General features: G+C 57.7%; 119 protein-coding genes, 5 tRNA genes and 1 pseudogene (2 of these 125 running past the window's edge). 52 read left to right on the top strand and 73 right to left on the bottom strand.

The window, feature by feature from the left end; all coding sequences use genetic code 11:
* Window positions 1-624, top strand: the 3' portion of a protein-coding gene (locus A4E33_RS05920; RefSeq protein WP_292346768.1) for an ABC transporter ATP-binding protein. It extends 63 nt beyond the left edge of the window; only the last 624 of its 687 coding nucleotides appear in the window; its start codon lies off the left edge, out of view; its stop codon occupies window positions 622-624.
* A gap of 21 nt (window positions 625-645) precedes the next feature.
* Window positions 646-1,350, top strand: coding sequence for an HAD family hydrolase (locus A4E33_RS05925; RefSeq protein ID WP_292346769.1), 705 nt, complete (start codon window positions 646-648; stop codon window positions 1,348-1,350).
* 19 nt (window positions 1,351-1,369) lie between these two features.
* Here the strand turns inward: A4E33_RS05925 and A4E33_RS05930 are convergent.
* Window positions 1,370-1,442: transfer RNA gene (locus A4E33_RS05930), tRNA-His, on the bottom strand.
* 333 nt (window positions 1,443-1,775) lie between these two features.
* Between A4E33_RS05930 and infB the strand changes: the two genes are divergently transcribed.
* Window positions 1,776-3,554 carry a translation initiation factor IF-2 gene (infB, locus tag A4E33_RS05935; protein ID WP_292346770.1) on the top strand — a complete coding sequence of 593 codons (1,779 nt, stop codon included), beginning with the start codon at window positions 1,776-1,778 and terminating at the stop codon, window positions 3,552-3,554.
* Window positions 3,555-3,731: 177 nt separating this feature from the next.
* On the top strand, window positions 3,732-4,157 hold the full coding sequence (locus A4E33_RS05940; RefSeq protein WP_292346771.1) for a 30S ribosomal protein S6e: 426 nt from the start codon (window positions 3,732-3,734) through the stop codon (window positions 4,155-4,157).
* A 230-nt stretch (window positions 4,158-4,387) separates the two neighbouring features.
* Here the strand turns inward: A4E33_RS05940 and A4E33_RS05945 are convergent, their stop codons facing one another.
* From A4E33_RS05945 to hypB, 5 genes are all read right to left on the bottom strand, one after another.
* On the bottom strand, window positions 4,388-4,876 hold the full coding sequence (locus A4E33_RS05945; RefSeq protein ID WP_292346772.1) for a hypothetical protein: 489 nt from the start codon (window positions 4,874-4,876) through the stop codon (window positions 4,388-4,390).
* A gap of 122 nt (window positions 4,877-4,998) precedes the next feature.
* The gene (locus A4E33_RS05950; RefSeq protein WP_292346773.1) at window positions 4,999-5,457 is read right to left on the bottom strand and encodes a DUF2240 family protein; all 459 of its coding nucleotides are present in this window, start codon (window positions 5,455-5,457) and stop codon (window positions 4,999-5,001) included.
* Window positions 5,454-5,876: a hypothetical protein gene (locus tag A4E33_RS05955; RefSeq protein ID WP_292346774.1), complete on the bottom strand. Its 423-nt coding sequence runs from the start codon at window positions 5,874-5,876 to the stop codon at window positions 5,454-5,456. Before A4E33_RS05955 ends, A4E33_RS05950 begins: the two co-directional genes overlap by 4 nt.
* Before the next feature lie 108 nt (window positions 5,877-5,984).
* On the bottom strand, window positions 5,985-6,362 hold the full coding sequence (locus A4E33_RS05960; protein WP_292346775.1) for a 30S ribosomal protein S8e: 378 nt from the start codon (window positions 6,360-6,362) through the stop codon (window positions 5,985-5,987).
* A gap of 110 nt (window positions 6,363-6,472) precedes the next feature.
* Window positions 6,473-7,120, bottom strand: coding sequence for a hydrogenase nickel incorporation protein HypB (gene hypB / locus A4E33_RS05965; protein ID WP_292346776.1), 648 nt, complete (start codon window positions 7,118-7,120; stop codon window positions 6,473-6,475).
* Window positions 7,121-7,175: 55 nt separating this feature from the next.
* Here hypB and A4E33_RS05970 point away from each other — a divergent pair, with 55 nt between their 5' ends.
* The 6 genes from A4E33_RS05970 (at window position 7,176) to A4E33_RS05995 (ending at window position 11,119) form a co-directional block, all read left to right on the top strand.
* Window positions 7,176-7,457, top strand: coding sequence for a signal recognition particle subunit SRP19/SEC65 family protein (locus A4E33_RS05970; RefSeq protein ID WP_292346777.1), 282 nt, complete (start codon window positions 7,176-7,178; stop codon window positions 7,455-7,457).
* Window positions 7,454-8,107, top strand: coding sequence for a histidinol phosphate phosphatase domain-containing protein (locus A4E33_RS05975; RefSeq protein ID WP_292346778.1), 654 nt, complete (start codon window positions 7,454-7,456; stop codon window positions 8,105-8,107). Before A4E33_RS05970 ends, A4E33_RS05975 begins: the two co-directional genes overlap by 4 nt.
* Window positions 8,108-8,209: 102 nt before the next feature.
* Window positions 8,210-8,434, top strand: coding sequence for an H/ACA ribonucleoprotein complex subunit GAR1 (locus tag A4E33_RS05980; RefSeq protein ID WP_292346779.1), 225 nt, complete (start codon window positions 8,210-8,212; stop codon window positions 8,432-8,434).
* Window positions 8,435-8,496: 62 nt separating this feature from the next.
* Window positions 8,497-9,501, top strand: a complete 1,005-nt coding sequence (locus A4E33_RS05985) for a transcription initiation factor IIB (RefSeq protein ID WP_292346780.1) — start codon at window positions 8,497-8,499, stop codon at window positions 9,499-9,501.
* Window positions 9,502-9,569: 68 nt separating this feature from the next.
* Window positions 9,570-9,641: transfer RNA gene (locus tag A4E33_RS05990), tRNA-Ala, on the top strand.
* 266 nt (window positions 9,642-9,907) lie between these two features.
* Window positions 9,908-11,119, top strand: coding sequence for a PEGA domain-containing protein (locus A4E33_RS05995; protein WP_292346781.1), 1,212 nt, complete (start codon window positions 9,908-9,910; stop codon window positions 11,117-11,119).
* Window positions 11,120-11,227: 108 nt separating this feature from the next.
* On the opposite strand, the gene A4E33_RS06000 is transcribed toward A4E33_RS05995, so the two are convergent.
* Window positions 11,228-11,413, bottom strand: coding sequence for a hypothetical protein (locus A4E33_RS06000; protein ID WP_292346782.1), 186 nt, complete (start codon window positions 11,411-11,413; stop codon window positions 11,228-11,230).
* Window positions 11,414-11,524: 111 nt separating this feature from the next.
* Here A4E33_RS06000 and A4E33_RS06005 point away from each other — a divergent pair.
* Window positions 11,525-11,596 (top strand) — tRNA-Ala (locus tag A4E33_RS06005).
* 172 nt (window positions 11,597-11,768) lie between these two features.
* Here the strand turns inward: A4E33_RS06005 and A4E33_RS06010 are convergent.
* The 4 genes from A4E33_RS06010 to A4E33_RS06025 form a co-directional block, all read right to left on the bottom strand.
* Window positions 11,769-12,221: a hypothetical protein gene (locus A4E33_RS06010; protein WP_292346783.1), complete on the bottom strand. Its 453-nt coding sequence runs from the start codon at window positions 12,219-12,221 to the stop codon at window positions 11,769-11,771.
* A gap of 67 nt (window positions 12,222-12,288) precedes the next feature.
* On the bottom strand, window positions 12,289-13,152 hold the full coding sequence (gene thiL / locus A4E33_RS06015) for a thiamine-phosphate kinase (protein ID WP_292346784.1): 864 nt from the start codon (window positions 13,150-13,152) through the stop codon (window positions 12,289-12,291).
* Window positions 13,145-15,124 (bottom strand): DUF460 domain-containing protein, encoded by a 1,980-nt coding sequence (locus A4E33_RS06020; RefSeq protein WP_292346785.1) that lies wholly within the window; start codon window positions 15,122-15,124, stop codon window positions 13,145-13,147. Before A4E33_RS06020 ends, thiL begins: the two co-directional genes overlap by 8 nt.
* The gene (locus tag A4E33_RS06025) at window positions 15,109-15,966 is read right to left on the bottom strand and encodes an RIO1 family regulatory kinase/ATPase (protein WP_292346786.1); all 858 of its coding nucleotides are present in this window, start codon (window positions 15,964-15,966) and stop codon (window positions 15,109-15,111) included. The genes A4E33_RS06020 and A4E33_RS06025 overlap by 16 nt, the downstream gene beginning before the upstream one ends.
* Window positions 15,967-16,079: 113 nt before the next feature.
* Here A4E33_RS06025 and A4E33_RS06030 point away from each other — a divergent pair, with 113 nt between their 5' ends.
* The gene (locus tag A4E33_RS06030) at window positions 16,080-16,829 is read left to right on the top strand and encodes a hypothetical protein (RefSeq protein WP_292346787.1); all 750 of its coding nucleotides are present in this window, start codon (window positions 16,080-16,082) and stop codon (window positions 16,827-16,829) included.
* 69 nt (window positions 16,830-16,898) lie between these two features.
* The gene (locus A4E33_RS06035) at window positions 16,899-17,684 is read left to right on the top strand and encodes an NAD+ synthase (protein WP_292346788.1); all 786 of its coding nucleotides are present in this window, start codon (window positions 16,899-16,901) and stop codon (window positions 17,682-17,684) included.
* On the opposite strand, the gene A4E33_RS06040 is transcribed toward A4E33_RS06035, so the two are convergent.
* Together A4E33_RS06040 and A4E33_RS06045 are read right to left on the bottom strand one after the other, a co-directional pair.
* Window positions 17,632-18,339 carry a glucose-6-phosphate isomerase family protein gene (locus A4E33_RS06040; protein ID WP_292346961.1) on the bottom strand — a complete coding sequence of 236 codons (708 nt, stop codon included), beginning with the start codon at window positions 18,337-18,339 and terminating at the stop codon, window positions 17,632-17,634. The two genes, A4E33_RS06035 and A4E33_RS06040, sit on opposite strands and share 53 nt — an antisense overlap.
* 155 nt (window positions 18,340-18,494) lie before the next feature.
* The gene (locus A4E33_RS06045; protein WP_292346789.1) at window positions 18,495-19,241 is read right to left on the bottom strand and encodes a DUF128 domain-containing protein; all 747 of its coding nucleotides are present in this window, start codon (window positions 19,239-19,241) and stop codon (window positions 18,495-18,497) included.
* Between the two features lie 61 nt (window positions 19,242-19,302).
* Between A4E33_RS06045 and A4E33_RS06050 the strand changes: the two genes are divergently transcribed.
* The 6 genes and pseudogenes from A4E33_RS06050 to A4E33_RS06075 all read left to right on the top strand — a co-directional run bounded on the left by A4E33_RS06050 (window position 19,303) and on the right by A4E33_RS06075 (window position 25,228).
* Window positions 19,303-20,265: a hypothetical protein gene (locus A4E33_RS06050; protein ID WP_292346790.1), complete on the top strand. Its 963-nt coding sequence runs from the start codon at window positions 19,303-19,305 to the stop codon at window positions 20,263-20,265.
* A gap of 126 nt (window positions 20,266-20,391) precedes the next feature.
* Window positions 20,392-21,714, top strand: coding sequence for an NAD(P)/FAD-dependent oxidoreductase (locus A4E33_RS06055; RefSeq protein ID WP_292346791.1), 1,323 nt, complete (start codon window positions 20,392-20,394; stop codon window positions 21,712-21,714).
* 108 nt (window positions 21,715-21,822) lie between these two features.
* Window positions 21,823-23,340: a lysine--tRNA ligase gene (gene lysS / locus A4E33_RS06060; RefSeq protein WP_292346792.1), complete on the top strand. Its 1,518-nt coding sequence runs from the start codon at window positions 21,823-21,825 to the stop codon at window positions 23,338-23,340.
* Window positions 23,341-23,375: 35 nt separating this feature from the next.
* Window positions 23,376-24,218, top strand: a complete 843-nt coding sequence (locus A4E33_RS06065) for a methyltransferase domain-containing protein (RefSeq protein WP_292346793.1) — start codon at window positions 23,376-23,378, stop codon at window positions 24,216-24,218.
* Window positions 24,218-24,514, top strand: a pseudogene (locus tag A4E33_RS06070) (DUF1330 domain-containing protein). Before A4E33_RS06065 ends, A4E33_RS06070 begins: the two are co-directional and overlap by 1 nt.
* A gap of 123 nt (window positions 24,515-24,637) precedes the next feature.
* A complete protein-coding gene (locus A4E33_RS06075; RefSeq protein ID WP_292346794.1) occupies window positions 24,638-25,228 on the top strand; it encodes a class I SAM-dependent methyltransferase in 591 nt (196 codons plus the stop codon).
* Window positions 25,229-25,769: 541 nt separating this feature from the next.
* Here the strand turns inward: A4E33_RS06075 and A4E33_RS06080 are convergent.
* The 6 genes from A4E33_RS06080 to A4E33_RS06105 form a co-directional block, all read right to left on the bottom strand.
* A complete protein-coding gene (locus A4E33_RS06080; protein ID WP_292346795.1) occupies window positions 25,770-27,107 on the bottom strand; it encodes an RNase J family beta-CASP ribonuclease in 1,338 nt (445 codons plus the stop codon).
* 611 nt (window positions 27,108-27,718) lie between these two features.
* The gene (locus A4E33_RS06085) at window positions 27,719-28,303 is read right to left on the bottom strand and encodes a hypothetical protein (RefSeq protein ID WP_292346796.1); all 585 of its coding nucleotides are present in this window, start codon (window positions 28,301-28,303) and stop codon (window positions 27,719-27,721) included.
* 87 nt (window positions 28,304-28,390) lie between these two features.
* The gene (locus A4E33_RS06090) at window positions 28,391-28,747 is read right to left on the bottom strand and encodes a YkgJ family cysteine cluster protein (RefSeq protein ID WP_292346797.1); all 357 of its coding nucleotides are present in this window, start codon (window positions 28,745-28,747) and stop codon (window positions 28,391-28,393) included.
* A 123-nt stretch (window positions 28,748-28,870) separates the two neighbouring features.
* A complete protein-coding gene (locus A4E33_RS06095) occupies window positions 28,871-29,329 on the bottom strand; it encodes a HEAT repeat domain-containing protein (protein ID WP_292346798.1) in 459 nt (152 codons plus the stop codon).
* Window positions 29,330-29,565: 236 nt separating this feature from the next.
* Window positions 29,566-30,045 (bottom strand): 23S rRNA (pseudouridine(1915)-N(3))-methyltransferase RlmH, encoded by a 480-nt coding sequence (gene rlmH / locus A4E33_RS06100; protein ID WP_292346799.1) that lies wholly within the window; start codon window positions 30,043-30,045, stop codon window positions 29,566-29,568.
* Window positions 30,046-30,119: 74 nt separating this feature from the next.
* Window positions 30,120-30,434 carry a hypothetical protein gene (locus A4E33_RS06105; protein ID WP_292346800.1) on the bottom strand — a complete coding sequence of 105 codons (315 nt, stop codon included), beginning with the start codon at window positions 30,432-30,434 and terminating at the stop codon, window positions 30,120-30,122.
* Between the two features lie 155 nt (window positions 30,435-30,589).
* On the opposite strand from A4E33_RS06105, the gene A4E33_RS06110 reads away from it, so the two are divergent.
* A complete protein-coding gene (locus tag A4E33_RS06110; protein WP_292346801.1) occupies window positions 30,590-31,087 on the top strand; it encodes a hypothetical protein in 498 nt (165 codons plus the stop codon).
* 1,061 nt (window positions 31,088-32,148) lie between these two features.
* Here A4E33_RS06110 and A4E33_RS06115 read toward each other — a convergent pair.
* From A4E33_RS06115 to A4E33_RS06180, 14 genes are all read right to left on the bottom strand, one after another.
* Entirely contained in the window at window positions 32,149-33,363 is a 1,215-nt protein-coding gene (locus A4E33_RS06115; protein WP_292346802.1) for a phosphoglycerate kinase, read from the bottom strand.
* Between the two features lie 19 nt (window positions 33,364-33,382).
* Complete coding sequence (locus tag A4E33_RS06120) at window positions 33,383-34,012, bottom strand: V-type ATP synthase subunit D (RefSeq protein WP_292346803.1); 630 nt, start codon at window positions 34,010-34,012, stop codon at window positions 33,383-33,385.
* A gap of 6 nt (window positions 34,013-34,018) precedes the next feature.
* Window positions 34,019-35,407 carry an ATP synthase subunit B gene (locus A4E33_RS06125; RefSeq protein WP_292346804.1) on the bottom strand — a complete coding sequence of 463 codons (1,389 nt, stop codon included), beginning with the start codon at window positions 35,405-35,407 and terminating at the stop codon, window positions 34,019-34,021.
* The gene (locus A4E33_RS06130; RefSeq protein ID WP_292346805.1) at window positions 35,404-37,170 is read right to left on the bottom strand and encodes a V-type ATP synthase subunit A; all 1,767 of its coding nucleotides are present in this window, start codon (window positions 37,168-37,170) and stop codon (window positions 35,404-35,406) included. Before A4E33_RS06130 ends, A4E33_RS06125 begins: the two co-directional genes overlap by 4 nt.
* Entirely contained in the window at window positions 37,161-37,466 is a 306-nt protein-coding gene (locus A4E33_RS06135) for a V-type ATP synthase subunit F (protein ID WP_292346806.1), read from the bottom strand. The genes A4E33_RS06130 and A4E33_RS06135 overlap by 10 nt, the downstream gene beginning before the upstream one ends.
* 1 nt (window position 37,467) lies before the next feature.
* Complete coding sequence (locus tag A4E33_RS06140) at window positions 37,468-38,523, bottom strand: V-type ATP synthase subunit C (protein WP_292346807.1); 1,056 nt, start codon at window positions 38,521-38,523, stop codon at window positions 37,468-37,470.
* A 12-nt stretch (window positions 38,524-38,535) separates the two neighbouring features.
* Complete coding sequence (locus A4E33_RS06145; protein WP_292346808.1) at window positions 38,536-39,174, bottom strand: V-type ATP synthase subunit E family protein; 639 nt, start codon at window positions 39,172-39,174, stop codon at window positions 38,536-38,538.
* 25 nt (window positions 39,175-39,199) lie between these two features.
* Entirely contained in the window at window positions 39,200-39,469 is a 270-nt protein-coding gene (locus tag A4E33_RS06150) for an ATPase (protein ID WP_292346809.1), read from the bottom strand.
* A gap of 4 nt (window positions 39,470-39,473) precedes the next feature.
* Window positions 39,474-41,459: a V-type ATP synthase subunit I gene (locus A4E33_RS06155; RefSeq protein WP_292346810.1), complete on the bottom strand. Its 1,986-nt coding sequence runs from the start codon at window positions 41,457-41,459 to the stop codon at window positions 39,474-39,476.
* On the bottom strand, window positions 41,446-41,775 hold the full coding sequence (locus A4E33_RS06160; RefSeq protein ID WP_292346811.1) for an ATPase: 330 nt from the start codon (window positions 41,773-41,775) through the stop codon (window positions 41,446-41,448). The genes A4E33_RS06155 and A4E33_RS06160 overlap by 14 nt, the downstream gene beginning before the upstream one ends.
* A 125-nt stretch (window positions 41,776-41,900) precedes the next feature.
* Complete coding sequence (locus A4E33_RS06165) at window positions 41,901-42,374, bottom strand: alpha/beta hydrolase (protein WP_292346812.1); 474 nt, start codon at window positions 42,372-42,374, stop codon at window positions 41,901-41,903.
* On the bottom strand, window positions 42,371-42,526 hold the full coding sequence (locus A4E33_RS06170; protein WP_292346813.1) for a hypothetical protein: 156 nt from the start codon (window positions 42,524-42,526) through the stop codon (window positions 42,371-42,373). The genes A4E33_RS06165 and A4E33_RS06170 overlap by 4 nt, the downstream gene beginning before the upstream one ends.
* Window positions 42,527-42,589: 63 nt before the next feature.
* A complete protein-coding gene (locus tag A4E33_RS06175; protein ID WP_292346814.1) occupies window positions 42,590-44,524 on the bottom strand; it encodes a type II secretion system F family protein in 1,935 nt (644 codons plus the stop codon).
* Complete coding sequence (locus tag A4E33_RS06180; protein ID WP_292346815.1) at window positions 44,521-46,245, bottom strand: type II/IV secretion system ATPase subunit; 1,725 nt, start codon at window positions 46,243-46,245, stop codon at window positions 44,521-44,523. The genes A4E33_RS06175 and A4E33_RS06180 overlap by 4 nt, the downstream gene beginning before the upstream one ends.
* Window positions 46,246-46,488: 243 nt before the next feature.
* On the opposite strand from A4E33_RS06180, the gene A4E33_RS06185 reads away from it, so the two are divergent.
* The 3 genes from A4E33_RS06185 (at window position 46,489) to A4E33_RS06195 (ending at window position 48,567) form a co-directional block, all read left to right on the top strand.
* A complete protein-coding gene (locus A4E33_RS06185) occupies window positions 46,489-47,292 on the top strand; it encodes an ATPase domain-containing protein (RefSeq protein ID WP_292346816.1) in 804 nt (267 codons plus the stop codon).
* On the top strand, window positions 47,289-47,990 hold the full coding sequence (locus tag A4E33_RS06190; protein ID WP_292346817.1) for a KaiC domain-containing protein: 702 nt from the start codon (window positions 47,289-47,291) through the stop codon (window positions 47,988-47,990). The genes A4E33_RS06185 and A4E33_RS06190 overlap by 4 nt, the downstream gene beginning before the upstream one ends.
* 145 nt (window positions 47,991-48,135) lie before the next feature.
* Window positions 48,136-48,567, top strand: coding sequence for a hypothetical protein (locus A4E33_RS06195; protein ID WP_292346818.1), 432 nt, complete (start codon window positions 48,136-48,138; stop codon window positions 48,565-48,567).
* A gap of 497 nt (window positions 48,568-49,064) precedes the next feature.
* On the opposite strand, the gene A4E33_RS06200 is transcribed toward A4E33_RS06195, so the two are convergent.
* The 4 genes from A4E33_RS06200 to lonB are packed head-to-tail and all read right to left on the bottom strand — an operon-like array spanning window position 49,065 to window position 53,920.
* Window positions 49,065-49,328: a pro-sigmaK processing inhibitor BofA family protein gene (locus A4E33_RS06200; RefSeq protein ID WP_292346819.1), complete on the bottom strand. Its 264-nt coding sequence runs from the start codon at window positions 49,326-49,328 to the stop codon at window positions 49,065-49,067.
* A gap of 11 nt (window positions 49,329-49,339) precedes the next feature.
* A complete protein-coding gene (locus A4E33_RS06205) occupies window positions 49,340-50,626 on the bottom strand; it encodes a TldD/PmbA family protein (protein WP_292346820.1) in 1,287 nt (428 codons plus the stop codon).
* Window positions 50,613-51,944: a TldD/PmbA family protein gene (locus A4E33_RS06210; RefSeq protein ID WP_292346821.1), complete on the bottom strand. Its 1,332-nt coding sequence runs from the start codon at window positions 51,942-51,944 to the stop codon at window positions 50,613-50,615. Before A4E33_RS06210 ends, A4E33_RS06205 begins: the two co-directional genes overlap by 14 nt.
* A gap of 5 nt (window positions 51,945-51,949) precedes the next feature.
* Window positions 51,950-53,920 carry an ATP-dependent protease LonB gene (lonB, locus tag A4E33_RS06215; protein WP_292346822.1) on the bottom strand — a complete coding sequence of 657 codons (1,971 nt, stop codon included), beginning with the start codon at window positions 53,918-53,920 and terminating at the stop codon, window positions 51,950-51,952.
* A gap of 237 nt (window positions 53,921-54,157) precedes the next feature.
* Here lonB and A4E33_RS06220 point away from each other — a divergent pair, with 237 nt between their 5' ends.
* The 6 genes from A4E33_RS06220 (at window position 54,158) to A4E33_RS06245 (ending at window position 58,539) form a co-directional block, all read left to right on the top strand.
* Window positions 54,158-55,006 (top strand): ribose-phosphate diphosphokinase, encoded by an 849-nt coding sequence (locus A4E33_RS06220; protein ID WP_292346823.1) that lies wholly within the window; start codon window positions 54,158-54,160, stop codon window positions 55,004-55,006.
* Between the two features lie 50 nt (window positions 55,007-55,056).
* Entirely contained in the window at window positions 55,057-55,512 is a 456-nt protein-coding gene (locus A4E33_RS06225) for an NOB1 family endonuclease (protein WP_292346824.1), read from the top strand.
* A gap of 21 nt (window positions 55,513-55,533) precedes the next feature.
* Complete coding sequence (locus tag A4E33_RS06230; protein WP_292346825.1) at window positions 55,534-56,136, top strand: orotate phosphoribosyltransferase-like protein; 603 nt, start codon at window positions 55,534-55,536, stop codon at window positions 56,134-56,136.
* A gap of 81 nt (window positions 56,137-56,217) precedes the next feature.
* Entirely contained in the window at window positions 56,218-57,816 is a 1,599-nt protein-coding gene (gene thsA / locus A4E33_RS06235; protein ID WP_292346826.1) for a thermosome subunit alpha, read from the top strand.
* A gap of 161 nt (window positions 57,817-57,977) precedes the next feature.
* Window positions 57,978-58,062: transfer RNA gene (locus tag A4E33_RS06240), tRNA-Ser, on the top strand.
* 270 nt (window positions 58,063-58,332) lie between these two features.
* Window positions 58,333-58,539 (top strand): hypothetical protein, encoded by a 207-nt coding sequence (locus A4E33_RS06245; RefSeq protein ID WP_292346827.1) that lies wholly within the window; start codon window positions 58,333-58,335, stop codon window positions 58,537-58,539.
* A 61-nt stretch (window positions 58,540-58,600) separates the two neighbouring features.
* Here A4E33_RS06245 and A4E33_RS06250 read toward each other — a convergent pair whose 3' ends face one another.
* The 3 genes from A4E33_RS06250 to A4E33_RS06260 all read right to left on the bottom strand — a co-directional run bounded on the left by A4E33_RS06250 (window position 58,601) and on the right by A4E33_RS06260 (window position 61,482).
* A complete protein-coding gene (locus A4E33_RS06250; protein WP_292346828.1) occupies window positions 58,601-58,819 on the bottom strand; it encodes a hypothetical protein in 219 nt (72 codons plus the stop codon).
* Between the two features lie 3 nt (window positions 58,820-58,822).
* Window positions 58,823-59,263, bottom strand: a complete 441-nt coding sequence (locus A4E33_RS06255) for a cupredoxin domain-containing protein (RefSeq protein WP_292346829.1) — start codon at window positions 59,261-59,263, stop codon at window positions 58,823-58,825.
* Window positions 59,264-59,334: 71 nt separating this feature from the next.
* Window positions 59,335-61,482, bottom strand: coding sequence for a DEAD/DEAH box helicase (locus A4E33_RS06260; protein WP_292346830.1), 2,148 nt, complete (start codon window positions 61,480-61,482; stop codon window positions 59,335-59,337).
* 291 nt (window positions 61,483-61,773) lie between these two features.
* On the opposite strand from A4E33_RS06260, the gene A4E33_RS14730 reads away from it, so the two are divergent.
* From A4E33_RS14730 to A4E33_RS06270, 3 genes are all read left to right on the top strand, one after another.
* On the top strand, window positions 61,774-61,899 hold the full coding sequence (locus tag A4E33_RS14730) for a symporter small accessory protein (RefSeq protein ID WP_363053967.1): 126 nt from the start codon (window positions 61,774-61,776) through the stop codon (window positions 61,897-61,899).
* A complete protein-coding gene (locus tag A4E33_RS06265; RefSeq protein WP_292346831.1) occupies window positions 61,889-63,457 on the top strand; it encodes a sodium:solute symporter in 1,569 nt (522 codons plus the stop codon). Before A4E33_RS14730 ends, A4E33_RS06265 begins: the two co-directional genes overlap by 11 nt.
* Window positions 63,458-63,644: 187 nt before the next feature.
* Entirely contained in the window at window positions 63,645-65,459 is a 1,815-nt protein-coding gene (locus tag A4E33_RS06270; RefSeq protein WP_292346832.1) for a KUP/HAK/KT family potassium transporter, read from the top strand.
* Between the two features lie 80 nt (window positions 65,460-65,539).
* Here the strand turns inward: A4E33_RS06270 and A4E33_RS06275 are convergent, their stop codons facing one another.
* Window positions 65,540-66,175, bottom strand: a complete 636-nt coding sequence (locus A4E33_RS06275; protein ID WP_292346833.1) for a small multi-drug export protein — start codon at window positions 66,173-66,175, stop codon at window positions 65,540-65,542.
* A gap of 92 nt (window positions 66,176-66,267) precedes the next feature.
* Window positions 66,268-66,672, bottom strand: a complete 405-nt coding sequence (trxA, locus tag A4E33_RS06280; RefSeq protein WP_292346834.1) for a thioredoxin — start codon at window positions 66,670-66,672, stop codon at window positions 66,268-66,270.
* 117 nt (window positions 66,673-66,789) lie between these two features.
* On the opposite strand from trxA, the gene A4E33_RS06285 reads away from it, so the two are divergent.
* Window positions 66,790-66,864: transfer RNA gene (locus A4E33_RS06285), tRNA-Met, on the top strand.
* 122 nt (window positions 66,865-66,986) lie between these two features.
* On the opposite strand, the gene A4E33_RS06290 is transcribed toward A4E33_RS06285, so the two are convergent.
* The 7 genes from A4E33_RS06290 to A4E33_RS06320 form a co-directional block, all read right to left on the bottom strand.
* On the bottom strand, window positions 66,987-68,696 hold the full coding sequence (locus A4E33_RS06290; RefSeq protein ID WP_292346835.1) for a histidine kinase N-terminal 7TM domain-containing protein: 1,710 nt from the start codon (window positions 68,694-68,696) through the stop codon (window positions 66,987-66,989).
* Between the two features lie 197 nt (window positions 68,697-68,893).
* The gene (locus A4E33_RS06295; RefSeq protein WP_292346836.1) at window positions 68,894-69,691 is read right to left on the bottom strand and encodes a tetratricopeptide repeat protein; all 798 of its coding nucleotides are present in this window, start codon (window positions 69,689-69,691) and stop codon (window positions 68,894-68,896) included.
* 111 nt (window positions 69,692-69,802) lie between these two features.
* Window positions 69,803-70,480: a trans-aconitate 2-methyltransferase gene (locus tag A4E33_RS06300; protein WP_292346837.1), complete on the bottom strand. Its 678-nt coding sequence runs from the start codon at window positions 70,478-70,480 to the stop codon at window positions 69,803-69,805.
* A gap of 31 nt (window positions 70,481-70,511) precedes the next feature.
* On the bottom strand, window positions 70,512-71,291 hold the full coding sequence (locus tag A4E33_RS06305) for a response regulator (RefSeq protein ID WP_292346838.1): 780 nt from the start codon (window positions 71,289-71,291) through the stop codon (window positions 70,512-70,514).
* Window positions 71,292-71,381: 90 nt separating this feature from the next.
* Window positions 71,382-72,803, bottom strand: a complete 1,422-nt coding sequence (gene purF / locus A4E33_RS06310; RefSeq protein WP_292346839.1) for an amidophosphoribosyltransferase — start codon at window positions 72,801-72,803, stop codon at window positions 71,382-71,384.
* A 9-nt stretch (window positions 72,804-72,812) separates the two neighbouring features.
* The gene (locus tag A4E33_RS06315) at window positions 72,813-72,995 is read right to left on the bottom strand and encodes a 50S ribosomal protein L37e (RefSeq protein ID WP_292346840.1); all 183 of its coding nucleotides are present in this window, start codon (window positions 72,993-72,995) and stop codon (window positions 72,813-72,815) included.
* A gap of 11 nt (window positions 72,996-73,006) precedes the next feature.
* Window positions 73,007-73,237, bottom strand: a complete 231-nt coding sequence (locus A4E33_RS06320) for an LSM domain-containing protein (RefSeq protein ID WP_292346841.1) — start codon at window positions 73,235-73,237, stop codon at window positions 73,007-73,009.
* 207 nt (window positions 73,238-73,444) lie between these two features.
* Between A4E33_RS06320 and A4E33_RS06325 the strand changes: the two genes are divergently transcribed.
* The 3 genes from A4E33_RS06325 to A4E33_RS06335 all read left to right on the top strand — a co-directional run bounded on the left by A4E33_RS06325 (window position 73,445) and on the right by A4E33_RS06335 (window position 74,959).
* Window positions 73,445-73,942 (top strand): RNA-binding protein, encoded by a 498-nt coding sequence (locus A4E33_RS06325; RefSeq protein ID WP_292346962.1) that lies wholly within the window; start codon window positions 73,445-73,447, stop codon window positions 73,940-73,942.
* Between the two features lie 122 nt (window positions 73,943-74,064).
* Window positions 74,065-74,430: a cell division protein SepF gene (gene sepF / locus A4E33_RS06330; protein ID WP_292346842.1), complete on the top strand. Its 366-nt coding sequence runs from the start codon at window positions 74,065-74,067 to the stop codon at window positions 74,428-74,430.
* A 4-nt stretch (window positions 74,431-74,434) separates the two neighbouring features.
* Window positions 74,435-74,959, top strand: a complete 525-nt coding sequence (locus A4E33_RS06335; RefSeq protein WP_292346843.1) for a ZPR1 zinc finger domain-containing protein — start codon at window positions 74,435-74,437, stop codon at window positions 74,957-74,959.
* 170 nt (window positions 74,960-75,129) lie between these two features.
* Here A4E33_RS06335 and A4E33_RS06340 read toward each other — a convergent pair whose 3' ends face one another.
* Window positions 75,130-76,680: an AAA family ATPase gene (locus A4E33_RS06340; RefSeq protein ID WP_292346844.1), complete on the bottom strand. Its 1,551-nt coding sequence runs from the start codon at window positions 76,678-76,680 to the stop codon at window positions 75,130-75,132.
* A 684-nt stretch (window positions 76,681-77,364) separates the two neighbouring features.
* On the opposite strand from A4E33_RS06340, the gene A4E33_RS06345 reads away from it, so the two are divergent.
* The 4 genes from A4E33_RS06345 (at window position 77,365) to A4E33_RS06360 (ending at window position 80,333) form a co-directional block, all read left to right on the top strand.
* Window positions 77,365-77,529: a hypothetical protein gene (locus A4E33_RS06345; RefSeq protein ID WP_292346845.1), complete on the top strand. Its 165-nt coding sequence runs from the start codon at window positions 77,365-77,367 to the stop codon at window positions 77,527-77,529.
* Between the two features lie 333 nt (window positions 77,530-77,862).
* Complete coding sequence (locus tag A4E33_RS06350) at window positions 77,863-78,711, top strand: protein kinase (RefSeq protein ID WP_292346846.1); 849 nt, start codon at window positions 77,863-77,865, stop codon at window positions 78,709-78,711.
* Window positions 78,708-79,898: a hypothetical protein gene (locus A4E33_RS06355; protein ID WP_292346847.1), complete on the top strand. Its 1,191-nt coding sequence runs from the start codon at window positions 78,708-78,710 to the stop codon at window positions 79,896-79,898. Before A4E33_RS06350 ends, A4E33_RS06355 begins: the two co-directional genes overlap by 4 nt.
* 3 nt (window positions 79,899-79,901) lie before the next feature.
* Window positions 79,902-80,333 (top strand): hypothetical protein, encoded by a 432-nt coding sequence (locus tag A4E33_RS06360; RefSeq protein WP_292346848.1) that lies wholly within the window; start codon window positions 79,902-79,904, stop codon window positions 80,331-80,333.
* A gap of 52 nt (window positions 80,334-80,385) precedes the next feature.
* Here A4E33_RS06360 and purM read toward each other — a convergent pair whose 3' ends face one another.
* Entirely contained in the window at window positions 80,386-81,402 is a 1,017-nt protein-coding gene (purM, locus tag A4E33_RS06365) for a phosphoribosylformylglycinamidine cyclo-ligase (protein WP_292346849.1), read from the bottom strand.
* Complete coding sequence (locus tag A4E33_RS06370; protein WP_292346850.1) at window positions 81,395-82,783, bottom strand: aspartate kinase; 1,389 nt, start codon at window positions 82,781-82,783, stop codon at window positions 81,395-81,397. The genes purM and A4E33_RS06370 overlap by 8 nt, the downstream gene beginning before the upstream one ends.
* A 71-nt stretch (window positions 82,784-82,854) precedes the next feature.
* Between A4E33_RS06370 and tfrA the strand changes: the two genes are divergently transcribed.
* From tfrA to A4E33_RS06390, 4 genes are all read left to right on the top strand, one after another.
* The gene (tfrA, locus tag A4E33_RS06375) at window positions 82,855-84,483 is read left to right on the top strand and encodes a fumarate reductase (CoM/CoB) subunit TfrA (protein ID WP_292346851.1); all 1,629 of its coding nucleotides are present in this window, start codon (window positions 82,855-82,857) and stop codon (window positions 84,481-84,483) included.
* Complete coding sequence (tfrB, locus tag A4E33_RS06380; RefSeq protein WP_292346852.1) at window positions 84,480-86,069, top strand: fumarate reductase (CoM/CoB) subunit TfrB; 1,590 nt, start codon at window positions 84,480-84,482, stop codon at window positions 86,067-86,069. Before tfrA ends, tfrB begins: the two co-directional genes overlap by 4 nt.
* 63 nt (window positions 86,070-86,132) lie before the next feature.
* A complete protein-coding gene (locus tag A4E33_RS06385; protein WP_292346853.1) occupies window positions 86,133-87,110 on the top strand; it encodes a hypothetical protein in 978 nt (325 codons plus the stop codon).
* 105 nt (window positions 87,111-87,215) lie between these two features.
* Entirely contained in the window at window positions 87,216-87,599 is a 384-nt protein-coding gene (locus tag A4E33_RS06390; RefSeq protein WP_292346854.1) for a hypothetical protein, read from the top strand.
* Between the two features lie 711 nt (window positions 87,600-88,310).
* On the opposite strand, the gene A4E33_RS06395 is transcribed toward A4E33_RS06390, so the two are convergent.
* The gene (locus A4E33_RS06395; protein ID WP_292346963.1) at window positions 88,311-89,471 is read right to left on the bottom strand and encodes a Uxx-star family glutaredoxin-like (seleno)protein; all 1,161 of its coding nucleotides are present in this window, start codon (window positions 89,469-89,471) and stop codon (window positions 88,311-88,313) included.
* 113 nt (window positions 89,472-89,584) lie between these two features.
* Between A4E33_RS06395 and A4E33_RS06400 the strand changes: the two genes are divergently transcribed.
* Window positions 89,585-90,919, top strand: a complete 1,335-nt coding sequence (locus A4E33_RS06400) for a LamG domain-containing protein (RefSeq protein WP_292346855.1) — start codon at window positions 89,585-89,587, stop codon at window positions 90,917-90,919.
* On the opposite strand, the gene A4E33_RS06405 is transcribed toward A4E33_RS06400, so the two are convergent.
* Window positions 90,914-91,417: a rubrerythrin family protein gene (locus A4E33_RS06405; RefSeq protein WP_292346856.1), complete on the bottom strand. Its 504-nt coding sequence runs from the start codon at window positions 91,415-91,417 to the stop codon at window positions 90,914-90,916. The genes A4E33_RS06400 and A4E33_RS06405 overlap by 6 nt on opposite strands.
* 196 nt (window positions 91,418-91,613) lie before the next feature.
* Here A4E33_RS06405 and radC point away from each other — a divergent pair, with 196 nt between their 5' ends.
* Window positions 91,614-92,279, top strand: a complete 666-nt coding sequence (radC, locus tag A4E33_RS06410; RefSeq protein ID WP_292346857.1) for a DNA repair protein RadC — start codon at window positions 91,614-91,616, stop codon at window positions 92,277-92,279.
* 319 nt (window positions 92,280-92,598) lie between these two features.
* Here radC and A4E33_RS06415 read toward each other — a convergent pair whose 3' ends face one another.
* Complete coding sequence (locus A4E33_RS06415) at window positions 92,599-93,192, bottom strand: flavodoxin family protein (RefSeq protein WP_292346858.1); 594 nt, start codon at window positions 93,190-93,192, stop codon at window positions 92,599-92,601.
* Window positions 93,193-93,318: 126 nt separating this feature from the next.
* Here A4E33_RS06415 and A4E33_RS06420 point away from each other — a divergent pair, with 126 nt between their 5' ends.
* The 5 genes from A4E33_RS06420 to A4E33_RS06440 all read left to right on the top strand — a co-directional run bounded on the left by A4E33_RS06420 (window position 93,319) and on the right by A4E33_RS06440 (window position 95,502).
* The gene (locus A4E33_RS06420) at window positions 93,319-93,549 is read left to right on the top strand and encodes a hypothetical protein (RefSeq protein ID WP_292346859.1); all 231 of its coding nucleotides are present in this window, start codon (window positions 93,319-93,321) and stop codon (window positions 93,547-93,549) included.
* 110 nt (window positions 93,550-93,659) lie between these two features.
* Window positions 93,660-93,785: a desulfoferrodoxin FeS4 iron-binding domain-containing protein gene (locus A4E33_RS06425; RefSeq protein ID WP_292346860.1), complete on the top strand. Its 126-nt coding sequence runs from the start codon at window positions 93,660-93,662 to the stop codon at window positions 93,783-93,785.
* Between the two features lie 4 nt (window positions 93,786-93,789).
* A complete protein-coding gene (locus tag A4E33_RS06430) occupies window positions 93,790-94,182 on the top strand; it encodes a carboxymuconolactone decarboxylase family protein (RefSeq protein ID WP_292346861.1) in 393 nt (130 codons plus the stop codon).
* An 84-nt stretch (window positions 94,183-94,266) separates the two neighbouring features.
* Window positions 94,267-94,881: a flavodoxin family protein gene (locus A4E33_RS06435; RefSeq protein WP_292346862.1), complete on the top strand. Its 615-nt coding sequence runs from the start codon at window positions 94,267-94,269 to the stop codon at window positions 94,879-94,881.
* A 12-nt stretch (window positions 94,882-94,893) separates the two neighbouring features.
* On the top strand, window positions 94,894-95,502 hold the full coding sequence (locus tag A4E33_RS06440; RefSeq protein ID WP_292346863.1) for a flavodoxin family protein: 609 nt from the start codon (window positions 94,894-94,896) through the stop codon (window positions 95,500-95,502).
* A 25-nt stretch (window positions 95,503-95,527) separates the two neighbouring features.
* Here the strand turns inward: A4E33_RS06440 and A4E33_RS06445 are convergent, their stop codons facing one another.
* Window positions 95,528-96,181: a peptidase M50 gene (locus A4E33_RS06445; protein ID WP_292346864.1), complete on the bottom strand. Its 654-nt coding sequence runs from the start codon at window positions 96,179-96,181 to the stop codon at window positions 95,528-95,530.
* A gap of 95 nt (window positions 96,182-96,276) precedes the next feature.
* Here A4E33_RS06445 and A4E33_RS06450 point away from each other — a divergent pair, with 95 nt between their 5' ends.
* Complete coding sequence (locus A4E33_RS06450; protein WP_292346865.1) at window positions 96,277-96,561, top strand: chorismate mutase; 285 nt, start codon at window positions 96,277-96,279, stop codon at window positions 96,559-96,561.
* Between the two features lie 564 nt (window positions 96,562-97,125).
* Here A4E33_RS06450 and A4E33_RS06455 read toward each other — a convergent pair.
* The 17 genes from A4E33_RS06455 to A4E33_RS06535 all read right to left on the bottom strand — a co-directional run.
* Entirely contained in the window at window positions 97,126-97,620 is a 495-nt protein-coding gene (locus A4E33_RS06455; RefSeq protein WP_292346866.1) for a hydrogenase maturation protease, read from the bottom strand.
* Entirely contained in the window at window positions 97,620-97,979 is a 360-nt protein-coding gene (locus A4E33_RS06460; RefSeq protein ID WP_292346867.1) for a 4Fe-4S binding protein, read from the bottom strand. Before A4E33_RS06460 ends, A4E33_RS06455 begins: the two co-directional genes overlap by 1 nt.
* Complete coding sequence (locus A4E33_RS06465; RefSeq protein WP_292346868.1) at window positions 97,976-98,950, bottom strand: complex I subunit 1 family protein; 975 nt, start codon at window positions 98,948-98,950, stop codon at window positions 97,976-97,978. The genes A4E33_RS06460 and A4E33_RS06465 overlap by 4 nt, the downstream gene beginning before the upstream one ends.
* Entirely contained in the window at window positions 98,947-100,128 is a 1,182-nt protein-coding gene (locus tag A4E33_RS06470) for a nickel-dependent hydrogenase large subunit (protein ID WP_292346869.1), read from the bottom strand. The genes A4E33_RS06465 and A4E33_RS06470 overlap by 4 nt, the downstream gene beginning before the upstream one ends.
* A complete protein-coding gene (locus tag A4E33_RS06475) occupies window positions 100,116-100,610 on the bottom strand; it encodes an NADH-quinone oxidoreductase subunit C (RefSeq protein ID WP_292346870.1) in 495 nt (164 codons plus the stop codon). Before A4E33_RS06475 ends, A4E33_RS06470 begins: the two co-directional genes overlap by 13 nt.
* Window positions 100,607-101,140, bottom strand: coding sequence for an NADH-quinone oxidoreductase subunit B family protein (locus A4E33_RS06480; RefSeq protein ID WP_292346871.1), 534 nt, complete (start codon window positions 101,138-101,140; stop codon window positions 100,607-100,609). Before A4E33_RS06480 ends, A4E33_RS06475 begins: the two co-directional genes overlap by 4 nt.
* A 79-nt stretch (window positions 101,141-101,219) precedes the next feature.
* Window positions 101,220-101,549 carry a hypothetical protein gene (locus tag A4E33_RS06485; protein ID WP_292346872.1) on the bottom strand — a complete coding sequence of 110 codons (330 nt, stop codon included), beginning with the start codon at window positions 101,547-101,549 and terminating at the stop codon, window positions 101,220-101,222.
* On the bottom strand, window positions 101,550-103,013 hold the full coding sequence (locus tag A4E33_RS06490; protein ID WP_292346873.1) for an NADH-quinone oxidoreductase subunit N: 1,464 nt from the start codon (window positions 103,011-103,013) through the stop codon (window positions 101,550-101,552).
* Window positions 103,010-106,294 (bottom strand): Na(+)/H(+) antiporter subunit D, encoded by a 3,285-nt coding sequence (locus A4E33_RS06495; RefSeq protein ID WP_292346874.1) that lies wholly within the window; start codon window positions 106,292-106,294, stop codon window positions 103,010-103,012. The genes A4E33_RS06490 and A4E33_RS06495 overlap by 4 nt, the downstream gene beginning before the upstream one ends.
* Entirely contained in the window at window positions 106,294-106,617 is a 324-nt protein-coding gene (locus A4E33_RS06500) for an NADH-quinone oxidoreductase subunit K (RefSeq protein ID WP_292346875.1), read from the bottom strand. Before A4E33_RS06500 ends, A4E33_RS06495 begins: the two co-directional genes overlap by 1 nt.
* The gene (locus tag A4E33_RS06505; RefSeq protein WP_292346876.1) at window positions 106,614-106,856 is read right to left on the bottom strand and encodes a hypothetical protein; all 243 of its coding nucleotides are present in this window, start codon (window positions 106,854-106,856) and stop codon (window positions 106,614-106,616) included. Before A4E33_RS06505 ends, A4E33_RS06500 begins: the two co-directional genes overlap by 4 nt.
* Window positions 106,853-107,116 carry a hydrogenase subunit MbhD domain-containing protein gene (locus A4E33_RS06510; RefSeq protein ID WP_292346877.1) on the bottom strand — a complete coding sequence of 88 codons (264 nt, stop codon included), beginning with the start codon at window positions 107,114-107,116 and terminating at the stop codon, window positions 106,853-106,855. Before A4E33_RS06510 ends, A4E33_RS06505 begins: the two co-directional genes overlap by 4 nt.
* A gap of 1,033 nt (window positions 107,117-108,149) precedes the next feature.
* Window positions 108,150-108,533 (bottom strand): 4Fe-4S dicluster domain-containing protein, encoded by a 384-nt coding sequence (locus A4E33_RS06515; RefSeq protein ID WP_292346878.1) that lies wholly within the window; start codon window positions 108,531-108,533, stop codon window positions 108,150-108,152.
* A gap of 5 nt (window positions 108,534-108,538) precedes the next feature.
* Window positions 108,539-109,618: a nickel-dependent hydrogenase large subunit gene (locus A4E33_RS06520; protein ID WP_292346879.1), complete on the bottom strand. Its 1,080-nt coding sequence runs from the start codon at window positions 109,616-109,618 to the stop codon at window positions 108,539-108,541.
* The gene (locus tag A4E33_RS06525; protein WP_292346880.1) at window positions 109,615-109,992 is read right to left on the bottom strand and encodes an NADH-quinone oxidoreductase subunit C; all 378 of its coding nucleotides are present in this window, start codon (window positions 109,990-109,992) and stop codon (window positions 109,615-109,617) included. Before A4E33_RS06525 ends, A4E33_RS06520 begins: the two co-directional genes overlap by 4 nt.
* A complete protein-coding gene (locus A4E33_RS06530) occupies window positions 109,989-110,456 on the bottom strand; it encodes an NADH-quinone oxidoreductase subunit B family protein (protein ID WP_292346881.1) in 468 nt (155 codons plus the stop codon). The genes A4E33_RS06525 and A4E33_RS06530 overlap by 4 nt, the downstream gene beginning before the upstream one ends.
* Window positions 110,453-110,819 carry the end of a respiratory chain complex I subunit 1 family protein gene (locus A4E33_RS06535; protein ID WP_292346882.1) on the bottom strand. 515 nt of this gene lie beyond the right edge of the window, so only the last 367 of its 882 coding nucleotides appear in the window; its start codon lies beyond the right edge, outside the window; it ends in the stop codon at window positions 110,453-110,455. The genes A4E33_RS06530 and A4E33_RS06535 overlap by 4 nt, the downstream gene beginning before the upstream one ends.

A 110,819-nucleotide genomic window follows, 5' to 3' on the forward strand; every position in this document is an offset into this window, starting at 1 on the left:
AGGGGCATCAGCTTTGAGGTTCGCCGCGGCGATTTCCTCGGGCTGATGGGCCCGAGCGGCAGCGGGAAATCGACCCTGCTCCACCTGCTCGGCCTTCTCGATTTCCCGACATCGGGCACGATCGAGATCAATAGTCACGACGTGGCAGATATGGACGACGACGAGCGGACCGATTACCGGCTCCGGAAGATGGGATATATCTTCCAGGATTATGCTCTCGTGGCGGAACTGACCGTGCTCGAGAACGTGATGCTCACGGTGATGGCGCAGGGAAAGACCGAGGACGAGTGCCGGGAGGCCAGCAGGGAAGTGCTCTCGACCGTCGGCCTCTCCCACCGGCTCGGCCACCTGCCAAGGGAGCTGTCGGGAGGCGAGCAGCAGCGGGTGGCAATCGCCCGCAGCATGGTCAACCGCCCCATCATCCTCTTCGCCGACGAGCCCTGCGCCAACCTCGATACGGTGAACTCGAAGGCGGTCCTCGACCAGTTCCATACCCTGAACGAGGAGTTCGGCCAGACCATCGTCATGGTTTCGCACGAGGAGTGGCACAAGGACTATTTCCACCGGATCGTGTACCTTAAGGACGGTCAGATCGACCGCGACGAGGACCGCCGCGGGCACTAGCCGGGATCCTGTGAAACCGTAATGATAACGACCGTCTTCTTCGATCTCGATGATACGCTGTTCGACCACCAGTACAGCCGCAGGTGCGGTTTTTCTGTCCTCAAAGAGATGCTCCCTGCGCTGTCATCGGCAGATATCCACGAGATGGAATTGTTCCACGAGCAGCTCATATGGGCGAACTTCGAGAAGGTTCTCACTGGGGAATTACCCCTTGCCGATGCCATAACCGAAAGGATATGCAGGGTCTGTGCCCGGTTCGGTCAATCCCTTGCACCGGAAGATATCCCGGAGACCGTGCGGCGTTACGATGCCGGGTACCAGAAGAACCGGAGAATCATACCGGGGGGAAGGGAACTGCTGGAGAGGTTACACGATGAAGTGCAGGTCGGGATTATCACGAATGGTTTTGGCAGTATCCAGAGAGAGAAGATCACGTGCCTGGAAATTTCCACGCTCATCGATATTGTCGTAATCTCCGAAGAGACGGGTTACCGGAAGCCGGACAAACGCATTTTTAAAAAGGCGCTTGCACTGGCCGGCTCCGGAGCAGCCGAGACGATATACGTCGGGGATTCCTGGAATATCGATATCGTTCCCGCTTCCGTATACGGCATGAACGCCGTCTGGCTGAACCGGTATGCTCTGCCATGCCCCGATCCTTCAGTTGCTCGGGAGATCACGTCGTACGAGGGGCTTGACGTACGGGAACTGCTGGATGACTACTGACAAATGCAATGGAAGAAAAGGCCAGGGCCGAGACTCGAACCCGGGTCGGGGGATCCACAGTCCCCTAGGATGACCAACTACCCCACCCTGGCAGGTTTTTGGTTTTCCATCGCCAGACTGCTGGCAGATGTCCCTTTTACATTGGAAGTGGTCGCACTTTAAAGTATCCGTTTCAGTAATCAGGAGGGATGAGAAAAAAAACACCGCCTGCCGGTCTTCTGGTCCTGATACGTCTGCGATCCCTTTTGCTCTCCGGCCTTCGCAGGATGCGAGAGTGAGAATTAATAGGGTCAGACATCCATTACATATCAGGTGGCTCTGAACATTATTCCCCGATGATAAGGCGCGGCAGGGCATTCGCCGCTGCACCGGGATCCGGGAGTATCCGGTATTGTAGTTCAGAGCAGGGATACAGGGGGCAACATATGGCGGATAACCCGAAGATCAGGACGCCGATCGTCTGCGTCATGGGGCACGTGGACCACGGGAAGACCTCCCTGCTGGACCGCATCCGCGGCTCTTCGGTTGTCAGTTCGGAGGTCGGGGCGATCACCCAGCATATCGGCGCGACCATCGTCCCCATCGATGCCATCCGGAGCATGAGCGGCACGATGGGAAAGGCCCCCATCAACATCCCCGGCCTCCTGTTTATCGATACCCCCGGTCACCATGCGTTCACGACCCTTCGGGCGAGGGGGGGGGCGCTTGCCGACATGGCCATCCTTGTCGTCGATATCAGCCAGGGATTCCAGCCCCAGACTATCGAGGCCCTCCAGATCCTGCGGAACTGCAAGACACCGTTTGTCATTGCTGCCACCAAGATCGACCGGATCCACGGCTGGCGGGTCAACGAGAACGAGACGTTCGTCTCTTCGTTTACAAAGCAGAACGAGCGGGTGAAAGGCGATGTCGAGAACAAGACCTACGAGATTGTCGGCAAACTCGCCGAGCTCGGATTCTCGGCGGACCGTTTCGACCGCGTCGCGGACTTCCAGCGGAACCTCGCCATCGTGCCGGTCAGCGCCCATACCGGCGAGGGGATAGCCGACCTGCTGCTTGTTATGATCGGGCTCGCCCAGCGGTATATGAGCGATGAGCTGAAACTTTCAGTCGAAGGCCCGGGTGCCGGGACCGTGCTCGAGGTCAAGGAGGAGCGCGGACTCGGTACAACCCTTGACGTGATCCTGTACGATGGCACCCTTGCCGTCGGCGACGAGATTGCCGTCGCCACGCAGAAAGATGTCCTTGTCACAAAGGTGAGGTCGCTGTTAAAGCCCCGGCCGATGAAGGAGATTTTAGTCGAAGACCGGTTCGAGCGGGTGAAATCGGTGGCTGCTGCTGCAGGAATCAAGGTCACCGCCCCTGACCTCGAAGGGGTCATAGCAGGTTCTCCGTTCTTCGTCATCCGGAACAACCGGGAGGAAGTAGAAGCCCGGATCAAAAAAGAGATGACCGAGATCCACGTCAACCTCTCCGAGGAGGGGATCTCCATCAAGGCCGATACCATCGGGGCCCTCGAAGCACTCTGCAAGGAGCTCGAGGGCAAGGAGATCGGTGTCATGCGGGCTGAGGTCGGGCCGGTCAGCCGGCTCAACCTGATCGAGACCGAGACGGTCAAGAACCCGATGTTCCGGGTCCTGCTGTCGTTCAACACCCCCATCCTTCCCGATGCCGCCGAGATGCTGAAAAATCCGCTGTATACCCAGGTGAAGGTATTCGAGGGACGTGTCATCTACCAGCTGATCGACCAGTACGTGGAGTGGCGCGACGAACAGAAACGCCTGCAGGAGAAACAGCGGTTCGAGCATGTCGTGATGCCGGCAAAGATACGGCTCCTGCCGGACTGCGTCTTCCGGCAGAGCAATCCGGCGGTTGTCGGCGTGCGGGTCCTGGGGGGAAAACTCAGGAGCGACGTGGACCTGATCAAGCCTGACGGGAAGAAAGTCGGGCACCTCAAGACCATGCAGCTCCGGCAGGAATCGATCCGGGAGGCCGATGCCGGTCTCGAGGTGGCAATTTCCATTGAAGGGGCAACCGTGGGGCGGCAGGTGAGCGTGGGAGACGATCTGCTTGTCGATGTTCCCGAACGTCATATCAAGGTGCTCGAGAAAGAGATGATCAAGACCCTCAATACCAGCACGCAGGAGATCCTTTCCGAGTTCACCACCATGAAACGGAAAGCCGATCCCTTCTGGGGAAGGTAAGCATTTTCTCGTTTCCTTTTTCTTCCGGATGATGTTTTGGGGACGCGAGGGTTTAATAGCGTACTGGTATAATTAAATGGGTACTTCTCATGTGCAGGCGGCTGTGCCCGCCATCCGGAGACGTGAAAACCCGGGTTTCAGGGTTCATAAGAGATTTCCTGTAAGGAGCAGAGACGAATGGTCGAGTTCAAAGTCGTTGTATCAGACCCGAAGAATGGTCGCGCGTATAATGTGGACGCCAGTGGCGGCGCAGCAGGCGCTATCGTCGGGAAGCGTATCGGAGACGAGATCGATGCCGGGGCCCTCGGGCTTGCAGGATATAAACTCCGGATTACCGGTGCATCCGACCGGACCGGGATTGCCGCAAAGAAAGGCATCCCCGGTGCGGGCCGCAGGAACCTCCTGCTTGCCGGCGGTATCGGTTTTCACCCGGTGATGGACGGGGAGCGGCGGAGAAAGACCATCCGCTCAAGCGAGATCACCCAGGACTTCGTCCAGATCAATGCCCTCGTGACCGCATACGGGGAGAAGAAGCTCGATGAGCTCTTCCCCAAGGTCGAGGGAGAGAAGAAGGAAGAGAAGAAGAAAAAGGTCCGGAAATAACATACTTTTTTTACGTTCCCCCCTGCTTTCGCAGCCGGAGGGATATCCTGCCGTTGTGCAGGGAAGATCTAAACGTACCGGTTCCCTGACGGCGCTGGCATTCCGCGGGATGCTGAAAACACCCGTAAAGAAGGTCAGGGCGGGCATCTTCAGCCGTCAGGAATTTCAGGATTCCCGGGATTGATTATCATCCGGTGCAGGACGGTACCCGAATGAGCGGGGAAAAAAGATTACACGGCAGCGGTAACGCTCGCTTCACCGTACGATGAGGTGTTGCCCGCTGACTGAAGGGACTGGCCGTTCCTGTAAATCTCGACGGTAATTTCATGCCGTGATGAATCTTCCTTGTGGAACGTTGCGCTTACTGTCCCGGTTGCATTCTCGACTTCGAAGAACCGGTCACCGGAGTTCCGGGTGGCCGTCATATTTCCTTCCATGCCGTACTCACCGGCAAAGCCGCCGATATAATTTACCCTCACGAAGACGCCCTGGGTCGGGACGGTGACCGGCACCTGGGTCCTGATCACGGACGGGGCAACACCAACCACGGCGCTCTGCCCGGACGATCCCGGGGTTGCAGATTGCTGGCCGGGAGAAGCCTGTCCCGGGTTGCTGTCGCCCATAAAAAAGATCAGAGCGACAACAATGACTGCAATGACACCAACAACCGCTGCAATAATAACCCATGGCTTTTCAAACGGATCCTTTCGTCTTCTCATAATGCTCCCAGATTCTGATGTCTGAAGAAATGTAAAAAAAGAATCAGCAAAAAACTTTCTTATTTGGAATAGGGCAAATTCCCGGAATACACTGTTCGTTCAGGTGTAAGCACGCGGGAACTCTACTTCTTTGCCGTACCCTTGAGCGCATCCAGGAGATCTTCACATGGTATCCCGTAACTCTTTGCCAGCACGACCAGTGCAGCAGGGGGGAGGAGATGTGCGTCAAATTTTTCACGGATAATCCGGTTCATCTCAGCGACAACTTCCGTCTCGTCAAGGGATCGCGCCCGGGCAATCCGCCCGATCAGGTCCTGGACAGGATCATGACGTTCGAAAATGCCGGAGGTGGGCCTGAACCCGACCGGTATTGTCAGCCCGGAGATATCGAACCGCGGCGTATAGAGACCGTCCTCAAGACCGAGAAGCCCCTCCTCCTCCGCACGTCTGAGCAGGAGGTTGGCCTGTTCGGTACTCATCCACTTCCTGTCGAGCGCATAATAATAGACGAGCTCGTTTTTTCGCATCCCGGCCTTCCGCGTATGCCGGAACGGGGCGGCAATAGTCAGCCGGAGGGTCACTTCCTGGCACCCAGGAGGATATTTTTCATATCAAGGGCATCGAGTCCTTCCCCGTGACCTTCCTTAGCGATATCGATGTCCGTCCGCGACACCTGGTCCGTGAGGCGGAGATAGAAGACATCGTTTGCTATAGGCACTCTGCTGCCCCCGCGCAGGGCGAGAGCCAGTACGGATGCCTGGAAATCTGCAGCTTCGGTTATGGCTCCCAGCCGGAGTACATCGGGCGTGATATCCCCGAACGTTGCCCGGTCTACGGCAATCCGGATTTTCAGCCTGACTTTTACGAGTTCCTTTCCGGTGGTCTTGGTCGATTCCTCGCCATCCAGGCCGGCGATATAGTTCAGGGTCTCGTTGAAGGGCATCCCCATGGCAAACGAGAGATCCACCCGCTGGGGGAAACGATAATAGATCCTCCGCATAGCTAGACAGTTTGCGGGGCCGAAAGAAAAAAGATTGCTGGTACGGTTCCACTGTCGGTTCTAAAACCGGTAAAAGCCCGAACCGGGAAAAAGGGATGATATGGATGTTTATTCGAGTAACAGTGCGTTGATGACGCCGTTCTGGCCGGGGCGGCTGGTGATGCGGGCGCTGCCAAGCTCGGTCTTGATGACTGCACCCTTGGTGAGCAGGTTCCGGCGGACGTAGTTGGGGTTTGCCGTGTTCTGTTCCACGGTCTCGATCTTTACCTTCTTCGTCACGCCATCCTTGGGATTGGTCACGTTGGCGTAGCCGGCACGGAGGGCGATGACGAGGTTGTTGCCGCCAAAGGTCCGGATGATTCTCCTCCGGTCCTCGCCGATGTGGGTGTCTGCCGGTGCACGACCGATCTCTGCTCTGCGTTTCTTCTGTGCCGGGCGGCGCCTGCCCCCGGTTACCTTCCGTACGGATTCTCCCTGCCACTGCATGATGTTACTCCTGTTGTGTCTTCTGCGGAATCCCGTTCCACAGGTGGTGCTCTATATATTGACCGCTGGTTTATTTATAGTACTACTTCGTCCTCCGCACCACGCCGGGGTTACTTCAGGATCTCATCGAGGAGTTCCTGTACCCCGTCGCCCGTCTTCAGGTTCGTCCGGAATACCGGCATCTTCGGGTTGTACCGGGCAATGTCTTTCTGCATCCGGTCGAGGTTGGCCCCTACGAGCGGCGCGAGATCGACCTTGTTGATGACGCCGATCGTGCAGTCCCGGAACATCATCGGGTGCTTATTCACGACATCGTCCCCTTCCGTGGAGCTCACAACAACGATCCTCTTCTCGGCGCCGAGACGGAAATCGGTGGGGCAGACCATGTTGCCGACATTCTCGATAAAGAGGATGTCGATGGTATCGAGCGGGAGGTGGTCGATTGCATGCTCCACAAGGTGGGCATCGAGATGGCATTCCTTGCCGGTATTGGCATTATACGCGGGAATCCCCAGCGCAACGATTCGTCTGAAGTCGTCATCCCCGTACACGTCACCTGCGATCGCCCCTGCACGGAGCCCTTTCTTCTCGAGGTGCGGGACGAGACGTTCGATCAGGGCGGTCTTGCCGGATCCGATAGCTCCCAGGAGGTCGAACGCCCTGACATTATGGGATTTCAGGTGCCGGGCATTCCTGTCTGCAAGCGCGTTGTTGGTCTCGTAGACATCCTTCTCGAGCCGGACGTCGATATGGTGCATGTCCTAAGATTTCGAGCGTACACTGTTTATACCTTGACCCACAAACTCTCCTGCAATGGCAAAGGTCCAGGGCGAGTGCATCCTCTATCCCTGCTATTTCAATGCAGGATATACGCGCATGGAAGGGCGGCGCGTTGTAAAAAAACAGGGCGTCAAGGCCCCGGTGATCACCGATCTTGAGCGCGCACTGAAACGTGCCGGGATAAAATACCGGGTGGAAGACCGCCACCACCCCGCACACTGGTCCCGGAAGGAGGGGAGGATCGTGGCTGAGTGGACAAAGGGAAAGGAGGCGCTGATAAAGAAGGTTGCAGAGAAGCTCGAGGTGCGCAAATGACCGGCATGTATGACCTGCATACCCATTCGATCCTTTCTGACGGTGAGATGCTGCCCATCGAACTGATCCGCAGGATGTCGGTCCTCGGGTATTCTACCGTTGCAATCACCGACCATGTCGATACCTCAAACGCCGTACCGGTAGTTGAAACGCTTGAACAGGTCCGCACCTCAGCCCGGCTCTTTGGCGTCAGGCTTCTCTGCGGCGTGGAGATAACCCACGTACCCCCGGCCCAGATCGCCGGCCTTGCCCGGAAGGCAAAAAAGGCCGGGGCGGATATCGTTGTGGTCCACGGGGAAACTCCCGTAGAGCCGGTCGCCCCCGGAACAAACCGTGCAGCCTGCAGCTGCAGGGACGTGGATGTCCTTGCCCACCCGGGGCTTATCACCATCGATGATGCGCGGCTTGCAGCGAAAAACGGCATCGCTCTCGAGCTCACGTCAAGGGGCGGCCACAACCGGACAAACGGCCATGTAGCCCGGATCGCAGGCGGAGCAGGATGCCAGCTGGTCATCGACTCGGATGCTCATGCACCGGGCGATCTTCTGGACAGGCGCGCGAAAATTATCGTTGCCAGAGGGGCCGGACTGACCGAAAAGGAATGCAGGAAGGTTATATCTTTAAATATCGACCAATTTCTCATTTCCTGAATTTTCTATATATACTTTCACGCAAGTTTTAAATACTGTTGTGTCTCACATATATAGATTACTAAATTAATTCAGCATTGATCGTAGTTCCGAGGTTGTTGCGTGAAGGTTGTTGGCCGGGCGATGAGCATCATTGGTGACCGGATGCTCATCATCCAGTGTGATGCCGCCCAGCTCCCGCCGTTATACAGCGAAGTGACCGATCGGAGGATGAAACCTGTCGGGAAGATTCTTGATCTTTTCGGCAACGTGAAAGCACCCTATGCGGCAGTCCTCTGCCGCGAAAAATGCTCCATCCGGCCCGATGAGAAACTCTTCGCACGATAAGCGCCAATACCGGAGTGCACCGTCCCAAAGAACACAGTACCCTTCAAGTCTGGTGAATGTGGATGCAGGAAGTAGAAAAATTAAAAGTCCTCCAGTCCGAGCGCGAGGCGCTCAAGACCCGAATCAAACAGAAAGAGCAGGAGAAAAAAGCCGAGAACCACACCGAAACTGTCTGCCCGGAATGCGGCAGCAGGCAGCTCGTGCACGACTACGAGCGTGCGGAACTGGTGTGCCAGAGCTGCGGGCTTGTCATCGATGACGATTTCATTGATCGCGGCCCCGAATGGCGTGCCTTCGACCATGACCAGCGGATGAAGCGGTCACGCGTCGGGGCACCGATGACCTTTACCATCCACGACAAGGGCCTTTCGACCATGATCGACTGGCGGAACCGGGATTCGTACGGCAGGGCGATATCGTCAAAGAACCGCGCCCAGCTCTACCGTCTCCGCAAGTGGCAGCGCCGTATCCGCGTCAGCAACGCAACCGAGCGGAACCTTGCCTTCGCACTCTCGGAACTCGACCGTATGGCCTCGGCACTCGGCCTCCCGCGGAACGTGCGGGAAACCGCTGCGGTCGTGTACCGTGACGCTGTCGACAAGAACCTCATCCGCGGCCGGAGCATCGAGGGCGTTGCCGCAGCAGCGCTCTATGCAGCCTGCCGGCAGTGCAGCGTCCCGCGTACGCTTGACGAGATTGCAGAAGTGTCCCGTGTTTCAAGGAAGGAGATCGGCAGGACCTACCGGTTCATCTCCCGCGAACTGGGTCTCAAGCTCCTCCCGACCTCGCCGATTGATTACGTGCCCAGGTTCTGCTCGGGGCTCACCCTCAAGGGAGAGGTCCAGAGCCGTGCCGTGGAGATCCTCCGGCAGGCCGGCGAACGCGAGCTGACGAGCGGCAGGGGCCCGACCGGTGTTGCCGCTGCAGCCATCTACATCTCCTCCATCCTCGGGGGCGAGCGCCGGACCCAGCGCGAGGTTGCAGAAGTGGCTGGCGTCACCGAAGTAACCATCCGGAACCGGTACAAGGAACTTGCAGAGAAACTCGATATCGAGATCATCCTCTGATCTTTTTTCCGGTGCCTGACACCAACAACTATATTCCACCGGCACAGAATCTATTAACCACATCACGCGGGCTCGTAGATCAGGGGTAGATCGTTACGTTCGCAACGTAAAGGCCGCGGGTTCAAATCCCGCCGGGTCCATGTTCCTTTTCTGAACCATCCGTCCAGGACAGAAATCGTGCCATGTTCGAAAGGTTCATCGGAGTCCCCGTCAGGAAATCTCGCAATGTGACCGGCCGGAATGCCGGGAACCGAACAGAAGATGCGTGTATGCAGCGATACAGTAATTATCCAACTCATATACGGAACCGGATTATCCATCGGGCCAAAACGGATTTATCCCATATCACAACAATGTAAATATTTACAAGATACCAGCTGGGTTCCCAGCTGCCGGGGAGTAATTCATGTCACGAGGACGGGGATCATCTGTCATACCAGTTGCACTAGTGTTTGCATTATTCATCATCGCACTACCGGTCAGTGGCTATAACGTCGCGATATACGGTGCAAATTCCGGTTTTGATCCTGCGCTTCATACGGATTCCGTCAACGTTGTCCGCTCCATACCGGGAGGAACCGGGGCCGACCTTGACAGCAACATCGATCTTTTCACCAGGCCTGACGTCGATGTGATTATCCTCGGGGGGGAAGCGACATTTTCCCCCGCCACTGCTGCCAAGATAGAAGCTGCCGTTGCCGGGGGGAAGATCCTGCTCGTGACGTACCCAAGCAACCGCATGTTCAGTTCAAGTCTCCCCGCGTCGAATGGCGGAACCACAGCCGGCGGGCAGTATCTTGAAGTATCGGACCCGGACTCGGTTGTCACCAGGGCGGTTTTCAGCCAGCTGCCCATCAGATTCGACCTGATGGGCACACCCCCCGAGAAGGAACAGGCCATTGCCAATGCCGGCACTATCACAGTCCTGAACTATGATACCGGGATGCCCGCACTGCTCTACGGGAAATACGGCAAGGGATACGTGATCGAGTGGACAACCGTTCCTTCCCCGTCTTACATGACCCAGGCAGAAGCTGACACCATCAACCACCGCATGATCATGGGACTGCTTCCGGAACCGGCTGCCACAAAGTCAACCCCCACACCGAAAAAGACAATCGTTACGCCAAGAATAACAACACCCGTTGCCACCCAGCCGGTCATCACCGGGACAGGGACTTCCACGGCCACGGGAACAACGGGGGAGGTCATGGTTTATTCATCCCCGACCGGTGCGAGTATCCTGATTGACGGGGTCTACTGCGGGACAACACCCGGTAAGGTTGCAGACATCCCGGCAGGGAACCACATCCTCCGCCTTACCATGAGCGGGTACCATGACTACGAGGGTTCGATCTATGTCGTAGCCGGACAGACCACCCAGGGCTATGGTACGCTCCAGCCCATAGGACAGATCACGGCTGCACCGACTGCGGTACCAACAGCCATTATCACGATACTGGTCCCGGTGACGGTCACCCCGGCCGCTACACCGGAAAAGAAGGAGGATATCCTGCAGAATTCCAGTGTAATCGTGGCCCTCATCGGGGTAGTCACCGCGCTGATAGCCGCCGGTGCCTCGATCTTTACCCATGTCAAACCGCCAAAGAAAGAGTGAGGGGTCGTTTTCCCCTGGTTCTTTTTTCATCCGGACAGAGTGTGTAAAACCCGTCCTGCTCGACAGGATTCTGTCGCGTGGCCGTGGAAAATCCGGATTGGGAAAAAATTACTTCTTCTGCTGCATCAGCTCGACTTCACTTAAAAGGGTGGACTTCAGTTTATCCATGGCTTCGTCGATATTGTTTGTGGTTGTTATCATGAACGAGTTGTCGCTCCTGGGATCGTGGTAGTTCACAATAAATTCGATCTGCCCGTCCCTGGTCTTTTTGGGTTCGATGATCAGTTTCGGCATGATGGTTCAGGGAATATTTCCGTTTCAATCCACATCTGCTTTACGGCGACCCGATCAGTAACAACTATATGGAATCCGCAGAAAAACAGTATACCGCAAACGGTATCGCGGGGGCTCGTAGATCAGGGGTAGATCGTCACGTTTGCAACGTGAAGGCCACGGGTTCAAATCCCGTCGAGTCCATATCTTTTCTCACGACCCATTCCGCAACCAATGGTGTTCCCTGAGCGCCGCCGGGCCCCTGCGGTTTGACTGCCCGGATAACCGCAGGCGATGGAGGACGACCGGGTCTTTCCTGGTTCCACGTTTTTCATGATCGCAGGTTATCCGGGCCTGAACCACTGCTACGGTCTGTTCAGTCAACCCAGTCGAGGAGATGGCGGGGCTTGTCCTGCCCTTCCCGCGCGATAATCTTCCGCTTGATCTTTTTTACCGCTTCATCTGCCGGTGATGGCTGGCGTTCGAACTGGCCGTAATCCATATAGTCGCTGGTCATATGGTCATGGGAACCTCCCCCGATCTCATGGAACGATGCAGGTGCGGGTTCATCAGAAAAGACCGGAGCAGCAGTATTATCAGCAGGCATCGGATCCTGATGCCCTGCGGGGTGCGCCGGGATTCCGTGGACAGCAGGGTCTGAAAGGGAGAGGGGCGGCGGGGCAGCGCTCACGGGCGGGGGCGGGCTGCCGGATAGCCCGGGTAATGCGGGCACCTGCCCTGAACGCGAAAGCAGGAAATCTACGAAATCCTCAGCTTCCCTGCGCTGCTCCGGAGATAACCGGTCCAGCTTGCTCTCGAGCGATTCCATACGATTACCGTTTTTACCTGTATAAAAATATCCCTTTTTTGCTATAACAGGCTTCAGGTGGAGCCGGTTACTCCCACCGGTGCTGATATCCCCGCCGTTCCAGCGGGACTCCGTCAAGAGTAACTCGCTTCTCCGGGATAACCGTTCCGATGACGGTTGCCGATACACCCGGTACCGGGAACCTGTCGGGTGCAACCGTAAAGATCAGCTCGTAGTCCCCGCCCCCGTACAGTGCCAGCTCGCGTGCCTGTTGTTCCGGGATCCCGGCCGGCAAGGGCAGCTTTGCCGCTTCAAGGGAGAAGCCAAGCTCGTTCACGCTCATCAGGTCGTAGAGCGAGAGCGCGATCCCGTCGCTGTCATCCATCATCGCACTCACCCCGGCCTTCCCGAGAAGCTGCCCCTCCTGAACCCGGGGCTGGGGTTCGAAGAGCTTTTTCTCAAACTGGTGATACCCTTCGAGCCATGCCTGCGCCTGCCCTGGCGTCCCGGTGATGCAGACCAGATCTCCCGGCCAGGCACCGGTCCTCCTGATAATATCCCTCCTGCTCACGAGACCAAGACCGGTAGTGACGACCGTGAGCTCGGTATGCCGGTCGATATCCCCGCCGATAATCTCCGCCCCGAATTTCGTGCAGCAGTCCTTTGCACCCTTCATCACTCCCTCAAGGCACTTCCAGTCATCCAGCCCGACCGCGATGAGCAGGTATTTGGGTGCTGCTCCCATGCTCGCGATGTCCGAGAGCGTGACCGCTGCGCTCATCCAGCCGGCCTGCCAGTCGGTCATCCCGGGAACGAAATCGGTTGTGCGGTGCAGCATATCGGTCGTTGCCACCATCACAAGCTCCCCGAACGGGATCTCGGCGCAGTCGTCAAGGCACCGGTCTTTTCCCACAATCCCCATTACAACCTTCAGAAGCTCCCGGTCATCCACTTTTGCGCACCTCCTTACCCCGTTCGCTCTTGTACTCCTTGAAGATGTTCTCGATCATCTCGGTCTTCTTCTCCCGCTCGTGTTTCTCCTGCTCGCCTTTCCATGCCATAAGGGCGGCATCGAGGGTTTCCTTTGCGGCAAGCCCCTGCTTTCCACGGACCTGGACACCGGCCTGTTTGTCGGAGAGGAGGGCAACACCCGCCTCCCGGAACAGCCGCATCATCTGGGGATCTCCGGAAGCGAGCGCGTCTGATGAGGCAACCACTGCCCTTACCCGCATATCCGCAAGATCCCTGACAATGTTGCGTCCCCAGCCGTCAGTACGGCTGACGAAGACGATATCGCCCTCCTCGATACCGCTGTCCTCTACAAGCCTCCTGAGACCATCGCGGGTCAGGGCTTCCATTACTTTGACCGGGACGACTTCCCCCTCCATGGACAGTTCGGCAAACTTCTTGATCCGGGTCAGGCGCTTCGAGAGGTTCCGGTTATGCCGCTCTTCCTTGTGCAGCTGCTTTTTCAGGCTCTGGATGACGGCATCCCGTTTCACAATCTCCGCGTTCTTCGCAAGCTCGGCGTCCCGGCTCGTATGGATATTGCGGATTCTTGCCTGCAGGCGGCGGATCTCGTAATCCTTTGCCTTGATCTCCTCCTGCAGCTCGGCGACAAACGTCCGGAGGCGTTTGACCATCCCGTCCAGCACCCGTACCCGTTCGTCATGTTTTCCGCTGTCAGCGGGTACCGTGACGGCTTCAGCCGGTTCCGCGACTTCCGTCTCCCGTACCGGGACTTTCATCTCGCCGAGCACGGAGTCCAGTGACTGTCCCCGTATAACCCGCGCCCGCACCTCGTCAAGATCGTGCCCCGGGGGGATCCGTTTCAGGAGGTTCTGGAACTTGTGCCGGTACTGGCGGTATGCGTCCAGTGCCGCCGAGAGCGCGTCCCGCTCGTGGTCGTTGGCATACGGGAAGGGAGCCGTCAGCTCCATCTTGGTATCCACGCTCACGTCCTGTTTTGGCACGAACGCGATGGCGGAGAATGCACGGCGGATCTTCTCGACCGAATAGGGCATCTCCTGCACATCGGTTGCGATGATGAGGGGTTTCCCCACTTTATAGAGGGCCTCCACAATATTGGCCATGTTCATCTGCCGGGAGCTCTCGAGGTGGAGCAGGTTGCCGTCAAGGTCGAGCGCGGCAAACGCTGTTGTCGTCCCGGGATCGATCCCGACGATGAGGTACCGGGGCCTGACCGAGAGTGGCCGGAAGCGGATACGATCGAGCCTTTTACCCTGGATACGCACCTGCACGTCGGCACCACGGTAGGTTGAGACCGGAACCTGATCGCGGGTTGCAAAGACCCGGAATGCCACCCTGCTGCACCCGCCGAATGCCTTCGTCTCCTTCTTCTCGTACCGGAGGCCGGCTGCAACGAGTGCCATCTCGATCTCGCGGCCTTTCAGCTGTACGGCGCCGTGCATCTTCCGCACGTACCGGTTCTGGCTCCACCCGCCCTTGCCGGGAGAGCGGTGACGGCTCACCACGATCTCGCTCTCGTTCTCGAATGCGATGACCTCGGCGCCGGCACCGAACGATGCAACCTGTGCCGTGGTGCGGGCCTCAGCAAACGGGTCGAAGCGGTTGAAACTGATATTGTACCGGGCTGCGACCTTGCCGAGGGTCTCCTTGCGTTCACCCCCGGTCACCTGCACGAGCCGGGTCCGGGGGGGCAGGCCCTGGAGGAAAAAGAAGAGCTCGTGCTGGTCGGTCGCAATCTCCTGGAGGCTGTCGACTGCAAGGATATCCGGCTGCTCGTCTGAAAGCATCCGGAAGAGGCGGAACATCGATACCTCGGTCTCGCTTTCGATGATCCCGCCGTCCATCCGCACAAGGGCGTACATCGGCCGGCGGGAGCGCGACCGCACTGAGCCCCTGATGATATCGATGCCGAAGACCTTCAGCCGGTCACGCATCGGATCGCATCCTCCCGGTTACGAACAAGCCGGTATTTTCTCTCGAAATAGGCAAGGATGTTGTCGATGTCCCGTTCAAGGATAGCCCGGGCATTCCGGTGGCTGGTCTCTATCCACTGCGGCCAGTCGATGATGACGCACCGCGTGTCTTCCATGAGGATATTGTATTCAGAGAGGTCGGCGTGTATGATACCTGCCCGGTATGCCTTCCGGATATTGTCCAGGATCTCGTCAAGCACCTCCTCCGGAGCAGCGAGCCGGCACCGGTTCAGGTTCTGGCCGCTGACAAGCGACATGACGACGGTATGCCGGTTCTGGGCGATCGGCAGCGGCACGCTGACTGCGGGGTGCAGGGTCACCAGGGCAAGGTATTCCCGCTCCGCGGACTTCTTCGACGCAATCAGCCACGGGCAGTGCCCTTCCTCGGGCATGTACTCGCGGTTGAGCCGCGCGGAGGAGAACGAGCGCTGGCCCACGCGGTGGAACTTGATAGCGACGGGCCCAAGCCCGAGCGCATCGTACACCACCGACTCCTTTCCCTCGCCAATCAGGGTCCCAAGCGCCGAGATGGTGCCCTTGCGGGTCAGGGTAGAGAGAGCAAGGGTATCGTACCCGCCGAAGACCAGCGCGTAGCCGTCATAGGGAACGGGATTGAACCGGACCATCCCCCATTCAATGAGGCGGGAGAGCCGGTACCTGATCTCGGATTCGGAGAGTTTTGTCGCTGCCTTCAGGTGCTCCAGCGGCACCCAAGAGTACCGTTTCATCCCGCGCTCGAGCGCAAGCAGGATGGTTTTCTCGTACTTGTTCAGCGACCGGATCCGGTCAGCAGCGACGACCATGCTCACCAGAGTGGTTATGTGGCAGACTATAAAATCACATCTTTGGATACAGCGACGGGAATCCGGCACAAGATTGAACATCTCCGTTCCGCTACTGTACCTGAGGAAAATCCATGCAGTGCGGCAGGTGCGGGAGCGGGGCTGTGTTTTTCCAGGCAAGTTCAGGCAGGTATCTGTGCAGCCGGCACCTGGTCATGGATGTCGAGGCCCGGGCAAAACGAGCCATCCGGTCCCGCCGCTGGATGCACCCCGGTGACCATATCGCCGTTCTCCTGGCAGGAGACCGGCAAAGCGCTGCACTTCTCAATTTTCTCCATAAACTGACCGTGGATCGCAGGGATATCCGGCTGAGCGCGGTCGTTTTTGAACACGCCCGCGGGGGAGAGGACCGATTTCAGGATGACCGGCGTGTGGCAGAATCACTCGGTATTCCGTGTGTTGAGATCCCCTCTCCCGGCAGGACAGCGTCCGCTTCAGGCGAAACGGTCACGAAGGTGGCGATCGCCATTTCCCTTGACGACGTCGCACAAACCATGACAGGCCGGTTCCTTCTCGGTGATGCGGACCAGCTTCTGGATCCCCCTCCTGAACAATGGTTTGGGATTCCGGTGATCTGCCCGTTCATCACCATCCCGTCGGAGGAACTTGGCCTGTACGGGGAGATCGAAGGCCAGAAAGCCGGGATCCCGGGCCTTCTGCCGGCCCGCGATACCCTTCCGCAGGATATTGCAGACCTTCTCAGGGAATACTACTGCAATCATCCCGGGACACAGTACGCTCTCCTGCACCTTGCGGAACAGCTCAGTGGCGGGAGGGTTGCTGGAACCGTCATCCCTAGATTCACGGGAAAGGTGAAGCAGTGAAATGACGGTCGTTCTGGCAATAGTGAAAGACCGAACAGTTGAAAAACCCAGTTTGTCCATTATAACGGGATGAAGTGCTCGACCGGGGATCTCGGGTGCAGGATGGGGCAGGTGGAGCAGATGATCCGCTACACCTGCTGGAACAGCGGCTGCGGGCAGATCGTCATCGGGGTAAGCGGGGGGGTGGACTCGGCGGTGGCTGCTGCCTTCTGCTGCCGCGCTGTCGGGCCGGGCAATGTGCTTGGCCTTTCCCTGCCTTCCGCCATCAGCAATAAACAGGACTGCGAGGATGCAGTGACACTCTGCTCCATGCTCGGAATGGAACACCGGATCATCAGCATCGAACCGGTTCTTGCCGGGTTCCGGCAGCTCCCGGGATTCACTGCAACCCCGTACGAGATGGGTAACCTGATGGCCCGCGTGAGGATGGCTGTCCTGTACTACCATGCAAACCGGGACCACCGGCTTGTCTGCGGGACCTCGAACCGGAGCGAGTATATGCTGGGCTACTGCACGAAGTTCGGTGATAATGCTGCCGACATCCAGCCCATTCTCCATCTCTACAAGTCGGATGTCTATGTCATGGCAAAGGAACTCGGGATTCCGGACGCGATCATAAAGAAGGTTCCATCTGCCGGGTTATGGGAAGGCCAGAGCGACGAGAAGGAGATAGGGCTCACCTATGACCAGATCGACGCGTCTCTCCGGGCACTCGAGGAAAATACCTGGAAGCCGCAGAACCCTGTCGAGGAGACGGTGCTCACCCTGGTGAAGAAGAGCGGGCACAAGCGGATGGCAGCGCCTAACCTTTTAGGATCGCCTCAAAGACCGGCAGATATTTCTCCGGGAAATTGAGGAACGCAAGGGCATCCCCGTTCCCGACAAGGTCGTACAGCGGCCCCCTGCAGATCCGCTGGGTTCCCCGCCGGCAGCTGGGTCCCCTCCTGAAGACAGGCGGAACTTTTTCATATGCCGGGTTCTTCCGGAGAGATCCATCCGATAATTCGTAATAGGCGGCACCGTGCCGGGCCTCGTACTCCCCGTACTCGCTCTCGAACGCCGTAGAGACGATATTTGCCATGGACAGGGTCTCGTCAGGAGACGGGTTGATCGTGACATGCCCGTATTCCGGGGGGATAATCACCAGATCGCCGGCATCGGCCGTGATTAAGACAACATTGTCAAGGGAGCGGGACTGGAGGAGGTAATGCGCCGACCCCTCCAGGACCTCGTAGATCTCCGGGAAACCCACCCCGGCACCATTCTTCGGGTGGTAATGCCCCTTGGTCTTGACACGTTCGCCACACAGATCACGGGGAGGGATAACCGTGAGGTCGTACCGGAGATTATGGTCATGAAGCCACTGCCAGTCGCTCTCAGACCTTGACAGGTCGCGGTACATAAAATAGAGGGGCTCCCTGCACTGGCACCGGGGATCGAGAAGGACCGCACGCATATCGTCAGCGGTCCGCCCTGAAGGCTCCGGAAGTTCCCCTTCCCACCCGAACATCACTTCATGGTTTCCCCTGCAAGTAAATAATACCCGGCGCTGGGGGTGAGTGGGCCAGAGAGGCCGTCACTCCGGCTTTCGGAAACAATCCGCGCCGGCGCGCGAAAACCATCCTCATGCTTGCCGTTCCAACCGCTGTGGGAGGTGTCGCGGGATCAGAACGAGCGGATCTCTTCCATCTCCCTGAGGTCCATAAGGCCTTTCATGGCCTGGATCTGCACCCACCGGCCGCTCTCGCGGATTGCGGCCATCGGGTTGGTGCCGCCAACCGCCGCGATTGCTACATACTGCGGGCTGACCGGGACCCCGAGAAGGGGGAGATTCGGCATCCCGACTTCGAGGATTCCGGTATAATGGCTGTCGGCAAGTTCGTCGAGCACGATGCCGACCAGCGGTTCTGCTTCCATGTGGAACTCGCGGATGTTGGCAAGCATGTTCCCGCTCCCCTTCCGCATCACGTCAGTTACGGAGGTGGTCTTCTGGGAGATGAGCACCTGCAGCGGGTCGATGGTCGTGTGTTCATACAGGATGATATGGGTAAACCGGAGGGGAGCCCGGTTCTCGACCTGGACAACCCCGCCACCGATAGGGTTGATCGGTATCCCCCGCCGGATAAGGAGGCCGTCGAAGGTGATACTGCACATCGTGCAGACACCCGTGCATCCCTTCGGTATCTGGAAATCCGCAACGGTTTCAAGCGACGGGTAAAATTTCACGAGCCCGCTGACGGAAAGGCCGGTCTTGCTGGCATCCTTGAGAATGCCGATGGCAAATTCGAGGTCCTCGTTTTTGATCAGGGACATGTTATAGACGACATTGCCTTCGCCCGCTACCGGATCAAAAGTAACCTGAAGGGCATAATCCTCGATTTTATTGTTGACAAACCTGAGCGGGACGGTCATGTTACTAATCTTCTGACAGGACAACAGAAAAATTGTTCTATAAGCGTAGGGAAATTTATGTATGATGGAACCTGAAATGCGGGAAAAGGCCAAGAATGCGATGCGTCTCATTCTGGAAGCGGCACGGTTCGAGGTGGAGGAGGTCGATGATCCTCTCGATCTTTCGGCAGTGCGGGAGGGTGTCTGTCTCCTGGTGCTTTGCTCCAATGACAAGGCATTGATCAGCCAGTTCGACAAGACGAACTACAGCCTGATGATCGACGACCACGAGATGAGCTGCAAGAAACTCCTTTTCTCGATTGATAAGGATGTCGCGACGGAGAACTGCATCCAGTGGGGTGTTGATGAGTTCGTCCGGTATACCGGTGAGGCGGTCCTTGCCGATATCCTCAACCGCGAGCTCGCGCTCGATCTCACGCCGACAAAAGGAAGGAAGCCTCCGGCCCCGGCCGCTGCCGCCCCGGCCGCCGCCGTGCAGGAGCCCTCCGGTATCTCCATTCCCCATTTCCCCGTGAAACTGACCGAACAGGCTGCAATCCGGGCTGCCGGGATCCAGGGGACCGCAAAGCTCAGGTTCATGCCCTATTACCTGTTCCACTATACAAGCACGGGGGAGCAGGTATACAAGGACCGGCGGATCCCGTTCGATGCCGACGGCTGGAGCGCTCTGAACGCCATCAACGGGATTAAGATCGATCTCGACAGCAAACAGATCGAGGACTCGGACATCCCGGGGGGAGCGGAAGTATGCAACCCGCACATCAAGAAAGACGAAGCCTCCGAGCGGATGGTCAGCGAGCTGATCGACCGGCTGACCCAGAAGGTCCGCATCAAGCAGGAGAAGGGCGATGCAATCTTCTACGAGGAGAAGATCCTCAAGCCGGACCGGAAGAATATCACCGTTGATACCCGGCAGGTGTACATTCCCGTCTGGCAGATCCGCGGCAAGAAGATCGTTGAAGTGAATGCCTTCACGGGCGAGCTGCTCTCGGAGCCGATGGATGAGGGCGTCGAGGTCTTCTGAACCTCTGCGCCTCCCGTTTTTTTCAACCGGCACCGGATGGTGTCATTTCCCTGTCGTTCACGGGTTCTGTAATCCCGTATCCTTGAATTTCGCAGCGCAATCGTTTCGGTATCCGGGTGTCCGTCCATGATTGTCGTCCTGGGAGGGGGCCCGGCAGGACGCCTTGCAGCCATTCGCCTCGCATCATCAGGGAAGCAGGTCACCCTTGTCGAGCACGGGGGGATCGGAGGGCAGTGCCTTCATTCGGGCTGCATGCCGGTCTGTGCCATGAACGACGTTGCCCGGCTCATCCATTCAGCCCGGGAACTGAAGGATCTTGGCGTGATCGGCACTGTACCGGGGGTGGACTTTCAGGTCCTCCTGCGGGAGATGGGGAAGATCCAGCAGAAGATCGCCTCCATCCTCGATACGGAAACACGGGAGGCCGGCGTTGAGATTCTCTACGGCAAAAGCGGGCGGCTTTCCGGGAGGAGGGCGTATGCTGGTGATGAGGACCTGGAGGCTGAAGCCGTCATCGCGGCAACCGGATCCCGCCCGTTCGTCCCTGACATACCGGGGGTCGATCTTCCGGGCGTTCTTACGTCCCGGACACTGCCGGGCATGAAAACACTCCCGAAAAAGATTGCAATCATCGGAGGAAGCGTTGTCGCGGCAGAGTTCGCTTATATCTTTTCCACATTCGGGTCCGAGGTAACCATCCTCTCCCGCAGCACATTCCTGAAGGATGCGGACAAACACATCAGGGCTCTCGCGATAAAGGAACTGGAGGGCGTGACGATCCGGGAGAATGCACCGGTCTCATCGATCAACGGCAGGAGCCGGGTCGCATCAGTCACCTGCAAAAATGAAGAAATTGAAGCCGATGCTGTCTTCCTCGCTGCCGGCCTCGTGCCGAACTCAGAATCCCTGGAAGGGGTGAAGAAGGGTGCGCTCGGCGAGGTCGTTGTCGACAACCGCATGCGGACGAGCGTTCCGGATGTGTACGCGTGCGGCGATGTCGTCGGCCCGCCATACCTCACGCCGGTTGCCCGGCACCAGGGGATCGTGGCTGCCGACAACATCCTCGGGATACCCCGCACCATGGATTACCAGAACATCCCGCGGTCCATCAGCCTCACCCACGAGCTCGCATACTGCATCAACGAGACCGAAGGCATGGGATCGATGGTTTTCCCGGGCCCGGCCGGCCCCGGATCCTTCTGGTCAGTCCCCACAGGCCAGACCGGCCTTTCGAAGGTGATCTTCGACCCGGAGACCGGCGATATCGGGGGGATCTGCGCAGCAGGGCCGGGCGGGGGGCTCATCGCCGGTTACATGGCATTCCTCATGAAGAAGCACTTCACCGTCCATGATTTCGAGGAGTTCATCGAGGTCCATCCCTCGACGGACGGGGTGTATGGGCTTGCCAAATACGCATCCTCGGTCGTGAAGAAGCGCAACAATCCCTGACAGTGGACGTTTTCCTGCCTTCTTTTCCGGCGTTGTTGCTGAAGGTATTATTACATCCGGAATCGCATTATTACGATACATACCATCCCACCCCCGGGTGTTTGTACGATGAGCGATCCCACCGAGAACACATCATTCGACCAGACACGGCTCGACAAGGTCCGTGCACTCCAGGAAAAAGGCCACGTCATCTTCCCTGCGTCGTTCGACCGGCAGCACACGATTGCAGATATCAAGATGAAATACGCGGAGATCGGCCACGACAAAAGTCCGGAATCAGTGACAACCGCCGGCAGGGTCTACATTGTCCGCAACCACGGCAAGACACTGTTCGCAGACCTTGGGGACGAGACCGGAAAAATCCAGCTCTATGTCCGGAAGAACGATCTCGGGGAGGAGCAGTTCAGCCTCTTCAACCAGTTCATCGAACGGGGGGACATCATCGGGGTAACCGGGCACGTGTTCCGGACAAAACTCGGGGAGATCACTATCTGGGTGGATTCATTCACCCTCCTGTGCAAGGCCGTATGCTCGCTGCCGGAGAAGTTCCACGGGTTGACTGACGTCGAGAAACGGTACCGGCAGCGGTACGTGGACCTGATCGTAAACGAGGAGAGCCGGCAGACCTTCCGGAACCGGAGCCGGATCGTCTCCCTGATCCGCAGGTACCTCGACGACCACGGGTTCCTCGAGTTCGAGACCCCCATCCTGCAGCCAATCTACGGCGGCGCCAATGCCCGTCCGTTTACCTCGTACCATCACTACCTGGACCAGAACCTCTTCCTCAGGATAGCACCCGAACTCTACCTGAAGCGTCTCATCGTCGGGGGATTCGAGCGCGTCTTCGAGATCGCCCGCAACTTCCGGAACGAGGCTGTGGACGCCGACCATAACCCGGAGTTCTCGATGGTCGAGATTTACTGGGCGTACCGCGACTTCACGCACATGATGGAGCTGACCGAGGATATCATCTCCTCCATCGTCTTCACCGTCCACGGGATGTTCGAGATCCCATACGGCGACACGAAACTCGATTTCAAGCCCCCGTGGAAGAAGCTCTCGATGGCAGATGCCGTCAGGGAGTATGCCGGGATCGACGTCTTCGCTCACAGTGTGCCCGAGCTCCGCGACCTGGCACGGCAACACCAGCTCGAGGAGCCGGAGAAGCCGCAGAGCCAGCGGGAGTTTCTCATCGCCTTCTTCGAGGGCCTCGTAGAGGAGAAGCTGATCCAGCCGACCTTTATCCACGACTACCCGGTCGAGAACTCGCCGCTCGCAAAACGCCACCGCACCAAGGAGGGCTTCACCGAGCGGTTCGAGCTCTTCATCGCCGGGATGGAAGTGGGCAACGGCTTCTCGGAACTGAATGACCCGGTGGACCAGAAGGAACGGTTCGAGGCGCAGGACGAGAAGCGCCGGCTCGGCGATGTCGAGGCCCAGATGATCGACTACGACTTCATCAATGCCATCGGGTACGGCATGCCCCCGACCGGCGGTGTCGGCATCGGGATAGACCGCCTCGTCATGCTGCTCACCAACAACGATTCCATCAAGGAAGTCATCCTCTTCCCCTCGATGAAGAAACTCAAAGAGGGCGAATCCGAAGAGGAGAGAAAAACCCAATAAACCTTTCTTCTGGTATTTCGCATTCCACGAAGCATATGAGTTCCCGCAGCCAACAGGATGCCATGGCAGCACGGACCATCTCAAACGAGTTCCGGAACGTTGACAACGCGGAGACGGCCGACCGCCTCGTTCAATACCTTGAGTACGTGGATTCGCAGCCGCAGACCCGTCAGACTAAGGCGGACAGTTACGGGTATCTTGGCCTGAAAGAAGGGGACTGCGTTCTCGATGCCGGGTGCGGGCCGGGATACGATGCGCTCCGGATGGCGGCGATGGTTGGCAAGAGGGGGAAGGTCACGGGCATCGACCTCAGCGAGCGCATGATCGCGATCGCTGAGGCAAAGGCAAAGGGCACCAGCCTGCCGGTCTCGTTCCGGACCGGCGATGTGCGGAAGCTCCCGTTCCCGGATGCCAGCTTCGACAAGGTCAGGATCGAGCGCACACTCCAGATCCTCGGGAACCCGGGGCAGGTCCTTGACGAGATGATCCGGGTGCTCCGGCCGGGAGGCCGGCTCCTGTCTGTCGAACCTGACTGGGAGACAATGGTGTGCGACCCTGGCAGCAGGGACACTGCACGGGTGTTCTTCCGCTTCTGCGCCGACCAGTTCCCCGACGGTTCCACCGGCCGCAAGCTGTACCGTTACTTCCGGGAGCGGGGGCTCTCCGATGTCACCGTTCATCCTGCGCCGCTGGTCCTCCATGACTTCTCCCTTACGGCAAAGATGATGAACATGGAGCAGTTCCTTGCAGCCGCTCAGGAGAAGGGTGTGCTGGGGAAGGACGATGTTGCCTCATGGCTTGCCGATCTGAAGGCTGCGGATGCAAAGGGTCACTTCACGTTTGCCGGCCTGATGTTTGCTGTAGTCGGGAGGAAATGATGCCGGCCTATGTCATCGCACGGGTGGATATCACCGACCGGGAGCAGTACCGGAAATATACTGCCATTGCCCCGGAGGCAATTATCCGGTATGGCGGCAGGATCATTGCCCGGTCGGTGGACCCGGTCACGCGGGAATGACCGGAGGAGAAACGGAGGATCGTCATCATCGAATTCCCCTCTCTTGAGAGGGTAAAGGAGTGGTACGATTCCCCGGAGTACCGTCATGCCCAAAAACTCCGGAAGGATGCCGCATCCGGTGAACTGATCGCGGTTGAGGGATTCATGCCGGGATAAGATGCGCTGAAAGCCGGCCTTTCCCGGTGAGAACAGCAGGGAAAGGCGCTTGACGGGCAGAGAACGAACCAGCGGGCGCAGTAAAAACAGAATCGTTATCCGCTTCCGCACCCACCCTTGAGTATGACACCCGGCGATTCTGTTCAACCGCATCACCAGCACGCACTTTTCTCGGCAGAGAAAGCCTCCCGTCTCGACACCCCCCTGCGCCGTTTTCTCTACCGTCCCGACAGGCTCGCGGAGCAGTACGTGAAGCCGGGCGACCGGGTGCTCGACTTCGGCTGCGGTCCCGGGTTCTTCACCCGGGCCTTCGTAAAAAGGGTCGGGGACAACGGGCGGGTGTTCTCCGTCGACCTCCAGAAAGAGATGCTTGAGATTCTGGCAGGTAAACTAAAGCCCGAGGGGCTGATGTCCCGTATCACCACGCACCAGTGCAGGCCGGATACCATCGGCCTGCCTGCCGAACTGAACGGCACAATCGATATCGCTTTTACCATATTTGTCGTCCATGAAGTCCCCGATCCGGCGAAACTTTTCCGGGAGATCGCCCTGCTTCTGAAACCGGGCGGAACGCTCTTTTTTTCCGAACCGCCCCTCGAGGTCCCGGGACGGGAGTTCCGTGAAAAGGTCGCGCTCGCTGAGGAGGCCGGGTTCCTGCAGATCGAGAGGCGGTTCTTCTTTGTGAACCGGGCAGTAGTGCTGAGGAAGGCGTAAGTGCCTGCCTTTTTACCTGGCTGAATCCCACGTGAAGGGAATGATCCCCCACCCTCCTTGCGCCAACCCTGACGCGGTCGGGAGTATATACTCCCGTTCATGCATGGTCATCCGGAACAGCTGTTTCAAATCAGGGTCTGGTTGATCCGGATCGATTTTTCAATCGCCATCATGATCGCGATGGATTTTTTTGAATCAAAGTCTGCCTGAAATTTTTCAATCAGGGTTTGATGAAAAATTTTTCATCAGGGTCTGATGATCAAAAGTTAAACACATGTGCACGAGTGCACAGGATTCAGCCACGACGGGAGATCGCGCGAGTGTACCATTTTTCGATTAAAGTATGCTGAAAAAATTTCATTCAGGGTTTGATTGAAAATGAAAAATCAATGTCTGATTGAAAATGAAAAATCAGGGTTTGATCGATCTGTGAACGATTCTCAATCAGGATCATGATCGCGGTTGGAAAAAACAGGAATGCTGGATGATAAACCGACACTCAAATTCTGCCGGAAAATGAATTGAGGAGGTATCCCCTGCTTCAGTTGATCCGGAGCCGTTCCCCGTTCCGCATGGGGTGGACATCCTTGTTCGCGGTATACCCGAGGTCACCGGCAAACTCGGCATAGCCTGCGGTCATCGTCAGGTCAGCGTGCGCCGGGATGATGTGGCGGGGCTGCAGCATCTCGAGGAACTCGTAGTGATCCTCCCGGTAGGCATGGCCGCTGACATGCAGGTCCTCGAATGTTCTCGCGCCGAGCCTCTTCAGGTGACGGGATACCACGTACCGCTGCCCGACGTTCATCGGGTTCGGGATCACGTTCGCCGAGAAGAGGACCTTGTCACCCTTTCCCAGCTGGTAGGGTGTGTCGCCGAGGGCCATCCGCGTCAGGATCGACCCGGGCTCCCCCTGGTGGCCGGTCACGATGGGGACGAACTTGTCCTTGCCCTCCTTCATCATCCGCCGCATGACCCGGTCGACGGTCCTCCGATCCCCGAAGACGCTTGCGGTTTCCGGGAACGAGACGAACTTCATCTGTTCCGCGGTGACCGCGTACTTCTGCATCGACCTGCCGAGGAAGACCGGTTTCCTGCCAATCTCGTGGGCGCATTCCGCGATGGTCTTCACCCGGGCGATATGGGAGGAGAACGTCGAGACAACGATGGCGTTCTTGTCGTCCTCGTAACTGGTAATGACGTCCCGGACAAGGTCGCGGGCAACCCGCTCGCTCGGGCACCGGCCCGATCGGTGGATGTAGGTGCTTTCCACAATCAGGGCAAGAACCCCTTCCTTTCCCAGCTGCCGGAAGCGGGCAAAGTCAGGCGGCTTTCCGATGACCGGTGTCCGGTCGAACTTGAAGTCGCAGGCGTACACGATCGCACCGTGGGGCGTATGGAGAACCGGCGTCACGGTATCGATGATCGAGTGCTGCGTGTGCACGAACTCGAGGACAAGGTTCGGCGAGAGCGTGTACCGCTGGCCGGCGCCGAGAGCAAAGAGACGGTTGTTCACCCCGAATTTTTTCTCCCCGGATATCTGCTGCCGGATCAGTTCGGTGGCATAGGGTGTGGCGATGATAGGTGCCTTGTACCGGTGTGCGAGCTTGGGGATGGCCCCGATGTGGTCGAGATGCCCGTGGGAGCAGACGATTGCTTTTACCGTGCCTTCGACCTTCTGAAGCACCGTGTCGTCCGGGATTGCCCTGATCTTGATAAGATCGAGAGAGTGCATCTCATCCACCTCGGCATCCTCGTGGATCATCAGCTGGTCGAGGCGGAGGCCCATATCGAAGATGACGATCTCCTTTCCGCAGCGGACGGCAGTCATGTTCCGCCCGACTTCATCATATCCGCCTACGGCGATTATTTCTATTTCCATGTGTTGTGAATCTCCTGATTATCGGTATTGCATACTCTTTGTTTTCCCGGTTCTGCGGGAACCGGTATACCGGGTCATCCCCCGGTTTGACCGACGGGAAACCCGGAATTATCCGGAATCATTCGGGCCGGCCAGCAGCTGAATTCAGCCGGTCCTTATTCGTCAGGGGATCTCCGGGAATGGAGATCCCTTCGGATATTCCGGCCCTCCTTCTCATCATGCCGGACATACAGGGAGGAAATTGTCTCTCCCCCTGCTTATGCGAGCCATTCTCTGACCTGTCGGAGAATTTCCCTTGGAGGCCCGTGCAGGCCCTTAACCCAAACGGGAAAAGGACCCGGTAAAGGCCGTCACCACGACACCGTGGATCATCCCAACCCTGTCCCGGGACCGTTCATTCTCCAGATGCCTTCCTGTATTCAGGCACCTTCCGCATAATTCCTGCACATTGCTTCCCGCGCAGGTTCCGGATCCAACTGGTTCCGGAAAATGTCTATTGTAAATCGCTCGGCAGATACTTCAACCTTTGTCTTCAGTACGCCACCGGAAGGAGATACCTGTGAGGAAGCGAATCTCTGCTGATGCTCCATAGCCCGTCAGCCTGGCCCGTTTCAGTTGATAGTCTCAGGATCGGCCGGAATACCTGCAGAAACGGTCCGGGTGAACTCCCGCACCATCTCCCGGTCACCTGCCCGGTACAGGACAGTTACACCGACCACGTGTCTGCCTTTCGGGGCCGGACCGTGGGCGATCCAGATACTCTTCGTCTCGTCCGGCTCGAGGCGGGTGAGCACGATATGTTCCTCCTTCAGCACGAGACCCTGCGGAGGAGAGAGGATAACTGTGACCTGCCCGAAGGGAACCGAAGTGAATCCGCGAATCCGCATCTCGAGACGACCGTCAACCCCTGCCGGTATTTCGCCTGAGAGGGTCACAACCGGCATCGGCGTCAGGGCCCGCAAGGTATCGATAAGCGAGGAGGAACTGTCATGGAACCCTTTGACGAGCCGGAGGGAGGCATACAGGATCGCTGCCATCACGATGATCGCAACCGAACCGATTCCAGGGATAATCAGCCATGCACAGGTATCAGATGTCGTCATCCGGCTGTCCGCAGCGCCTGCAGCCAGGATCAGGAGAAGGGCGATGATCACGGTGAGCCCGGCAAGGAGAGCAGTGCGGAGGGCAGGTTGCATGCGGTTTTCTCCGGAGTATCATTCCGTTGTCGCCAGCCGGGGATAAGGGTATGGGAATCGTGAATCGATCAAAAGGTCCGGATTGTTTCACCGTTCATCATGAGGAGCAGATCCTTTCCCGGCCATCGTGCACCCTTCCGGCACATAGTACCGTTTCCCGCCGCTCAGGGTCCTTCCGCAGAAATCCCGGCAGGTCAGCGGCCGTTTGTCATAGATGGCACAGCCCCACGTCTTTACGCCACTGCCATCGGGCTCTTCCTCACGCAGGTGCCGGCAGGGTGCATTGGCAAGGAAATACCCGCCTGATTCCTTCAGGCCACGCTCCCGGAAGTAATGGAGCTGGTGGGGTTTACACTGCCGGACAAGGGCGATGGGAAGCCACCGGCAGCACTCGCCGCAGCGGCTGCAGGGGCCGCTCTCTGGTTGCTGATCTCCGGATTTCATCAGGAATCCATTTGGATGGCTCCATGGGTAAGGATTACGGATTATTCGCCCGGGGTAAGCCACAGATGATGGCTATAAATAAAGGAGAGGTGGGGGAATGTGCAGGATGCCCGGCGATCCTGGTCAGAGCGAGCCGACGTCCTTCAGCAGGCTTTCGGTAAATTCACGGAGCACGGGATCCTCGCTGTCGTCGGCCACGAACTCCCGCAGTCCGCGGAGGGCACCGGTACTCCGGATGGCGGTGAGGGCTGCTGCTGCCTGCTTCCGGATCCCCACCTGCTCGTTCCTGTCCCGGAGCCTTCCTGTCAGCTCATCCACCCCGCGCCCGCTCTTCAGGCTGCCAAGGGCTGTTGTTGCAGCCAGCCGTATCTCCCTGTCCGGTTCCCCGAGCAGGTCCACCAGGGGCCTGACCGCACGCGGATCGCCGCTCTTCCCGAGTGCAACCACTGCCCGTAACCGGTCTTCGGTGCAGTTGCCGGACACTGCCGTATATATCAGGTCGTAGATCCCTCCGTGATGAGGAAGGGAATTATACCATTCGCCGTCATCCTGTTCAAGACTTATTCCCATGATCTTCACCATTCAGGAAAATTCATTCAACGATACCGGTTCTCCCTTCAGCATCCGTTTACACGGGGCTTAGAGAATACAGAAGAGCGTCCGCTTACCACGAGTGGCCCGTACCCGGGTCATGCTCCCACCCATGCGATTCGCAGACGAAGACATTGCAGTAGTATGATGCAATCCGATTATAAATAATTATGCGATAATTCCGGTTTTGTCATCCGGCAGGTATGAAAGGGCGGATCCCGGATCCGTTATTTATGGTAGGGTTCCCCCCGGAGGATCCGGAACGCCCGGTATACCTGCTCCAGCAGAATGAGCCGGGCCATCGGGTGCGTGAACGTCATCTTCGAGAGCGAAAGCCGAAGGTCGCTGCGGTCAATGACCATGGGAGAAAGGCCGAGATCCCCGCCAATAACAAATGCAACAGGACTCCTTCCCGCAAGCTGCCAGACGCGGAAGCCATTTGCCAGATCCTCGCTTGTCCAGTTCTGCCCCTTTATATCAAGAGCGATAACCAGCGATCCTTCAGGAATCTCTGCAAGGATCCGCTGCCCTTCCCTGTCAAGAGCTGCCGATTCGGTTGCGGGTGAAGCTGCCGGCGATCGTTTCTCCTCGGAAAGTTCCGTGATCTGCAGCTTGGCGTAAGGGCGGAGACGTTTTTCATACTCAGCGATACCCTCCTGCAGGAACCGCTCCTTGATCCTTCCGACAGCAATAATGCGGATATGCATAGTGCACAGCACTGAAAATTTTTCAATACCACAAGTTACAGGGAACCGGGAAAGAAGAGGTGGAAGTATGTTACCTATGAATTACCCTTAGCATCTTTGGCATCGATCTTCTGGTGCGATAACACATCCAGCAGGACTTCCTTCATCATGTTCTTCATGAGTTCCCGTCCTTCATCCGATGACATGTAGTCCTTGAACAGTTCCCTGAACTGTCCCATATCGTGGTGATTATCGACGAAGGCTAATAAAGCTTGTGTAATGCAGTCGGAGACCGTGGAGAACTTCTTTTCCTCGTACACCAGTTTATTGACCTTATCATAAATGTTGGGGGGCATTTTGTACGAGATCGCAACACGTTCCCCTCGGGTTGCCGGAGCCTTCTCTGCCATTCCCTACAAAATTCGCCGGAATACTATAAATAGGCTGTTAAATCCCCGGAGTAATGCTTATGTATTCCCAAATTTTCAATAGTATTCCTTAAACAATACTTATGGAATACTTTTTATAGCGCGGCGCAAAACAGGAGATCATCGAGAGGTGAACCATGAACGAAATCATCCTGTTACTCCTTGGATTCCTGGGGGTGTTTGCCGCCGGGTGCAGCATAGCCCTCCTTGCACTTGGAAAACTGATCGACCAGTTCCCCTCGGGTGATGAGTCAAAGCGCACCCGGAGCATTACAAGCCCTGTTGAAACGACGAAGATCTCGATCGCCCTGTTCTGGGGCCTCTTTATTATCGGCGGGTGGGCGGTGATGCAGGAAAGCCGCCTCGTCATGATCGCGGGGATCACAACGCTCTTTGCCATCAGCCTGTTCATGATCACTGCCCTGATATTCTCCTTTGCCGTTCTCAATGCCCTGAGGGCGAGAAAGAGCGGTGCGAAGGCACCGGTCGGAATACCGGTGATCCAGATCTCCCCGGCTGCCCCTGTTCCGGTTTCAGCTGAGGCCGAACCAATCCAGCCGGCGCCGGTCCTCAGGAAACGTTACAACAACCCTCTCACCGACTTCATGCTCAATGCGCTGCTGAAAAAGGAGTGAATTTTTCTTTTTTTCAAGGGGCAGAGAGGGTTTTTTTTCCGAATCAGTTTTCCTGCTGTATTGTTACGGGTCCCCTGCCTCTGGGTCACTCATGAGGAAATTTGAACGATCAGCGCGGGGAAATGCCGGGTAAAAAGTATTCATCGGGAAAAAGTGTTGTAAAGTACTCTCTTGATTGCCGGGTAAGTACTTGACTCACTAAGGGCGTACTTTACTACTTTTTTTTATTCTCCGTCGTGAACTCTCTGGCCGATCAATCGGATCGCGATTAAAAAATTACGGGCGGGGGGTGAGGGGGCGATTGAAAATTTTTTCCGGAATCACCACTCCAGCTTCGTAGTTGCACATGGACTGCATCCCTCTTAAAACTCAGCAGGACACTTCAATCGAGATGCCCGGCCAAGTCTTGAAAAACAGTTGCCCCATGATGATATCTATTTCAACAATAACCGGGTTCAGATTGGATTTGACGCTCTTGGGGGCTCCGCTGATGCTCCGCCCCCGCCGCGTGGGCATCCCCCACATTGCGATGACGTCGTATTACCGGTAAACCAAACTCCTCCCTATCACCCTGATCGGCTTCCTATTGTGAGACTAATGGTGATAGAGAAAGATGATTAAAACACTGAAAACGAATATAGCGGCATATAACAATATATAATTACTATAAAACATAGTAGATAAATTTATTTGTCACAACATCCAGATAGTATTGAAGGAGTTATTCCAATGAATGATCCAACTGCTGAATCAATACAATATGCATTATGCGTAATTGCCTTGATTGCAGTTCTTGTATGGTGGGGACTATATTCCTCCGGAATCTCTTGAACCACATATCGAACTCCCCTTTTTTCTCCTCGAACTCGGTTTATAAACGATAACCCTCACAGGGTTGCACCCACTGCAAGAGTGCCAAGTTGAACCGCACCGATGTGAGTGTTCTCTGTACAGGTAATGCAGAGGTATCGCAATGCGCCCACGCCCCCACCGGGGGCGGGTTGGCGCAAGGGGGGCGATCGTATCTGCTGATCGAAATTTTAAAAAAAGAAAAAGGAAATTTACCCGAATATCTTCTTCGACTGCTCAAGGGCATCGACGGCGGGGAGCACCTTGCCGGTCAGGAACTCGATGCAGGCCCCGCCGCCGGTGGAAATGTGGGTGAAGTCCTTGTCAAGGCCCATCTTCTCGATGACCACCGCGGTATGGCCGCCGCCGACAACCGAGAACTCGACCTTCGAGGCTGCTTTGAGCATCTCGTAGGTTCCGGTGGCGAAGTCCGCTTCCTCGAAGAGCCCGGCCGGGCCGTTGAAGACCACGGTGCCGGATTTCTTCAGGACACCGACCATGTCATGGATCGATTCAATGCCGATGTCGAGGACCGGGCAGTCCTCGGGGATCTTTGTTATCGGGTACTCTTTCCGGTGGTTGTTCTCGCGGACAGCAACGGTCTGCGGCATGACAACACGGTCTTTGTATTTCGCAAGGATCTCCTTTGCCTTCTCGATCTCGGGCTGGTACTTGAGCTGGGCAATCAGCTGGGTGGAGGGTTTGCCGATATCGTACCCTGCCGCGATCAGAAAGACATTGGCAACAACGCCGATGACGATGACCTTGTCGGCGATACCCTTGTCAAGGACGTTTTTGGCGACATCGATGGAATCGTCCACCTTGGTGCCGCCGAGCACCATGCAGACGGGCCGGGGGGCGCCCGAAAAGACTTTGGAGAGCGTGAAGACCTCCTTCTCCATCAGGAGTCCCCCGGCTGAACGCATGGCCATCGGCAGTCCGACCACCGTAGGCTGAGAACGGTGGGCGGTGCCGAAGGCGTCGTTGACGAACACGTCTGCCATCGACGAGAGTTTCTTCACAAGGTGGGTCTTTTTGGCCTCTTCCGGTTTCAGGGTCAGGTTCTCCTCGGCATTGAAACGGACGTTCTCGAGCATGACCACGTCACCGATCTTCATGGCGTGGACCGCATCCCGGGCATGCTTCCCGAAGATGCTGTCCACGTACGTGACCGGTTTGCCGAGCAGCTGCTCGAGCTTCTCGGCATGGGCCTCGAGAGTGGTGAAGTCCTTCTTCCCGGGCCGGCTCTGGTGGGTGACGATCACGACCCGGCTCCCTTCGAGGGCTTTGATGGTCGGGATATGCTCCCGGAACCGCTTGTCGTCAAGGATAAGGTTCGAGGCCGGGTCGATCGGCGAGTTCAGGTCGAGCCGGAGCAGCACGGTCTTTTTCTCAGCACCCAGTTCCCTGATCGTCCCGATGGTCATCCGGCCTCACCGTACCTTCCTATGCATTGCTCCTTGCTTTAATCCTCTTCATCCGGAAGAGTTCTTCCCGCTCCATCTCGTCAAGGCGCATCTTGATGAAGTCCCGGGCTGCCGTCAGCTCCGGGATGACCTTGAACTCGAGCGCGTTGACACGGCGCTTGGTCTTCTCGATCTCGTCGAGGAGACGCTTCATGGTGGTCTCGATCTCGGCGCTCTCGATGATCGCTTCAACCAGTTCTTCGAAAGCCGACGCGGTCTCATCGATGACGGTTGAGGTGCCGAGCACACCATACCCGCGGTCAATGACGCTCTTTTTCACCTTGGAGGAGTCGATCTCGGGGACAACGACCCCCATGATGTTCTTGCTCTTTAAGGTGATCTGCGGCACTTCCCTGACGGAAAATGCCGCGGACTTTACGCCGATCGCTCCCTCGACGGTGTTGGCCAGAGCCATCATCTCGGCGGCACGCTCGTACTTTTTGAGGAGTTCGCCCCTGCTGTCCTTGGCGGTTGCCAGGATCTTGAAGAATTCCAGGATCAGTCCATCGCGCTTCATCTTGAGGATCTTGTAACCGCGCTCGGAGAGCTGGATCTTCCGCTTGAGGTTGATCAGTTCCGAGCGGGTTGGCTTGACATCGCGCAGCGCCATGGACGGTTACACCTTCTTTGCACCGGCTTTGAACTTCGGGTGGTACTTGTTGATCAGGTCGCGGTCGATACGGGTGAGCTGCTCAACCGGCAGTGTGGAGAGGAGGTCCCAGCCGAGGTTCAGCGTGTCCTCGATCGAGCGGTCCTCGTCATAGCCCTGCCGGACAAAGCGGTTCTCGAAGAGATCCGCGAACTCGAGGAGCAGGCGGTCACGCTCGGAGAGTGCATCCTTGCCAACGATAGCCACCAGGCCGCGGAGATCGTTGCCTTCCGCGTATCCCGCGTACATCTGGTCGGAGACCTTCTTGTGGTCCTCGCGGGTGTGCCCCTTGCCGATACCGAGGTTCATGAGTCGTGACAGTGAGGGCAGCACGTTGATGGGCGGGTAGATGCCCTTGCGGTGCAGCTCACGGTTGACCACGATCTGGCCTTCGGTAATGTACCCGGTCAGGTCGGGGATCGGGTGGGTGATATCGTCGCCGGGCATGGTCAGGATCGGGATCTGGGTAACGGAACCCTTCTGGCCCTTGATCATACCGGCACGCTCGTAGATGCAGGCAAGGTCCGTGTACATGTACCCGGGGTAACCGCGCCGGCCCGGAACTTCTTCACGGGCTGCACCGATCTGGCGGAGCGCTTCGCAGTAGTTGGTCATATCGGTCAGGATGACCAGCACGTGCATACCGAGCTCGAAGGCAAGGTACTCAGCGGTGGTCAGGGCGAGACGCGGGGTGATGATACGCTCGACGGCCGGGTCGTCCGCAAGGTTGAGGAAGACCACGGCACGCTCGAGTGCGCCCGTGCGCTCAAAGTCCTGCATGAAATAGTTCGCTTCTTCCTTGGTGATACCCATGGCAGCGAAGACTACGGCGAAACTCTCGGTCGAACCGGGCACTTTTGCCTGCCGGGCGATCTGCAGCGCAACATTGTTGTGCGGCAGACCTGCACCCGAGAAGATCGGGAGCTTCTGACCGCGAACAAGGGTGTTCGTGCCGTCGATCGTGGAGATACCGGTCTGGATGAAATCCGCCGGCATGCCGCGGGCGTACGGGTTGATGGCTGCACCGGTGATGTCGAGACGCTTCTCCGGGACGATCTCCGGACCGCCGTCGATGGGCTTTCCGCCACCGGACAGGATACGGCCGAGCATCTCGCGCCCGACGGGCATCTTGATAGTCTCACCGGTGAAACGGACGCCGCTGTCTTTCCCGATACCGGTCGTGGTCTCGAAGATCTGGACGACTACGAGCTCGTCGCTCGTGTCCAGCACCTGGCCGCGCTTGATGGTCCCGTCGAAGAGGACGATGTTCACGAGTTCGCCGTAGGCGACAGGCTCGGTCTTCTCGACAAAGACGAGGGGACCGGCAATCTTGTTGATAGTCCTGTATTCCTTCATGCTGCCGACCTCAGTGCGCTGAACTCGGTGTCCATCTGCTTCTCGATCTTCGCCAGTTCGGGCTTGTAGTCCTTGATGAACTTGATCTGCGGCAGTTCGCCCTTGCTCTTGACAGCGTTGATCTGCGCCGGGCTGACGCCGGCCAGCTGGGCTGCGTAGGCAAGGTCTGCGAAGAGCTTGATCGCCTTCATCATGTCATACTGCTTGGTCATGTCACAGAACGTGTCGACCGAATCGTACGCGTTCTGCTGGAGGAAGATCTCGCGGATCATGCGGGCCACCTCGATGGTGACCTGCTCGGCCTCGGGCAGGGCGTCGGAACCGACGAGCTGCACGATCTCCTGCAGTTCGGCTTCCTTCTGGAGAACCTCCATGGCCCACGACCGGATCTTGTTCCACTCGGGGGAGACCTCCTTGTCGTAGTAGCCCTGGAGCGCTTCGAGATAGAGCGAGTAGGAGTTGAGCCAGTTGATGGCCGGGAAGTGCCTGCGCTGGGAGAGCTTGGCGTCGAGCGCCCAGAATACCTTCACGATACGCAGGGTGTTCTGGGTGACCGGCTCCGAGAAGTCTCCGCCCGGCGGGGACACTGCCCCGATGACCGAGACGGACCCGGGATCGCCGTTGAGGCTGGTGACCAGACCGGCCCGCTCGTAGAACTCCGAGAGGCGGGCGGCAAGGTATGCCGGGTACCCTTCCTCACCGGGCATCTCTTCGAGACGGCTGGAGATCTCACGCATGGCTTCTGCCCAGCGGGAGGTCGAGTCCGCCATCAGCGAGACGTCGTAGCCCATGTCACGGAAGTACTCCGCGATGGTGATACCGGTATACACGGATGCCTCACGGGCAGCCACCGGCATGTTGGAGGTGTTTGCAATCAGCACCGTCCGCTCCATGAGGGGCTTTCCGGACTTCGGGTCCTCGAGGTGCGGGAATTCCGTCAGAACTTCCGTCATCTCGTTGCCGCGTTCGCCACAGCCGATATAGACCACGATCTCGGCATCCGACCACTTGGCCAGCTGCTGCTGGGTGACCGTCTTGCCGCTCCCGAACGGGCCGGGAATAGCGGCGGTACCGCCCTTCGCAATCGGGAAGAGGCCGTCGAGAATACGCTGACCGGTGATCAGCGGGATCGTCGGGTTCTTCTTCTCCTTCACGGGGCGCGGAACACGGACCGGCCAGCGCTGGATCATGGGGAACTCCCTTCCATCCTCGAGTACGCAGACGGTTTCATCAACGGTGAAGTCCCCGCTCCTGATGACTTTGACCTTCCCCGCCTTCGCGTTCGGGGGGATCATGATCTTATGGACGATGTTGGTCTCCTGCACCTCACCGATGATGGTGCCCGGTTCGACCGTCTGGCCGACCTTGGCGATCGGCTTGAACGTCCACTTCTTCTCGTGGGAGAGCCCCGGGGCCGAGACGCCGCGTTCGATGAAGTTGCCCATTTTGTCGACGAGCACCGCGAGCGGGCGCTGGATCCCGTCATAGATACTGGTCAGGAGGCCCGGACCGAGTTCCGCGGCAAGCGACAGCCCGGTGTTGGACACCGGCTCGCCCGGGCGGATACCCGAGGTATCCTCGTACACCTGGATGATGACGTTCTCGCCCTGGATCTTGATGACTTCTCCCATCAGCTCTTCTTTGCCGACCTTCACCACATCGTACATGTGGGCGTCAAGGTTGACTGCCGTAACGACAGGGCCGGCGATTCTTTTGAGAACCCCTTGTTTTGCTTCTTTGGTCTTTTTCTCTTTTACTTCCACAGATCAACACCCACCGATCTCTTGATTTTCTCCCTCATGGAGAGCCCGCCTTCTTCGCCGCCGCCGATGGTGATGACGGTCGGTTTGACGGAATTATCCAGCGTTGCGCGGAGCTTCCGCGGGACTTTTTCCATATCTCCCGAGTTCATGACCAGGATACCGACATCGGGATCCCGCAGCACGCCATTGATATGCTCAACGAGTTTCTCGTCGTTCTCCGCTGCATAGGTCTTCTGGATCCCTGCAAGCCGGAAGCCGAGGATGAACTCGCTGTTTCCGATAACTGCGATCTCCATGTTACATCACCAGGTAGTCCACGATCTTCTCCGACGGGAGTTTCGACTCCTTGCCCCGTGCCAGCGCACGCAGGTTGAAGACCTCGTACTTCTTCTTCTCGAGGTAGACGAGGATGGGGTGGATGGAGATGGGGTGGCGTTTTGACATCTTCTCCATCTGCTCCAGCTGAACCCGTGTCAGTCGGGTTTCCACGTCACGGATGGTCTTCTCCTCCCGGATCTCATCCAGGAGGGCCAGCAGGGCTTTCTGACGGTACAATCCCTTCAGCATATCGATAAACTCGCCCTGGTTTTTGATGGTGTTCAGGTTCGCAAAGTCGGTTGCCGAGAGTGCCCCGCCAGGGATATGCATCTCGCGGATATCCGCGTCGAGAGCATCGGCACGCAGCCGGAACAGGGTCTTCAGATTCTTGATATCGATGTCAAGCCTGATGAAATCAAGGAACAGGTTTCCTCCCTTGATCCCGCTCTCGGCTCCGGCGATAATCTCGGCATAGAACTGCTTGAACAGCTCATTCTCCATCCGGGAGAAGGATCCGCTCTCCTTTGCATAGGGATATTCCCGCGCCAGGACCGGGTACATATGATGGCCTTTCAAAGCCTCGATGACCCGTTCCGGGTTCTCCTCTCCAAGGAGGCGATCGAGGGCCTGCGTATCAAGACTCCCGGCGGGAACAAGGATCTCCTTGATCTTGCCGGTCTTCGCACCCTGCATCCTGCCCCTGAGGATGGTTAAGACATTCTGGATATCCCAGCGCCGGAGGTATGCCTGCGTGAACGTTTTTAATGTCCCCGGCGTAATCTCCTGGATCTTCTGGTATTCCTTTGCAAGGTTCCAGCTCAGGGCTACCTCAATCAGGTCGATTCCCTTAAAGGTCGTGCCGAGCTCGTCAATCTCCTGTTTGTATTCGGTTTCACCGATGATACGGGTAATTTCGGGAAGGCCCATGTTGAGCATCCGCTGGTATTCCTCCCGCGGAATCAGCTTGGCTTTCCGTACCCGCATCCTGGTGCACACGTAGATGTACGGTGCTGAGATACCTCTCATCCCAACCATACGTGTACCTCCTTATCCAAACAGGATATCGGATGCATCTTTCAACCCGGATTCCCAGACTTTCGCAAGGATTGTGCGATAACTGAGGTCTATCTGCAATGCTGCCCCTTCTCCTTCAACGACGATACCGCCGTCAATATCGACCGGTGTCCCGATCCGGAACTTCGCGAACTCGGCATTGTCGGCGATGACGGCTTTAAGGGCAGCGACATCGCGGGCATTGCAGGATACGGTTCCGGCCGGGATCTCCTTTTTGGCATCGTTCAGGAGTTTTCTGATTGCTTCCCGGTGGAAGCTCTCGGGGAGGGCGACAATCTCCTTTCTCGTGGCCTCGTAGACCTGGTCAAGGAGTGCCTTCTGGGTGTTCAGGAGCTCACGCTTGACCAGCAGGTTTGCAGCCGAGACTTCCTGGCTGAGGATGTGGGAGGTCTGTTTCTGAACCTCATCATCTGCGCTCAGCTTGATCGCCTCAGCCCGCTTCCCGGCCTGCATGAGGATCTGGTCAGAATCGGCTTTGGCCTCGGCTTTGAGCTTTTCTGCTTCTTCCTTTGCCTTCTCACGGATATCCTTCACGAGCTTCTCAAGGCCGATGTTCGCATCCCCGGGGGTATGGACATGGCCGCAATTGGGGCACACTTCCTGTTCTTTCACAACGGATCCCATTGTCTGCCTCGTGTTATACGAACAGGAGCAGGAGGGCGACGACCAGACCGAAGATGACGATGGTTTCCGGAATGACGGTGAAGAGCAGGGCGAGACCGAACATGTCCTTGTTCTCGGCAACGGCCCCGACGGCGGCTGAACCGATACCCATCTCGGCGACACCGGATCCGATACCGGTCAGGCCGACGGCGATACCCGCGCCCAGCGCTTTCATTCCCATCTGCGATGCTGCAATCTGTTCGACGGTCATTACATCAACTGCTGCTACAACTTCTGCTGCCATTTTCTTATTCCTCCGTAAATCTGCGTTTTATCCCAAAGGGATTGTACCTGATGCCTCCACCCTTGTAGAACTTGGTGAAGAATTCGACATAATGCAAACGAATCGAGTGGAGCCCACCACCCAGGATACTCAGTGCGATGTTCAGGAGATGCCCGAACACGAAAACCACGATACCGGCAAGGATTCCGATTATGCTCAGGATCGTGAAATTCGCAAGCGCCGGGTTGATGAACATATCAAAGGTCATGTAGTTTACAACCATTGCGATTGCAACACCCGAGAGGCCGACCGCGACCAGACGGGCATACGAGAGCACGTGGGAAACGATCGTGGGCAACTCGATCACTTCCAGGAAGTTCTCCCGTGCGATACAGATGATCCCGACCAGAAGAAGCACGATACCAACGACGTGGCCGATGGTAACGCCGAATCCGAGACCCGGTACAGTCCACAGCACCGGAAGTCCCCTGAGGTCGGGCATAAGCGGGATCGCGGCGCTCGACCAGATGGCAAGGATGATACCCCACATCACGGCAAGCCAGCCGAAGTTCGCCATAACGGCAAGCGTGCGGTGGTGGCCGTGGTCCTGCGTAGCATGATTGTACATGCCGAGGATCCTGCCAAGTGTGAGGTGTACGATACCGATCCAGATGGAAAGGACCATCAGTTCCGGAATATTCGGCCCGTGACCCCCCTCCTCTGCCATCAGGTGGCGGGAGTAGAGCAGGGGTTTCCAGCCGGGAATCGCGAATCCCAGAAACTCGCTGTAAATAAAACCAAAGATAATTGTAGAGATGCTGGCATTCCGGAGAACCGCGAGCATCTGCCCGCCGGCCTCTCCTTTCAAAAATTTCCTCAGCCCGAATGCCATGGCAAGGAATATCAGACCGTATCCGACATCTCCCACGATCAATCCGAAGAAGATCGGAAACACGATTGAAACCATCAGGGTAGGGTCCACTTCCGTGTACCTGGGCCGGGAGTAGACGTCCATGAGTACCTGTGTCGGCCGGGCAAAGTCCGGGTTATCATACTCAACCGGAACCGAATCCTGTTCGGGATCGATCGGGACGACTGTGATGAAGATCTTCCCTTCCGTCACATGGGTGAGGGAATTCGTCACATCCCTGACCTTGTCTGCAGGTACCCAGCCTTCCGCAACAAAGGTCTGTTTTGTTGTCGCGAAACGGAGGGGTGCCTCCGACTGGTCGACTTCAGCTTTTAAGAGTTCTTCGCAGGCAACGAGGAACCCTGCGTGTTTCTTTTTCACATCCTCAAGCTGCGTGCTGATCTCCAAGATCTCTTTCCTTGTGGCGGTAATCTCGCCCTGATAAAACTCGATCCGCCCCCTGGCAGAGCCCGATTCATTGGGAACAGGCACCGACTGGAACCCGGCCTCCTGCAGGGTCTTTTCCACCTCGCTCTTCCGGTCGGACGGATAGACCATGACAAGGAACCTCTTCTCCTTCCCCTGCGAGAGATACTTCTCGTGGGGGACGGAGAGCACAAAATCGCGGGATACATAACCGGCAATGGTGGTGAATCTCTTGTAACCGTGATACAGATTCAGGTCAACCGGTATGTCTGAAAACGGGGTGAGCTCGTGGATCTTCTGTTCGAGTTCCTTCTCCCGTGCATCGAGTTTTGAGCGCCTGACCGTCAGCTCCTCGACTTCCCGCTCCAGGAGCGGGAGTTCCCGTTCGATCCTTGCCTGCAGCTCGTCCATGGAACAGGACGGACCTTTCTCAACGTCATCTGCACTGAGCGAGATGGCATTGGTAATCGCACGGATCTTGATGAGATCCGCGGACTTTTCGCTTGCACCGGAAAGAGGCGTACCTATCTTAAAGCCCTCGTAGCCTTCCGCCCCGACATCGACATACTCCTCGATGTGGAACAGGTTATGGCGGTACAGTTCCGCAATAACCGGGGCCATCTGGTCCCGCGAGGCTGCGATGAGAAGCCGGCTCATCTGCTTAGGCTTTAACATGCAGCTGCTCCTTAAACCGCAAAACCAGCAGCTGCACTGCCTTTGGAAGGTTCTGTTCGCCCTTCACTCTCAGTGTCGCTGCGCGCTGATTGCCGCTTTTAATGATTTCAGCGTGCTTAAGTGCTGCCTGGTGCCGTGCTTCTTCCAGTTTCAGCTTTTTGTACTGTTCTGCATTGCTCTGCGCCTTGGATACCAGGTTATCAGCCTCGAGCTCGGCCTGAGAATGCCGTTGCTTCTTCTCTTCCTGAGCCCTGCTGATGGTGGACTGGTACTCTTCTTCAGCCTTTTTTATGTTTTTTAAGACCTCAGTCTTCATCCAACCCTCCTCTCACGGCAAGTACAATACTTGGGAAAAATGGGATATATGCGTTGTTATTTCGCGCCGACGTCGGTATGCACCGGGAACATAATACGATGTTCCGGGTATCGTGTTGCGGATTTTTATGAAAAACGGGTATGTATGCTCATCTGTATCCGGCGTACGGCTGCCTTCTGAGGGAGGTGCAGGATTTCCACATCGTGCCCATCCCCGTTCAGCACCATTCCGGCCAGCTCATCGCTCGAGCAGATCAGATGCTGCTCGGGATGGGTGCCCCTGCGGATAGAGCAGCTGGTATGGATCTCCGGGGCAACCGATACGACGCGGGACATCCTGCGCGAACCCGGGTGATCCTTTGGCAGCACGAGAAGCGGCACATGGTATTTTCTGACGAGCTCCATCAGCATCAGCGCCGGCTCAACCGGCCCCCCTTCGGGTGCGGAGACCGCGATGATATCGCCGGGCATCACGCCCTGGCAGATTTCATCCTGAGATGTCTCTATGCACAGGGAGAATTTTTCAGTGGCCGTCCCGATAAGGAGGAACGAATGGTCTCCCTGAATCAGCAGGAAGTCGTCCTGGAGGGAATACTTCATGCTGCCGAAACGTCTTCAGACTGGCAGCTGGGACAGACGGGCTTCCTGCCTACGCCCTTGAACTTCTCGCCGCATTCATTGCACCGGTAGTCCTTCCCCTTCACCCGGTCCGGGGGAAGGTCGATATCAACCGGCCCGCCAACTGTGCACATGTATTGTGTACCTCATAACGACATCCTCGCTTTATTGATTTAACACTATCTCAGCGGGACGTTTCACACGACGAGGACGAAGTTGAATGCTATCAGCGCGATGATCAGCAGGATGCAGGAATGCTTGACGCCCGCTGCAAGCGATGACTCCCCCATCTGTCCGGCAATGAGCCCGGAAAAGATGGCCTGGACAAGGCAGGCATGGTACAGGAGCCTGCTGAAGGTCATGATGGGGATCGATCCGATGCCGGAGAGTGCGCCCGTGGCCGGGAGCCCCTGGGTGGAAATATTCGCAAGGACCGGCAGGAACTGCGTGGTCAGTACGCCCACAACGAACAGGAAGACGAAGAACGAGAGGTACACGATCGCCGTGTAAATGAACATCTCGGAGAGGCGCTCCTTTTTGAGGATCTCGGTCATCTTGGCATCGCTCGATGCGATGGAGAGGACCTCGCCGATCTGCCCGCTCATCTCGCTTGCCTTGGTGATCAGGGTAACTGTTCGTGCAATGGAGGGGGTGCTGACCCGCTCCTCGAAACGCATCAGCGCCTCGGTGAAGTTGGCGCCCCATTCCATGTCCCGCTTGATCCGCCGGATCTCGTAGCTGAGCAGCCCGAGATTGGTATTCACCATGATGGCGATGGCCTGTGCTATGGTGAGGCCTACCTGGTTGATACCCGCCATCCGCTCGAGGAAATCCGGGATGAGCGCCTGGATGCCAAGAACCTTGCGGGACCAGATCTCGTAGAAGACGGCGTACGGGATGAGGATCATGAGGAGCGCGATAACGATGTGATCGTCGACGACCGTTATGTACGTCTCGATATCTGCGTAATGCGGGGCTCTCAGGAACACGATGATGATGTAGATCAGCGCAACCGGGACGGTGACGTAAAGGGTATGGTTGGCGTTCGAGATGAAGCTCTCCAGCGGGTGCTTCAGGTGGTATACAAGGTTCCGGAGCTGGTCGTACTTCTTCAGCTGCTCAAAAAGGGTATCCTCGCCCGTCTTTTTGACAATGGTGACATCGGAGAATGTGTGGAGCCACTTGGTCCTGACATACCGTTCGGTCTTCTCGGTCTTGATGGAGATGAGATCGATTAAGAGGATGAAGACGAGCGAACCGATAGGCAGCACGAGGTAGGTGACCAGCGCCAGCTGTATCACGGCAGAACCGCCCATCATCCCCATGACCACCATGATGATGATCAGGAAAAGGGGGCCCGCGACAAACAGGGTCACATAGGATTCGGCAACAATGGAGAGCACATTCAGGAACTGCCGCTGCTCGAACCGGGCTTCCTCCTGGTACAGGCGCACCCGCATCGAGAGGAACTCGGCCATGTCCCCGCCGCTCTCAATCACGGAGAGGAGGTCTTCGAGGAAATCCTTGAGCTTTTCCGAGGGGGTGGTCTCAGAGAGGTGACGGATTGCCGAGACCACGTCATACCCGAAGAACTCCGCGTCCCGTACGATCTGCCTGAACTCAAGGGCAACCTCGCCATAGACATTCGCCCGGTCGGAGAGCGAGACGAAGATCGTCATCAGCTGGGCGCCGCCCCGGCGCATCGCGTACATGTAGGCAACAGCATTGTGCAGTGTCAGGTTGATCTTGATCTTCCGGTTGTTCTTCTCGAGAGCTGGCAGCCGCAGGAGAACGGCATACCCGATGAACGTACCGGCAATGAAAGATGCAAGAACGACGATGACCTGCATGTACTGCGATGGATACACGGTCTGGAAAAAGACCGGCATCTGGATATCAAACACGTTGTAGATGCCCGCCCGGGTTGTCAGTGCCTGGACGCTGAGATAGGCACTTGCAACAAAACCAAGAACGGCAAAGACGATCCCGGTAAGGACGGCGATCTTTGCCGAGCGCCAGAGGTACTGGTCAAGGGTCATCCCGCTCCTTGCAGATACCATGTCCGCATGGAGGCTGTGGTAACGGAGCGGATCGCGTTTTACCCATTTCAGGAAATGATCCCGTATTTTCATTGGATTACCCTGCGCAGGTCGGCGATGTGGGCAAGCACATTGGCGGGATCGATGTTATATGCGTGAAAAACCGTTGCTACCGAGATGTAGTCCCGGATCCCCTGTTTCTTCATCTCCTCCAGAAGGTTCTTGCGGACCTGGATCTCGGAATCCAGTTTTTCCCGTGTCCAGCCCCGCCGTTCGGCAATGTCCGAGTAGACCTGGGACCTGCCGGTGTACGTAAACCGGTCCCTGACCGGATCGTAGACGAACACGTTGTTGACACGGAGGTTGCCGGTTGCAGGATCGATGCCTGCAATCTCGACGATCTCCTGCACCCTGCGGAACCGTTCGGTCCCGTGATACACGAGCGCCTGAACACTGATGATGTTGAGCGCCTGGACCATGTTCCGCGGAACGTTCAGGGGTTCGCTCTCGAGACGGTGGATGGCCGCATCGACACTCCCGGCGTGCATGGTGGAGAAAGTGGTATGCCCGGTATTCATTGCCTGGAAGAGTGTCTGGGCTTCAACGCCACGGACTTCGCCCACGAGGATGAACTCGGGCCGCTGACGCATCGCGGCACGCAGGAGATCGAACATGCTGATGGCGTTGCCACCCTCCGAGAGTGCCTCGCGGGTGACGCTCGCAATCCAGTTATCGTGATACAGGGTAATCTCCCGCGTATCCTCGATGCTGACGACCTTGGCGACCGGCGGGATGAAGAGGGAGACCGCGTTCAGCGAGGTGGTTTTTCCCGATGCCGTCCCGCCGATGAAAAGAAGGCTCTTGTTGTTCTCGATGGCGAGCCAGAAATAGACGAGGGCGTCGGCGCTGAAGGTGCCGATCTCCATGAGCTCGACAGGAGAGAACGGCTCCTCACGGAACTTCCGGATGGTAAACGAGGTTCCCCGTGTCGTTACCTCCGTTCCCAGCGTCAGCTGGAGCCGCGAGCCTTCGGGAAGGGTTGCATCGACCATGGGCGAACCGGTCGATATGTGCTTCCCCGACCGCTGGGCAAGGGTGATGGCAAGCGAGTTCAGGACATCGGATTCGAAGGTGATGTTGGTTTTGATGTTCCGGTATTTCCGGTGGTAGAGGAACAGCGGGATCTTGTTGCCGTCGCAGGAAATATCCTCCAGGTTGGGGTCCTTCATCAGCGGATCGATCCGTGACCAGCCGATGAAATTCCGGATAAGGAAGTACTGGAGCTTATACAGGGTACTGTTTTCAAGAGAGATACCATAATCGTCGATGAGGGCATGCATCTTTTCGAGGAGGATCCGCTTGCGGTCCACCTTGATCTCGTCGGACGAGAGGATCAGGACATCCCTAAGATCTTCGTACAGCCGCTCGAGGAGTTCATATTCAAAATCCGACAGGGTCGGCTCGAACAGGAGATACTCCCGCTGGTTCGTGCGCCGGTTGAGGGCGATGATCACGAGCGATCGGCCTTTCTCGATCCAGTACTGGTCGACCAGCTCGTAATTGTCAGCAAGCCGGGGTGTGACAAGGGTCCCGTCCCGCTCAAAATCGTATTCAATGACCGCGGATCGCCGGGATCCCTGGAGGAGACGGAAATAATGGCGGTATGTTGCATCCGGTTTCTCCCTGGCTCCCGCTGCAGGGATACCTGCCAGAACAGTACCCGGCCCGGAACCTGCCTCTTCTGCAGCCTGGTGCAGGACAGGCCCTCCGGTCTCCCGGGTTCCTTCGGATCCGGTGGCTTCAGAATTCTCCATACGTGTGCTCCCTGCCTCTCCTCATGAGAGGATGCTCCCGGATTATAATTCGGGAGATGCTTCTATATAACTATGCCCCGCTCCGGCAGTCCTGCTGCCCTCGGCAGGAACGTCTGATTCCTTTGTTTGATTCCTTTATCTGGGGGGAAGATCAGATAGATATATCTGAATGACCATGAGAGTTTCTCATACGGGTATTCTATCGTACGGGGGATCCGGATGCCAGCCGCGGTAAAACAGCGTATGCCTACAGGGATATCATCGCTCGATCCGATTCTCGACGGGGGTGTGCCGCCGGGATCCGTGATTCTTCTCCTCGGGGACCTGGGAGCGGGAAATGCCGAGTTCGTCTTTAGTTCCATGGTGAACAGCCTTGACGCGTCCGCGGCCGGGGAGCAGAAGGGAAACCGGGGCCCGAAAGAGATCTGGTATGTCACGATTACCCGGGTGAAGGAGGATATCAGGAACGAGATATTACAATCGTTCCATCTCGATAACATCGAGCGGCTGGTCGATACCATCCGCTTTGAGGATCTCTCCGAGCAGTATTTCGATCACAGCGTTGTCCCGGACGAGTGGTACAGCCACAGCGATGTCTTCACCCGTCTGCAGAAGCGGACGGGCCAGGAGAGCATGGTCACCAGGCTCTCGAAGGTCATCGACTCGGTGCAGCCCGGCAGCCTCATCGTCATCGATTCGGTGACGGACCTTGCAACGCAGTTGTCTCAGCAGGATGCATGGAGCAACCTCTCCGGCTTTTTACGGGGTCTCCAGCGCGTATCGAAAACGCGGGGTATCACCAGCTACCTGCTTCTCTCGAGCGGCATCCTCGATTCCTCCCGTGAACGGGAACTTGCCGACATCGCGGATGCCGTTCTCCTCTTCCGGTGGGAGGAGACGCAGGGCGCCCGGCGGCAGCGGGTGATGTACTTCGAGAAGTTTCGGGGCGTGATGCCCCATCTCGAGGAACGCGACCTGGTGAAATTCGCTGTCAGGATCTCCGAGACCAGCGGTTTCGAAGTGAGCAACATCAGGGTGATTATATGAGTAAGGAGCGGGTCAAGGTCGGTATACCAGGCCTCGATGATATGCTCGGGGGCGGGCTTATCCCCGGGAGCATCACCTGTATCATCGGAACGTTCGGTACGGGAAAGACGACGTTCTCCCTTGAATTCGTCTGGGAAGGGCTCAAGAAGAACGAGCGGATCATCTACATCAGTCTCGAGGAACGGGAGGAGCGGATCATCTCGTACATGAAGCTGAAGGGGTGGGACGTGACACCGTTCATCAACAAGTCCCTGTTCATCATCAAGCTCGATCCCACCGATTTCAACATCGCCAACAACCGGATCAAAAACGAGCTTCCAAGACTCATTGAAGAGAAGCAGGCCAATCGTGTCGTGATTGACCCGATCTCACTCTTTGAGGACCTGTTCTCTACCGACGCGGAACGCCGGCGGGAGATGTACCGGTTCATCGAGGGGCTCCGCGACAGGAACTGCACGATCATGCTCACTTCGGAGACAGACCGCAACAATCCGTTCTCCAGCCGCCACGGTCTCATCGAGTACCTCTCGGATACCGTCATCCTCCTCCGGTATGTCCGGCCTACGGAGATCTCCGTCGATGTCCACCTTGCGCTGGAGGTCGTGAAGATGCGGATGTCCGCCCATTCCCGCGAGATCAAGCCGTACGACCTGAAGCAGGACCAGGTCGAGGTGTACTCAGAAGCGAACGTGTTTTAAAACCGATCCCTGCCTTTTTTTGTTCTGGTGTTTCGGTACCCGTATACGGGAGCGGCCATGCTGTTCCTGCATTTCAAATCGATCAGCGATTTTTGTATAAACACCGCTCCCTGATTATTTCGGCACTCTGTAGAAATCCTGTCCTTTGGAAGTGAAGCCCCCCTTTTGCGCCACCAGTCCCCGTTCGATGACGGGGCGCATTGCGATAGCGGATAATCATCTGTTCGTATGCGTTCACAAAAACCTTCTGAGTGAATATCGCAAAGCGGGGGCTGCCACAGCGGCGGGGGCAGAGCATCAGCGGAGCCCCCGAGAGCGTCTCTTTTTTATCAATGATTTCTCAAGAGCATTTTTTAGATATAGATACCCGGTTTTTATTTTCAAATCGGATCCCGGTTTTTTCATTCCAATCTCGATCACGATCGCAATCAAAAAACGTTCCGGAAAAATCGATCTGCGATTTTCAGATCAAAATCGATCAGCGATTTCCGGATCAAAAACGGATCCCGATCTGCAGGAAAAAATCGATCCGCGATTGAAAACCCGGCCCGGACATCTTTCCACAGACGGGGCTTAAAATCGCGATCCGATTTTTGTACGAAAATCGGATCCCGATTTGCAGGAAAAAATCGATCCCTGGTTTTTATTTTGAAATCGGATCCCGATTTTTCAATATCAATCGCGATTACGATCGCGATCAAAAACCGTTCCGGAAAAATCGATCCGCGATTTTCAGACCAGAATCGGATCCCGGATTTTCTGCTCTTGAGAAATCATTCTCATGTTGTGAGATCGCCCCCCTTGCGCCAGCCCTGCCCCCGTTGGGGGCGGGTGTGCTTAGGATTCCGCAGCATTACCTGCAATCATCATCTCTCATTTTTATGGTACGGTGATTCGGCGCTATCTTAACGCGGATGCCGCAGCGGCGGGGACGGAGCCACCTGGCGACGCCCCCAAGAGCGTCAGAATTGGAGGTTTTCTATCGTGCAGAATTTTCAAAACGATCCGCGCTTCAGATCAGAACAGGATCATGATAGGTGATGCAAACCGTATTTCATAACCCGGCCATCCGGCTCAGATCGTCACGCCGAGGATATTCAGGAGCACCACGATACAAACGCCGGGGACTCCCCCGATGGCGCAGATGAGGACCGTTGGCAGGTCATAACCGAGGTCCGGCCTTCCCATCCACTGCATGATGTGGAAGAAATTGATGACGATGAGGAGGATCAGGCCGACGATGGCGTTCTCCACGACCACCGAGAGTTCTTTGACAAGATACCAGACAACGGCGACAATGGCGATGACGAGCAGGATTGCGACAAGGACCGAACTCATCTTCTCTCCTTTTATTTACCAATGATATGCTGCTTATTTAATTTTACCGACGGCAGGATGAGGGATCCGACGGCCCGGGACTCCCTGCTCAGGCCGGCGATCTCCTTGTGCATATCGAAGACATTGCCGGACATCATGGCACTCCGTATGGGCTCTTCAAATTTTCCATCTTCCATCCAGAAGGCATTCGACAGTTCAACGGAGAAGTCGCCGCTCATCGGGTTGGCTGTATGGGCACCGACAACATTATGGACATACACGATCCGTTCATCGAGGATGTCATCGCGCTCCCCGTCGACAATGAAATTGTGGTGGCCGATGGCCGGCAGCCCGCCGAAACCGCCCCGGACAGCAGACCCGGTGCTCTCCTTCCCGTAGCGGTATGCTGTCTTGAGATCGTACGCAAAGCCGAGAAGGACGCCGTCGCGGATAAAATCCGTCCGCCTTGTCGGCGTTCCCTCGGCATCCCACCATGTGCTGCCGGCCGCCCGGGGGCGCAGGGGATCGTCATACATGCAGATACGGGGATCGGCAATTGTCTGGCCGACCAGGGGTGCGAGCCGCGACCGGCCCGAGTGCACGCTGCGTCCGTTCAGGGCCGGGACAAGGACATTTCCCAGCAGTTCTGCGTATGCAATCGGGGAGAGCACAACGGGATAATCGCCGGTCGGGATATCCTTCCCGTCTGCGGACCTGCTGGCAAAGAATGCTGCCTGCTCCCCGACACGGTGCGGGTTCAGGTCCTCCATGAAACAAACGTGGTCGAACTCGTAGCCGGTTGACTGCCGTTCGATCGCCTCGAGGGAGAGCGATGCCCCGGAATACTGCCCTCCGTACCGGATCCCGTGGCTGTTTGCCAGCGTTGCGGTCGAGACCGAGAGTGCGGCAGAACCCGCTGTCACCTCAGCGGTGTGCCCGGACGCCCCTTCGAGCATCTGTGCAAGGAGGTCGCGGCAGATCGCCGGATCGCATACGAGCGAGGGATCGAACGAGAGCGGTGATGCAGGAAGCGGGGCCGGTTCCGGCAGGCCGTTCCATGCCTGCGGCGTAGCGAGGTGCCCGCTTGCAACGGCAGCTGCAAGGCAATCCCTCCAGCGGGCCGGGTCGTTCGTGCTCGACGACCCGATCCTCCCTTTGTGGATCGTGCGGATGCCGAGGCCGCAGTCGCGGGAGGTTGTGGCAAGGTTCACTTTTTTCTGTTTGAGGTCGGCGGAGACGGAAGTACCTTCAACGTAAAAGACCTCGACTTCGTCGACCGATTTTTCCCCTTCCCGGATCAGGTCGTCAATCCACGCCATGGCCACCCACCACCGCATCGAGAAGAAGGACATGCGGTGCACCGTCGCTGACCGGCACGCTCTGGCCTCCTTTTCCGCAATATCCCGGGCTCATCTTCCGGTCGTTGCCGCACAGGGTTATCGAGTGGAGTGTCGACAGGATTTCCCCGGAGAGCGAGACGTCACGAATCATCTTCGTGCATTCTCCGTTCTCCACCAGATATCCGTACTCCGCGTTGAACTGGAATATCCCCCGTCCCGGGTCGACCTGACCTCCGCGGGATCCTGCAAGGAAGATCCCGTTCCTGCACTCTGAAAAGATCTCTTCCCTCGTGGCATCCCCGTTCTCGATGAACGTGTTGCTCATCCGCACCAGCGGGGGTTCCCCTGGCATGGCACGGGCATGGCCGGCAATACCGTTGCCGACTGCTGCCAGCGACTCGCGGCAGTGGAGGAACGCGCTGATAACGCCCCGGCTGATGATCTCGGTCCGTACAACAGCAGTCCCTTCCGCATCCACCGGACAAAACCCGAACTCGTGGAGGGAGGGGTCATCGACGATGGTCAGGATCTCCCCGCCTATCTTTTCCCCGGTCCTTCCTTTCAGGACGGAGTTGCCCTCCTGGATGAGGTCTCCTTCGCTGGCATGACCGACCGCTTCGTGGGCAAAAACGCCCGCAAGCTCGGGATCGAGGACTGCACGCATCTTTCCGCCCTTCACGGCACCTGCATCGAGCAGGGCAACCGCGGTATCGGCTGCCTTTTTCCCGGACTCCTGCCGGTGACGGAGATCGAAGCCATGGATGGTGTGCTCCCGTTCGTATCCCATCTGGACATTCCCGTTCCGGGAAGCAACGGCAAGCACGTTGAAACCGGACCGGCAGATCTCATACCGGTATTCGCTGCCGGAGCTGTCCTCAAACCGGACCTGTTCTATCCGTTCAATATAATTCGCCCGGCGGTTCGTAACCAGCGGGTGCCGGGCTGCGTCTTCGATACCGGCAAGCAGCGATGACTTTTCCTCGATACTAACAGTACGGGGATCTTCCTTCATGGGAGGAACGGGCAGGATTCCATGGGGCACCTCGCCCAGCTCTACGGGCTGTTCGGTGATACGCGCCAGTTTCTGTGCAGACACGATCAGTTCATCGAACTTCCTGCCGGTACAGGGTGTGTAGTTATCGATCTGGAGGATCCCCCAGCCGGTCCTGTCAAGGACCCGGAGCACTGCCTTGTTGAAAAACGAAGTTCCGGCCGATTCGACAACGCCGTTATCGATATCGATGTGGGTCACCTGGCCGGTGACGTGCCGCAGGTCGTAATAGTTCACGCCAGCCATTTCGTTCAGGCCATCGGCCGGCTCGATGCCGTGACGTCGGGGATGATCGCCGTTGATCGCATTGCCATCTTCTTGAGCTTGGAAAGGAAACTCTCCGAGTTCTCCGGGACGAGGGCATACTTGAGGACATCATCGATCGTGTCCACGGGAACGATGCTCACGAGGGGCTTGTACCGCTCCTCAATCAGGACATCGCCGACATTCATCCGGGGGATGAGGACCGTCTTGATCCCCGCCTTCGCGGCTGCCTCGATCTTGTAGGTAACCCCCCCGATCGGGAGGACATCTCCCCGGACGGAGAGGGAGCCGGTCATCGCGATGTCCTGCCGGACCGGGATGCTCTCGATGGCGCTGATGACCGCGGTGGCGATGGTGATCGATGCCGAGTCCCCTTCTGCACCATAGGTGCCGATGAACTGGATGTGCACATCCATGTTCTTGATGTCCTTGCCGGTGAACTTCTTGATGAGCGCGGATACGTTCTTGATGGACTGCTGGGCGATCGATTCCTCGTCTTTCAGCCACGGCTCCTGCCGCCGCCCGGAGATGCCGGTGGCAATGATCTGGCCGCTCTCCCCCTGGGCCGGGGTGACCTCAGCCATGATCGGCAGGACTGAACCGGCATCGTTGCCCGTCACGGCAAGGCCGTTCACCCGGCCGAGGCGGGTCCCGTCGACAACGGTCATTTCGTACTCCCGGAGGTGCTGGGTCATCTCAGCGGAGACCTGGTCTTCGATGGACCGGGCAGTCTTCTTTGCAGCGATGACGTGGGCGGCCGTGGTGATCGGCGCTTTTTCTTCCCGTGCGATATCCCCGGCAACGCGGATGAGGCCGCCCATGTCGCGCAGCTTGAGGGTCAGGTGCCCCTTGCGGTTCGAGCGCCGGCGGGCCTCGCGGAGGATCTCGTCGATGGCCGTCTGGTCGAAGTGCGGAATCTTCCCGTCGTTCTTGACCTCCTGGGCGATGAAGCGGATGTACTTCTGCCGGTTCTCGTCCGTGTCCTCCATGCTCTCGGACATGTACACCTCGTACCCGTACCCGCGGATACGCGACCGGAGGGCGGGATGCATGCCCTGGATGGCATCGAGGTTGCCGGCAGCGATCATCACGAATTTACAGGGGACCGGTTCCGTCCTGACCATTGCACCGCTCGACCGCTCGCTCTGGCCGGTGATGGGGAACTCTCCCTCCTGCAGTGCGGTGAGGAGGTTCTGCTGGGAGTGCGGGTCGAGGGTGTTGATCTCGTCGATGAAGAGAACCCCGCCATTCGCCCGGTGGATCGCCCCGGCTTCGACGCGGTCGTGCGAGGGGGTTTCGAGGCCCCCGCTCTGGAACGGGTCGTGCCGGACATCGCCCAGGAGGGCCCCGGCATGGGATCCGGTCCCGTCGATGAATGGCGCGATGCTCTTGGTATCGTTGGAGACCAGCAGCTTGGGGACCATTGCTTCCTCACGGGGCGTGCTGTACCGCAGGGCCATGAACACGAACGCACCCGCGATAAGCCCCATCAGGAGCTGCATCGTGATGATCGAGTATCCCGCGATGCCCAGCAAAAGGAGCATAAGGAGGGTGTTCCGGAACTGGATCTTCTTCTTTGCCTCGACCTTGTGGGCGCTTACGATCTGCTTGCCCCTGCCGGCTGCCACGGTCCGGATCACCGGGTTGTTGTTGTCATCCGAGTTCGGGTACACGAGGATGTCCTGCAGCTCCTCCTTGGGGAGAAGCTCGGCCATGGCCTTTGCGAGCATGGACTTGCCAGTACCGGGGCTGCCGATCATCATGACGTGCCGGCGCTGGATTGCTGCCTTCCTGATGACCTCGACCGCATGCTCCTGGCCGATGACCTGGTCGATGAGTTTTGGCGGTACCTCTATCTGTGATGACGACGCGATCACAGCCGGATCTGCCTGGACGGGGACTGCCCCCTCCGTGCTCGTCTCCTCCGTCTGCGGCAATACCTGTTCTGCTCTTTCCATTCCCGGAGTAACCTCTCTTGAACCTGAAGGTTGTGATAGTAAATGTATCATGCTGGTTTAAGTACTTTCAGCTGATCCCCATTGACGGCAGGAAATCATGATCCCTCGTGGATTTTCCGTGGTTTTTCCGATCGGAGAGCATCCGTGGGTAAAACGGAAAAACTACAATACCCTGCGCTGCATAATGATCCACTGCTAAACAATCCCCGGTCTTCCGGGCCTCTCAGGAATGATATCATGAAAGTCATCTGCACGGAGAAATCCCAGGTCCTTGCCACGCACATTGCCCGGGCGCTGAAGACCACGGTTGTCAGTGTCGGATATTCCCGGTTCCCTGACGGAGAACATTACCTCGTGACCGGCGAGACCGACGACGAGATGGTGATTGTCGGGAGCGTTGTCGACAACGATTCGCTCGTCCAGCTGATGCTCCTGGCCGATGCATGCGACCGCTCGACAAACCACCTTGTCCTGCCCTATATGGCATATGCCCGCCAGGACAAGCGCTTCAGGCCGGGCGAACCGATCAGTTCGCGGGTGGTTGCAAAGGCTCTCAGCACGGGTGTTTCCGATGTCACAACCGTCAATATCCACGAGAAGGAGGTCCTGAAGTCGTTTACCGTGCCGGCGCAGAACCTCTCCCTCGCTGCCGGTATCGGTTCCTATATCAAAACCCTCGGCCTTAAAAAACCACTCATTCTCGCACCGGACGAGGGGGCAATGCATTTTGCAGAGAACGTGGCATCCACCGGGGGGTGGGAGTGCGACCACCTGGAAAAGACACGCCTGAGCGGGGTTGAGGTGAAGATGGCACCAAGGCAGCTGTCCGCAAAATCCCGATCCGTTGTGATCGTCGACGATATCATCTCCACCGGGGGAACGATAGCAACCGCTGCCGGCATGCTCTACCAGCAGGGCGCAAAAGATGTTTATGCTGCCTGTGTCCATGGCGTCTTCACCGGTGGCGCGTACGCCCGCCTTATGGCAACCGGGATCCGGGATGTTGTCTGCAGCGATACCATAGAGCGGAGCTGCAGCAGGATCTCTGCGGCTGAGGAAATCGCCCGTGCTGTCAGGCAGCGCTGACAGAGGGTATGCATGTCCGCCTATTCCCGATCCGGGCCCGGGTCGACCCTATGAACGCCGTACTTGACACCGGTTTCTTTTTCGGTGATTTTCCCGCCGAGGGGGCCCTGTTCACCGTCCCGTCCGTTGTTGAAGAGCTGAAGGATATCCGGGCAAAAGGGAATTTTGAGAAATGGCTGGCAAGGGGCCTGAAGGTGCAACCCCCCGCGGATGAGAGTATCGGTCGTGTGACTGCTGCTGCAGAAAAGACGAGGGATCTCCCGGTGATCTCCGGCACGGACCGGGATCTGCTCGCCCTGGCGCTCGATCTCGGCGCCGAACTGCACACGGACGATTTCGCGATCCAGAACATTGCCCATGTTCTCGGGGTGAAAACGGTCCCGATCCTCCAGCGCAAAGCCCGCAGGGTTCACTGGAAGTACCGGTGCAGTGGCTGCGGAAGGTATGCGGACCATGACGGGGAGTGCCCGGTCTGCGGTGCCGCCATCAAAAGAAAACTTAAATAGCGGGCGGCGAACCTTTTCTGCATGTCTTCCCTTGACGATCTGATCGGCCGGGCAAAACTCCTGCTTGCCGATGGGCACAGCCCGGGTCAGATTGCAGATGAACTGTCCCTGTCCATGGAAACCGTTACCTGGCTCCTCACCCAGGCCAAGGGCTCTGCAGCGCCAAAAGATGTCCACATCGACTGGACCGCGGTCTCGAGCCAGGGGCCTCTCCTCGAGGAGACCGCCCAGATGCTGCTCTCGCGGTACTACCTCTCCCGCGGGGATGCCGAATCCCCGTCAGCGGATGTCATTGTCGGTATCGCCCTCTCGGGGATACCACTTGCTACCATCATCGCCGTCCAGGAGGCTGCCCAGCTGGCGATCTACCACCCGGCAAAGCAGAACCCGAGCGAGAAGCCGACCGGATCGGTCAGTGGCAACTTCGCGGCGGTCGGTGGCCAGCGGTGCATCATTGTCGATGACACCATCACCTCCGGCAACACCATGCGTGAAGTGGTCAAGTATCTCAAGAAGCACAATGCAGTCCCGGTTGCGATCTGGGTCATCTTCGACAAGCGCGGCATCAGGGACGTGGACGGCGTCCCGGTCTTCTCCCTCTTTAAAATATCCCGGATTGACTGATCTCCCTTTTTTTCCGGCACAAGACCCGCATCTTTTATATAGAAGTTCAATTCCACCTTTTACAACATCGGAGGATCAAGTATGCAGTCCCAACAGCCGATTATCATTTTAAAAGAAAATGTGGAGCGTAATTACGGGCGGGAAGCCCAGCGCTCGAATATTATGGCAGCAAAAGCGATTGCAGGTGCTGTCCGCTCAACGCTCGGCCCCCGGGGTATGGACAAGATGCTCGTGGGTTCGACCGGGGATATTGTCATCACCAACGACGGCGCGACAATTTTGAGCGAGATCGGCGTCCAGCACCCGGGCGCGAAGATGGTCGTCGAGGTCGCCCGGACCCAGGACGATGAGGTCGGCGACGGGACCACCACCGCAGTCGTCCTTGTCGGCGCACTGATGGAGCAGGCGGAACAGATGCTCGAGCAGGGCATCCACCCGACCGTCATTGCCCAGGGATACCTGATGGGCATGGACAAGGCACTGGAGATCGTGGACAGCCTCTCCCTTAAAGTCGACCCGTCCGACCGCAAGACTCTCATGAAGATCGCCGACACGGCCATCACCGGCAAGTCGATCGAGCAGGTCAAGGACAAGCTCGACGGCATTATCGTCGACGCCGTTATGATTGTTGCCGAGAAGGCTAACGGGAAGCTGACCGTTGATGAAGACGACGTCATGATCAAGAAGCAGAAGGGCGAATCCATCGACGATGCCGAGCTGATCCGTGGCGTTGTTATCGACAAGGTCAAGGTCAGCGAGCAGATGCCCAAGAAGGTGCAGAAGGCAAAAGTCGCCCTCATCTCCATGCCTCTCGAGATCACCAAGACGCAGGTGAAGGCAAAGATCAAGATCACCACTGCCGAGCAGGTCAATGCCTTTGGCGACCAGGAGCGCGAGACCTTAAGGAAACTTGCCGACGCAATCGTTGCCAGCGGCGCAAACGTCCTCCTCTGCCAGAAGGGCATCTCGGACATCGCCCAGTTCTACCTTGCCAAGGCCGGTGTCCTTGCTATCGAAGACGTCCCGGAGAAGGACATGAAGTATGCAGCCCGGGCCCTGAATGCAAACATCATCACCAAGCCGGAGTCACTGACTGCAAAAGACCTCGGCACGGCCGATCTCGTCGAAGAAGACACCGAGGGCAACGTGACCCGGATCTCCGGGTGTAAGAACCCCAAGACTACCACCATCCTCCTCCGCGGTACCAGCGACTTCCTGCTCGAGGAGCTCGAGCGGGCCGTTGTCGACGGGACCCGCGTGGTCATGGATGCCATGGAAGACGGCACGTACGTTGTCGGCGGCGGTGCTGTGGAGACCGAACTCCTCATGAAGATCCGGGACTATGCCCAGACCGTCGGAGGACGCGTCCAGATTGCGCTCGAGGGATACGCAGCGGCATTCGAGTCCATTCCGCTGGCCCTTGCCGAGAACTCCGGGTTCAACCCGATCGACAAGATCGTCGAGCTCAAGAACGCCCATGCAAAGGGCAAGAAGAATGCCGGGCTGAACGTGTACGAGGGCAAGGTCACTGATATGCTTGCCGAGGGCGTCATCGAGCCGCTCCGGTCCAAGCGCCAGTCCATCCAGAGCGCATCCGAGACCTCGGTCATGCTCATCCGCGTCGATGACATGATGATTACCCAGCAGGCCAAGAAAGGCAGCGCCGCTCCCGGGATGTAAATCCCCGGATACTTTTTTCCCTTCCCCGTTCCGGATTCTTCAGAGTCCCCGCACCGATGTATACCCGTCCGGCTGCACCAGGGGTTCCTCCGGCCGTGCGACAGCAGGGGCAGGTCAGATAACTATTAGAGCAAGCGATGAAAAATACAAAAAGGCATAGTGCCGAGGTAGTCTAGTCCGGAAAGGCGGCAGCCTCGAAAGCTGCTGGCGCCCAGCGCCTCGGGAGTTCAAATCTCCTCCTCGGCGTTTTTATTCTTATCGTTGCAGGATACTCCGGGAACCGGGACGGGGATCCCGGAAATCCGTATCTGCCGGTGTACTTCCAGCGCATGGTGCGGGGATTGCGGGAAAATATCAGTATTATAGCCGAATTTTGTGGAAATAATCACAAAAGAGAGGATTATCAACCGGTTTAAAACTCATAAAAAATAAATAGTGCATGTTCTTAGTATATGGTTGCACAACAGAATTACCGGACGAAGTGACACTAATATATTGGCAGAGGAATAACCGGATATGATGGCAAGGATAAAACAGAACAAACCGGCAATATCGGGCGAGGCCAGATCATTCCGTGCAGTACGGAGGTCCAACCTCAACCGGACCGACATGCCGCTCAAGATCGGTGCAATCGCCGGGTACATCCTCCTTGCAATGCTCTCCGCCTCAACGTCCATGTTCGGCATCCTTGTCGGGGCAATGCTGCGCATGATGGGTTTATGAGCCCTGCTGTTCTCGTGTCGAACACTCCCGTTTCCGTAATGCCTTCCGCAGCTTATCCGGATCAGAGATAGGCAAGGATCCCGAGGATCCCGTGGATGAGTGCGAGCAGGATGGTTATTCCTGCACAGACCGGGTGCCACCGGAACGGGACGATCCGGATCCCCTTCTTATTCATGAGAGGGATCGAGGCTGTCACAAGAAGCGACAGGAGGGTAAGGACCCCGAGGTACAGGATCAGGGGTTTTCCGAAGATAAGATAGTACGTGACATCCTGGAGCATGGCTCATCCCTCCACCGTGATGATTCCCCGCATCTCCGGGTGGATCATGCAGGAATAATTGAACGATCCGGCACGGTCGAACCGCTGGCTCGCCGACTGGCTGGAACCGAGAAGGAACGTGGAGGTCGTGAACGACTTGTCCTCGAATTCGATCCGGTGCGGGCGGTCATCGGCATTCACCCATCGTACGGTCGAATGGACAGGAACCGTCATATTGGCGGGCCTGAAGGTGTTCTTTGCAATCGTAATGGTGTTATCCGAAACGGAAGTCGTGCGGGTCGGGGTCGCGAGGGACAGCGGCAGCGTCGGGAGTATCTCCTGCGTGGGAGTTATGATTGTTGGCGTTGTCGGGGGGGGCGTGGTTTGTGCCGGGGGCGAATCCAGGCACCCGCAGGCAAAAACGCCAAGGAATACAACGATGATGAAAACCGGGGCAGTTCTCATACATGCCGGTCAGAGTTGTCCGTATAAGAAGATGGTGGTGATACCCGCGATGCTGACGTTCCTGTCCCTTCTCACGGGGCCTGCCTGTCCTGCTCCGGCTGGTGCAGGAAGGAGACTGTCAGCGACCTGAGCGTCCCGAGGAAATCCTCTCCATGGTAATGGTCGGAGATCACCATCTTCCGGAACAGCGGTTCCGGAAGAGCCGATGCAAACTTCCACCCATCTGCAGGCAGAAGAGGCAGTACCGGTTCGAGATCCTTATTACCAAGTGTCTGGAGATCCCGGATCGTCCCGATAACACGTTCGCCGGACCCGTCTTTCCCCGCCCGGGTTACGATAAGGCGGAGATCATCGAACCGGACCTGCACTTTTTTTCCCAGATGGTGACGGAGGAGGATTGCAAGGACCCGGTTGAATCCGCACCCGTTCATTGAAAATACCATGACAGTCCCTGGTTTGGAACCTTTGGGTTCGGTAACAAACAGGCCCTCCGGCCCGATGCCCTCCGGGAACTGCGCTAGTGCCTGCGTGAGCAGTTCCTGTTCGTGCCGGCCAATCGGGAGCGTGGTGGTTTTCCGTGCCGCCAGTTCCTGGAGCCCATGGCACACCAGCGGGGAGAAGCCCTCTTCGCTCCCGCCGGTCCAGAAGACCCGTGACGATCCCGTGCCGCCGGGAACCACAACAACGATATTATACCCCTCGTCGCTTTTGACCAGAGTCCAGCTGCGTCCCCCGAGCGAGACCTCCCCCCCGTCCTTGCTGTTGATGAACTGCGCATCGAGCATCCCCACGACCTCCCCGTCGGGTGTGACCGCCCGGTACTCGCCCCCGCCGCTGATCACCGAGTACAGGTCCTTCCAGTTCGAGCGGCCGAACTGCCGCTCGGCCCCGGGCCCCGTCATGATCATCCCGCCGTCAGTTGCCAGGTAATCACTGGTAATGAGATGGTCCAGGATCCGGTCTATGTCCCGGGGATCGATCTCCCGGAAGACCGGCACGGCACGGGCGAACGATACCAGCTCCCGCCGGGTCGTCCGCGGGTGGTTGAGGAGGAAGAGGAAGAGCTGCTGCAGGAGGACATTCAGGGGCATCTTCAGGGGCCGGAGGTTCTCGACGCGCTTCTGCATGGCGCATTCGATGATCGCAATGCTCCAGAGCAGTTCGTTGTTGTCCTTCAGAATCCAGGCAACGAACGCTGCCTTCCCCCGCCGCCCGCTCCGGCCCATGCGCTGGAGGAACGAGGAGACGGTGTCCGGCGGCCCGGCCTGCACAACCACGTCGAGGTCGCCGATATCGATGCCCAGTTCCAGCGTGCTGGTACAGATGATGCAGGCTCCTTCCGGCGAACCGAATGCCTCCTCAGCCCGTTTTCGGGCCGCGGGAGAGACTGACGAGTGATGGATGTGGAGGTTCCGGATCCTCCCGGTGCACGCGTTCACCAGCTGCTCGGCCCGGCTCCGGCTCCCGGTAAAGACAAGCGCTTTTTTGCCGCTCACGATCCGGACAAGCGCATCGATCCTGCGGGACTCCTCCGGCTCGACAATGAACAGGAACTGCTTCTCCTGCGGCGGTGAGGGGACACTGACCAGTTCCGCGTCGTGCCTCCCGTCCGAGAGCCACTGCAGGATCTCGCGGGGATTGCCGGCGGTTGCAGAGAGGCCGATCCGCTGGATCTTCCTTCCTGCCACCTGGTCCATGCGATGGAGCAGAACCCTGAGGTGCACGCCCCGTTCGGACTCCACGAACGCGTGGAGTTCATCGATGATGATGAACCGCACCTGCCGGAGGTCGGGTGCGGGCGTCCTCTCCTGCAGGAGGACCTCGAGCGATTCCGGGGTGATCATCAGGAAATGGGGCGGTTCCCCGTCCTCCCACGTGCGTTCACTCCTCGCAACGTCGCCGTGCCACTTCGCCACGGTGAGGGCGACTGGAGTGCAGAAGGCCCGGAACCGCTCCTCCTGGTCGTTGATGAGAGCCTTTAACGGCGAAATATAGAGGCACGCAATTCCCGGCCTGCCATGCCGCAGTACGTCATCCATCACCGGGATGAGTGCGGCCTCGGACTTCCCCCCGGCCGTGGGGGCGAGGATAAGGGCATCGCCTCCTTTGCTGACCGCACGGTATGCCTCTTCCTGAACCTGCCGGAGTTCCTTCCAGTCAAGCCGATGGGCAAGGATCTGCTGGAGGGATTCGTGCAGGGTGGGAAAAACGGACGACACGGGTAATCCGGAAAGAGGATTGTGCCTGAAGCGATAAGGTCTTTTTCCGGCTTTTTTGTGGCTGACGGCCATGCGACATGTTAGCAAAGTACAGGTGTAAAAACCGGAAAAATTCACAACCGTTAAATACCGCGGACGGAATAGAATGATCCGGTAAACAATGAGGTCGCACCGGGTCTTCACGTCCGTTTCTTCACAGAGCCCGTGCTTCGCATTCTTCTTTAGATAGGGGACCTTCTCTCACTGGTCCCCCTGTACTGTCGCATGGAAGAGTTTACCAGAGGTCTTCATATGATCCTTGGAATCCCTGATCCGCAGATAGTGATCGGCTATGGGCTGGCCATCGGCTTAGCCCTTGCGTGTATCGTATACGGCTGGCTGCACTGGAACGAGGAGGACGACAGCAATGGCAGTTGATACCCTGACCATGACCGTTCTCGTCCTCATCTACCTGGCGGCAACCCTTGCCATCGGGTACATCGGCTACCGGCAGACAAAGAGCAGCGAGGACTATCTTGTTGCAGGACGCTGCAGCCACCCGGTCATCATCGCCCTCTCGTACGGCGCCACATTCATCTCCACCTCCGCCATCATCGGCTTTGGCGGGCAGGCGGCCAACCTCGGCATGGGGCTCATCTGGCTCACGGTGCTGAACATCGGCGCCGGCATCCTCCTCGCGTTCATCGTCTTCGGGAAGAAAACACGGGAGATCGGGCACCGCCTCTCGGCAGTCACGTTCCCGGACCTCATGTGCAAGCTCTACAAATCCCCCCTCCTCCAGTACATCGCAGGGTTCATCATTGTCATCTCCATGCCGCTCTACACGGCAGCGATCCTGATCGGAGGGGCGCGGTTCATCGAACCCACACTCGGGATCGATTATACGACCTCCCTCCTTGTCTTTGCCGTCATTACGGCTGTGTACGTGGTCTTCGGCGGGCTTATCGCGGTCATGTACACCGATGCGTTCCAGGGAACGATCATGCTGATCGGGATGACCGTGCTGCTCGCGTTCACGCTGGTCGCGGTCGGGGGCTTCTCCGCGGGCTCCGCCACGCTCACCATCATGGCAGGCCTTGTCCCGAAAACCCTTGCCGCGCAGGGAATGTCCGGCTGGACCGTGATGCCCGAGCTGGGATCCCCCATCTGGTTCACGGTCGTCACGACCCTCGTCCTCGGTGTCGGCATCGGTGTCCTTGCCCAGCCGCAGCTCGTGGTGCGGTTCATGACGGCTAAAGACAACAAGTCGCTGAACCGTGCGGTGCTCGTGGGCGGGCCGTTCATCCTGATGATGACCGGCGTTGCCTTCACGGTCGGCGCACTCTCCAATGTCTGGTTCTACCAGACCTCCGGGAAGATCGCCATCGATGCCGCGGGAGGGAACGTCGACGCTATCATGCCGCTCTTCATCAACCAGGCAATGCCGGACATCTTCGTGGTCATCTTCATGCTGACGCTCCTCTCGGCAGCAATGTCAACGCTCTCTGCCCTCTACCATGCCATGGGAACAGCGCTCGTCTGCGACATCTGGGGGAGGGGGAGGGAGTGTGCGCTCTCCCTGCGGGCGCACCAGGCCGGTATCGTGGTGATGATGGTTGTGTCGACCATCCTCGCTTTCCTCCTGCCGGTAAGTATCATCGCCCGGGCAACCGCGATGTTCATGGGCCTGTGCGCCTGCGCATTCCTTCCCGCCTTTGCGATCGGGATCTATGCGAAGGTACCTTCGACGCGGGCTGCGCTTTCGAGCATGGTTTCTGGCGCCGTTGTCTGGTTTGCCTGGACCGCGTTTGTTCATGCTGCGGAGGCAAAACCGCTCGGGCTCTGCCAGGCCATCTTCGGCACACCCACACTGCTCGGCTCGCCGTGGACCGCGATCGACCCGATCGTCATCGCCCTCCCGGTCTCGTTTGTCGTCATGGGCTTCCTCCAGCTGCAGTGCAGTGCGGACCAGCCGGTGGCGGAGGCCACGGCCTGAACTCTTTTTTTATCGATCCCTCATTCAGATTTCGGAATATCCCGCACGTTGAAGAACCCTTCGGATTCTTCAGAGACCTGAAGGTCTTCTCATCTCACAAGTCTGATGGCTTGTTCGATTCTGTCCCGGGTCTCCGACCCTCGACAAATCAAAACCTTTACGCGTGAATGGCGGCAAACAGTTATGAATGAACGATTCGGGCAGCCCGGTATCGAAGATCATCAAGTCCCTCGGCCTGGTCTTCGGGGATATCGGCACCAGCCCGATCTACACGATGGGTGCGGTCCTGCTCTTCATGCTCCCCACTGCCGAGAACATCTTCGGCCTTCTCTCGCTCGTCACGTGGACGCTTCTTGTCATCATCACGTTCCAGTACATCTGGCTCGCCATGTCCCTCTCCGACAAGGGAGAGGGCGGTACCATTGTCCTGCAGCGGATCCTTGACACGCTCGTAAAGCCCGGGATCGCCATGTCGTTTATCTCGGTGCTCGCCCTGGTCGGGATCGCGCTCTTCATCGGCGACGGCGTAATCACCCCGGCCATCAGTATTCTCTCGGCGGTCGAGGGCATCGTGCTCATCCCGGGATTCGAGGAAACGAACGGGTTCACCCTTCTCATCATCGCGGCTGCCATTGCCATCGGCCTCTTTCTCATCCAGAGGCGCGGGAGCGACCGGGTGGCGTGGGCGTTCGGACCGGTCATGGCGATCTGGTTTCTGACGCTGACCGTGACCGGAATCATCTCCATCATCAGCGCCCCGCAGGTCCTCTTCGCGCTGAACCCGGCCTTTGCCATCCAGTTCATCCTGCAGAACGGCTGGGCATCCCTCGTCGTTCTGTCCGCCGTGATCCTCTGCGTCACCGGGGGGGAGGCGCTGTACGCCGACATGGGGCACCTCGGCCGGGAGCCGATCATCAAAGGCTGGGTCATCGTCTTCCCCGCCCTCGTCCTCAGCTACCTCGGGCAGGGCGCCTTCGTTCTCATGACGGACAACACTCACAATGTCCTCTTTGCGATGATCCACCACATCAGCCCCGCCCTCTACATCCCCTTCCTCCTCCTGAGCATCTGCGCGACCGTCATCGCGTCGCAGGCAATGATCTCGGGGATGTTCTCCATCGTGTACCAGGGGATGACAACCCGGATCTTCCCCAAACTGAAGGTCGAGTACACCTCCGCCGAGCTCCGATCGCAGATCTACATCGATGCCGTCAACTGGATGCTCCTGCTCGCGATCCTCGTGGTCATGTTCGAGTTCGGGTCGTCCGAGAAACTTGCTTCCGCGTACGGGCTTGCCGTCTCGGGATCCATGATGATCTCGGCCATCATGATGACCGTCATCTTCTTTTTGAAAAAGGAGCCTTTCAAGATGGCCTGCGCAGCCCTCCTGATCGTGCTCGACTTCTTCTTCTTCCTTGCAACGCTGCTGAAGATCCCGCACGGTGCCTATTTCTCGTTCATCCTGGCCGCCATCCCGCTCATCCTGACAATTGCCTTCATCCGCGGGCAGGACCGGCTCCACGAGCTCGTCAGGCCTATCCCGCTCGATGAATTCATCCCGCGGTACCGTGAGAGTTACGCAACGCTGAACAAAATCCGGGGGACCGCGCTGTATTTCGTCGGCGATGTCGGGAACCTCTCTCCCTACATCGGCCAGGTCTTCTTCCAGAACGAGATCATCTACGAGAGAAACGTCCTTGTCCGCATCCAGATTACCGAAAAGCCGTTCGGCGTCGAGACCACCCTGGATACCGGCCTTGCCGAGGGACTTCAGCTCTTCACAATCACGGCCGGCTACATGGAAGTAATCGATATCGTCTCGCTTCTCGAAAGCCACGGGATCGACGAAAAGACCATTTTTTACGGGATCGAGAACATCGTCTCCGACAAACCGTTCTGGAAGATCTACAGCATTATCAAGAAGGTCTCTCCCCCCTTCGTCCAGTTTTACACCCTGCCGCCGGAAAAGATGCACGGGGTCGTGATGCGGGTCGTGATGTGATCCCCGGAACGCACCGTTTTATCCAGTACTTAACTCAGGCTTTTCACTGAAAAACCCGCGACAGTGCGAGGCGTTCCTGTCTATCCCTTACAGACAAGGCTGCCGATCCCAGCCGGGAGCGTGCCGTTGGCGCACAGGAAGGACAGGATTGCATCGGATCCAAGCGCAATGGCAAAGCACCCCATGAGGGCACCGGCAACAATGGCAAGGAATGTCAGGACGGTGCTCATCCCCAGCAGCTTTCCGGCGATGGAGCCCCTCACACCCCCGCTCCCGAAGAACGGGACGCCAACCATCAGGACAACGGCAAAGAACCACAGCCCGGCGAGCCACCGGTGCGATGCAAGGAACCCGCGGGTCTTCTCCGTCAGGTCTGAAAGGACCGGGCCCAGCAGCGGGAGCCGGTAGGCCAGATCAAAGTTCAGCGCCATGAAAAGGCCGGTCTCGATATCAATCAGCGTTATGGAGAGGGCCATGTACCACCACGGAATCCCCAGAGCAATCCCGAGCGGAATAACCGTTTCCTTGCCTGCCGGCGGCAGAAGGTACGCCACCATGAGCCCGATCATAGCGGTAAAGTCTTTCCCGGGGAGCGTTGCGGCCAGGACCGCGATGTGGATTGCAGTAAGGATGGCGGGGGCGAGGAGCGCAACAGCCCGGTAGGGAAGGCGATGGTATGCTGATCGGATTGTTCCCTGAAGTTCTTTTGCCGTCATACAATCCCTAGAATCCTGACTGTTCATCCGCCCCCGGTTCCGGGAAGCTGCATCCCGGGTATGCGGAAACCACAAAAACGAGCGGTGACCGGTTATTCCAGCCCGAACCGCCGGACAATCTTTTCCCGGATGGCATCCTTGGGGTATGCCCCGATGATCCGGTCGGCCAGCTGCCCGTTTTTGAAGAGCATGATTGCCGGGATTGCCGAGATGTTGAACTCCATGGCAATGTGGCGGTTCTCGTCGGTATTGCACTTGCCGAACGCCACTTTGCCGGCAAACTCCTTTGCGAGTTCGTCCATGACCGGTGCAACCCGCCGGCACGGCCCGCACCATTCCGCCCAGAAATCGACGACCGCGAAGGGGTTGCTGCTGATAAACTGCGGGAAATGTTCCTCGCTGATATCCGATACGCTGCCTGCTTTTCCGCCCTTTTTCATCGTGTCCACGAGCTCCTGCCTGCGCTTCTCCCGTATCCGGGCAAGCTCATCATCCATGCTGATGAGTATTCCGGTCAATCTCATTTAATCGTAACGGCACAGGAGAGCTATCCGGGGGTAACTGAGTAAAGTATATCAGCGCTCCCCCACTATACTATTACCCTGATTATACGCAGCGAGGTAGGGTAGTCAGGATATCCCGACGGGCTCATAACCCGTAGATCGATGGTTCAAATCCATCCCTCGCTACTGGATTGTTCTGCAGTTGTTGTGTCTCCTTCAGGTATTGTGTATCCTCAGCAGGACCTGTACCGTGTTTTTCCCCGTATCCATCCGCGTTCTGTTGCACTCGTACCGTGATCGATACCAATTCAGCCCCGTTTCCACGACTGCCGGGGGACGTGCATCTCGAACCGGGCTCCCTTCCCCGGGATACCGGTTTCGATGAGGCGGATGTCAGTGACTGCAAGGATCTCGCGCGAGAGCGTCAGGCCAAGGCCGGTGTTCTTCCCGAACCCGTGCGTGAAGATGAGCTCCTTCTCATCGGCAGGGATGCCCGTTCCGTTGTCTTCGAACAGAATGACCAGCTCGCCGCCGTCCCCTTCGACAGTAGTCACCCGGACCCGGGTGAGATCCGGTCCGCCGTGGCGCAATGCGTTCTCGAGCAGGTTGTACACGACCTTCACGGTGAGCGGGTCAGCATAGATCTCGATCGGCGGGAGACTGATCTCAAACGCTGCCAGGGAAACGGGAAGGTCGGCCTTTGCACGGACAACCGTCTCCTCAAGTGACTGCCAGACGGGTTCATGCTGCCCGATCTTCTCGTACTCCCGGGAGAACTGGAGGTGCTGGTCGATCTTCTCCAGGATTTCCGAACTGGCTGCGATATATTTCGACGGGACGGGATCGGTTATCTTCTCGGACAGGAGGAGGATGTACCCGTTGAGGGCCGTGACAAGGTTGGTGATGTCGTGCCGGGTCAGCTGGGAGAGGAGCGAGACCTTATCCTTTGCAAGACGGAGGGCACGTTCCGATTTCTTCCTGCTGGTAATGTCGTGGATGATCAGGACAGTTCCGGCCGGTTCTCCGCCGGGATCGGTGATCCGGGCCCCGGCAATGCTGACGACCCGGTACCCGGGAACCGCGAGGATCGCCTCGAGGTCTGAGAACGTGCCGCTCTCCCGGAAGGCCTGCTGTATGGCATCGGTACATTCCCGCGGCAGGACGGACTCAACCGGTTGTCCGGTAAGGTCGCTGTTCTCCCTCCGGAACAGGGCCTCTGCTGAGGCATTGGCTGTCACGATCCTGCCGTCCCGGTCCGCGATGAGCAGGCCGTCGGGCATGATACGCAGGATGTTTGCCGCTGCTGACTCCGGCGTCAGTGTGAAGAGCCCCTGGCGGATAATCGCGTACGCAATGATAATCGAGAAGCAGACGATCCCGCAAAAGACCGTATTGGGGATATGGATGCCGGCGAGGGGGAGGAAAAAGGCTGAGATCGTGCCGGAGATGATGACGATGACCGTCCCGATGCTGAGCAGGAAGTTCTGCTGCCGGACCCGGCCCGGCGGCTGTTTCAGCCATGCGCTGATGCAGATACTGAGCGAGAAGACAATCAGGATGACAAACAGGAACGATTCCGTGAGGTATGCCGGGCTGCCCGTGACCGGCACGTAGATGAACCCTCCCCCGGCAGACGGGACGACCGTGTACAGCAGGTCCGTGAAGATCCCGGTCAGGGCAACGATGACTGCCGGTCCGTAGAGGAGAGGCAGCAGGTATTTCAGGTTATGCCGCTTGGCTAGGGGGTGCGCGGTGAACGCGAGGATGAAATGGGCCATGAGCACGATGGCCAGCGGCCAGATTGCGCTCGCTTTCAGCCAGAACCTGACTGCTTCATAGCCCGCAGACTGCCAGATCATGAACTCGCCTGCCGCCCACCACGATGCCGCGAGCATGGCAAGGAGAAAGAGCCGGTGAAGGAGGGAGCCGGGGTTCTTTGCAAAGACACACAGGCCGAGACTGTACGTAATGACGGCGGATGCGAGGCAGAAAAATACCAGGATTGCAGTGATGTCCATAGAGGCTCGGTTGCGGGATCTCATCCGCTGCAGCCCGATGAGATCGGGATCGGGTGGTTCCCATCAGGATTCCCTGAGCAGGGAACGAGACGTTCCATTTTTCCTCTCAGAATCTGTTCATCGTCATAATAAAACGATTGATTTTTCCGCCCGGCCCGGCAGTTCCCTTCGCTTGTGCGGTTGCGGGAAAGCCTTTGTCACCGTCGCCCAGACAGGACAAGTGCTGCGGCAGCGAGGATGGCAGCGGCAGGAATGCTGCCCGGCAGCGTGGCGGGATGCGTTGGCTGAGTTGCCGGGCCGCAGGTTTTGTCGAGTGCCCCGAGGTTTTCGCCGGCACCGGTAAAGGCGGGCCAGGGCAGGTCGTACCCGGGATCGAGGGCAAGCGACGTTTCAAAAGCTTTCCGAGCGCCGGTGCAGTTCCCCGACGCGGCAAGGATCCGGCCTTTCACGTGCCAGTAATGGGCGCTCTCCGGGTCAAGGGCGAGTGCCGTGCCGATGGTTGCGCCGGCATCGGTGTTCCTGCCCATTCCCTGCAGGGCCAGCGCCTTCACCCCGTATACTGTCGGGTAACTCGCGTTGAGTGCGATGCCGCTCTCCGCATCCGCGAGGGCTGCGGAATAATTGCCGAGCGCAAGGTATGCATATCCCCGGTTTGCATACCGGACCGGCCGGGGATCGCGCCTGATCCCTTCCGAAACCGCGTCCACGGCTTTCCGGTACTGGCCGAGTTTCCGCAGCGTGTATCCCTGCAGGCAGTACAGCTCCGGCTCATCGGGATAGAACGCAAGCCCCCGTGTCGTGAGGAGCAGGGCCCGCGTCCAGTTCCTTTCACTGACCGCAGCCTGCGCATCGGCGATGTACACGGAAGCAGCGAAGGGCGGATTATCCAGGGATGCGTTCACCGAAGATATGCCGGAGGTCAGCGGCTCGGCAATCAGCGCCGTGACGGGGAGGCAGAGAAACACGCAGAGAAGGGGGATCAGGAGAATTTTCATGGCGTTCCTGATGGGGATTTGTTCATTCGTGGTATTTACACCTGTTGTATTTGTTTCTGCACCTGTTTCTTGTTCATCCGGGTTATGAAAAAAGGGGAGGCCGGGCGGGATTCAGTCTTTCCGTGCTACGGTGACGATGAACGTCCGGTTCCGGTACACAACATCCACATCCGCAAACCCGGCCTCTGTTAACCAGGCGAGCTGGTCCGACAACTTCTCGTTCCGGTCCAGGGTGTCGCGCCGTTTCAGGATCTCAGCGTGCTGGGCTTCCGTCATCGGGCCGCTTTTAAGGTACTCGTTCCAGTAATCGAGATACCGCTGCGTGAAGAACGGTGTTTCCCCGAGGGCCTGGTCAGCGTTGACGAACATCCCGCCGGGTTTCAGGGCGGTATGGATCCGGTGGAAGAGCTCGCGCTTGTCCTCCGGTGCAAGGTGGTGGATGGAGAGGGCGGAGCAGACAATAGCGTACGGCCCCCCAAGTTCCGCCCGGCTGTAATCGCAGACAACGTACTCCGTCCCCGGCCGGGCGGCGAACCGCTTGCGTGCCTGGTCCAGCATGTTCTCCGAGATGTCCATCAGGGTGAGCCGGGCATCGGGGAACTTCGAGAGGAGATACGCGCTGAGCAGGCCGGTGCCCGCGCCGACATCGAGGATTGCGGGCTCTGGTTCGCTGGTCTCCATAGCCCAGACCGCGGCCCCGTAGTATTCCCGCATCTGCGGGATGACGTACTCCCGCTGCGAATCGTAGTCCTGTGCGAATCTGTTGAACGCCTGCCTGATATGCTCCATACGAACCTGTCCGGGAATTTGGGCGTCGGAGTCACATATACACTTTCTTCACGTCCTCGCGCAGCGAGACCAGCACTGCAAGAAACCGGTCGCGGCCGTCACGGAGCGGGCGGATGGTGGCGAGGACCTTACGGCGTTTTGAGGTCCGGGTCACTACGGCCGTGCCGGAGTCATAAATTGTTGCGGACTGCCGGCGGATAACATCCGCGACAGGATCCGGAAGCTCTTCACTGGTCCCGTCATTGACGAACATCATCACGTCCCGCCAGTATCTCATGCGTGCTTCCGGTGCAGGGATGTCTACGAACCAGGCGGCAAAGGTGTTCAGGAGGATGATCCGGCCTTTCCTGTCGAGAACGATGACCGCTTCCGAGGGATTGTCCATCATCTTCCGGGAATCGCCAAGAGGCAGGGCCGGCAGGGTCGCGGCACGGTCGGCGTGCGCAAACAGCGCGATGTCCATGACCGTCGTGACCTCGGCCGCGGTGAACGGTTTAAAGAGGACGCCGGCCGGATACGCCAGTTTCAGCCGGTCGAGCCTCGCCTCATCGGTCTTTCCGGCAACAAGAACGACCGGGACATGGAAGAGCCCGAAGAGATAATACGCTGCGTCCACGCCGTCCATGGGGCCGGCAATCCCGGCGTCAAGGATCACGAGATCAGGGGCGAGCGTGGCGCATTTCTCCAGCGCATCCCCGCCGGTCCCCACGATGCCGGCGATCGTGTATCCCTTCTTCTGGAGCATCGTGGAGAGAAGGTGCGTGATGACAGCGTCGTTGTCAGCGATCAGGATGCGGGGGGACGGGGGCATAAATTCCGGAGCCTGCAGGGTGTAACGAGGGATGGATCGCAGGATCGGATATGCCTTGTGATCAGGAAAACCACTGGTTTTGTAAAAACACTACGCCTCAAAGCTCCCGAGCTTGGCCTGAACCGTTGTGTCCACGAAGTCGACCCGGCAGGGCTTGGCCTTCTCGCCATCGATCGGGAGCGGGTAGCAGCTCGTGAGGCAGCCGGTGCAGAGATCGTCGCGGGGAAACCCGATGGCCTCCACGAGGGCATCGATCGAGATGTGGTGGAGGGTGGTTGCCGTGATGCTCTTCCTGACCTCCTCCTCGTCCCGCTCCGCCGCGATGAGCTCCTCACGCGTCGGGAAATCGACGCCGAGGTAACAGGGAGCCTTGATGGCCGGGGAGCCGATGCGCATGTGAATCTCCCGGGCGCCGGCATCCCGTACGATGCCGATGATCCGCTTGGATGTCGTGCCCCGGACAATGCTGTCGTCCACCAGCACCACGGACTTGTCCTGCAGGTGGGCCGGGATCGGGTTGAGCTTGATCCGGACCGCCTTCTCCCGCTCCTTCTGGGTGGGCATGATGAAGGTCCGGCCCATGTACCGGTTCTTCATCAGGGACTCGACGTACGGGGTTTTCGACTGCTCCGCGTACCCGATCGCGTACGCGATCCCCGAGTCCGGCAGGGCCCCGACAGAGTCTGCCTTCACGGGCGCCTCCTCGTGGAGCTTCTTTCCCACCTTCCGGCGCACATCATACACCAGCACCCCGTCGATGACCGAGTCCGCCCGGGCGAAGTACACGTACTCGAAGATGCAGTGCGCACGCCGGCCGGCAACGGCCACCTGCATACAGCGGATGCCGTCGCAGCCGATCCGGACAAGTTCCCCGGGCTTCACGTCGCGGATGAGCTTTCCCCCGAGGGCATCGATCGCAACGCTCTCCGAGGCCACCATGTACCCGCTCTCGATCTTCCCGATCACGAACGGCTTGATCCCCAGCGGGTCGCGGAAGGCATAGATGACGCCGTCGATCATCATCACGACCGAATAGGAGCCCTGCAGCTTCTTCATGCAGACCTGCACGGCGTCCTCGACGATACCGGACCTGCTGATCTCGTCCATCAGGATCTTGGCGATGATCTCGGTGTCGGTCGTTGTCGTGAAGATCTGGCCGGCCTGCTCGAACTCGGACCGGAGCGTGCAGGTATTGACCAGGTTCCCGTTGTGGGCAATGGAGATGAAGTGCTCCTGGAACTGGAAGTTCAGCGGCTGGATGTTCTCGGGAAGGTTTGCGCCGGTGGTCGGGTACCGCACGTGCCCGATGCCGGCATTGCCTTTCAGGTCGGCAAGAACAGGGGGGGTGAAGACATCGGCAACGAGGCCGTTGCCCTTGAACTTGTGAAGGTTTGCACCGTCAAAAACAGAGATTCCCGCGCTCTCCTGGCCACGGTGCTGGAGAGCGTACAGGGCGTAATAGAGTTGTATTGATACACCGCCAGCATCCACGATGCCAACGATTCCACACATGGTACAACTCTAGTGCGTTACGGTCTTTGGTCGCTTGGTGTTCCACTTGTGGTCGGTAATCTTGGTGCTCCGGCCGAATCCGCAGGCGGAGCAGACTTTCTTCTGGGCGTGGAACGAGATCCTCCCGCAGCGCCGGCAGGCGATGTGGGTGAACTTGTTCATCTTTCCCATCGATGGAGTGCCTTTTGACATGTTGTTTCACCTTATTGCTCGAGTGATGGAGAGATATAGATCACATTGTCGCCGCGGACAATGAGCGTACCGACCTTGTTGACCTGTCCGTTCTCGGTCTCCTCGGCCTTGTCGAGGACAAGGTTCATGTGTACATCGTAACCCTGGAGAACGCCCCGGATCTCTCTTCCTCCCTTGAGGGAGACGATCACGGGCTGACGGTTCAGCACCAGATCCAAAATATCCAACGGTCTTTTGGTCATACAAATACCCTGTTACCATCGCTCTGGAGTACTACATGTGGGTGACTTGATCACTTAAACATACCGTAGATCAGCATCCCTCAATAAGGTTTCCTGTCCTGAAAATTGTTGCCGGACCCGCGGCCGCTCCCGAAGGCTGCCGGCCCTGAAATCCCGTGGCGGGAGAAAGGTTTTCCGCTCGCGCAGAGATATGATGGAGCGAAAGCGATGAAGAAGATTGTTGCAAAGAAGCGTCACTCCATCCGGAAGAGCCAGGCACAGGACCTGCTCACGCGGCTCGCCGAGCAGATCGGCCCCTCGGCAAAACTCTTCCACGCGGACATGATCGAGGTGCTGGAGACGAACGCGGACGTCTCGCTCTTTCTTGTCGGCAAAAAACCGCTCCTCATGGACACGGGCACGTGGGTCTTCCCCACGCTCCGGGGAGCCGTTCAGTTCCCGTTCCCGGAGCGCAGGGTCGCCGTCGATGCCGGCGCGATCCCGTTCGTGGTGAACGGCGCCGACATCATGCGGCCGGGCATCGTGTCGGTGACCGACGACGTGAAGGCGGACGCCCCGGTCCAGATCGTGGACGAGCGGCACGGCAAGCCGCTTGCCGTCGGCATCGCCCTGTTCGACGCGCCCGCGATGCGTGCGGCTACGGGCGGCAAGATGGTGAAGAAGTTCCACCACGTCGGTGACGAGATCTGGATCCTGGAGATCTGACGCGATCCACCTTTTTTCCCGGCCCGAAAAAACCGGCATTTTGCCCATTTTTTTTGCAGAAATCCCGTTCCGGGGGCTTTGAAATAGATACTATTAAATAACTTTCGTCATACAGTTTTTTTATGGTTAAAATCATAGACACCCTTCTTGGCAAGACCGCTGCTCATTCGGACGAAGATTACATGGAACTGGATCTTGCGTCGTACGAGGAGAGCGGCGGCAAAGGCCCGGCACTTCTCGTGAAGATCGCAACGATCGCCGACCTCAAGGACACCCCCCGGGTCAAGGACGAGGTCTACAACGGCAACATCGTCATCGTGGACATCTCCCGGCTCAAGATGGACAAGATCTCCTACGAGCGTGTCTTAAAGGACCTCAAGGAAGTTGCAAAGGACGTCAACGGCGACATCATCGGCCTCGGCGACCAGCGCTATGTCGTAATCACCCCGATGTCGGTCAAGATCTCCCGCGACAAGATCGGTGCATAAGGTCGTGGAAACCAGAGTCCCGGGCCCGTGTCCGTCCTGCAATACCCAGATCGAATATCTCTATACAACAGAAAATATCCCCTATTTTTCCGATATTTTGATCATCTCGGCCATCTGTCCCGCGTGCGGATACAAGTTCGTTGACACGCAGCTCTTAAAGCACGGCGAGCCGGCACGCCACACGCTCGCGGTGGAATCCGCCGGCGACCTCTCGGTCCGGATCGTCCGGAGCATGAGCGCCAGCATCGAGATCCCCGAGCTCGGCGTCCGCATCGATCCCGGCCCGCAGTGCCAGGGGTTTGTCTCGAACGTGGAGGGCGTGCTCGACCGGATCGAGGAAGTGGTGAAGGGTGCCCTCCGCTGGGGGACCGATGTGGAGAAGGAGAATGCGGCTGCTTTGCTCGCCGATATTGTGAAGGTGAAGGCCGGGATGTTTCCGGTTACTGTTATCTTAGAGGATCCGTGCGGGAACTCGGGGATTGAGTCGGAGAGGGTGGTTGAGGAGAAGTACGTGCCGCCGGAGGAATAATCTCGTTCGTAGAAGGTTCTCATTTTTCCATTACGATCGCTCCTCACATCAGGGCCGTTCTCACAGCACGATGGGGTGGTGGATTGAATGGACGCTGTCTGGGACATACCGGTGACAATCAATCATGTTCATCTCCACGGGCTGATCACCCGTTCCGCGTCGTAAAACAATTATTTTCTTTCCAGGTGCATGAACGATTTGTAGAAATCAATTTTCGACTTCGTTAACGAAGACGGAGTATTCTCAATAATGAATTCCAATAATTCTTGCTCTAATTCGTCAAGACCATCTTTGAAAGCTTTTCTTGCAGCCTCGTTTACGATGAGAGCGATATCCGAACTGGCGTAATTTTCTGTTTTCTTTGCCAGCGCATCCAGATTGATATCTTGAGATTGTGATCGGCCTTCTAACTGTTTTCTGAATAGGTCTTTTCTTGCATCAAAATCCGGTGGCGGGATGTAAACGCGCTTGTCCATTCTACCAGAACGCATGATTGCATCATCAATTGCATCAGGTTTATTCGTCGCACCGATGACCAAAACCTTATGTTCACTGGCATTGTTCATCTGCGTGAGGAACTCGTTAATCTCTTCCTGTTTCCATTGTTCCGAACCTAATGATTCCCTTTTCGGAACTAGAGCTTCGATTTCATCAAAGAATAGAATTGTAGGTGCATTGTCGGTTGCTTCTTTAAAGATTTTAGCGATATTTCCTGATGTTTCATGAGCCCATTTGGACCCAACATCTGACGCTGAAAATTCTTTGTAATTATAACCGATTTCTTCCGCCAATTTTCGAACAATGAATGTTTTTCCACAACCCGGTGGACCAAAGAATAAAAAGCCATTCGGGATACTTACACCCAATTTTTTTGCTTCTTCCGCTCGATTTAAAGGTTCGATAATATCCTTTGTTAAAATGTCTTTGACATCCTGCATACCTGCAACACAGGCAAAACCCTTTGGTCCAGATTCTTTTTTCGTCTTTTCTGGTCGTTTAAAAGATTTTTTAGGCTTTTCTGTGGTTTTATCATCAGATTGTTTTGAGGATTGTTCCTTTTTATCAGATAATTTTACAGGAACATCATCGGCTTTTTCCTCTTCATCTTCATCACTTTCGTTGTCTTCACTGTCAGTTTCTGAAACCGACTCAATTATGGTAAGGACTATCGCCAGATCAGGGCTATCCGGATCGATCTCTTTAGCTTCTTCAATGAGTTCATTTGCTTCGTCGATGTCTCCTTGCAAATACAGAACTAAAGCTTTTCCGGATAGGGCTTGCACATTTTCATCATTCAATTCAAGGGCGGACTCATAATATGGAAGGGCCTCATCCATTTTTTCTAAAGAAACGTATGATTCCGCTATCGTAACAAAGGCGGTAACTTCATCGTCAGGGATTAATCCAAACTCTAAAGCCTTATTGATATTTTTTATTGCAAGTCGGTATTTTTCCTGATCGTATAGGACGCACCCTTTCCGTAGAAATGCCTCAGCATAATCAGGTTGAAGCGTTGTGCACATATCGAAGGATTCGTATGCATCATCCAGCATACCGAGTGCGTGATAAGATAATCCTAAGTTGAACCAGACATTCTGATCTTGATTATCGATTTCTAAGGCCTTATGATATGCTTCAACGGCCTTATCAAAATCCCCGTTATCGATATGCTTTCCACCGAGACCGAACCATTCTTCTTTTGTTTTTCTAAAAATCCCCATTGTCGATCACTTTTCGTAACACAAATTGTATGATGATTTATTAATTCAATTTCGATTTAATCTAGTAGGCAAAAGAGGGATTTGAGAGAAAAGAGCAGAGATACTACTGGCATGATCTTTTGTTTCCAATATCTGCAGAAATCGGTATGCCGGATTGTACGGATCAATACCGATATCGAATCCTGTTTTTTTCCTGAAAAAAGAATCCCGATATTCACGTCAAAATCGATCCCTGATCAATCCGGAGAAATTTTCAATCACGATCATGATCGCGATTTGCAAACAAAAATCGCGGATCGATTTGAAAAAAATTTTCGGGATCCGATTTTGATCTGAAAATCGCTGATCGATTTTCGTACGAAAATCGGATCCCGATTCTACGCTCCGTCTGTGGTGCAGTACATCAAACCGTTTTTCAATCGCGGATCGATTTGAAAATAAAATTCGAGGATCGATTTTGATCCGGAAATCGATGATCGATTTTCGTTCGAAAATCGGATCCCGATTTTTCCGGAAATGTTTTCAGTCGCGATCACGATCGCGGTTGGAATCTGAAAACCGGGTCCCATTTGGAAGGCTTCCGCCATTTCTCATATAGTCCAGGCAAAGTCCCCTAGGTCATTTGAGCGATCGATCGCCCCTTGTATCGTGTCTGAATGTGGCCATTTCCGGGGCAGGAAACATATGAAAAACGTAAATCAGGGGCTGAAATGGCCGATTCCGGAAAACATGTGGCCTCTTTTTGACGAATTATGGCCAAACGAACCGGAAAAAGGTGCAATCGGAGGTGAAAATGAGCTCCGTTGGGAGACTCCCTTTTTCGATACCCTGATGTTCCAGGTATGGTGACCCCCGGTATTTTACGACGTGCTGCACCCCGAAAAACCCCTGTAAAATCCGGGCCCGCAGCGTGCCCTGTTGGACGTCTTTTACCACACCGCCAAGTTGGGAGAGGCAATGATTCGTGAAAAACGCGGAATCCGGGCCGGAAAACAGGGGCGATCTCCGGCGGGAAATCAAGAGGCAGTGTATAGCAACGTTATAGCGGCTTTGGGAAGGAGGGGGTGTGGTTTGGGAGGTTATTAAGGCTCCAGGAGTAATTCCTTGCGGATATAGAAATCATTAAGGTATGAGAGATTATCAGTGACTATATAATAACAAATTTGATAATGGTGTACTCAATTGAGCAATGTTGAAAGCGATGATGTAATCTGTAATTTCTCAAATCCACAAAAAATACATGAAGGGGGACAGAGAGTCGTATTTAGAGTCGACAACCCCACATATGGATTTGCGGCATTAAAGATCGGATATTATGCAACTCCAACAAATCCAATAGGTTGGGAATTATCACGTATTGAGAGAGAAGTAGAAATATTAAGGCAAATTAATTCACATTTTTATCCGAAAAATTACGATTTCCAGATAATTTCGAAAAACCGTTATCTTATTCTTGAAGAATTTCTTAATTCACCGCAGCTCACACAACGCATGGAAAGATTTTATTCTCCATTTACGGCATTGAACCTCATAAAACAATTAGCTGTAGGATTAAAAATCATCTGGGATAAAAAAATTGTGCATCGCGATATTAAACCAGATAATATTCTCATCAACGATGATAATTCCCCTAGAATCATAGATCTTGGTATAGCTCGAGTACTCGATCTGGATTCAATTACCCAAACAAAATATGGGGGGCCATTATCCAGAGATTATGCTGCTCCAGAGCAACATAGGTATAATAAGTCGTTAATTAACTGGAGAACCGATCAGTATAACCTGGGGATCATTTTAATGCAGTTATTACTGAAAGGTCAACACCCATTCTCCCCTACATTGGTCGGTGGAAAATCAATACGAGATAATATTCTTAATAACAATTGGTACCGGAATGCCTTTTCTGATAAGAGCTTTTTTCCAATACAATCACTCGCTACAAATTTGTTGGGTTATGAACAATACGACCGATACAGGACGTTTGAACTTTTCATGGAGGATCTTAATTACAGTCTGGAGTTGATGAGATGACATTTGAAATTTACCACCAATTGGGTCACAGAGACAAATGGAGTATTGATAGTTATCAAGAGGATGGAACTGGGGAAGGAGTCATTATTTCTCCGCGCAGCAGAAAAAAAGGAAAAGTTGAGTCTTTGCCCACGATTGTGAAAAATAAAGCAATTTTTGATCCTCAGTTTTTCAACCCGAATGCTGCAATAAAAAAAATGGATTCGTATGATTTTTATCCGGATTTATTGATGCCGGGTGGCTTTGAAACGAACCGATATCCAAATTATTGTTCAACCGTTGCGGAAAAATGTGTTAATTTCCAGATAAAAAATAATTTCAGATATTTGGTAATTCCTACAAGATTCTACGAAGGAGCGCCAGATGTTGAACAATTTGTGCAAAATCAAGAGACAAATTTTGTCACTCCTTTTTTAGAGGCTCGAAATAATCTCAATCCAAGTAAGGATGTAATTCTTCAACTAGTTCTCACGGCACACATGTTAAAAAATAAATCATTTACAGATTATTTGCTAACGTGGATAACTGGTTTAGAAGGTTTAAAAGGAATCTACCTTATTACAGAATTATTACCACGAACCTCTCAAATTACTGACGCCGAATTCTTACTAAATTTAATGAACTTTGTCCATGTACTCAATAAAAATAAAATGATTATTGTTCTGGGCTACCTCAATAGTGAATCTCTGGTATTATCGATTGCAAATCCATCAATAGTGACTATTGGTTCATTCGGTAATTTACGAATATTTAATTCAAAAATGTTTGAAGAAACAGAAACTGGTGAGATAAAAGTACCGAGTTATAAAATATATTCACCTGTCCTTCTTGATTGGATTGATGCTCCCTATGTAGATTTAATGAGAAATCGATCCTTGGTTAACGATGACTTTTTCGGGGATAATGAATATCTTGAGACTATGTTCGGAACCGGATATAACGGCAGTGCCCAAAGCAGTGAACCATACAAACATTATTTTGTAGAGATCTCAAAACAATTAAAAGAAATTCGAGCCCTTGTCGGTGCGAACAGATATTCTAAGGTGAGTGAAATAATTCAAAATGCTATTGAAGAATATTCTCGAATTAACAGCACGGGAATTGAAATAGGAAGACAGGGTGCATTCACGACTCAATTTGCAACTGCGGCAAATTTATTTGCCCGCGACCAAGGTTGGAGAAGCTAAAAAATGGCATATAAAACTGAGGCTGAGATGGTGGAGGCTATTAAAAGGGCTGAGCAAATCCACAATTTCATGATTTCAGGAAAAAGTATAATGCAAGAGCAAGTCGCAGGTTTTTTTGGTGTTCCTGATATTATATTTATTAAGAGGAATAAGGAGAAACAAATTTCGTACGCATATGAAGCAAAACTTACTAATTGGACTCGGGCATTAACGCAAGCTTTCCGCTATAAAGCATTCGTCAATAAATCATTTGTAATTTTAGATCACGATCATGTAGAACCTGCATTGTCGAATACGGATAAATTTTGTAAAGCCAATGTTGGATTGATAAGTATCGACGACTCAGGTTCTATCCATTGTCATTATAATCCGTTTTTCGAAGAGCCGTATTCTCCGAGATTAGAAGAAAAGTTCAATGAAAAATTTCAATTATAATTGATTAATATAGTATAATTCGGTTTAATTAAGAATTTTTTTTGTATGAGAATCAGGTAATCTCCATCCCGCCGAACCACGCCCCGGGCTCCTTCACCACGTTCCCGACAACCTGCGAGCCCTTCACCATCTTCAGCACCTTCGCAACCGAGGCCTTCGGGACAACGTAAGCATAGCCCATCCCCATGTTGAACGTGCGGTACATCTCCATGGGCGTGATGTCGCCGGCCTTCTGGATCCACGTGAAGATCTCGGGCGGTTTGATGGGTGAATCGAAGAGGAACCCGTACTTGCTGAGGCGGGTGAAGTTCAGCAGTCCGCCGCCCGTGACGTGGCACATGCCGTTCACCTTGCAGCTTGCCGCAACTTTCAGGCTTTCGTGGTAGATCCGCGTGGGGGTCAGGAGCTCCTGGCCGAAGGTCTTCTTCCCCTTGAACTTCTCATCGTAGCCCGCGTATTTCTCCACGACCCTGCGTGCGAGCGAGAGGCCGTTGCTGTGGACGCCCGTAGAGGCGACGCCGATGATGACATCGCCCGGCCGGATTGCATCGCCCGTGATAATCTTGTCCTTCTTCTGCATCCCCATGCAGGTGCCGGCAAGATCGAGGCCGTTCACCAGGCCGCGGAGCGATGCGGTCTCGCCGCCCACGATATCGATGTTCGCCTGCCTCGCACCCTCGTTCAGGCCGATCCCGATCTGAGCCATCTTCTCGACGGAGAGCTTGTCGGTCGCGATGTAGTCCACGAACGCAACCGGCTCCATGTTCATCACGTACAGGTCGTTCACGTTCATCGCGATGCAGTCGATCCCGACCGTGGTCCAGTCCTGCAGCTGGTCCGCGACCAGCATCTTCGTGCCAACGCCGTCGGTCGTGAGGGCCATCGCCATGTCGCCGAAATCCAGCAGGCCGGCAAAGTGGCCGACCTTCCCCATCATCTTCCCCTTTCCCTTCCTGCGGTAGGTCAGGTTTTTTATCAGGGCCCTGATTGCGGTTGCCTCGAGGTCGATGTCGACGCCGGCGGCTGCGTATGCACTCTTCGCCTTCGCTCTTGCAGAAGCCTCAGCCATCGCTCTCCTCCGAGAGATGGAACTCGTCGTGGAGCACGCGGCACGCCCGGGCGCCGTCGTCCTGCTTCACCACGAAACTGATGTTCGCCTCGCTCGACCCCTGCGAGATCATCATCACGTTCACGCCGGCGTTTCCGAGCGCCGTGAAGATCCTGCCGCTGGTGCCGGGAGCACCGGCCATTCCGGCGCCGACCACCGCGACCGCACTGACATCATGGTTGTGGGTGACCTCGCGGACAATCCCCTGCTTCACGAGATCGCCCAGCGCAACGACCGCTGTCTGAAGGTGGTTCTCGTCCACGATGAGGGAGATGTTCGCCTCGCTCGACCCCTGCGAGATCATCATCACGTTCACGTCATGGTCGGCAAGGTTGGAAAAGACTGCCTTTGCCACGCCGGGCCTGCCGATCATCTGGGCGCCGTTGATGTTGATCGCGGCGACCTTGTCGATGTAGGTGAGCGCCTTGACCACGCGGTTGTCCTTCTGCCCGTTGCGGACAATGACCGTCCCGGGATGCTTCGGGTTGAAGGTGTTCTTGACCCGCACCAGGATGTTCTTGCGCATCGCCGGCTCGATGGACCGCGGGTGCATGACCTTGGCCCCGAAGTACGAGAGCTCCATGACCTCGAGGTACGAGAGCGAGGGCATGACCCGGGCGTCGTTGATGACCCGCGGGTCGCAGGTCATGATCCCGTCCACATCCGTCCAGATCCAGATCTCGTCCGCGTCGATGCCGGCGCCTATGATGGAGGCGGAGTAGTCCGAGCCGCTCCGGCCGAGCGTTGTGAGGATCCCCTCAGGGGTGCAGCCCATGAACCCCATGATCACCGGTATCTCCTTTTTGAGCATCGGGACGATCTTCTTCTGGACCTTCTCGTCGCTCCGCAGGAGCGAGGTCGACTCCCCGTGCTGGGGGGTGGTGAGGATGCCGGCCTCGCAGCCGTCCATCACGGTTGAGGCGATGCCCCGCTGCCGGAGGGCTGCCCCGAGGATCGGGGCCAGCAGGCGCTCGCCGAACGAGATGATGTAGTCTTTCGACCGCGGGGAACAGTCCCGCAGCGTGTAGATGGCAAACAGGATGTTCTGCAGCTTGATGAGTTTCTCATCGATCTCAGCCCCGACCTTCGCGACATGGTCGGGGGCCGCACCCTCGAGCGTGGTCATGTGCCGTTTCGAGAGCGACTGGATCAGCGGCGCAATGGCCGAATCGTCCTTTGCGTTCGGGAGTCTGGTGGCGATCTCGATCAGCTGGTCGGTCACGCCCCGCTGGGCGGAGACGACAACCGCAACCTCGTCGCCTTTTGTATGGTGTTCCTCAAGGATGTCCACAACTTTTTTTATGCAGCTCGCGTCGGCGACGGACGTACCGCCGAATTTCATTAAAAGTCTCATCGATCGTCTCACTCTGCTGGGCTTTTATTTATGTAACTATACGTCCCAGACACTATAAGATGCTTGCAGATGACGTTGTGGATTGCCATGTGCTGGTGATCGGGAGCGGGGGAGCGGGTGTCCGGGCTGCCATCGAGGCCTCGCAGCATGGCGACACGGTGCTCATCAGTAAAACCATCGTGGGCAAGGGAGGCTGCACCACGATGGCGGAAGGCGGGTTCAACGCGGTCCTGCGTGACGAGGACTCGTGCGGGATCCATTACGAGGACACGATGAAGGGCGGGGCGTACCTCAACGACCCGGCGCTCGTGGACATCCTCGTGAAGGAGGCGCCGCTGCGGATGGGGGACCTCGTGAAGTGGGGTGCGGTCTTCGACTTTACAGACATGGACGAAGTCGCCCAGCGGCCGTTCGGGGGCCAGCGGTTCCCCCGCACCTGCTATGCCGGCGACCGGACCGGCCACGAGATGATGACCACGCTCGTGGAGAAGCTGGACGGCACGGACGTTGCCACGCTGCAGGAGTACACGGTCATCGATCTCCTGAAAGACGGCGACCGGGTCATCGGGGCGATGGCCCTTGACGAGAGAGGAGACCTCGTGCTCCTCAAGGCCGACAGCACAATCCTTGCTACCGGCGGCGGCACGAAAGTCTACGATATCTCCACCAACTCATCGAGCGGGACGGGCGACGGGTACGCCATCGGCTACCGGGCCGGCGCTGAACTGATCGATATGGAGATGATCCAGTTCCACCCGACCGGCGCGGTCTTTCCCTACGATGCCCGGGGCCGGCTCGTGACCGAGGCGGTCCGGGGCGAGGGTGGCGTGCTGAAGAACAGCAGGGGTGAGCGGTTCATGCAGAAGTACGATCCCCAGCGGATGGAGCTCTCGACCCGCGACGTTGTTGCCCGGGCCATCGCGACTGAGATCCTCGAGGGCCGGGGCACGCCGAACGGCGGCGTGTACCTCGACGTCACCCACCTCCCCCGCGAACAGATCGAGAGCCGCCTCCCCGTGATGCTCGAACAGTTCCTGAAGTTCGGCGTGGACATCCGGACAACGCCGATGGAGGTCGCCCCCACGGCCCACCACATCATGGGCGGGCTCCGGATCACGCCCGAGTGCCGGACAACGCTGCCCGGCCTCTTTGCCTGCGGCGAGGTCGCGGGAGGCGTGCATGGCGCCAACCGGCTGGGCGGCAACGCCCTTGCCGAGACGCAGGTCTTTGGCCGGCGGGCCGGGGCTGCTGCCGGGAAAGAGGAGAAGCGGCAGAAGCGTATCGACATCGAACAGGTCCGGCGGCAGGAAGAGCGGCTCGACCGGTTCCTGGCCGGCACAAAAAGCCCGTCCCGCGTCCGGATGATGCTCCAGCAGGCGATGTGGGAAGGTGCCGGGATTTTCCGGAACGCCACGGACCTGAAACGGACGCTTGCGGCGGTCCATGTCCTTGCCGACAAGCCCCTCTGCGCCAAGACCTCCCGCAACCTTGCCGAGTGCTGCATTGTCCAGAACATGTGCCTCACTGCTTCGCTCATCTGCCGCCTCGCCCTGGTCCGCGAGGAGTCGCGGGGGGCGCACGTCCGTAAGGACGTCACGCAGTCCCACGATGCCGAACACTCGCCGTTTGCCCACACGTTCATCTCCAAGAAAGGGCAGGGGATCGAGCGAAAGGGGGGCGCAGCATGAAAGACCTGACGGTGACGATCCGGCGCTTCGAGCCGGGCCGGGACCGGGCGCCGTACTTCCGGACCTACACGGTGAAGGTGAACGAGGGGGCCCGGGTTCTTCACGTGCTGCACGCGATCCACGATACCCTCGATCCCACGCTCTCGTACCGGTACTCCTGCGCATCGGGCCAGTGCGGCTCCTGCGCTGTCCGCATGAACGGCGAGCCGGTGCTTGCGTGCATGGAGGAGGCAAAGGACAACAGCACCATCGAGCCGCTGAACCTCCCGGTGAAAAAGGATCTCGTCACCGACCTTGTCCCGAAACTTTCGCAGATCGCCTCGTTCTGCACAAAGAAGGAGATCGTGCTCCCGAAGAAGGCCGACATCGATGCGATCAAGCCGCTGCGGGACTGCATCGAGTGCCTCTGCTGCGTCTCGGCGTGCCCGGCGGTCGATGTCACGAACTTTATCGGCCCCACCGGGATGCGGCAGGAGATGCGCCTCGTGCTCGACCCGCGGGACGGCGGCCACCGGGTATCGGACGCTGTCCGCGACGGTCTCTTTACCTGTACGAGCTGCCAGGCCTGCTGGAAGGTCTGCCCCAAAGAGATCGAGATCCCGGGAAAGGCGATCGAGAAGCTCCGGGCCCGGGCCAACAGGCTCGGGTTCACCCTGCCCCGGCATCTCGAGGTCGCGGCGCTCGTCAAAGAGACCGGCCGGAGTATCGCCCGCACGTCCGAGTCGTTCCTTGAGCAGGTGCCGGATGTCATTGAGCCCGACGGCCCCATGAAGGCAACGGTCGGGTTCTTCGTGGGCTGCATGTACAACCTCCGGCAGCAGCAGTCGGCGCTCGACGCCATGGAAGTCCTGAAGCGCAACGGCATCCGGGTCATTGTCCCGAAGGACCAGGTCTGCTGCAGCTCGCCGCTCATACGCACGGGCCAGCTGGATTACGTGGACGAACTCAAGAAGAAGAACATCGAAGTCTTCAGATCAAGGGGCATCGACACCGTCCTCACCATGTGCGCCGGCTGCGGCACTACGCTCAAGAACGATTACCCGGCGGACAAGCCGTTCAGGGTCATCGACATCAACGAGCTCCTCGTCCAGCTCGGCATCGAGCCGCCCGCGAAGCTCGGCGTCAAAGCAACCTACCACGACCCCTGCCACCTGCTCCGGGGCCAGGGTGTCCGCGACCAGCCGCGGGAGCTGGCCCGGCAGGTCGTGGACCTCGTGGAGATGCCGCCCGTCTGCTGCGGCAGCGGCGGCGGCGTCCGCTCCGGCATACCGGAAGAGGCTGCAGCCCTCGGCAAACGCCGGGGCGAGGAGATCCGGAAGACCGGCGCAACGCTCGTCATCACCTCCTGCCCGTTCTGCGAGTTCCACATCGCCGGCCACACGGACAAGCCGGTGAAGCACATCGCGTCGGTGCTGCTCGAGGGGTACAGGGAGAAGGACCGGGCGGGGCCGGCGAAGCAGCCGGCGAAAGCCCGAAAACCGGCTGCTGAGAAGAAGGCCGGTATGAAGAAGGCGCCGGTAAAAGAACCGAAAGCTGCGAAGGCACCGAAGGCTCCGAAGAAGAAGGCGACCGGGAAAAAGAGCTAAGAGAATTCTTTTTTCTGAGCTCAAATCAGAAAGAATATTACAAATAGAATATTCGTTTTTATAATGCGAGAGTTGTTCAGGGCGGGGCTGCTGGTTATCTGCCTGATACCGATTTTTTTTCAGGGCGTTTCGGCGTGGAATGTGACCCAGCTCACCGTAGATCCATCCGGGCAATTGACAACAGGGACACCGGTTATTATCAACGGTACAATCGAATTTGCCCCATCATTGAATCAGACTTTCGATACCGGGCATGGGCTGCTGATTCATACTGATCTTGAAAATGCACAATGGAATTACAGCATTATCCTCGACGGGCGTGATTCCCCCCGGTATTCTGCAACCGGACCGTTACTCATAATTTCAGGATGGCTTGTAACGTATCCCTCCAGCGTCAATGAATCGATGAGACTGACAATAGAGGGAACATTACCGTCCGCTGACAGAATTCAAAATGTCACTTCCATCCGAATTCAGGAATTTGATGAGAGAGGAAGAATTGCTTCCGATACGTTTTTCGAGACTGATGGCACGGATATCCATGAGAAAAGCGCGCCGCCTCCCCGGCCGTGTTGTTCTCCGGTTGACCTTACAGAAGAAAATCAGACACTGTGTCTTCATGAAAAAGTTATTGCTGAGAAAGAGGTCCGGGAAGCATCGGTTCCCGTTATAAAAGTCGATGGCATGATTGCAGATTTGAAATTCAACAGAAGTGCTGAATATCGATGGCGTTCCTCTTCAATCAGCTATTCATCAGCTTTGACGAAACGAGAAGCAGCCATGGATTATCTCATTATGGCTAATGAACAGATCAACAAATGTAACTTTGAGCGTGCAAGAGAGAGGGCCCGTGACGCTTACCATAAAGGTAACGAGTCCTTCAACGATATATTACTTCAACCTACAATAATTGCAGATCCACCACCTCCGAGGAATGGAAGGATAATTGCGATACTCATCATATCCGGGATTGCAACAATAATTCTTGTCATCGCCGGCTATTACTGGAGCAAAAGGCGGAAGAGGCGGAGTCTGGAATAAGCGCGGCGCCAGCGAAAAACTGATGCAGCCGGCCGGGATATTTTTCCCGGTCACCAATCTCCCCGGCCCCAATACCTTCATGACCATCTCCTCCCAACGTTGCGTATGGACAATATTCTGAAAGACACCGCAGGGCTCGGCATCCTTTTCTGGCTTGTCGGGTACCTTGCGGGGATCGTCGTGTTTTTTACTCCGTACAAGGACAGCATGGCCTGGATCATGCTGTTCACCTTTACGCCGTTCACCATCCTCGTGACCTGGTGGTGGTTCAGACAGCGCGATTACGAGTCAACGGAATATTACGCGGGGGTCGGGATCGCATGGGCGGTCATCGCGATCGTGCTCGACTACGTGTTCATCGTGCGGCTGTTTTCCTCGCCGGCGTATTACGCCCCGCACATCTACCTGTACTATGCCCTGATGTTCCTGATCCCGGTCGGTGTCGGGCTGTATTTGAACCGGAATGTTGTTGTGGTTAAGGTCGGGTAATTTTTTGGTAGCGCTCAACTTTTTTTGCGCTTTCATCCAATATTCCCGGCCGGGATCGCTCTCTTCATTCTCATCATTATCGGCATCTTCTGGTGCAAAAAAATCCCGGAAAAATAATCGGGCCGGCCCGGTATTTTTCCCGGAAAAAATCGTCCGGACCTCCGGCTCTCCCCCGCCACCGGGCCTCCGCCACGTCCCGCAGCCCATAGAACCGCCCGATCCGCTGTCCAATAGGGTCTATTAGGGCACATTTTACATCCGGCGTGAAAAACTGAATCGGGGCCCGTAAAGGCCCCGGAAAAAGTGAATTCGCAACACTTTTCTGCGAATTCGTCACATTTTCGGGCACCCGAAATTTTTCCCGTTTTCTCAAATCGCCATTAAAACGTCCCGTTTGGCAAAAGGAGCCCTGTTTGTCCAACGGGGGGAGACGGGCAGAGATACCCTTTTCCGGGAAAGGTCCTCCGACGGAGAAATGGGTGCACGTCAGCCCATCGGAAGCGCGGTATCCCCTGCCCCGCGGGCCGGGGATTTCGCAGGACGACAGGCAGGAGCCAGGCCAGGGATTTTACGGCCCGGAAAATTCTCCGGAAATTTTTTTATTACCGGTTCTACAGGAAAAATTTTTCAGAAAATTTCACGGGCCGGAATTCTGCAGAATTTTTAAAGATCCGGGATCAAAAGAGAACCGGAAAAATCCGGTGAAATAACCTACTCCCCTTTTCCTTCTTTCATCAGGTACTCGAACGCCTCGAGCGCCGCCTTCGCCCCGTCGCCGGCCGCGATGATGATCTGCTTGCTCTTTTCGTTCGTGATGTCGCCGGCAGCAAACACGCCCGGCCTGTTCGTGTGGCAGTTGATATCCACGATGATCTCTTTCTGCTCGTTGAGCGCAACAAAACCATCAAGAATATCCGTGTTGGGCAGCCAGCCGATCTCGACAAAGACCCCGTCAAGCGGGAGCTGCTGTTCGGATCCCTTCTCGTCGCGGATCGTGACCCCGGTCAGGAACTGTTCGCCATGGAGGGCGGTGACCTTCGTGTGCTCGTGAACCGTGATGTTCCCGATCCCCTTCAGCTTTTCGACATACACCGCGTCGGCCTTTATGCTGCTGCGCACGATCAGGCTGACCGATGCAGCGATACTGCTCATCTCGATTGCCGTCTGGAGGGCCGAGTTGCCCCCGCCGACAACCGCGACCTTTTTCCCTTTGAACAGCGGGCCGTCGCAGGTGGAACAGATCGAGATCCCACGCCCGATAAAGCGGTCCTCGCCCAGTACATCGAGTTTCCGGGGCCGCTTGCCCTGCGCAAAGATGATGGTTTTTGCAAAAAATTCCTGGCCGGTTGTCGTACTGACCCGGAAAACACCGTCCGCTTCGGAAAAGCCGGCAGCCCGGTCAATCTCGAGCCGGATATCATGCATGCGGACCTGCTCCTCGAACTTCTTCATCAGCTCCTCGCCCGAAACCATCCGGTAGCCCATGTAGTTCTCGACCGCCCATGATTCCAGCGCCTGACCGCCGATGTTCTCGCTGATGATCAGGGTCGAGAGCATCTTCCGTGCACAGTACATCCCGGCCGTAAGCCCGGCCGGTCCGGCACCGACAATCAGGACGTCGTACGCACCGCCCTCCCGGGTCTCACCGAAGAGCTCGTTCAGCCGCTGCGAGTCGAAGCCCACGATCACCTCGTCGTCAACGACAATCACCGGCACACCCCGCTGGCCCGAGAGCGCGATCATCTTCTCGGCCTGCGCCCGGTCCGCCCCGACATCGATGCTCTCGTACGGGACGCCGTGCTTCTCTAAAAACGCTTTTGCCATCCGGCAGTACGGGCAGTTCTGGGTTGAATAGACGGTGACTCTGGTCATCATGCCAACAAGGGCATGGCAAAATAAAAAAGTATTGTACCCGGCAGCAGGCGGCAGCGGGCGTGCCAGCGGAACCTTCTTTTTTCAACAGCCCCAATATACCCGTGAGCCGCATGAAAACTCCCATGCATTCCCCGCGGAGCCTGAGGCCATACGCCGTTTTTTGTATCCTCCTCCTGCTTTGCGGCATACCGGCAGCTGCACAGGCACCGGCAGCAGCGCCCGATCCGGCGGTGTACCTGAACTTTGACGAGGGGAGCGGGATCCTGGCCCTCGATAACTCAGGGCATGCAAACAGCGGGACCCTCCATAACGCGACCCGGATCGAAACCACCGGGTGCAGCCGGGCGCTGTCATTTGCAAATCCCGACAGCTATGTCACGATCCCGTACCGTGCCCTGAATCACCCGGCAAAGGAGATCACCGTTTCTGCCTGGTTCTATATCGACAACTATACAACGTCACCCCTTGTCTCATCGTACCGTAACGGGGGGTACCGCCTCGGGTTCGGCGACGGGAACGACCTCTGGTGGACGCTCAACCTTGAAAACACGGGTGAGTTCTCGGTCGGGGTGCAGCACGACTATATCGCCCTCCACCAGTGGCACCACGTTACCGGGACCTATGACGGCAGCACCATGAAACTCTATCTGGACGGGATCCTGCGGAACCAGGCAAACGCGACCGGCTCAATCCGGTACGGGGATGGCAACTCCGTGATCCTTGGCGCCGAAGCAGGCGCTGCCGATACGCCCGCGGACTGCCCCCGCTTCTTTTCCGGCGGCCTTGACGAGGTCAGGATCTACCCGGTTGCGCTCGGCTACAGCCAGGTGATGGCGGACCGGCTGCGCTGCAACGAGGGCGTCCGCACGGCGCCCGATATCATGCCGGAGACACCGGGACCGGCTGCCTGCGAGACGGTCTCCGGATCAGTCCGTCTCACGCCCAACGGGACCGCGGACCGTGTCCTCCGGTTCAACAACAGGACGGTCAACGGCACCTGGCAGGTCTCCGCGCAGCCGGGATCGGTGCTCAGTGTCCGGGCATTCGATCTCTTCGCGAATGCAGACCCGGACGAGTGGTACCTGGAGATCGACAACGGGAGGGACAAGCCCGTCCGGACGATCGCGTTCCCGCGGAGGATCAATGCGCCTGCCGAGGCTGTCCTGCCCTCCGGCAACGCAACCGTGACCGTGCGGTATTTCAGCGGGACGGAGCGGTTCCCGCTCCGGGTTCTCCTCCGGCTGGAGAGCCTGCCTCCTCCACCGGCCCGGCAGCCCCCGGCAGGAAACATCCTCGGGAACCCCATCATCGTGATCTACACGGCATCGTGGGCAACGCTCGTTGCCATCCTGCTGGTCATCATCTGGGTGCACCGGCGGAGACGGGCAAGGAAGGCCGCGGCGGGGGAAAGCGGATCAGAAGAGCAGGACGATAAAAAATTATAAAGTGATTTCCCGGAACTGCTTGCCGAATACGCCGCAGATCGGGCACTTCTCCGGGGGCTTGCCCAGCTCGATGTTGCCGCAGACCGGGCAGAGAAAGACCGGCTCCCTTGAAATGTCGCTGCCGGCCCTGATCGCGGCCAGCGCTTTTTTGTACAGGCCGGCGTGGACTTCCTCGGCCTTCATGGCATGCGTGAACGCGAGCACCGCATCGGTCCGCTTTTCGGCCTCTGCCGCCTTGATGAAACCCGGGTACATTGAGGTGAACTCGTGGGTCTCGCCTTCGACAGCCGCTTCGAGGTTCTTTGCGGTCGGGCCGATTGCCGTAAGGACTTTTAAGAGTTTCTTTGCATGGATCGCCTCGGCTTCCGATGCTGCCTTGAAGAGGATTGCAACATTTTTGAACCCTTCTTCTGCAGCCTTCTCCGAGAACGCGAGGTACTTCCGGTTTGCCTGGGATTCCCCGGCAAGCGCTTCCTTTGCGTTTTCAATCGTTGCCATGAGGGAATAGTATGGGGAGATCGTTCTTAAAGATTCTTCATGGGGCAGGATGCCCGCACCGGGAATGCCCGGGGGCCATATATTTCTATTGCCATACAGTAATGAAGAATAAAAAGAAACGTTTTTACTGGAACGCTGCACACCGGAGATGGTACAATACCGCGCAGGATTCAGCCTGCCCGGTTCCGGAGCTGTCATGAAAAAGATGAAGGACCTGCCGCAGAACGATCGCCCGCGCGAGAAGATCGCGTGCAGGGGAGCTGCGGCCCTCTCGGACACGGAACTGATCGAGGCAATCCTTGGCAGGGGCACGCGGAACCGCGATGTACGTGAGATCGCAAAGGACATCGGCCGGCTCGTGGCCGAGAAGGGGAAGGCGATCGGGTACGACGACCTGCAGGCGATTAATGGTATCGGCCCGACCAAGGCGTCCCAGATCATGTCCTGTTTCGAGCTGGGCCGGCGCTACTTCGGGATGGTGGACAATGGAGTAAAGGTGACGCGGCCCGAGGACATCCTCCCGCTGGTCGCCCACCTGCGCGACAAGCGGCAGGAACATTTTGTCTGTATCGCCCTCAACGGCGCCGGCGAGGTGCTCGGCAACCGCGTCATCACGGTCGGCCTCCTGAACCACAGCCTCGTGCACCCCCGCGAGGTCTTTGCCGATGCCATCACCGACCGGGCGGCCTCGGTCATCTGCGTCCACAACCACCCATCGGGATCGCTTGAGCCGAGCCCGCAGGACATCGCTATCACGACGCAGCTCAGGGAGGCCGGCTCCATCCTCGGGATCCAGCTCGTGGACCATATCATCGTGACAAAAGCCGGGCACGTGAGCATGCGGGAGCGGGGGCTTGTGTAACTTGGACATTCTTTTTCATTGCAGAAAAATGGATGAAACGAGAAATTTCTTAGGATGGCCCCCCGCCTCAGGGCCCCTCACGGGGCACGGCGGGGCAGATTACCGGACCTGAAAAGCACGTAATTCTCCGCGTTCAATCAAAACGGTAATTGAAGCCGCCGCGGGAGCGCCCCCGCGGGGGTGGCGGCAGGAATCATAATGGGGGTATGGGGGCATCAGCCCCCATCAACAATCAGGAGATTTGTTCATCCGCTTGTTCTTGTTAGGAAAATTTTTGGAATGACAAGAGAATCTGGAAAAAAAACGAACTAACGGTTTCTCACTTCCCCAGCGCTTCCCCCAGCGCCTTCCCCTTCGCGTACGCCGCATCGAGCAGGTCCTTCCGGGTCCGGATATCGTGGATGGTGTCCATGTCGCTGATCAGCAGTTCGTCATGGAAAGGGCAGTCGATGATATCGAAGAACGCCTTCGCGGTCAGCTTCGCCCCCACAAAGACCTCGGGGATCTTCATGCCCGAGATGCAGATGAAGAGGCCGCGCCGCACCTTTTTCTTTTCCGGTGCAACCAGCGGCTGGTTCCGGACGTATTTGGCCATGAAGAAGACCTGGCACCGGTCGATGAAGGACTTCAGCCGCCCGGGGATGCCCATGGTCATCACGGGGGTCGCGACGATGATGCTGTCGGCATCGCGGATCTTCAGGTATGCCTGCTGCATGTCGTCGTCCATGATGCAGGTCTCGTGCTCCCTGCAGAACATCATCTCCATGCACGGCTGGAAATCGAGGGTGTTGACCGAGATCGTCTCTGTTGTGCAGCCGGCGTCTGCTGCTCCTTTCAGCGCCTGCTGAAGGAGGATTGCCGTATTGCCTTCAGGGAGCGGGCTCCCGAGGATCCCGATGACCGTTCCTGCCATACTACTGATTCGGGAACGTCGTGCAATATACTTTTGCCTGCCGGCAGGCCACCGGCAGCAGGTCCAGTACGTACCAACACAATCCATATATATCATTCAGGCAGAGTGAAAGTCTGGTGAAAAACCTTGACCGAACAGAAGACCTATACTGCAGGCCAGAAGGTCGGCCCCGGTAAATACGTATGCATTGACTGCGGAAAGGAACTGACGCTCGACAAGAGCGAGCAGGACCTCCGCAAGTGCCCGTCCTGCGCCTGCGAAGAGTACCAGTGCTTCCCGATGACCCACATCCGGCCGGACATCAAGACCCCGGAGGATGTCAAAAACCCGCCGAAACGCGGCAAGAGCAACATCTGATCATCCATTTTTCTCTCGTACCGTTGACGTGAATGCTGGTGCCGCACAAGGGACCGGAATTCCATTCGTGATCTGCACCAGGACAGTACCGGATCCAGGAGACAGAAGTTATGGTGAACGTTTCAAAGGAAGGGCAGGTCTTCAGGTGCGAGATCTGCGGCAATGTCGTTGTGGTGAAAGAGGCCGGCGGCGGAGAACTGATCTGCTGCGGCGAACCCATGGTGCTGGAGGACTGAGGATATGGCAGCAGGGAAAAAGACCGTGGCAAAGAAGCCGGCTGCAAAGAAGGCATCGGGCCGGGGGCTCGGGAAACTCGAGAAACAGATCGGCCACGTGCCGAAGTTCTTCCGGGAGCTGACCACGAAGGAGCCCGAGATGTTTAACCTCGTCATGCGGTTCGAAAAGCACATCTGGGACGACGGGAAACTCTCGAAGAAGACCAAGAAGCTGATCGCTATCGCCATCGCGGCGGCCCTGCGGGACCAGCACGCGGTCAGGGCACAGCTGATGGGGGCAAAGAACGTTGGCTGCACCAAGGCGGAGATCGAGGAAGCGCTCCGCGTGACCTTCCTGCTCTCCGGCATGCCGGCGTACGTGTACGGCAAGGCCCAGCTCGACGACGTGATGAAGTAACAGGTGGCGAGAGGCCGCTCTCTTTTTTTCCGTAAAAATCGGAAAAACCAAGGTATTTTACGATCCGGCTCCAAGAGAACTGCTATGCCAGTCAGGGTCCTTGCATTTGCCGGAAGCCCGCGGCGGGGAGGGAACTCGGAGACCCTGCTCGACTGGGTGCTCGCGGCCATGGGAAACGAGGCGGACGTCACCATCGAGAAGATCCCGCTGACCGAAGCGGACATCAATCCCTGCAAAGGCTGCAATGCCTGCCAGAAACTGAACAAATGCGTGCAGCGGGACGGGATGGATATCGTCCACGACAAGATCATCGCGGCGGACGTGATCATCCTTGCCGCCCCGATCTTCTGCATGGGGATTGCTGCGCAGGCAAAGATGCTGATCGACCGGGCGCAGGTCTTCACCTCGCGGAAGTACGTGCTGAAGCTGCCGGTTGTCCCGCCGGAGCGGAAAGGGAAGCGGCTCGGGATTTTCCTCTCGACCGCCGGGCAGAACTGGAGTTACGTGTTCGATGCCGCAATCCCCTCGGTGAAATGCTTCTATAACGTAATTGAGGTGAAGGACAGGGATATCAACTACCTGATGATCAACCATGTCGATGAGAAAGGCGCAATCCTCAGTCACCCGACTGCAAAAGCGGATGCAGAGAAGCTCGGGGCGGCCGTCATCGCCGAGATCAAAAAGCGGCTGGCAGCCTGAGGGTGCAGGTATATGAAGATCAGTGTCCTGGGGATATCGGGAAGCCCGCACCGGCACGGCAACACGGAGACCCTGCTCGACAGTTTCCTTGACGGGGCAAAAGCGGCAGGGGCGTTGGTCGAGAAGGTGGTGCTCAAGGATCTCGACTATGCTCCCTGCCGGGGCTGCAATGCCTGCCACAAGACCGGCGAGTGCGTGGTGAAGGACGACGCAATCGTACTGTTCGACAGGGTGCTGAAAGCCGACTGCCTTGCCATCGCCTCGCCCATTTACACGATGGGGATCACCGCGGAGCTGAAGGGGTTCATCGACCGGGGCCAGTATCTCTGGGCCCGGAAATTCATCTTCAAAACGCTCTACTTCACCGACAACCATATCAAACGCCACAAGGGTTTGTTCGTCTCGACCGCCGGCCAGAACTGGGATCATGTCTTCGACGGCGCCTTTCCCATGGTCACGGCCATCTTCAACGGCACCGGGTTCGAATACTACGACAACATCATCGCCAACAACATGGACGAGTACAAAGGGATCAGGAATCATCCCACCGCGATGAAGGAAGCGTTCGAGAAAGGGCAGAAGGTCGTCGCGGTGATCGGAAAGCTCAACGCGCCGAAATAAAAAATCCCTCCCGAAAAAGGGATTCTCAGAGATAGGAGAACGAGGCCACGAGGAGCCCGAACGAGGCCGCGATCAGGAGCGTGAAGGCCGGGGTATTCCAGTCCCAGATCTTCCGGCCGTCAAGCGGACCGAAGGGGAGCATATTGAAGGCCGCGATCATGGCATTGATCTGGATACCGGCAAGGCCGACAACCGCGAGGAGACTCCCTCCCGATGCTGCAAGGCCGCCGCCAAGGACGTACAGGGCGGCAAAGGGGATGCAGAGCAGGAGGTTCGTGGCCGGTCCTGCGGCGGAGATCTTCCCGTTCTCTTCCCGGGTGAGCCCCCGCCCTTCGTACGGGTTGGTGTAGATGACCGTGGCACCCGGCGCCGCAAAGACAAAGCCGACAAGGGATGCCACGACCACCGCGATGAGGAGCATGCTGTTGTCCTTGTGGAACTCGGCCCAGTACCCGTACCGCATCGCGGTGAACTTGTGGGCCATCTCGTGGAGGATGAAGCCGATGCCCACCGTGAGGAGGGCGATGGCAAATATCACGAGTGCCGTTGCTGCGGTCACCTGCTGGAACGGGCGCAGGATTCCGTAAGGGGCGATCTTGATGATAGCAAAGGCAAGCGAGATCGCGAGCCATGCAATAAAAAGGTCCGCTTCCTCGCGCCGTGTGATCCGTTCGAACATAGGATTTCCGGAGAAGATAGGGCTTTTTGCGCTTATCTGTTTTCGTGTCGGGAACCATGCGTATGTTTATGAGAATTCCCGGGGATGTACATGGTATGTCCCTGGATGCGGTGCGGGCGGAGATATCGAAGGTGGATTCCGAAATAATCCGGCTCATTGCCGAGCGGCAGAAGCTGGCCGGCAGGATTGCCCGGATCAAGATCGCCCACAGCCTCCCTGTCCATGACGGGGAGCGGGCGAACAATGTGCTGGAATCTGTCTATGAGCAGGCAACCGAACGCCGCATCGATGCCGTATCCGTCCGGAAGATCTTCGAGATCCTGATCGCCATGAGCGAGGAGCGCCAGCGCGAGTGCTCGGGCGACGGGAACCTGCCGTAATTTTTTTTTGGAGATTTCTGGAGGCGGAATCCGGTTCAGGAGATGAAGCCCCCCTCTTGCGCCGGCCCTGAGCCGAAGAACGTTTCACGCTCTCTTCCTGTTTCATGCATCTGGCCCTCAGCTCCTCCCGTTGGGGACGGGCGCATTGCCACGGTAGTACCTGCACAGGATGATCCGACACCAGAGTGATCGGGAAATACCGCGATATCCCAACGGGAAAAATCGGCTCTGGAGAAAACCTACTGAGATATCACTTAAAATTATGATGGAGCCACGGGCGCTCGGGGTCTGTCGACCTTCGCCCCGTGGAGCATTACCTTTCCGGTATCTAAAAAAAATCGGATATGGGGGTCAAGGGAGGGGTCACCTTCGCAAATTCCACTGAGCGTTTGATTACGGATTTCTACAGAGCAGAAAAATCACATCTGCTGAGGATGGAAAGCGGCACGGAGGATGCTTTGCACATTCTGCACGCCACGGCGGTCAGAGATAATACCCCGGGTCTGATCATCGTGCCGGATGAGGTCGCCAAAGCCGGGTGCACCAGTGTCCCCGTCCGGACATTCACCGCTCCCGGAGGACCCGGACCAGCACCTCAAGGTTCTGTTCCAGGTACATCAAATCCGGGCAGGAGAGATCCCTGTCAGGCTTCGTAACATCCGGCTGGATCCCGAGCAGGGACACCCCCGCCCTGGTCTCGCGCCCGACATACTCCATGACGACCCCCAGCGGGAGGGCATGGGTTGTGATCAGGGTTGCCTGGATCTGTTCCGGTTCGATCACCGCGATCGTGCCGGGCCGTGCTCCCGAATCGGCGGCATCCAGGAACAGGATGTGATCCGGCCGGAACCGCCGGAGGGGACCGGTGATGCTCTCGGGGACCGTTCCGGCAAAAAAAACCGTCACGCCGGGGATCCGGTGCTTTTCGATCTCCCGCGCTGCGGTCATGCCGAGGCTGTCGGGAGGGCTCAGTTCGTCACCGATCCCGACAACTGCAAGCCTCCCGGCACCCCGTATCCGGGGCGGCAGGGTTTCCGTGAGCAGGGACGTATTCTCCATCAGGTTACCCTGACATCCCGGTCAGTTCCGGTGCCCGCGTGCACATGCTCCAGGTGAATTGACCCGGTGGGACAATGCCGCTCGCAGAGACCGCAGCGGATGCATTTGTACAGGTCCACCTGCGGCCGTTTCTTCCGGGCAAGGGTCTTTCCTTTGAATACAACGTCCCGGGGCCCGTCAATCATGGTTATGACCTGGGCCGGGCAGACCAGAGAACATTTCGAGCACCCGATGCAGAGCTCGTCGGTGTTCGCCACCCTCCCCCGGAACGTATCCGGGATCGGTACTTTTATCCAGGGATACCGGATCGTGACCGGGCGCGAGAAAAAGTTCCCGATCATCTCCCTGAGAACGCTCATGGCACCACCCAGAGATAGTTAATGACCAGCACGATCCCTGCCTGCACCAGGGCCGCGCTTGCAATATATTTCCAGCCGATATCATTGAGCTGGTCGATACGGAGACGGCCGGTCGCGACCGTGATCGAGGACAGGACAAGGAGGATGGCAAGGGTCTTGGCAAGGAAGAGCGCAAAACCGGCAGCCGCGTTCATCCAAGGCGCCGGGAGGACCCACGGGAGCATGGGGCCGCCAAGGAACAGGGCGGCGATCAGGGCACTGCCGGTCACCAGCGATAGTTCCGTGGCAAGGTGCATAAGGGCCAGCCTCCGCCCCGTCAGCTCGGTCCAGGGCCCGGCAACGATCTCGGTTTCTGCCTCAGGAATGTCGAAGGGCGTTCGCTCCAGTTTTGCCTGGAGCCCGATCAATGCAACGACAAAACCGATCGGCTGGAGGAACACAAGCCAGGGATTGTGCTGCTGCCAGAGCACGATGTCCGAGATCGACCAGCTGCCTGCCATGATGGCGGGTGTGAGGATGGCCAGGAAGAACGGCACCTCGTAAATGAAGAGCTGGGTCACTGCCCGGATCCCGCCAATGGCGGAGAAGATGTTGCGGGAGAGCCAGCCCAGCAGGAAAAGGGCCAGGGTCGGGAAGGCCATGAGGTAGAGGACAAGGACAAGGTCTCCCGAAAACGCGAACGGACTCGCGCCCGATACGGGAACGTAGAGGAAGGCGGTCATGACCGCTGCAAGAGCAATGACCGGGATCGCATCGAACAACCGCCGGTCCACGCCGTCCGGGTCGATCACTTCCTTGCCCAGCATCTTGATGAAATCGGCAAGCGGCTGGAAGATGGGCGGCCCGATCCGCTGCTGCATCCGGGCGGCGATCTTCCGGTCAAGGTACGCAAGGAAGAACGCGTACGCGAACAGGAACAAAAACCCCGGAAATACGAAGATGTACAGAAAGATGAACACGGGATCGCTCATGGCCGCCACCCGTCCTGCCGGCTTTTGGGATCATGCCCTGACTCCCCGGCCGCAGTACCTGGCACCGCTCTGCCACCCCGCCGGTGTACCACGACCATGCGGCAGGTACACGAGAGGCAGGGATCGATTGCAGCAACAATCACCGGGATATCCGCAAGGTTCTGGCCGGTAAGGCACATGGCAACGGAGGTCCAGTTTGCGAGTGTCGGCGAGCGGATATCGATCCGTTCAACCTTGTCCGTACCGTTCGTCCGGATATAGTGGGCCAGCTCCCCCCGCGGGGCTTCGTAGCGCGAGAGGATCTCCCCTTCAGGTGCATTTTTTGGTGCCTCGACCCGGACCGGTCCTGCCGGGATATTTTCGAGGCAGAAGCGGACGATCTGCGTGCTCTCCCACAGTTCCCCGACACGGACGCGGGTGCGGCCGTACACGTCCCCGTGGTTGTCCGTGATGACCTTCCACGGGATTTCGTCGTACGCAAGGTACGGGTCGTCGCGGCGCACGTCGTAGTCCACCCCGCTTGCCCGTGCTGTCGGCCCGACCGCACCGTACTTCAGCGCCTCCTCCCGGCTCATCTTCCCCACGCCCCGGAACCGGATCAGCATCGTCTCCTCGCTGTTTACCATTCCGACGTACTTTTGGATCCGGTCCTCAAGATCCGGCAGCCTCGCGAGGGCTGTTTTGATCTGTGCTGGCGTCAGGTCCCGGCGGACGCCCCCGATCTCGTTCATGCCGTAATGGACCCGGTTCCCGCTCATCTCCTCCAGGGTGTCCTGCACTGCCTCGCGGTCCCGCCAGCTCCACATGAAGAGCGTGTTGAACCCGATCTCGTGGGCGGCAACGCCCAGCCAGAGGAGGTGGCTGTGCATCCGCTCGAGCTCGGCGATGATGGTGCGTATGTACCGGGCCCGCGGGGGGATCTCAAGGCCCATGATCTCCTCTACCCCCTTGGCAAAGGCCGTGGCATGGGAGTGCGAGCAGATGCCGCACACCCGCTCGAGCAGCGGGAGGACCCGGATGAAATTCCGCTGCTCAGCCGCTTTTTCAATGCCCCGGTGGTTATAAGAGAGGTCGAGCTCGAGGCGCACGATCTTCTCGCCATCCGCGATAACCCGGAAGTTGACCGGTTCCTTGAGCGCCGGGTGGTGCGGCCCGATGGGAACAACTACTTCTGGCATTTCAGCTCCTCTTCCGTTTTTATTCCGCCGTAGAAGTGACCGGGGTCCGGTTTCCAGTCCTTTCTCATGGGGTATTCACCGGCAGGCCAGTCCTCGTTCAGGACGACCCTGGTCAGGTCCGGATGTCCCTCGAAGACGATGCCGAACAGGTCATGGATCTGCCGCTCATAGATACCGGCCGGCGGGAGGAGATCCGACATTGTTGGCATCACGGGACGGGTCCGGGGGATGTCGACTGCAAGGGAGACGATAATGCGGTGTGGTCCGATCAGGTGATACAACAGTTCGAATGTCCCGCCGCGGTCAACGGTACTGATGGTGATAAGGCGATCAAACCCCAGCACTGCCTGTATGGTTGTTATCGCGTCGTGGAGCCTGCCGGGATCGGTTTTGACAGCAATGCGGTTTTTCCGGACCTGCAGGACAGCCCCGAATTCCTGTACCCGTTCTGCTATCGTTTCCGGATTCACGGGACGGGTCATGGAACCTCCGCGGGACTTTTTTCCCCGGGAACCGGAGCAGGCAGTGGCTTTTTCTGCCGCCATTCCTTACCGCCATGTGCCGTATCCTCGCGGAGGAGGTCAATGCACCTGACAACCGCGTTGATGATCTCATCAGGGCGCGGGGGGCACCCGGCGACATACACATCCACCGGGATGACGCTCTCCACCCGGTCCACGACCTGGTACAGTCCGCGGAATACTCCTCCCGAAGAGCCGCAGGCACCCAGCGCAATCACGTACTTCGGTTCCGGTATCTGTTCCCAGACCCTGCGAAGACGGGAAGCCTGTTTCAGGGTGGGTGTGCCGGTGACGATCAGGATATCCGCGTGCCGGGGCGAGCCCCTGACAAGGATCCCGAACCGCTCGACATCGAACCGGGGCATCAGGCACGCGATGATCTCGATATCGCAGGCATTGCAGCCGCCGCTGTTATAGACCGTTATCCAGGGGGATTTGATCCGCGCCCAGCTGACGAGCCTCCGGCTGATGCCATTGCCCGGGACTGCCATGGTTAATCATCACCCCCGTTCACGGATATTAAACCATGGATCGGGACAGCGCCTTTCTCCCAGTCCGTTCCCGCTGCCGTCACTGCTCCCACCTCAGGATCATGATTGCGATGGCCATGATGGCCAGGTACCCGAGCGGCCCCCAGAGCGGTGCATCGGCCGGGGCCGTTGCAAGGACCAGCGCCGCAACGTGGACCACCGTGAAGAAGAGGGCAACGTAGAAGAACTGGTAGCCGGGCTGCCAGACCTGCGCCTCCGCAACCTCGCCGCCCACGTAGGGCATGGTCTTGTTGACCGAGTGCGTGAACGGCGGTGCAACAGTCCGGGACCACGCATAGATCAGCCACCCGATCGCGAGGGCGTATGCCATGATGATGACCGGCGAGGTGAGGATCTCCCACGAGACCATTTACGGCACCCCCCCGATGAAGATCTGCTGTGCCGCATGCGAGATCCACTCGAACGATTCGGGGAACAGGCCGAAGTAGATCGTCACGAGCGCAAGGAAGGCAACCGCCGAGATGATGGTCAGGGGCAGGGGTTTGACCGGAACCGGGCATATTGCCCTGTCGGAACCACAGAAGAGGAGGGTCGATATGACCGGGATGTAGTACCCGAGCGAGAGGGCGCTGTTCAGGGCAAGGATCAGGGCGAGCGCAACGCCGCCGGCCATCGAGGTCACCATCCCGGCCTGCTCGAGGAGGAGCTTGCCGAGGAACCCGGACGTGAAGGGGACGCCGATGAGCCCGAAGACGAAGACCACCATGGAGAACCCGAGGACCGGGTGCCGGGCCCCCAGGCCCCCCATCCCCTCTGTCCTGAAGGTCCCCGCATCCCGCGCGAAGGCGTCCGTGGCGAAGAACGCCCCGGATTTCATCATCGAGTACGCTATCGCGTAATAGAGACCGGCGACAAAACCGAGCGGCAGGTTGTAGATCAGGCCGATGCCGAACCCAAGCAGGATGTACCCCATCTGGGCGATGCTCGAGTAGGAGAGGATGTACCGGAGGTCCGTCTGGTTCAGGGCGAGAAGGTTCCCGGCCGTCATGGTGACGACCGCGATGAAGGTGATCACCATGCCGAGGGTCCATGGCAGGGTTCCCCCTGCCGGGAGCGCGGAGAGCGAGAGGACCATCGCGATCAGGACACCGATCTTCGTCGGGCCGACCATGATGGCGGTGACCCCGACCGGTGCCCGGGCATAGGCATCCGGCAGCCAGGTGTGGAGGGGCACGATCCCCAGTTTCACGCCATACCCGAGCATGATCAGCAGTGCCGCGAAGAGGACGATGCGGGCATCCGCCCCGGCAAGGGCAGCGGGGAGCCGGGAAATCTCCAGGGTGTGGCCCTCGACAAACAGGAGGGCAACGCCCAGCAGGGCCGTGAGCGTGCCCGTCACGCCCTGGAGGAGGTATTTCATTGCCGCGGAGAGGGCCATGGGATCCGCCTGGTACCGGTAGGCCACGAGCGCATAGACCGGGATGGCAGAGAGCTCGACCAGCACGAAGATCGTGAAGAGATCGGTTGCGAACCCCACAGCCATGGCGCCGGCGAGCGCAAAGAGGAAGAGCGGGTAGTAGAACTGGACCGGACCCTTCGGGTCGAGGCTGCCGGCCGATGCCCATGCCGCAACGGCCCCGATTCCCGTGACCAGGAGACCGCCGGTCAGGCCGATATAGGAGATCGTCGGGTACGACGCGTGCTGGAAGAGGACGTACACGAGGAGGCAGAAGACCGCAAGCAGGACGAACCCGGTCAGCGTCCCGCACCAGTGCCGGAGGTTGGGCGGGAACGCCTTTGTCAGGAAATACATACCGATGCCGCAGAGCGCGATGAAGAAGGGCATGAACCCCGCGATGTCGATCGGGTTCATGGCCCCGCCCCCAGGATGACGACCGTGACCAGACCGACGATAACGGCAACGACCATCGCGATGTTCCAGTTCGCGTCGCGGTTCTCCATTCCCATGGCCATGGCCCCTGCAGCGAAGAGGAGCCGGGCCCCCGTGGTTGCAAAGCCGTAGATGATCCTGAAACTCTCCTGAATCCCGCGGGCAGCGGAGCAGACTGCGTGGCATGCCTCCTCGTACAGGAGATCGAAGTCCCGCACAGGGACATCGTGGGGTTCGAGAACCTTCCTGCCGACCGTGAAGAAGAAGAGGGCTGCAGCCCCGAGCACGAGGACAGCGCTCAGCACGTGCGCCATATCGTACGCTGCGTACGTGGTGCTGGCGGGCAGGATTGCATACAGCAGCCCCGGGAAGATCCCGATGATGATACAGAGCGCTGCGGTCCCCAGCATGGCTGCCTGCATGAGGAGCGGCGGGTCGGATGCCTCCGTTGCCCCTTCGCGGATGAACGCGAAGTACCCGAGCTTCAGGAACGAGAGGAATGTCCCGAACGACGCGATCTCAAGGAGAATCCAGAGCAGCAGGCTGGTGTGCTCCGCTGCAACAAGGACCATGCCCTTGGAGACGAACCCGTTGAAGAGCGGGACGCCGGCGATGGAGAACGCGGCGACCCAGAAGGCGATGGCCGTGACCGGCATCTTCTTCCCGAGTCCCCCGACACGGCTCAGCAAATTCTCCCCGGTCTTCCAGACAATGACGCCGACCGCCATGAAGAGAAGGGCCTTGTACAGGATATGGTTGAAGAGGTGGGCCATCCCGCCGTCAAGCCCGAGCTGTCCGATGGCATCCGCTGCCCCCAGCCAGCCGAGGATCCCGATGCCGGCAACCATGTACCCGACCTGCGAGACGATATGGTAGGAGAGGAGGCGGCGCATGTCGTTCTGGAAGATCGCAAAGGCCACGCCGTAGACCGCCATGATCGCCCCCATGAAGGCGATAAACTCGGTCCCCGGCTGGGCCCTGGCAAGAAGGTAGACCGCTGCCTTGGTCGTATACACCGAGAGGAAGACGCTGGCAGCGAAGTTTGCCCGGGGATAGGCATCGGGAAGCCAGGTGTGGAGCGGGATGAACGCGATGTTCACGCCGATGCCAAGCACGATCAGCACCGATGCCCAGAGCTGGTACGGCCCGCCCGGGATCCCGGCGAGCGGACCGACAACGGGCGAGCCGCCGCCCATGATGAGGAGGGCGATGCCGGCCATGAGCAGGGTCCCGCCAAGGCCGTGGTACAGGAGGTAGCGGTAGCCGGCGCCGATCGCCTCTCCTCCTTCCTGCCAGATCAGGAAGGTCGAGGTGACGGCCATCAGCTCCCAGAAGAAGAGGAGCGTGATCCAGTCCCCGGCAAAGACCGCCCCGAGCGAGGTGCCGGCATAGAGGAGGGCGTAGAAGTGAAGCCGGGGTGCTGCGACAGCGGCAGCGTAGAGGATGGCGAGGAAGGTGATGATGGCAAAGACAACCCCGGTCAGGTACGAGAGGCTGTCGACCCGGAGCAGCGTCAGGGTATAGCCCATGAAGGGGACACTCCATTGCGTCACAACGCCGGCGGCAGAGCCGCTGAAATACCCTCCCGGGAGAAGCAGGACATCGAGCAGCGCGATGGCGCCGAGGGCTGCCAGGCCAGCCTGCCGTGCCCGGCCCCTCAGGAAGAGCACAATCGGTGCACCAATCAGGAAGATAACAAAGGGCGGGATCGCGGTGCCCGCTGCAAAGGTCACGATACCCGGCACTGCAGCACGGGTCACTTCCGTGGCAACAGAAACGCTCAGGGCGTACGGGCTGAGAGGCAGAACCGTCCAGAGCCCGGCAAGAGCGGTCAGGACTGCGGTCACGACAACCGGCCCACGGAGGGTCAGGCGAACGCCGGGAACCTCCGGATCGCCGGGCCGGTAGAACGCCCGGATCACGATGGGGAGGAAATAGGCCAGGTTCAGGACGCTGACACCGATGATCACGAGCAGGAGCCACCACTGCCCGGTATCACCCGCAGAGGTTCCGAGGGCAAGGTACCATTTCGCGATGAACCCTGCCATGGGGGGCAGCCCCGCCATGCTCAGGGCGGCAAGGGTGAACGCGGCAAATTCCCAGGGCATCTTTTTTCCAATCCCGTCCAGCTCGGAGATCTTTGTCTTCCCGGCCTCCACGGCGACCGTGCCGGCGACAAAGAACATCGTCAGTTTCCCCAGCGCGTGCGCCGTGAACGCGTAGGTTGCCTCGATCACGGCTGCAACTCTCCCGGCATCGGAGGCGGCGGACATCCCGGCCGGCAGGAGGATGGCAGCGCCAAGCACCATGTAGCTGAGCTGGCTCACCGTCGAGTACGCGAGCCGGAGCTTGAAATCATCCTGCCGGAGGGCAAGCAGGGAGCCGATCACAATGGTGACCACCGCGCTGCCGATGACAATGTCGTGGAGGCCGAGCGCCAGAACCTGATCGGGCCCGTACAGGTACCACATCAGCCGGAGGATGCCAAAGACCCCGGTGTTCACGACGGCAACCGCGTGCAGGAGCCCGCTCACCGGCGTGGGCGCAACCATGGCGCTCGGCAGCCAGCCATGCAGGGGCACGAGCGCCGCCTTCACGCCAAGGCCAAAGAAGAGCAGGAGGAAGGCAAGACGGGCGAACTCGGGGGCGATGGCGGCGATCCCCGGGTTACCTCCCGGGATGAACTCGAGGGTGTTTCCCATGCCGATGACGGCCATGATGCCGGCAAGGATGGCAACGCCGCCGCACTGGGTGTAGATGAGGTATTTTCTCCCTGCGGCAAGGGCCTCCGCCGTTTCCTTGTGGACAACGAGGGGATACGCGGTGATGGCGAGGATCTCGTAGAAGACGAAGAGGGAGAACATGTTGGAGGAGAGGGCAACGCCCATGACCGCCCCCATGGTGAGAGCGAACATCGCGTAATAGCGAGTCTGGGAGTGTTCCTTCAGCCCCCGCATATACCCGATATTGTAGACCGTCGTGATGATCCAGAGGACGGACGCAAGGGTGGCGAAGAGGAGGCCGAGGGGATCCGCGGTGAACCGGATGTCGAGCCCGGGAAGGATCTGCAGGGGGGCTGTCGCGAGGTGCAGGGGGGCGAACGCGGACGGGATTGCAAGGGCGCAGAGCAGGGCGGTTATGACTGCCGCAGCGAGCTGCACCCCCTCGCGGGCGTCCGGGCGGCTGGAGAGGAGCAGGACGAAAATGGTTGCCACGAACGGGACAAGGACGATGGCGGCAAGCATCCACGCGGAGAGGTCCATTACCGCTCACCCCCGTTCGAGAGCGTCGAGATCGCGGCGATATCAAAGGTCTTCCAGACATGCCGGGCCAGGATGACGAGGGCGAGCGCAAGGCCGGCAACGACCGCCTCGATCGCGATCAGGGTGAACACGACCGACTGCGACACGCCGGTGTCACCGGCCAGGTATCCCCCGAGGATGAAGACCAGGCTGACAGCCTTCCCGAGAAGTTCGAGGCCCATCACCATCTTGATCAGGTTGCACCGGGCGATCAGGGCAAAGAGCCCGGTGGCAAAGAGCGCCGCGGCAACAATGAGGATGATCACCACCCCGCCCGGCATCATGGCTGCTGCCTCCCCGACTGGTTCCTGCCCAGCAGCAGGAGGATCGACAGGACGCCGGCAAGCACGATCATGCCCTGGAGGAGCACCTCGTAGGTCCGTGTCTTCCAGAGGACTTCCCCGACAACGGGCGAGACCAGCGCTGCCCCGGGCCATGACTGTGCCGGGGGAACGACAAGGGCGACAAACAGGACGAGGAAGAGCGTCCCGAGGAGGACCGCACACGCATTCTTGGCGTTCATGCACGCACCTTCTCCTCTTCCCCGCCGGCAAGGACAAGGGCTACGAGGAACAGGACGGCCACAAGGCCGCTCCCGACCACCAGTTCAAGCACCGCGGCATACGGGGACGCAAGCAGGAAGAACAGGGAGGCCAGGCCGACGCTCGAGAGCGCAAACGCGATGACTGCCCGGATGAGGTTCCGCTGCAGGATTGCAATGAACGCCAGAACCACGGTTGCGATCCCGGTGATGAGGATGAGGATGAAGTCAGGATCCGGCATCAGCGATCACGGCCCCCTGCAGCAACGTGTCTGTCGCGTATGGCGGGATTCCCCGGCCGGCTTCCCAAAGAAAGAGGAGAATTGTGCGAGAAAATCCACGGGTTTTCTGGTGCATGGATTTTCAGGCAGGAAGTAGCGATCATGGTAATCTTCCGCGGGTTACCAGCAGTCCCTGCCCCCTGCGGCAGGATGCCGGTATCGGGATTACCCTGCTGGTAAGCCCGTTACGGTGGTCGTGATCTTCTCTCTTGTTTCAATGATTGACTCATATCGTGAAGGAGGAGATTAATGTTTGGGTGCCGAACGGTCCGCCAGGACAGTGCGGACGAGAAGAACCCGAAGGGGTCTTCGAGCCGAAACTGGATTTGATCGATACGAGTTGCATGACGGAGAGGTCGGGTCTTTAATTTCTGAGTGATCTTCTGGACAGCGAATGCCTGACCCGGCCCTTCCTGTCGCAGGGGGTCGTTGGGGATAATCCTGCGGGGTCCGATCGTCCGAAAATTGCAGGTAAACACCGTAAAATCCATTTTATTCCAGTCCTGAAACTATCGTGCTGATCTGATTTATCCCCAATGACCCACCATCGAATTGGCGGATGTTACCGGGATTTCTCCGATATCACCGGTGAAAAATTCCGCTGGTTGAAGGCGAGGGTGCATAGGGGGGTCGTTGGGGATAATAATACGTGCCGGCCAGCAATCCGGCGAACCTTTGAAAAAAAGAATTACTTGCTTTGGAGAAAACCTCCTGAGGTATTGAATAAAAATTTTGATGGAGCCACTGGTGCTCGGGGTCTGTCGACCCTCGCCCCGTGGAGCATTGACTTTTCCGGGCATCTAAAAAATAATCAAAAGGGGGGGTCAGGGGGCTTGCCCCCTTGGGCTGCCTCCCCCTCTGGGGGAGAGAGGGGGTCACCCTCGCAATTCCACTGAGTGCGTTATAGGATTTTATTTCTGGAGATTTACTGCTTCGACTTCCGAGAGGTTCGAAGAGCCAGAGGCTCCTCTCACCCTCAAGGAGGAGAAGACCATCAGGTCTTCGGCTCTTCCTTCTTCTCCGGCTTCGCCGGCTTGACGTACGTGATCGTGAAGGTCTCAATACCCTTCACGGTTGCCGGCGCCGTGTACTGCGTATCCATGGAGAGACATTTCGCCGGGCAGGTGTCAACGCAGGAGTTGCAGACAACACAGCGGAAGCGGTTGATCTGCCAGGTCTTTGCCTCCTTGTCGAGCACGATCGCCTGGGCGGGGCATTTCTTCACGCAGATGCTGCAGGAGATACACTTGCTGCCGTCCTGCACCACGTGCCCCCGGGAGATCGGGGTCTTCTTCGCTGCCTGGACCGGGTAGAGGATCGTTGCCGGTTTTGATAGGACCGTTTTAAGGGCGGTTTTTACCATCTCAAAGTAGACCATGGCACTCACCGCTCCGTGCAGCTGATGCAGGGGTCAATGGACAATACAATCACCGGCACATCGGCAAGCTCGCATCCCTGCAGCATCTTTATCAGCGGCGGGATATTCGTCAAGGTCGGCGTACGGATCCGCGAACGCACGAGGAACTTCGAGCCATTGCCCTTGAGGTAATGGACCAGCTCGCCGCGGGGCTGCTCGGCCCGCATGAAGTACTCCCCGTCCGGTGCGCCCGTTACCTTGACATCGATGGGGCCTTCGGGGATCTTCTTCACTGCCTGCCGGATGAGATCGGTCGAGGTGAAGAGCTCCTTTGCCCGGACGGCACAGCGGGAATAACAGTCCCCGCAGCTGTCGGTAACGACCTGCACGTTCAGCCGGTCGTAGGCGCCGTACCCGCTCTTCCGCAGGTCGATGGCAACACCGCTGCCGCGGGCCGTCGGGCCAACGGCACCGAGGTGGTACGCGTCGTTCCGGGAGATCGTGCCGACGTTCCTGAGCCGGTGCCTGACTGAATCATCGTGCAGGAACACGTCGGTCAGCTCCTTCATCTCGCGATCGAGATCGTCAAGGTCCTTTGTCATCCGGTCCAGCCGCTCGCTGCTGATGTCGCGCCGGACACCACCGACCTTGCTGGTGCCCTGGATGACCCGGCCGCCCGTGGTCTCCTCCATGAAGTCGAGGACCTTCTCGCGGGTCTTCCATGCGCCCATGAAGAGGTTCTCGAACCCGAATGCGTCGGCGAAAAGCCCGAGCCAGAGGAGGTGAGAGTGGAGACGGGAGAACTCGGACCAGATGACCCGCAGGTACTGGGCCCGCTCGGGGACGTCGATGTTCATGATCTGTTCGATACCCTGGCAGTAGGTAGCCCCGTGGATGAAGCTGCAGATCCCGCAGGTCCGCTCGGCGATGTACACGTACTCGGTGAACTCCCGCTTCTCCACGAGCTTCTCGAAGCCCCGGTGGATGTACCCAATCGACGGGATGGCGTCCACAACCCTCTCGTCCTCGAGCACGAGGTCGATGTGGATTGGCTCCGGGAGCACCGGGTGCTGGGGGCCGAACGGGACGATGATCTGTTTCGTCATGGCTTGCCCCCCTTCGTGACAGTGACCGGCGGTTTGCTGAACGGGAACTTCTCCGCGGTCCGTATCAGGGTTCCCTTGAAGTCGATGTTCATGCCCCGGACCTGGATGCCGAAGAGGTCGTGCATTTCGTTCTCGTAGATGAACGCATTCCAGTACATGCCGGAGATGCTGGGGACCTCGGTCTCCGCGGGGATTGCGATCCGGACAACGTCGAGGTGGTAATCCTTGTCAAAGCAGTAGTTGATCTCGTACAGGTCTCCCACCTTGGTGCAGCCGATCTGGACAAGGCGGTATCCTTCGTTCCGGAACCGCTCGACGCTGCCTATCAGCTTTCCGACTTCGATGGCCGTGATGGTCTGTTTGTCCATGGTCATACGGTCTCACCCGCCTTCGTGCCCTCAGCACTGCCCTTCTGCAGCATCGCGGCCCGCTTCTTCTCGAGGATCCCGAGCGCCGTGACTACGCCGTCGATGATCGACTCCGGGCGTGCGGCACAGCCGGGGACGAAGACATCGACCGGGATGACCTTGTCGATCCCGCCCTGGACATTGTAGCACTCGCGGAAGATCCCGCCCGTTGCTGCACAGATGCCGATGGCGATGACGACCTTGGGCTCCGGCATCTGGTCATACACGTTCTTCAGGGGTACTTTGTTCTGTTCGTTGACACTGCCGGTGCAGAGCAGGATATCGGCATGTTTGGGGTTGCCGGTGTTGATGATGCCGAACCGCTCCACGTCGAAGACAGGGGTCAGGGCCGCGAGGATCTCGATATCGCAGCCATTGCACGACGATGCATTGTAGTGCACGATCCAGGGGGATTTCGCAAGATAGGTCATGGCATCACCACCATCCCGAGGTAGTATAAGACCCCGAGGTTAACAAGCCCGAGGGTCCCGGCAATGATCCACGCGCTGCGGAGCATCAGCTGCCACTTGACCCGCGAGAAGGTGTTGTCGATGAGGATCTCGAGGAAGTACGCGACAACGATCGCAGCAACTGCCACGAGGGGGTTCCAGGCAAAGAAGAGCCAGATGACCCCGAGCAGGAAGACGTACTCGTACCAGTGGGCGATCTCGATCTTGCCGAGGTTGGGGCCGGCAAAGTCCGTGGTCACGCCCTTGACGATCTCCTGGTGGGCGTGGTGGGACGTTGAGAGGTCGAACGGCGACTTGCGGAGCTTGATGGTCAGCACGATGAGG

This window comes from Methanoregula sp. PtaB.Bin085, assembly GCF_002067035.1.
Taxonomy (GTDB): Archaea; Halobacteriota; Methanomicrobia; order Methanomicrobiales; family Methanospirillaceae; genus Methanoregula.

What these genes read in the sequence shown, in the direction of transcription:
- A4E33_RS06290 (WP_292346835.1), bottom strand. Translation starts at nt 68,696, where the DNA reads ATGGACATCACTGCAATCCTGGTATTTTTCTGCCTCGCATCCGCCGTC.
- A4E33_RS06155 (WP_292346810.1), bottom strand. Translation starts at nt 41,459, where the DNA reads ATGTTAAAGCCTAAGCAGATGAGCCGGCTTCTCATCGCAGCCTCGCGG.
- A4E33_RS06035 (WP_292346788.1), top strand. Translation starts at nt 16,899, where the DNA reads ATGAAGTGCTCGACCGGGGATCTCGGGTGCAGGATGGGGCAGGTGGAG.
- A4E33_RS06165 (WP_292346812.1), bottom strand. Translation starts at nt 42,374, where the DNA reads ATGAAGTATTCCCTCCAGGACGACTTCCTGCTGATTCAGGGAGACCAT.
- A4E33_RS06255 (WP_292346829.1), bottom strand. Translation starts at nt 59,263, where the DNA reads ATGAGAACTGCCCCGGTTTTCATCATCGTTGTATTCCTTGGCGTTTTT.
- A4E33_RS06495 (WP_292346874.1), bottom strand. Translation starts at nt 106,294, where the DNA reads ATGGACCTCTCCGCGTGGATGCTTGCCGCCATCGTCCTTGTCCCGTTC.
- A4E33_RS06470 (WP_292346869.1), bottom strand. Translation starts at nt 100,128, where the DNA reads ATGCCAGAAGTAGTTGTTCCCATCGGGCCGCACCACCCGGCGCTCAAG.
- A4E33_RS06010 (WP_292346783.1), bottom strand. Translation starts at nt 12,221, where the DNA reads ATGGAATCGCTCGAGAGCAAGCTGGACCGGTTATCTCCGGAGCAGCGC.
- A4E33_RS06300 (WP_292346837.1), bottom strand. Translation starts at nt 70,480, where the DNA reads ATGGAGCATATCAGGCAGGCGTTCAACAGATTCGCACAGGACTACGAT.
- A4E33_RS06175 (WP_292346814.1), bottom strand. Translation starts at nt 44,524, where the DNA reads ATGAAAATACGGGATCATTTCCTGAAATGGGTAAAACGCGATCCGCTC.
- purF (WP_292346839.1), bottom strand. Translation starts at nt 72,803, where the DNA reads ATGTGTGGAATCGTTGGCATCGTGGATGCTGGCGGTGTATCAATACAA.
- A4E33_RS05955 (WP_292346774.1), bottom strand. Translation starts at nt 5,876, where the DNA reads ATGCGGAGGATCTATTATCGTTTCCCCCAGCGGGTGGATCTCTCGTTT.
- A4E33_RS06505 (WP_292346876.1), bottom strand. Translation starts at nt 106,856, where the DNA reads ATGAACGCCAAGAATGCGTGTGCGGTCCTCCTCGGGACGCTCTTCCTC.
- A4E33_RS06120 (WP_292346803.1), bottom strand. Translation starts at nt 34,012, where the DNA reads ATGGCGCTGCGCGATGTCAAGCCAACCCGCTCGGAACTGATCAACCTC.
- A4E33_RS06275 (WP_292346833.1), bottom strand. Translation starts at nt 66,175, where the DNA reads ATGACGGCAAAAGAACTTCAGGGAACAATCCGATCAGCATACCATCGC.
- A4E33_RS06125 (WP_292346804.1), bottom strand. Translation starts at nt 35,407, where the DNA reads ATGAAGGAATACAGGACTATCAACAAGATTGCCGGTCCCCTCGTCTTT.
- A4E33_RS06025 (WP_292346786.1), bottom strand. Translation starts at nt 15,966, where the DNA reads ATGGTCGTCGCTGCTGACCGGATCCGGTCGCTGAACAAGTACGAGAAA.
- A4E33_RS06020 (WP_292346785.1), bottom strand. Translation starts at nt 15,124, where the DNA reads ATGCGTGACCGGCTGAAGGTCTTCGGCATCGATATCATCAGGGGCTCA.
- A4E33_RS06440 (WP_292346863.1), top strand. Translation starts at nt 94,894, where the DNA reads ATGAAGATCAGTGTCCTGGGGATATCGGGAAGCCCGCACCGGCACGGC.
- A4E33_RS05940 (WP_292346771.1), top strand. Translation starts at nt 3,732, where the DNA reads ATGGTCGAGTTCAAAGTCGTTGTATCAGACCCGAAGAATGGTCGCGCG.
- tfrB (WP_292346852.1), top strand. Translation starts at nt 84,480, where the DNA reads ATGAAAGACCTGACGGTGACGATCCGGCGCTTCGAGCCGGGCCGGGAC.
- A4E33_RS06220 (WP_292346823.1), top strand. Translation starts at nt 54,158, where the DNA reads ATGAAAGTCATCTGCACGGAGAAATCCCAGGTCCTTGCCACGCACATT.
- A4E33_RS06065 (WP_292346793.1), top strand. Translation starts at nt 23,376, where the DNA reads ATGAGTTCCCGCAGCCAACAGGATGCCATGGCAGCACGGACCATCTCA.
- A4E33_RS06465 (WP_292346868.1), bottom strand. Translation starts at nt 98,950, where the DNA reads ATGAGCGATCCCGTGTTCATCTTTCTGTACATCTTCGTATTTCCGGGG.
- A4E33_RS06250 (WP_292346828.1), bottom strand. Translation starts at nt 58,819, where the DNA reads ATGCTCCAGGATGTCACGTACTATCTTATCTTCGGAAAACCCCTGATC.
- lysS (WP_292346792.1), top strand. Translation starts at nt 21,823, where the DNA reads ATGAGCGATCCCACCGAGAACACATCATTCGACCAGACACGGCTCGAC.
- trxA (WP_292346834.1), bottom strand. Translation starts at nt 66,672, where the DNA reads ATGGATGATGAGCTTGCCCGGATACGGGAGAAGCGCAGGCAGGAGCTC.
- A4E33_RS06140 (WP_292346807.1), bottom strand. Translation starts at nt 38,523, where the DNA reads ATGGTTGGGATGAGAGGTATCTCAGCACCGTACATCTACGTGTGCACC.
- A4E33_RS06055 (WP_292346791.1), top strand. Translation starts at nt 20,392, where the DNA reads ATGATTGTCGTCCTGGGAGGGGGCCCGGCAGGACGCCTTGCAGCCATT.
- infB (WP_292346770.1), top strand. Translation starts at nt 1,776, where the DNA reads ATGGCGGATAACCCGAAGATCAGGACGCCGATCGTCTGCGTCATGGGG.
- A4E33_RS05945 (WP_292346772.1), bottom strand. Translation starts at nt 4,876, where the DNA reads ATGAGAAGACGAAAGGATCCGTTTGAAAAGCCATGGGTTATTATTGCA.
- A4E33_RS06480 (WP_292346871.1), bottom strand. Translation starts at nt 101,140, where the DNA reads ATGGCAGTCCCGGGCAATGGCATCAGCCGGAGGCTCGTCAGCTGGGCG.
- A4E33_RS06485 (WP_292346872.1), bottom strand. Translation starts at nt 101,549, where the DNA reads ATGGTCTCGTGGGAGATCCTCACCTCGCCGGTCATCATCATGGCATAC.
- A4E33_RS06210 (WP_292346821.1), bottom strand. Translation starts at nt 51,944, where the DNA reads ATGGCTGGCGTGAACTATTACGACCTGCGGCACGTCACCGGCCAGGTG.
- A4E33_RS06000 (WP_292346782.1), bottom strand. Translation starts at nt 11,413, where the DNA reads ATGCCGAAACTGATCATCGAACCCAAAAAGACCAGGGACGGGCAGATC.
- A4E33_RS06460 (WP_292346867.1), bottom strand. Translation starts at nt 97,979, where the DNA reads ATGAGCGTTCTCAGGGAGATGATCGGGAACTTTTTCTCGCGCCCGGTC.
- A4E33_RS06305 (WP_292346838.1), bottom strand. Translation starts at nt 71,291, where the DNA reads ATGCCCCCGTCCCCCCGCATCCTGATCGCTGACAACGACGCTGTCATC.
- A4E33_RS06105 (WP_292346800.1), bottom strand. Translation starts at nt 30,434, where the DNA reads ATGGCAGAGAAGGCTCCGGCAACCCGAGGGGAACGTGTTGCGATCTCG.
- tfrA (WP_292346851.1), top strand. Translation starts at nt 82,855, where the DNA reads ATGCTTGCAGATGACGTTGTGGATTGCCATGTGCTGGTGATCGGGAGC.
- A4E33_RS06050 (WP_292346790.1), top strand. Translation starts at nt 19,303, where the DNA reads ATGATGGAACCTGAAATGCGGGAAAAGGCCAAGAATGCGATGCGTCTC.
- A4E33_RS06340 (WP_292346844.1), bottom strand. Translation starts at nt 76,680, where the DNA reads ATGGGGATTTTTAGAAAAACAAAAGAAGAATGGTTCGGTCTCGGTGGA.
- A4E33_RS05925 (WP_292346769.1), top strand. Translation starts at nt 646, where the DNA reads ATGATAACGACCGTCTTCTTCGATCTCGATGATACGCTGTTCGACCAC.
- hypB (WP_292346776.1), bottom strand. Translation starts at nt 7,120, where the DNA reads ATGCACCATATCGACGTCCGGCTCGAGAAGGATGTCTACGAGACCAAC.
- A4E33_RS06045 (WP_292346789.1), bottom strand. Translation starts at nt 19,241, where the DNA reads ATGACCGTCCCGCTCAGGTTTGTCAACAATAAAATCGAGGATTATGCC.
- A4E33_RS06075 (WP_292346794.1), top strand. Translation starts at nt 24,638, where the DNA reads ATGACACCCGGCGATTCTGTTCAACCGCATCACCAGCACGCACTTTTC.
- A4E33_RS06315 (WP_292346840.1), bottom strand. Translation starts at nt 72,995, where the DNA reads ATGTCAAAAGGCACTCCATCGATGGGAAAGATGAACAAGTTCACCCAC.
- A4E33_RS06110 (WP_292346801.1), top strand. Translation starts at nt 30,590, where the DNA reads ATGAACGAAATCATCCTGTTACTCCTTGGATTCCTGGGGGTGTTTGCC.
- A4E33_RS06115 (WP_292346802.1), bottom strand. Translation starts at nt 33,363, where the DNA reads ATGACCATCGGGACGATCAGGGAACTGGGTGCTGAGAAAAAGACCGTG.
- A4E33_RS06400 (WP_292346855.1), top strand. Translation starts at nt 89,585, where the DNA reads ATGAAAACTCCCATGCATTCCCCGCGGAGCCTGAGGCCATACGCCGTT.
- A4E33_RS06355 (WP_292346847.1), top strand. Translation starts at nt 78,708, where the DNA reads ATGACATTTGAAATTTACCACCAATTGGGTCACAGAGACAAATGGAGT.
- A4E33_RS06095 (WP_292346798.1), bottom strand. Translation starts at nt 29,329, where the DNA reads ATGGTGAAGATCATGGGAATAAGTCTTGAACAGGATGACGGCGAATGG.
- A4E33_RS06150 (WP_292346809.1), bottom strand. Translation starts at nt 39,469, where the DNA reads ATGGCAGCAGAAGTTGTAGCAGCAGTTGATGTAATGACCGTCGAACAG.
- A4E33_RS14730 (WP_363053967.1), top strand. Translation starts at nt 61,774, where the DNA reads ATGATCCTTGGAATCCCTGATCCGCAGATAGTGATCGGCTATGGGCTG.
- A4E33_RS06230 (WP_292346825.1), top strand. Translation starts at nt 55,534, where the DNA reads ATGTCTTCCCTTGACGATCTGATCGGCCGGGCAAAACTCCTGCTTGCC.
- purM (WP_292346849.1), bottom strand. Translation starts at nt 81,402, where the DNA reads ATGGCTGAGGCTTCTGCAAGAGCGAAGGCGAAGAGTGCATACGCAGCC.
- A4E33_RS06415 (WP_292346858.1), bottom strand. Translation starts at nt 93,192, where the DNA reads ATGGCAGGAACGGTCATCGGGATCCTCGGGAGCCCGCTCCCTGAAGGC.
- A4E33_RS06435 (WP_292346862.1), top strand. Translation starts at nt 94,267, where the DNA reads ATGCCAGTCAGGGTCCTTGCATTTGCCGGAAGCCCGCGGCGGGGAGGG.
- A4E33_RS06370 (WP_292346850.1), bottom strand. Translation starts at nt 82,783, where the DNA reads ATGAAATTCGGCGGTACGTCCGTCGCCGACGCGAGCTGCATAAAAAAA.
- A4E33_RS06190 (WP_292346817.1), top strand. Translation starts at nt 47,289, where the DNA reads ATGAGTAAGGAGCGGGTCAAGGTCGGTATACCAGGCCTCGATGATATG.
- A4E33_RS06090 (WP_292346797.1), bottom strand. Translation starts at nt 28,747, where the DNA reads ATGAAATCCGGAGATCAGCAACCAGAGAGCGGCCCCTGCAGCCGCTGC.
- A4E33_RS06360 (WP_292346848.1), top strand. Translation starts at nt 79,902, where the DNA reads ATGGCATATAAAACTGAGGCTGAGATGGTGGAGGCTATTAAAAGGGCT.
- A4E33_RS06265 (WP_292346831.1), top strand. Translation starts at nt 61,889, where the DNA reads ATGGCAGTTGATACCCTGACCATGACCGTTCTCGTCCTCATCTACCTG.
- A4E33_RS06170 (WP_292346813.1), bottom strand. Translation starts at nt 42,526, where the DNA reads ATGTGCACAGTTGGCGGGCCGGTTGATATCGACCTTCCCCCGGACCGG.
- A4E33_RS06205 (WP_292346820.1), bottom strand. Translation starts at nt 50,626, where the DNA reads ATGGCGTGGATTGACGACCTGATCCGGGAAGGGGAAAAATCGGTCGAC.
- A4E33_RS06040 (WP_292346961.1), bottom strand. Translation starts at nt 18,339, where the DNA reads ATGTTCGGGTGGGAAGGGGAACTTCCGGAGCCTTCAGGGCGGACCGCT.
- A4E33_RS06395 (WP_292346963.1), bottom strand. Translation starts at nt 89,471, where the DNA reads ATGACCAGAGTCACCGTCTATTCAACCCAGAACTGCCCGTACTGCCGG.
- A4E33_RS06500 (WP_292346875.1), bottom strand. Translation starts at nt 106,617, where the DNA reads ATGATGCCGGGCGGGGTGGTGATCATCCTCATTGTTGCCGCGGCGCTC.
- A4E33_RS06425 (WP_292346860.1), top strand. Translation starts at nt 93,660, where the DNA reads ATGGTGAACGTTTCAAAGGAAGGGCAGGTCTTCAGGTGCGAGATCTGC.
- A4E33_RS06225 (WP_292346824.1), top strand. Translation starts at nt 55,057, where the DNA reads ATGAACGCCGTACTTGACACCGGTTTCTTTTTCGGTGATTTTCCCGCC.
- A4E33_RS05985 (WP_292346780.1), top strand. Translation starts at nt 8,497, where the DNA reads ATGCAGGAAGTAGAAAAATTAAAAGTCCTCCAGTCCGAGCGCGAGGCG.
- rlmH (WP_292346799.1), bottom strand. Translation starts at nt 30,045, where the DNA reads ATGCATATCCGCATTATTGCTGTCGGAAGGATCAAGGAGCGGTTCCTG.
- A4E33_RS06245 (WP_292346827.1), top strand. Translation starts at nt 58,333, where the DNA reads ATGATGGCAAGGATAAAACAGAACAAACCGGCAATATCGGGCGAGGCC.
- A4E33_RS06430 (WP_292346861.1), top strand. Translation starts at nt 93,790, where the DNA reads ATGGCAGCAGGGAAAAAGACCGTGGCAAAGAAGCCGGCTGCAAAGAAG.
- A4E33_RS06295 (WP_292346836.1), bottom strand. Translation starts at nt 69,691, where the DNA reads ATGAAAATTCTCCTGATCCCCCTTCTCTGCGTGTTTCTCTGCCTCCCC.
- radC (WP_292346857.1), top strand. Translation starts at nt 91,614, where the DNA reads ATGAAAAAGATGAAGGACCTGCCGCAGAACGATCGCCCGCGCGAGAAG.
- A4E33_RS06030 (WP_292346787.1), top strand. Translation starts at nt 16,080, where the DNA reads ATGCAGTGCGGCAGGTGCGGGAGCGGGGCTGTGTTTTTCCAGGCAAGT.
- A4E33_RS06530 (WP_292346881.1), bottom strand. Translation starts at nt 110,456, where the DNA reads ATGACCTATCTTGCGAAATCCCCCTGGATCGTGCACTACAATGCATCG.
- A4E33_RS06455 (WP_292346866.1), bottom strand. Translation starts at nt 97,620, where the DNA reads ATGGAGAATACGTCCCTGCTCACGGAAACCCTGCCGCCCCGGATACGG.
- A4E33_RS06180 (WP_292346815.1), bottom strand. Translation starts at nt 46,245, where the DNA reads ATGGAGAATTCTGAAGCCACCGGATCCGAAGGAACCCGGGAGACCGGA.
- A4E33_RS06405 (WP_292346856.1), bottom strand. Translation starts at nt 91,417, where the DNA reads ATGGCAACGATTGAAAACGCAAAGGAAGCGCTTGCCGGGGAATCCCAG.
- A4E33_RS06160 (WP_292346811.1), bottom strand. Translation starts at nt 41,775, where the DNA reads ATGAAGACTGAGGTCTTAAAAAACATAAAAAAGGCTGAAGAAGAGTAC.
- A4E33_RS06445 (WP_292346864.1), bottom strand. Translation starts at nt 96,181, where the DNA reads ATGTTCGAACGGATCACACGGCGCGAGGAAGCGGACCTTTTTATTGCA.
- A4E33_RS06185 (WP_292346816.1), top strand. Translation starts at nt 46,489, where the DNA reads ATGCCTACAGGGATATCATCGCTCGATCCGATTCTCGACGGGGGTGTG.
- A4E33_RS06085 (WP_292346796.1), bottom strand. Translation starts at nt 28,303, where the DNA reads ATGCAACCTGCCCTCCGCACTGCTCTCCTTGCCGGGCTCACCGTGATC.
- A4E33_RS06135 (WP_292346806.1), bottom strand. Translation starts at nt 37,466, where the DNA reads ATGGAGATCGCAGTTATCGGAAACAGCGAGTTCATCCTCGGCTTCCGG.
- A4E33_RS06475 (WP_292346870.1), bottom strand. Translation starts at nt 100,610, where the DNA reads ATGACCCGTCCCGTGAATCCGGAAACGATAGCAGAACGGGTACAGGAA.
- A4E33_RS05975 (WP_292346778.1), top strand. Translation starts at nt 7,454, where the DNA reads ATGACCGGCATGTATGACCTGCATACCCATTCGATCCTTTCTGACGGT.
- A4E33_RS06345 (WP_292346845.1), top strand. Translation starts at nt 77,365, where the DNA reads ATGAAAAACGTAAATCAGGGGCTGAAATGGCCGATTCCGGAAAACATG.
- A4E33_RS06200 (WP_292346819.1), bottom strand. Translation starts at nt 49,328, where the DNA reads ATGAGTTCGGTCCTTGTCGCAATCCTGCTCGTCATCGCCATTGTCGCC.
- A4E33_RS06490 (WP_292346873.1), bottom strand. Translation starts at nt 103,013, where the DNA reads ATGAACCCGATCGACATCGCGGGGTTCATGCCCTTCTTCATCGCGCTC.
- A4E33_RS06525 (WP_292346880.1), bottom strand. Translation starts at nt 109,992, where the DNA reads ATGACCATGGACAAACAGACCATCACGGCCATCGAAGTCGGAAAGCTG.
- thsA (WP_292346826.1), top strand. Translation starts at nt 56,218, where the DNA reads ATGCAGTCCCAACAGCCGATTATCATTTTAAAAGAAAATGTGGAGCGT.
- lonB (WP_292346822.1), bottom strand. Translation starts at nt 53,920, where the DNA reads ATGGAAAGAGCAGAACAGGTATTGCCGCAGACGGAGGAGACGAGCACG.
- A4E33_RS05995 (WP_292346781.1), top strand. Translation starts at nt 9,908, where the DNA reads ATGTCACGAGGACGGGGATCATCTGTCATACCAGTTGCACTAGTGTTT.
- A4E33_RS06320 (WP_292346841.1), bottom strand. Translation starts at nt 73,237, where the DNA reads ATGACCAAAAGACCGTTGGATATTTTGGATCTGGTGCTGAACCGTCAG.
- A4E33_RS06385 (WP_292346853.1), top strand. Translation starts at nt 86,133, where the DNA reads ATGCGAGAGTTGTTCAGGGCGGGGCTGCTGGTTATCTGCCTGATACCG.
- A4E33_RS06325 (WP_292346962.1), top strand. Translation starts at nt 73,445, where the DNA reads ATGAAGAAGATTGTTGCAAAGAAGCGTCACTCCATCCGGAAGAGCCAG.
- A4E33_RS06450 (WP_292346865.1), top strand. Translation starts at nt 96,277, where the DNA reads ATGTCCCTGGATGCGGTGCGGGCGGAGATATCGAAGGTGGATTCCGAA.
- A4E33_RS05960 (WP_292346775.1), bottom strand. Translation starts at nt 6,362, where the DNA reads ATGCAGTGGCAGGGAGAATCCGTACGGAAGGTAACCGGGGGCAGGCGC.
- A4E33_RS05970 (WP_292346777.1), top strand. Translation starts at nt 7,176, where the DNA reads ATGGCAAAGGTCCAGGGCGAGTGCATCCTCTATCCCTGCTATTTCAAT.
- A4E33_RS06520 (WP_292346879.1), bottom strand. Translation starts at nt 109,618, where the DNA reads ATGACGAAACAGATCATCGTCCCGTTCGGCCCCCAGCACCCGGTGCTC.
- A4E33_RS06270 (WP_292346832.1), top strand. Translation starts at nt 63,645, where the DNA reads ATGAACGATTCGGGCAGCCCGGTATCGAAGATCATCAAGTCCCTCGGC.
- A4E33_RS06080 (WP_292346795.1), bottom strand. Translation starts at nt 27,107, where the DNA reads ATGGAAATAGAAATAATCGCCGTAGGCGGATATGATGAAGTCGGGCGG.
- A4E33_RS06510 (WP_292346877.1), bottom strand. Translation starts at nt 107,116, where the DNA reads ATGCCGGATCCTGACTTCATCCTCATCCTCATCACCGGGATCGCAACC.
- sepF (WP_292346842.1), top strand. Translation starts at nt 74,065, where the DNA reads ATGGTTAAAATCATAGACACCCTTCTTGGCAAGACCGCTGCTCATTCG.
- A4E33_RS06390 (WP_292346854.1), top strand. Translation starts at nt 87,216, where the DNA reads ATGGACAATATTCTGAAAGACACCGCAGGGCTCGGCATCCTTTTCTGG.
- A4E33_RS06515 (WP_292346878.1), bottom strand. Translation starts at nt 108,533, where the DNA reads ATGGTCTACTTTGAGATGGTAAAAACCGCCCTTAAAACGGTCCTATCA.